The 111,901-nt window shown below is 75.0% G+C and carries 96 protein-coding genes (1 of these 96 running past the window's edge); 41 read left to right on the forward strand and 55 right to left on the reverse strand.

Annotated features, from left to right (window positions below; translation table 11 throughout):
* Positions 1-129: 129 nt before the first annotated feature.
* Both ACFVU3_RS04145 and ACFVU3_RS04150 read right to left on the reverse strand, forming a co-directional pair.
* Positions 130-813 carry a GNAT family N-acetyltransferase gene (locus tag ACFVU3_RS04145; RefSeq protein WP_390063450.1) on the reverse strand — a complete coding sequence of 228 codons (684 nt, stop codon included), beginning with the start codon at positions 811-813 and terminating at the stop codon, positions 130-132.
* A gap of 287 nt (positions 814-1,100) precedes the next feature.
* Positions 1,101-1,802, reverse strand: a complete 702-nt coding sequence (locus ACFVU3_RS04150) for a ribonuclease H (protein WP_390063451.1) — start codon at positions 1,800-1,802, stop codon at positions 1,101-1,103.
* A 177-nt stretch (positions 1,803-1,979) separates the two neighbouring features.
* Here ACFVU3_RS04150 and ACFVU3_RS04155 point away from each other — a divergent pair, with 177 nt between their 5' ends.
* Both ACFVU3_RS04155 and ACFVU3_RS04160 read left to right on the forward strand, forming a co-directional pair.
* Positions 1,980-2,552, forward strand: a complete 573-nt coding sequence (locus tag ACFVU3_RS04155; protein ID WP_390063453.1) for a hypothetical protein — start codon at positions 1,980-1,982, stop codon at positions 2,550-2,552.
* A gap of 615 nt (positions 2,553-3,167) precedes the next feature.
* Positions 3,168-4,346 carry a YncE family protein gene (locus tag ACFVU3_RS04160; protein ID WP_390063454.1) on the forward strand — a complete coding sequence of 393 codons (1,179 nt, stop codon included), beginning with the start codon at positions 3,168-3,170 and terminating at the stop codon, positions 4,344-4,346.
* A gap of 64 nt (positions 4,347-4,410) precedes the next feature.
* Here the strand turns inward: ACFVU3_RS04160 and ACFVU3_RS04165 are convergent, their stop codons facing one another.
* The gene (locus tag ACFVU3_RS04165; protein WP_390063455.1) at positions 4,411-5,265 is read right to left on the reverse strand and encodes a class I SAM-dependent methyltransferase; all 855 of its coding nucleotides are present in this window, start codon (positions 5,263-5,265) and stop codon (positions 4,411-4,413) included.
* A 152-nt stretch (positions 5,266-5,417) separates the two neighbouring features.
* On the opposite strand from ACFVU3_RS04165, the gene ACFVU3_RS04170 reads away from it, so the two are divergent.
* Positions 5,418-5,999: a TetR/AcrR family transcriptional regulator gene (locus tag ACFVU3_RS04170; protein ID WP_390063456.1), complete on the forward strand. Its 582-nt coding sequence runs from the start codon at positions 5,418-5,420 to the stop codon at positions 5,997-5,999.
* 23 nt (positions 6,000-6,022) lie between these two features.
* Here the strand turns inward: ACFVU3_RS04170 and ACFVU3_RS04175 are convergent, their stop codons facing one another.
* Positions 6,023-6,592: an NADPH-dependent FMN reductase gene (locus ACFVU3_RS04175; RefSeq protein ID WP_390063457.1), complete on the reverse strand. Its 570-nt coding sequence runs from the start codon at positions 6,590-6,592 to the stop codon at positions 6,023-6,025.
* 94 nt (positions 6,593-6,686) lie between these two features.
* Positions 6,687-8,270, reverse strand: a complete 1,584-nt coding sequence (locus tag ACFVU3_RS04180) for an aspartate:alanine exchanger family transporter (RefSeq protein ID WP_390063459.1) — start codon at positions 8,268-8,270, stop codon at positions 6,687-6,689.
* A 57-nt stretch (positions 8,271-8,327) separates the two neighbouring features.
* Between ACFVU3_RS04180 and ACFVU3_RS04185 the strand changes: the two genes are divergently transcribed.
* Positions 8,328-9,695 carry an NAD(P)/FAD-dependent oxidoreductase gene (locus ACFVU3_RS04185; RefSeq protein ID WP_390063461.1) on the forward strand — a complete coding sequence of 456 codons (1,368 nt, stop codon included), beginning with the start codon at positions 8,328-8,330 and terminating at the stop codon, positions 9,693-9,695.
* Positions 9,696-9,737: 42 nt separating this feature from the next.
* On the opposite strand, the gene ACFVU3_RS04190 is transcribed toward ACFVU3_RS04185, so the two are convergent.
* Positions 9,738-10,526, reverse strand: a complete 789-nt coding sequence (locus ACFVU3_RS04190; RefSeq protein ID WP_390063463.1) for a hypothetical protein — start codon at positions 10,524-10,526, stop codon at positions 9,738-9,740.
* Between the two features lie 152 nt (positions 10,527-10,678).
* Between ACFVU3_RS04190 and ACFVU3_RS04195 the strand changes: the two genes are divergently transcribed.
* From ACFVU3_RS04195 to ACFVU3_RS04205, 3 genes are all read left to right on the forward strand, one after another.
* On the forward strand, positions 10,679-11,137 hold the full coding sequence (locus ACFVU3_RS04195; protein WP_390063465.1) for a GNAT family N-acetyltransferase: 459 nt from the start codon (positions 10,679-10,681) through the stop codon (positions 11,135-11,137).
* A gap of 90 nt (positions 11,138-11,227) precedes the next feature.
* Positions 11,228-12,307, forward strand: coding sequence for a dihydrodipicolinate reductase (locus ACFVU3_RS04200; protein ID WP_390063467.1), 1,080 nt, complete (start codon positions 11,228-11,230; stop codon positions 12,305-12,307).
* Positions 12,304-12,792, forward strand: coding sequence for a carboxymuconolactone decarboxylase family protein (locus tag ACFVU3_RS04205; protein ID WP_390063469.1), 489 nt, complete (start codon positions 12,304-12,306; stop codon positions 12,790-12,792). Before ACFVU3_RS04200 ends, ACFVU3_RS04205 begins: the two co-directional genes overlap by 4 nt.
* 68 nt (positions 12,793-12,860) lie before the next feature.
* Here ACFVU3_RS04205 and ACFVU3_RS04210 read toward each other — a convergent pair whose 3' ends face one another.
* The 3 genes from ACFVU3_RS04210 to ACFVU3_RS04220 all read right to left on the reverse strand — a co-directional run bounded on the left by ACFVU3_RS04210 (position 12,861) and on the right by ACFVU3_RS04220 (position 16,651).
* Positions 12,861-14,510 (reverse strand): GMC oxidoreductase, encoded by a 1,650-nt coding sequence (locus ACFVU3_RS04210; RefSeq protein ID WP_390063471.1) that lies wholly within the window; start codon positions 14,508-14,510, stop codon positions 12,861-12,863.
* An 82-nt stretch (positions 14,511-14,592) separates the two neighbouring features.
* Positions 14,593-15,390 carry an aminoglycoside adenylyltransferase family protein gene (locus ACFVU3_RS04215; protein ID WP_390063472.1) on the reverse strand — a complete coding sequence of 266 codons (798 nt, stop codon included), beginning with the start codon at positions 15,388-15,390 and terminating at the stop codon, positions 14,593-14,595.
* A 151-nt stretch (positions 15,391-15,541) separates the two neighbouring features.
* Complete coding sequence (locus tag ACFVU3_RS04220) at positions 15,542-16,651, reverse strand: asparaginase (protein ID WP_390063474.1); 1,110 nt, start codon at positions 16,649-16,651, stop codon at positions 15,542-15,544.
* Positions 16,652-16,784: 133 nt separating this feature from the next.
* On the opposite strand from ACFVU3_RS04220, the gene ACFVU3_RS04225 reads away from it, so the two are divergent.
* The 4 genes from ACFVU3_RS04225 (at position 16,785) to ACFVU3_RS04240 (ending at position 20,439) form a co-directional block, all read left to right on the forward strand.
* Positions 16,785-17,249, forward strand: coding sequence for an Lrp/AsnC family transcriptional regulator (locus ACFVU3_RS04225; protein ID WP_390063475.1), 465 nt, complete (start codon positions 16,785-16,787; stop codon positions 17,247-17,249).
* Positions 17,250-17,448: 199 nt separating this feature from the next.
* Positions 17,449-18,249: an endonuclease I family protein gene (locus tag ACFVU3_RS04230; protein ID WP_390063476.1), complete on the forward strand. Its 801-nt coding sequence runs from the start codon at positions 17,449-17,451 to the stop codon at positions 18,247-18,249.
* A gap of 88 nt (positions 18,250-18,337) precedes the next feature.
* Complete coding sequence (locus ACFVU3_RS04235; RefSeq protein WP_390063477.1) at positions 18,338-19,612, forward strand: VWA domain-containing protein; 1,275 nt, start codon at positions 18,338-18,340, stop codon at positions 19,610-19,612.
* Positions 19,612-20,439, forward strand: a complete 828-nt coding sequence (locus ACFVU3_RS04240) for a hypothetical protein (RefSeq protein ID WP_390063478.1) — start codon at positions 19,612-19,614, stop codon at positions 20,437-20,439. Before ACFVU3_RS04235 ends, ACFVU3_RS04240 begins: the two co-directional genes overlap by 1 nt.
* An 83-nt stretch (positions 20,440-20,522) precedes the next feature.
* On the opposite strand, the gene ACFVU3_RS04245 is transcribed toward ACFVU3_RS04240, so the two are convergent.
* Positions 20,523-21,002 carry a (2Fe-2S)-binding protein gene (locus ACFVU3_RS04245; protein ID WP_390063479.1) on the reverse strand — a complete coding sequence of 160 codons (480 nt, stop codon included), beginning with the start codon at positions 21,000-21,002 and terminating at the stop codon, positions 20,523-20,525.
* 18 nt (positions 21,003-21,020) lie between these two features.
* A complete protein-coding gene (locus ACFVU3_RS04250; protein WP_390063481.1) occupies positions 21,021-23,369 on the reverse strand; it encodes a molybdopterin cofactor-binding domain-containing protein in 2,349 nt (782 codons plus the stop codon).
* Between the two features lie 212 nt (positions 23,370-23,581).
* Between ACFVU3_RS04250 and ACFVU3_RS04255 the strand changes: the two genes are divergently transcribed.
* Positions 23,582-23,932, forward strand: coding sequence for a hypothetical protein (locus ACFVU3_RS04255; protein ID WP_390063482.1), 351 nt, complete (start codon positions 23,582-23,584; stop codon positions 23,930-23,932).
* Positions 23,933-24,319: 387 nt separating this feature from the next.
* On the opposite strand, the gene ACFVU3_RS04260 is transcribed toward ACFVU3_RS04255, so the two are convergent.
* On the reverse strand, positions 24,320-24,745 hold the full coding sequence (locus ACFVU3_RS04260; RefSeq protein WP_390063484.1) for a DUF6223 family protein: 426 nt from the start codon (positions 24,743-24,745) through the stop codon (positions 24,320-24,322).
* Positions 24,746-24,965: 220 nt separating this feature from the next.
* Between ACFVU3_RS04260 and ACFVU3_RS04265 the strand changes: the two genes are divergently transcribed.
* Together ACFVU3_RS04265 and ACFVU3_RS04270 are read left to right on the forward strand one after the other, a co-directional pair.
* Positions 24,966-26,093: a sensor histidine kinase gene (locus ACFVU3_RS04265; RefSeq protein WP_390063486.1), complete on the forward strand. Its 1,128-nt coding sequence runs from the start codon at positions 24,966-24,968 to the stop codon at positions 26,091-26,093.
* Complete coding sequence (locus ACFVU3_RS04270; RefSeq protein ID WP_390063487.1) at positions 26,090-26,752, forward strand: response regulator; 663 nt, start codon at positions 26,090-26,092, stop codon at positions 26,750-26,752. The genes ACFVU3_RS04265 and ACFVU3_RS04270 overlap by 4 nt, the downstream gene beginning before the upstream one ends.
* Positions 26,753-26,764: 12 nt before the next feature.
* On the opposite strand, the gene ACFVU3_RS04275 is transcribed toward ACFVU3_RS04270, so the two are convergent.
* Positions 26,765-27,277 (reverse strand): hypothetical protein, encoded by a 513-nt coding sequence (locus ACFVU3_RS04275; protein WP_390063489.1) that lies wholly within the window; start codon positions 27,275-27,277, stop codon positions 26,765-26,767.
* A gap of 85 nt (positions 27,278-27,362) precedes the next feature.
* Between ACFVU3_RS04275 and ACFVU3_RS04280 the strand changes: the two genes are divergently transcribed.
* Positions 27,363-28,100 (forward strand): type 1 glutamine amidotransferase, encoded by a 738-nt coding sequence (locus ACFVU3_RS04280; RefSeq protein ID WP_390063490.1) that lies wholly within the window; start codon positions 27,363-27,365, stop codon positions 28,098-28,100.
* Positions 28,101-28,186: 86 nt separating this feature from the next.
* The gene (locus tag ACFVU3_RS04285; RefSeq protein WP_390063491.1) at positions 28,187-28,624 is read left to right on the forward strand and encodes an OsmC family protein; all 438 of its coding nucleotides are present in this window, start codon (positions 28,187-28,189) and stop codon (positions 28,622-28,624) included.
* A gap of 407 nt (positions 28,625-29,031) precedes the next feature.
* Here the strand turns inward: ACFVU3_RS04285 and ACFVU3_RS04290 are convergent, their stop codons facing one another.
* Positions 29,032-30,483: a carboxylesterase/lipase family protein gene (locus tag ACFVU3_RS04290; protein WP_390063493.1), complete on the reverse strand. Its 1,452-nt coding sequence runs from the start codon at positions 30,481-30,483 to the stop codon at positions 29,032-29,034.
* 318 nt (positions 30,484-30,801) lie between these two features.
* On the opposite strand from ACFVU3_RS04290, the gene ACFVU3_RS04295 reads away from it, so the two are divergent.
* The 3 genes from ACFVU3_RS04295 to ACFVU3_RS04305 all read left to right on the forward strand — a co-directional run bounded on the left by ACFVU3_RS04295 (position 30,802) and on the right by ACFVU3_RS04305 (position 32,934).
* On the forward strand, positions 30,802-32,040 hold the full coding sequence (locus tag ACFVU3_RS04295) for an ROK family protein (protein ID WP_390063494.1): 1,239 nt from the start codon (positions 30,802-30,804) through the stop codon (positions 32,038-32,040).
* A 72-nt stretch (positions 32,041-32,112) separates the two neighbouring features.
* Entirely contained in the window at positions 32,113-32,511 is a 399-nt protein-coding gene (locus ACFVU3_RS04300; protein WP_390063495.1) for a nuclear transport factor 2 family protein, read from the forward strand.
* A gap of 54 nt (positions 32,512-32,565) precedes the next feature.
* Positions 32,566-32,934: a hypothetical protein gene (locus tag ACFVU3_RS04305; RefSeq protein ID WP_390063497.1), complete on the forward strand. Its 369-nt coding sequence runs from the start codon at positions 32,566-32,568 to the stop codon at positions 32,932-32,934.
* Here ACFVU3_RS04305 and ACFVU3_RS04310 read toward each other — a convergent pair.
* The 3 genes from ACFVU3_RS04310 to ACFVU3_RS04320 form a co-directional block, all read right to left on the reverse strand.
* Positions 32,925-33,311, reverse strand: coding sequence for a DUF4440 domain-containing protein (locus ACFVU3_RS04310; protein ID WP_390063666.1), 387 nt, complete (start codon positions 33,309-33,311; stop codon positions 32,925-32,927). The genes ACFVU3_RS04305 and ACFVU3_RS04310 overlap by 10 nt on opposite strands.
* Positions 33,312-33,319: 8 nt before the next feature.
* Positions 33,320-33,829, reverse strand: a complete 510-nt coding sequence (locus tag ACFVU3_RS04315) for a DinB family protein (RefSeq protein WP_390063498.1) — start codon at positions 33,827-33,829, stop codon at positions 33,320-33,322.
* Between the two features lie 135 nt (positions 33,830-33,964).
* On the reverse strand, positions 33,965-36,247 hold the full coding sequence (locus tag ACFVU3_RS04320) for an MMPL family transporter (protein WP_390063499.1): 2,283 nt from the start codon (positions 36,245-36,247) through the stop codon (positions 33,965-33,967).
* Positions 36,248-36,400: 153 nt separating this feature from the next.
* On the opposite strand from ACFVU3_RS04320, the gene ACFVU3_RS04325 reads away from it, so the two are divergent.
* Positions 36,401-38,236, forward strand: a complete 1,836-nt coding sequence (locus ACFVU3_RS04325) for a glycoside hydrolase family 15 protein (protein ID WP_390063501.1) — start codon at positions 36,401-36,403, stop codon at positions 38,234-38,236.
* 28 nt (positions 38,237-38,264) lie between these two features.
* Here ACFVU3_RS04325 and ACFVU3_RS04330 read toward each other — a convergent pair whose 3' ends face one another.
* From ACFVU3_RS04330 to ACFVU3_RS04365, 8 genes are all read right to left on the reverse strand, one after another.
* On the reverse strand, positions 38,265-40,580 hold the full coding sequence (locus ACFVU3_RS04330; protein WP_390063503.1) for an arylsulfatase: 2,316 nt from the start codon (positions 40,578-40,580) through the stop codon (positions 38,265-38,267).
* On the reverse strand, positions 40,577-41,401 hold the full coding sequence (locus tag ACFVU3_RS04335; RefSeq protein ID WP_390063667.1) for a formylglycine-generating enzyme family protein: 825 nt from the start codon (positions 41,399-41,401) through the stop codon (positions 40,577-40,579). Before ACFVU3_RS04335 ends, ACFVU3_RS04330 begins: the two co-directional genes overlap by 4 nt.
* Positions 41,402-41,502: 101 nt before the next feature.
* A complete protein-coding gene (locus ACFVU3_RS04340) occupies positions 41,503-43,344 on the reverse strand; it encodes an ABC transporter ATP-binding protein (RefSeq protein ID WP_390063505.1) in 1,842 nt (613 codons plus the stop codon).
* Positions 43,341-44,198: an ABC transporter permease gene (locus ACFVU3_RS04345; protein ID WP_390063507.1), complete on the reverse strand. Its 858-nt coding sequence runs from the start codon at positions 44,196-44,198 to the stop codon at positions 43,341-43,343. The genes ACFVU3_RS04340 and ACFVU3_RS04345 overlap by 4 nt, the downstream gene beginning before the upstream one ends.
* A 5-nt stretch (positions 44,199-44,203) precedes the next feature.
* Positions 44,204-45,148: an ABC transporter permease gene (locus tag ACFVU3_RS04350; protein WP_390063509.1), complete on the reverse strand. Its 945-nt coding sequence runs from the start codon at positions 45,146-45,148 to the stop codon at positions 44,204-44,206.
* A gap of 1 nt (position 45,149) precedes the next feature.
* Positions 45,150-46,742, reverse strand: a complete 1,593-nt coding sequence (locus ACFVU3_RS04355; protein WP_390063511.1) for an ABC transporter substrate-binding protein — start codon at positions 46,740-46,742, stop codon at positions 45,150-45,152.
* 251 nt (positions 46,743-46,993) lie between these two features.
* On the reverse strand, positions 46,994-47,065 hold the full coding sequence (locus tag ACFVU3_RS04360) for a putative leader peptide (RefSeq protein WP_359521833.1): 72 nt from the start codon (positions 47,063-47,065) through the stop codon (positions 46,994-46,996).
* A gap of 76 nt (positions 47,066-47,141) precedes the next feature.
* Positions 47,142-48,371 (reverse strand): ROK family protein, encoded by a 1,230-nt coding sequence (locus ACFVU3_RS04365; RefSeq protein ID WP_390063513.1) that lies wholly within the window; start codon positions 48,369-48,371, stop codon positions 47,142-47,144.
* Positions 48,372-48,852: 481 nt separating this feature from the next.
* On the opposite strand from ACFVU3_RS04365, the gene ACFVU3_RS04370 reads away from it, so the two are divergent.
* The gene (locus ACFVU3_RS04370) at positions 48,853-49,797 is read left to right on the forward strand and encodes a TauD/TfdA dioxygenase family protein (RefSeq protein ID WP_390063515.1); all 945 of its coding nucleotides are present in this window, start codon (positions 48,853-48,855) and stop codon (positions 49,795-49,797) included.
* Positions 49,798-49,876: 79 nt separating this feature from the next.
* Here ACFVU3_RS04370 and ACFVU3_RS04375 read toward each other — a convergent pair whose 3' ends face one another.
* Positions 49,877-50,242: a cupin domain-containing protein gene (locus tag ACFVU3_RS04375; protein WP_390063517.1), complete on the reverse strand. Its 366-nt coding sequence runs from the start codon at positions 50,240-50,242 to the stop codon at positions 49,877-49,879.
* A gap of 178 nt (positions 50,243-50,420) precedes the next feature.
* Between ACFVU3_RS04375 and ACFVU3_RS04380 the strand changes: the two genes are divergently transcribed.
* Complete coding sequence (locus ACFVU3_RS04380; RefSeq protein WP_390063519.1) at positions 50,421-50,858, forward strand: SPW repeat protein; 438 nt, start codon at positions 50,421-50,423, stop codon at positions 50,856-50,858.
* Between the two features lie 234 nt (positions 50,859-51,092).
* Positions 51,093-52,382 carry an ATP-binding protein gene (locus ACFVU3_RS04385; protein ID WP_390063521.1) on the forward strand — a complete coding sequence of 430 codons (1,290 nt, stop codon included), beginning with the start codon at positions 51,093-51,095 and terminating at the stop codon, positions 52,380-52,382.
* Between the two features lie 57 nt (positions 52,383-52,439).
* Here ACFVU3_RS04385 and ACFVU3_RS04390 read toward each other — a convergent pair whose 3' ends face one another.
* A complete protein-coding gene (locus ACFVU3_RS04390) occupies positions 52,440-53,357 on the reverse strand; it encodes a carbohydrate kinase (RefSeq protein ID WP_390063523.1) in 918 nt (305 codons plus the stop codon).
* A gap of 199 nt (positions 53,358-53,556) precedes the next feature.
* On the opposite strand from ACFVU3_RS04390, the gene ACFVU3_RS04395 reads away from it, so the two are divergent.
* Positions 53,557-54,144: a YdeI family protein gene (locus ACFVU3_RS04395; RefSeq protein ID WP_390063525.1), complete on the forward strand. Its 588-nt coding sequence runs from the start codon at positions 53,557-53,559 to the stop codon at positions 54,142-54,144.
* Here ACFVU3_RS04395 and ACFVU3_RS04400 read toward each other — a convergent pair.
* A complete protein-coding gene (locus ACFVU3_RS04400; protein WP_390063527.1) occupies positions 54,141-54,716 on the reverse strand; it encodes a GNAT family N-acetyltransferase in 576 nt (191 codons plus the stop codon). The genes ACFVU3_RS04395 and ACFVU3_RS04400 overlap by 4 nt on opposite strands.
* Before the next feature lie 8 nt (positions 54,717-54,724).
* On the reverse strand, positions 54,725-55,375 hold the full coding sequence (locus tag ACFVU3_RS04405) for a TetR/AcrR family transcriptional regulator (RefSeq protein ID WP_390063529.1): 651 nt from the start codon (positions 55,373-55,375) through the stop codon (positions 54,725-54,727).
* 121 nt (positions 55,376-55,496) lie between these two features.
* Between ACFVU3_RS04405 and ACFVU3_RS04410 the strand changes: the two genes are divergently transcribed.
* The gene (locus tag ACFVU3_RS04410; RefSeq protein ID WP_390063531.1) at positions 55,497-56,531 is read left to right on the forward strand and encodes a hypothetical protein; all 1,035 of its coding nucleotides are present in this window, start codon (positions 55,497-55,499) and stop codon (positions 56,529-56,531) included.
* Positions 56,532-56,538: 7 nt separating this feature from the next.
* On the opposite strand, the gene ACFVU3_RS04415 is transcribed toward ACFVU3_RS04410, so the two are convergent.
* Complete coding sequence (locus ACFVU3_RS04415) at positions 56,539-57,735, reverse strand: pyridoxal-phosphate dependent enzyme (RefSeq protein WP_390063533.1); 1,197 nt, start codon at positions 57,733-57,735, stop codon at positions 56,539-56,541.
* A gap of 45 nt (positions 57,736-57,780) precedes the next feature.
* On the reverse strand, positions 57,781-59,343 hold the full coding sequence (locus tag ACFVU3_RS04420; protein ID WP_390063535.1) for a hypothetical protein: 1,563 nt from the start codon (positions 59,341-59,343) through the stop codon (positions 57,781-57,783).
* A gap of 188 nt (positions 59,344-59,531) precedes the next feature.
* Between ACFVU3_RS04420 and ACFVU3_RS04425 the strand changes: the two genes are divergently transcribed.
* Positions 59,532-59,927, forward strand: a complete 396-nt coding sequence (locus tag ACFVU3_RS04425; protein WP_390063537.1) for a hypothetical protein — start codon at positions 59,532-59,534, stop codon at positions 59,925-59,927.
* Positions 59,928-59,995: 68 nt separating this feature from the next.
* On the opposite strand, the gene ACFVU3_RS04430 is transcribed toward ACFVU3_RS04425, so the two are convergent.
* The gene (locus ACFVU3_RS04430; RefSeq protein WP_390063538.1) at positions 59,996-61,849 is read right to left on the reverse strand and encodes a hypothetical protein; all 1,854 of its coding nucleotides are present in this window, start codon (positions 61,847-61,849) and stop codon (positions 59,996-59,998) included.
* Between the two features lie 176 nt (positions 61,850-62,025).
* On the opposite strand from ACFVU3_RS04430, the gene ACFVU3_RS04435 reads away from it, so the two are divergent.
* On the forward strand, positions 62,026-63,525 hold the full coding sequence (locus tag ACFVU3_RS04435) for a PP2C family protein-serine/threonine phosphatase (RefSeq protein ID WP_390063540.1): 1,500 nt from the start codon (positions 62,026-62,028) through the stop codon (positions 63,523-63,525).
* 150 nt (positions 63,526-63,675) lie between these two features.
* Here the strand turns inward: ACFVU3_RS04435 and ACFVU3_RS04440 are convergent, their stop codons facing one another.
* Positions 63,676-65,166, reverse strand: coding sequence for a hypothetical protein (locus ACFVU3_RS04440; RefSeq protein ID WP_390063542.1), 1,491 nt, complete (start codon positions 65,164-65,166; stop codon positions 63,676-63,678).
* A 235-nt stretch (positions 65,167-65,401) separates the two neighbouring features.
* Between ACFVU3_RS04440 and ACFVU3_RS04445 the strand changes: the two genes are divergently transcribed.
* The 3 genes from ACFVU3_RS04445 to ACFVU3_RS04455 all read left to right on the forward strand — a co-directional run bounded on the left by ACFVU3_RS04445 (position 65,402) and on the right by ACFVU3_RS04455 (position 71,160).
* Positions 65,402-66,535 (forward strand): aminoglycoside phosphotransferase family protein, encoded by a 1,134-nt coding sequence (locus ACFVU3_RS04445; RefSeq protein WP_390063544.1) that lies wholly within the window; start codon positions 65,402-65,404, stop codon positions 66,533-66,535.
* 308 nt (positions 66,536-66,843) lie between these two features.
* On the forward strand, positions 66,844-68,766 hold the full coding sequence (locus ACFVU3_RS04450; RefSeq protein WP_390063546.1) for an N-acetylmuramoyl-L-alanine amidase: 1,923 nt from the start codon (positions 66,844-66,846) through the stop codon (positions 68,764-68,766).
* A 159-nt stretch (positions 68,767-68,925) separates the two neighbouring features.
* Positions 68,926-71,160, forward strand: a complete 2,235-nt coding sequence (locus ACFVU3_RS04455; protein ID WP_390063548.1) for a germacradienol/geosmin synthase — start codon at positions 68,926-68,928, stop codon at positions 71,158-71,160.
* Between the two features lie 44 nt (positions 71,161-71,204).
* Here the strand turns inward: ACFVU3_RS04455 and ACFVU3_RS04460 are convergent, their stop codons facing one another.
* The 3 genes from ACFVU3_RS04460 to ACFVU3_RS04470 all read right to left on the reverse strand — a co-directional run bounded on the left by ACFVU3_RS04460 (position 71,205) and on the right by ACFVU3_RS04470 (position 75,194).
* Complete coding sequence (locus ACFVU3_RS04460; protein WP_390063550.1) at positions 71,205-71,573, reverse strand: RNA-binding S4 domain-containing protein; 369 nt, start codon at positions 71,571-71,573, stop codon at positions 71,205-71,207.
* Between the two features lie 16 nt (positions 71,574-71,589).
* A complete protein-coding gene (locus tag ACFVU3_RS04465) occupies positions 71,590-72,087 on the reverse strand; it encodes a hypothetical protein (protein ID WP_030494979.1) in 498 nt (165 codons plus the stop codon).
* 80 nt (positions 72,088-72,167) lie between these two features.
* On the reverse strand, positions 72,168-75,194 hold the full coding sequence (locus ACFVU3_RS04470; RefSeq protein ID WP_390063553.1) for an ATP-binding protein: 3,027 nt from the start codon (positions 75,192-75,194) through the stop codon (positions 72,168-72,170).
* Between the two features lie 315 nt (positions 75,195-75,509).
* On the opposite strand from ACFVU3_RS04470, the gene ACFVU3_RS04475 reads away from it, so the two are divergent.
* Positions 75,510-77,759 carry an alpha-N-acetylglucosaminidase gene (locus tag ACFVU3_RS04475; RefSeq protein WP_390063554.1) on the forward strand — a complete coding sequence of 750 codons (2,250 nt, stop codon included), beginning with the start codon at positions 75,510-75,512 and terminating at the stop codon, positions 77,757-77,759.
* A gap of 69 nt (positions 77,760-77,828) precedes the next feature.
* Here ACFVU3_RS04475 and ACFVU3_RS04480 read toward each other — a convergent pair whose 3' ends face one another.
* The 4 genes from ACFVU3_RS04480 to ACFVU3_RS04495 all read right to left on the reverse strand — a co-directional run bounded on the left by ACFVU3_RS04480 (position 77,829) and on the right by ACFVU3_RS04495 (position 82,040).
* Positions 77,829-78,995: a thiolase domain-containing protein gene (locus ACFVU3_RS04480; protein ID WP_390063556.1), complete on the reverse strand. Its 1,167-nt coding sequence runs from the start codon at positions 78,993-78,995 to the stop codon at positions 77,829-77,831.
* The gene (locus tag ACFVU3_RS04485) at positions 78,988-80,049 is read right to left on the reverse strand and encodes a thiolase domain-containing protein (protein WP_390063558.1); all 1,062 of its coding nucleotides are present in this window, start codon (positions 80,047-80,049) and stop codon (positions 78,988-78,990) included. Before ACFVU3_RS04485 ends, ACFVU3_RS04480 begins: the two co-directional genes overlap by 8 nt.
* The gene (locus tag ACFVU3_RS04490) at positions 80,046-81,011 is read right to left on the reverse strand and encodes a Zn-ribbon domain-containing OB-fold protein (protein ID WP_390063560.1); all 966 of its coding nucleotides are present in this window, start codon (positions 81,009-81,011) and stop codon (positions 80,046-80,048) included. Before ACFVU3_RS04490 ends, ACFVU3_RS04485 begins: the two co-directional genes overlap by 4 nt.
* A gap of 228 nt (positions 81,012-81,239) precedes the next feature.
* Complete coding sequence (locus tag ACFVU3_RS04495) at positions 81,240-82,040, reverse strand: crotonase/enoyl-CoA hydratase family protein (RefSeq protein ID WP_390063562.1); 801 nt, start codon at positions 82,038-82,040, stop codon at positions 81,240-81,242.
* A gap of 165 nt (positions 82,041-82,205) precedes the next feature.
* On the opposite strand from ACFVU3_RS04495, the gene ACFVU3_RS04500 reads away from it, so the two are divergent.
* Positions 82,206-83,837, forward strand: coding sequence for an acyl-CoA synthetase (locus ACFVU3_RS04500; protein ID WP_390063563.1), 1,632 nt, complete (start codon positions 82,206-82,208; stop codon positions 83,835-83,837).
* On the opposite strand, the gene ACFVU3_RS04505 is transcribed toward ACFVU3_RS04500, so the two are convergent.
* Positions 83,834-84,874 (reverse strand): hypothetical protein, encoded by a 1,041-nt coding sequence (locus ACFVU3_RS04505; protein ID WP_390063564.1) that lies wholly within the window; start codon positions 84,872-84,874, stop codon positions 83,834-83,836. The genes ACFVU3_RS04500 and ACFVU3_RS04505 overlap by 4 nt on opposite strands.
* Entirely contained in the window at positions 84,871-86,394 is a 1,524-nt protein-coding gene (locus ACFVU3_RS04510) for an alpha/beta fold hydrolase (protein WP_390063566.1), read from the reverse strand. The genes ACFVU3_RS04505 and ACFVU3_RS04510 overlap by 4 nt, the downstream gene beginning before the upstream one ends.
* Before the next feature lie 121 nt (positions 86,395-86,515).
* Here ACFVU3_RS04510 and ACFVU3_RS04515 point away from each other — a divergent pair, with 121 nt between their 5' ends.
* Positions 86,516-87,331 carry a pentapeptide repeat-containing protein gene (locus tag ACFVU3_RS04515; protein WP_390063568.1) on the forward strand — a complete coding sequence of 272 codons (816 nt, stop codon included), beginning with the start codon at positions 86,516-86,518 and terminating at the stop codon, positions 87,329-87,331.
* 15 nt (positions 87,332-87,346) lie between these two features.
* Here ACFVU3_RS04515 and ACFVU3_RS04520 read toward each other — a convergent pair whose 3' ends face one another.
* Complete coding sequence (locus tag ACFVU3_RS04520) at positions 87,347-90,775, reverse strand: BTAD domain-containing putative transcriptional regulator (protein WP_390063570.1); 3,429 nt, start codon at positions 90,773-90,775, stop codon at positions 87,347-87,349.
* 128 nt (positions 90,776-90,903) lie between these two features.
* Here ACFVU3_RS04520 and ACFVU3_RS04525 point away from each other — a divergent pair, with 128 nt between their 5' ends.
* Both ACFVU3_RS04525 and ACFVU3_RS04530 read left to right on the forward strand, forming a co-directional pair.
* Positions 90,904-92,430, forward strand: coding sequence for an MFS transporter (locus tag ACFVU3_RS04525; protein WP_390063572.1), 1,527 nt, complete (start codon positions 90,904-90,906; stop codon positions 92,428-92,430).
* Between the two features lie 216 nt (positions 92,431-92,646).
* Positions 92,647-93,198 carry a hypothetical protein gene (locus ACFVU3_RS04530; RefSeq protein WP_390063574.1) on the forward strand — a complete coding sequence of 184 codons (552 nt, stop codon included), beginning with the start codon at positions 92,647-92,649 and terminating at the stop codon, positions 93,196-93,198.
* Positions 93,199-93,363: 165 nt separating this feature from the next.
* Here the strand turns inward: ACFVU3_RS04530 and ACFVU3_RS04535 are convergent, their stop codons facing one another.
* Both ACFVU3_RS04535 and ACFVU3_RS04540 read right to left on the reverse strand, forming a co-directional pair.
* On the reverse strand, positions 93,364-93,705 hold the full coding sequence (locus ACFVU3_RS04535) for a DUF5713 family protein (RefSeq protein ID WP_390063576.1): 342 nt from the start codon (positions 93,703-93,705) through the stop codon (positions 93,364-93,366).
* Positions 93,706-93,768: 63 nt separating this feature from the next.
* On the reverse strand, positions 93,769-94,545 hold the full coding sequence (locus ACFVU3_RS04540) for a GNAT family N-acetyltransferase (protein WP_390063578.1): 777 nt from the start codon (positions 94,543-94,545) through the stop codon (positions 93,769-93,771).
* 236 nt (positions 94,546-94,781) lie between these two features.
* Between ACFVU3_RS04540 and paaK the strand changes: the two genes are divergently transcribed.
* A complete protein-coding gene (gene paaK, locus ACFVU3_RS04545) occupies positions 94,782-96,071 on the forward strand; it encodes a phenylacetate--CoA ligase PaaK (protein ID WP_390063580.1) in 1,290 nt (429 codons plus the stop codon).
* 138 nt (positions 96,072-96,209) lie between these two features.
* Here paaK and ACFVU3_RS04550 read toward each other — a convergent pair whose 3' ends face one another.
* Positions 96,210-96,560, reverse strand: a complete 351-nt coding sequence (locus tag ACFVU3_RS04550) for a winged helix-turn-helix transcriptional regulator (protein WP_390063582.1) — start codon at positions 96,558-96,560, stop codon at positions 96,210-96,212.
* Between the two features lie 104 nt (positions 96,561-96,664).
* Here ACFVU3_RS04550 and ACFVU3_RS04555 point away from each other — a divergent pair, with 104 nt between their 5' ends.
* Positions 96,665-97,576, forward strand: a complete 912-nt coding sequence (locus tag ACFVU3_RS04555) for an NAD(P)-dependent oxidoreductase (protein ID WP_390063584.1) — start codon at positions 96,665-96,667, stop codon at positions 97,574-97,576.
* Between the two features lie 7 nt (positions 97,577-97,583).
* Here the strand turns inward: ACFVU3_RS04555 and ACFVU3_RS04560 are convergent, their stop codons facing one another.
* Complete coding sequence (locus tag ACFVU3_RS04560; protein ID WP_390063586.1) at positions 97,584-99,080, reverse strand: fatty acyl-CoA synthetase; 1,497 nt, start codon at positions 99,078-99,080, stop codon at positions 97,584-97,586.
* A 154-nt stretch (positions 99,081-99,234) separates the two neighbouring features.
* On the opposite strand from ACFVU3_RS04560, the gene ACFVU3_RS04565 reads away from it, so the two are divergent.
* The gene (locus ACFVU3_RS04565) at positions 99,235-101,646 is read left to right on the forward strand and encodes a penicillin acylase family protein (RefSeq protein WP_390063588.1); all 2,412 of its coding nucleotides are present in this window, start codon (positions 99,235-99,237) and stop codon (positions 101,644-101,646) included.
* Positions 101,647-101,710: 64 nt separating this feature from the next.
* Here the strand turns inward: ACFVU3_RS04565 and ACFVU3_RS04570 are convergent, their stop codons facing one another.
* Positions 101,711-102,811 (reverse strand): calcium:proton antiporter, encoded by a 1,101-nt coding sequence (locus ACFVU3_RS04570; protein ID WP_390063590.1) that lies wholly within the window; start codon positions 102,809-102,811, stop codon positions 101,711-101,713.
* Between the two features lie 61 nt (positions 102,812-102,872).
* Complete coding sequence (locus tag ACFVU3_RS04575) at positions 102,873-103,277, reverse strand: MarR family winged helix-turn-helix transcriptional regulator (RefSeq protein WP_390063669.1); 405 nt, start codon at positions 103,275-103,277, stop codon at positions 102,873-102,875.
* 150 nt (positions 103,278-103,427) lie between these two features.
* Between ACFVU3_RS04575 and ACFVU3_RS04580 the strand changes: the two genes are divergently transcribed.
* Positions 103,428-104,279 carry a nitroreductase/quinone reductase family protein gene (locus ACFVU3_RS04580; RefSeq protein WP_390063592.1) on the forward strand — a complete coding sequence of 284 codons (852 nt, stop codon included), beginning with the start codon at positions 103,428-103,430 and terminating at the stop codon, positions 104,277-104,279.
* Between the two features lie 58 nt (positions 104,280-104,337).
* Here the strand turns inward: ACFVU3_RS04580 and ACFVU3_RS04585 are convergent, their stop codons facing one another.
* From ACFVU3_RS04585 to ACFVU3_RS04600, 4 genes are all read right to left on the reverse strand, one after another.
* Positions 104,338-104,847 (reverse strand): DUF5709 domain-containing protein, encoded by a 510-nt coding sequence (locus ACFVU3_RS04585; protein ID WP_390063594.1) that lies wholly within the window; start codon positions 104,845-104,847, stop codon positions 104,338-104,340.
* A gap of 36 nt (positions 104,848-104,883) precedes the next feature.
* Complete coding sequence (locus tag ACFVU3_RS04590) at positions 104,884-105,141, reverse strand: DUF6480 family protein (protein WP_390063596.1); 258 nt, start codon at positions 105,139-105,141, stop codon at positions 104,884-104,886.
* Positions 105,142-105,513: 372 nt separating this feature from the next.
* A complete protein-coding gene (locus ACFVU3_RS04595; RefSeq protein ID WP_390063598.1) occupies positions 105,514-107,067 on the reverse strand; it encodes an acyl-CoA synthetase in 1,554 nt (517 codons plus the stop codon).
* Positions 107,067-108,173 carry an NAD(P)H-dependent flavin oxidoreductase gene (locus ACFVU3_RS04600; protein WP_390063600.1) on the reverse strand — a complete coding sequence of 369 codons (1,107 nt, stop codon included), beginning with the start codon at positions 108,171-108,173 and terminating at the stop codon, positions 107,067-107,069. Before ACFVU3_RS04600 ends, ACFVU3_RS04595 begins: the two co-directional genes overlap by 1 nt.
* A 139-nt stretch (positions 108,174-108,312) precedes the next feature.
* Here ACFVU3_RS04600 and ACFVU3_RS04605 point away from each other — a divergent pair, with 139 nt between their 5' ends.
* Complete coding sequence (locus ACFVU3_RS04605; RefSeq protein WP_390063601.1) at positions 108,313-110,049, forward strand: serine hydrolase domain-containing protein; 1,737 nt, start codon at positions 108,313-108,315, stop codon at positions 110,047-110,049.
* 70 nt (positions 110,050-110,119) lie between these two features.
* Here the strand turns inward: ACFVU3_RS04605 and ACFVU3_RS04610 are convergent, their stop codons facing one another.
* Together ACFVU3_RS04610 and ACFVU3_RS04615 are read right to left on the reverse strand one after the other, a co-directional pair.
* Positions 110,120-110,485 carry a hypothetical protein gene (locus tag ACFVU3_RS04610; RefSeq protein ID WP_390063603.1) on the reverse strand — a complete coding sequence of 122 codons (366 nt, stop codon included), beginning with the start codon at positions 110,483-110,485 and terminating at the stop codon, positions 110,120-110,122.
* A gap of 88 nt (positions 110,486-110,573) precedes the next feature.
* Positions 110,574-111,287 carry a VOC family protein gene (locus tag ACFVU3_RS04615; RefSeq protein ID WP_390063605.1) on the reverse strand — a complete coding sequence of 238 codons (714 nt, stop codon included), beginning with the start codon at positions 111,285-111,287 and terminating at the stop codon, positions 110,574-110,576.
* A 134-nt stretch (positions 111,288-111,421) separates the two neighbouring features.
* Here ACFVU3_RS04615 and ACFVU3_RS04620 point away from each other — a divergent pair, with 134 nt between their 5' ends.
* Positions 111,422-111,901, forward strand: the start of a protein-coding gene (locus ACFVU3_RS04620; RefSeq protein WP_390063607.1) for an MFS transporter. The gene runs 768 nt beyond the window's last position; only the first 480 of its 1,248 coding nucleotides appear in the window; its start codon is at positions 111,422-111,424; its stop codon lies beyond the right edge, outside the window.

A 111,901-nucleotide genomic window follows, 5' to 3' on the forward strand; every position in this document is an offset into this window, starting at 1 on the left:
GGGGTCGCGGTTTCCCGGGCGCCCGGGCGGGGGGGCCCCCACCCGCTGTCCCACACCGGGGTCCCCCCCCCCCCCACACCAAAAACCCCCGCCGCCGCCCCCCCCGCGGGGGGGGGGCCGCGGGGAGGGTCAGGCCGGGAGGAGGTCCTGGAGGGTCCGGCTCCGGCGGGGTGCGCTCAGGCGCAGTTCGATGATGTCCCGGACGGTGGGCCACTCCTCGTCGAGGATCGAGTAGAAGGCCGTGTCCCGGACGGCGCCGTCGAGGCCGCGCGAGTGCGCCCTGCGGATGCCCTCGCAGGTGGCGCCGAGGCGTTCGATGGCGACCCGCGAGCGGGTGTTGCGGGCGTCGGCGCGGAAGGTGATCCGGCGGATGCCCCAGCTCTCGAAGGCGTGGCGGAGCATGAGCAGCTTCGCCTCGGTGTTGATGCCGGTGCCCCGGGCGTCGCCCGCGATCCAGGTGTTGCCGATCTCGGCGGCGTCGGGGATCGCGGTGAGCGGATCCCCGTGGGGATGGCCGGGTGTCGGGGGCCAGACGAGAGGCCCCCGCCAATAGTCGAGTTCGAGGAAGCGTGTGGAGCCGATCACCCGGTCGTCGGCGGTACTGACCAGGGCGAAGGGCAGACAGCGCCCGGCGGCCTGTTCGGCCAGGGCGCGGGCGATGTAGTCGAGCGCGGATTCCAGGCCGTCGGGCACGGGAGTGAAGGCGTAGGCCGATCGGTCCGCCTCGCCGGCCCGCGCAAGGGCTTCGGCGTGCCGCATCGCCAGCGGCTCCAGGCGCACGGAGCGCCCGGTCAGGAGAACAGGTACTGGCACGGAACCTCGGGTCTTTCACGGGCAGGGGTCACTTCCGTCACGACGCTGTGCGCCGGAAGTGAAGGGGGGAATCTCGCCGGGTGCCGATTCACGTCGAAAGACGTGCGATGAGCAGGCAAAACGGTTCGTCACCAGGTGCGAGGAGGAACAGTATGCAGCCACAACAGCTCTGAGAACAGAACCCTGGGAGAACCTGGATCCACGCGCGGGTGAAGCCTGCCGGAGGGGTGCCGGAGGCGGTCTCAGGGGGCGGACAGGGTCGCCCGCCCCTCGGACGGCCTCAGCGCTCAGACGCAGGTGGGATGCCCCCAGCCCTCCGCGTTCTTGGCGATGTTCTCCCCCTTGTCATAGGCACGCCCACACCGGCAGCGGCCCGGAAACTTGGCCTTCAGGGTGCCGCCGGACGGGCGACTCCGGCGGGTGCCGGAGGCACCGGCCCCGCCCGGCGCGGAGGAGCGCGCCCGGGGCGTGCGGGGGGCGGAGGAGCGCGCGGAGGCGGGCTCGGGGTCGGGGAGGGCGGAACCGGCGTCCGATCCCAGGGGCTCCTGCGTACGGGCGCTGTGGCTGGCGGCCCGGTCGGCGGCGTCGTTGAGGGGGTCGCCGTCGGCCTGGTGGGCGGGGGTGTAGACGAAGTCGATGTCCCGGCCGGTGAGCAGGGCGTCGATCCGGACGACCAGGTCCTTGTTGGCCACCGGGGTTCCGGCGGCGGTCTTCCAGCCCTTGCGGCGCCAGCCGGGGAGCCAGGTCGTGACGGCCTTCATGGCGTACTGGGAGTCCATCCGGATCTCCGCGGGGGCCGCCGGGTCGAGGGTCTCCAGGAGCCGTTCCAGGGCAGTGAGTTCGGCCACGTTGTTGGTGGCGCGACCGAGCGGGCCGGCCTCCCAGCGGTCGACGGTGCCGTCCGTCCGGCCGATGACCCAGGCCCAGGCGGCGGGGCCGGGATTCCCCTTGGAGGCGCCGTCGCAGGCGGCGATGATCTTCTCGAGCATCCTTCGATCCTGACACGGGCGGGGGTGTGCTCGGGGCCGTCCGGAGGGCGCTCGCGGGGTCGCCCGGCCGGGTGGCGGCGGGCTCCCCGCGCCACGGGGTGTCAGCGGTTCCCCGTAGACTCGCCGTCTGCCCGCCGGTGGCGGCACCGGCCCAGCTGACAGGAAGCGACGGACTCCATGAACCACGCGGACGGCACCGCACCGATCTACGCCCAGCTCATACGGGAGCGAGGGGACGTTCCCGGTGACGTGCGCCAGACCGCGGAGGAGGTGCTCCGGGACCTGAGCCGTTACATCAAGCTTCCCGCGCCCACGCCGCAGCAGCAGCCGATGGGTGTCGGTGCTCCCGCGGGCATGCCGGGGATGCAGGGGATGCCCGGTCAGCCCGGGATGCAGGGCCGGCCCGGAATGCAGGGGCCGCCCGGAATGCAGGGCCAGCCGGGGATGGGCCAGCCCGGCATGGGTCAGCCGGGAATGGGCCAGCCCGGGATGCAGGGGCAGCCGGGGATGGGCCAGCCCGGCATGCAGGGCCAGCCGGGGATGCAGGGGCAGCCGGGCATGCCTGGTGGCCAGCCGGGCCAGGGGCTCCCGGGAGTGCCCGGACAGCCGGTGCCCGGGCAGGCCGGTCCGGCGGGTCCCGCCGCTCTGCCGGGTCCCTCGGGCATGCAGGGCGCCGGTCCGGTTCCCGGGCAGGGCGGTCCGGGCGGGCACGCCGGGATCGTGGCCATGCGCTCGCTCCCGCAGGGCTGACACCGCCGCCCGACCGGAGGGAGGCGCGGAAGCGAGGGACGCCGGCCGGCACGCGCCTTGTACCTCCACATAGACGACCCGGGGACGGCCGTCGACCGCCTCCGGAAGGCGCTGGGCATCGAGGCCGGCGCCCCGGCCCCCGGCGACCTCGTCTTCGGGCCGCTCCTGGTGACGGGCGCGCACGACACGACGACTACCTCACCGGCGCCCGCGCCCACCCCCACGACTTCCTCCAGTGGCCGGTCGTCCTGGAGTGCGAGGCCCCCCGGGCGCCGCGCCCGCCGCCGCGGTCGATGCCGTGGCAGCCCTGCCGCGGACCCTTGGGGCCTCGGGTACCGGGCCCTCGCCGCGTACGGCTCCGAGCACGAGCTGCCCGGCGCCGGAGGCGGTGCCCGCCCCCCGTACCCGCCCACGCCCCGCGCCGGCGACCGGCACGCTACTGGCGCGCGCGGTCCGCCGGGTCATCCGATCGGCCGACCCCGGGGTCCACCGGAGGGGCCGGGGGGTGTGGACGGCCGGGCGAGGGGGCCGGAGCCCCGGGGGGCGGAGGATCGGGACACGGGAGGGGCCGGTTCGCGCGGCGTCCTCCTCCTGTCCCGTACCGAGGAGCCCGAGATGACGAAGATCCGCCGCCCGTCCCGTACCGCTCGCGTGCTCTTGCCCGCGGCCGTCGCCGGGGTCCTGCTCTCGGGATGCGCCCAGGCCGACGAGGCTCCCGCCGCGACCGGCGCGCCCTCGGCGACGAGCCCCACCGTCACCGTCACTCCCCCGCCGTCCACCGGGCCGGCGCCGTCGGCGACGGCCTCGGCCGGCGCGCGCCCGGCGGCCGGGACGCTGCTCGTCAGCGACTTCGGATCGGACACCGTGACGTTCGTGGACCCCTCGCGCGGGGCCACCGGCTCCGTGGAGGTGGGCACCGCGCCGTACGGGCTGGCCCTGGGGAAGGACGGGCGGGCGTGGGTCGCGACCGCCGAGGGCGTCGCCGTCGTGGACACCGCCGCCCGGAAGCGCCTGGCCCTCGTCCCGTACCGGACCGACACCGGTCCGGTGACCACCGGCGAGTACCGGGGCGGCGGGATGGGCATCGCGCTCTCGCCCGACGGGAAGCGGGTGTACGTGGGGGTGAACGTGCCCGGCGGCAACGGCACCCTGGAGGTGATCGACACCGCGTCCGTGGAGGTCGTGGACGTGGTGGACGTGGGCCGCCGGCCCTTCGACGTGGACGTGAGCCGGGACGGCTCCGCCGTGTACGCGACGAACCACGACTCCTTCGACGTGACCGTCGTCGACGCGGACTCGCTGGAGGCCCGGCGGATCGAGGTCGCCCCGTACGGCACCGAGGGCGGGCTCGGCTCCTGGCTGAAGCCGCACTACACCGCCGTGCGCCCCTCGGACGGAAAGCTGCTGCTGCCGTTCGAGGGCGAGCGGCTGGCCGTCGTGGACCCGGCCACGGGGCGGGTCGCGATCGAGTCCATGACCGCGAACACCCACCAGCACGGGGCGACCGTGGCGCCGGACGGCACGCTCTTCGCCGTCGGCACCGGGCCGATCGACCCGAGCGAGGACCGGGGCCCGTCGCTGACGGTCCGGTCGCCCGAGGGCGTCGAGCGGGTGTACCCGCTCGACGGGCCGCACGAGGACGTGGCCGTGTCGGCGGACGGCGAGTCCGCGTACGTGACCGGCGGCTTCACGCGGGACGGCTACTGGGACGGGATCAGCGTCGTCGATCTCGGCTCGGGCGAGGTGAAGCGCCTCGCGGCCGGCTCGCGGCCGCTGGGCGTGGTCGTCTTCTAGGCCGTTCCTTCCGGTCTTCCGGATCGGGCCGGCAAGGTCCGGGAACGGCCCGGGAGGACGTCCGTCAGGGCCGCTCCGCCGTCACCAGCCATGCCGTGCTCAGGAGCCGGACCGTTCCGCCGGCCGTCTCGTGGGCACGGAGGTGGTCGGTGAGGGCGGTGCGGGCGAGGGCGCGCGCGGGCTCGTCGGCGCCCTCCATCAGGTGGCGGCCGGGGCCGGTGGCCAGCAGGAAGTCCGCCGCGTCGGCCGCGTCCCGGCCCCAGGTGCCGTACGCCCGGCACTCCTCGATCGTGACGCCGCCGAATCCGGCGGCGGTGAGGACGGCGCGGACGTGGTCGGGCACGGCGAGGGAGAACATGCCCGGGAGGCCCGGACGCCCGAAGTCGCCGACGGGGAGGATGCCGCGCAGGGAGGTCATCGCGGTGACCCAGCCGTTGAGCTCCGGGGCGGACGGGCAGACGAGGGCGAGCCGGCCGCCGGGGCGCAGGGCCCGGCCGATGTTGCCGAAGGCGGCTTCGGGGTCGGCGAAGAACATGGCGCCGTACCGGCTGATCGCCGCGTCGAACGGGCCCTCGGCGCTCTGCTCGAAGGGGTGGGTCTGGGCGTCGCCGCGGGTGAAGGTGACGTTTCCGATGCCGGCGGCGGCGGCCCGGGCGCGGGCCTCGGCGAGCATCGGGCCCGACAGGTCGACGCCGAGCGCGTGGCCGCGCGGGGCGCGGAGGGCGGCGAGCCGGGTGGTGTGGCCGGCGCCGCAGCCGATGTCGAGGGTGCGGTGACCGCCGGCGATCCCGGCGGCGTCGAGCAGGGGGGTGTTGAAGCCGTCGTTGACGGCGTTCCAGCGGTCCTGGTGACGGGCCCAGTGGGCTCCCTCGGGGCCGTTCCACGCCTGGTCCTGTGCGGTGTTGACGATGGTGGTCACGACTGCCTCCACGGGCGACAGGGAGAATGGGCAAGCGCCCATTTCTGGACGGCCCACAGTATGGGCGTGTGCCCATTCAGGCAATCCCGTCTACGATCCAGTCAGCCGGACACGGCGGACACGGCAGGGACGAGGGAGAGGACGGCAGGCTCATGTCACCGCGTGGAGTGGCGACGCCGGACGTGCGCGAGCGGCTGTTCGCGGCGGCCGAGCGGGTCGTCGAGAGGGACGGGCCGGGCGCGCTCACCAGCCGGTCCGTGACCACCGAGGCGGGCTGCGCGAAGGGGCTGCTGCACGCCCACTTCGCGGGGTTCGACGAGTTCGTGGCCGAGCTGTGCCTCGACCGCTTCGCCCGGACCGCAGTCAAGGCCCGGGCGCTCGCCGGGCTCGTGGGCCGCGGCTCGGTCTCCGGGAACCTCGACGCCGTCGTCCTCGCCCTCTTCGACTCCGGCGGCCCCGCCGTCTCCGGCCTCGCCATGGCCCGCCCCGCCGCCGCGCTCCGGGTCCGCGAGGCGCTGGAGGCCGGCGCGCCGGGCTTCGCGGCGATCGAGGAGGCCGTCGCCGGCTATCTGGAGGCCGAGCGCGGCCTCGGCCGCGTCCCGGCCGCCCTCGACCCGGCCGTCGTGGCCCTCGCCCTCGTCGGCACCGGCCACCACCTGCTGATGACCACCTGGCCGGACTCCCCCGACCCCCGCCCGGCGGTACGGCGGCTGATCGCCACCCTGATTCCCTGACCCCCCAGCACCCCCAGGCCCCTCTAGCTCCGGGGCAGGACCGTCAGGACGCGTTCGATGAACGCCTTGAAATCGCTCATGAAGTCCGCGAGGAACTGCTGGGTCGTCGGGTCGGTGACCTCGCCGTCCTCGGAGAAGAGACCCGGCGTGAACTGGATGTACGCCTCGGGGGCGTTCATCTGCGGGGAGTTGCAGAAGCTCAGCACCGAGCGGAGGCTCTGCTGGGCCACGGCGGTGCCGATCTTGCCCGGGGAGGCGCCGATGACGGCGGACGGCTTGTGGGTGAAGGAGTTGGTGCCCCAGGGGCGGCTGGCCCAGTCGATGGCGTTCTTGAGACCGCCCGGGATGGAACGGTTGTACTCCGGCGTCACGAAGAGGACCGCGTCGACGGACGCGATCGCCTCCTTGAGGGCCTTGCCCTCCGGCGGGTAGTCGGCGTCGAAGTCGTGGTTGTACAGCGGGAGGTCCTTGATGGGGATCTCGCGGAACTCCAGGCCGGGCGGAGCGACCCGGAGCAGGGCCCTGGAGAGGATCCGGTTGATCGACTTCTGCGACAGGCTGCCGACGAAGTATCCGACCTGGTACGTGGTCATGGTGCCGTTCCGCCTTCCGTGCGGGGTCCCCGGCAACGTAACCCGGGCACCGGGACCGGGCGACCGGAGGCCGGGACCCCGCCGGGACCGGCCGTCAGAGGCCGACGATCAGCTGGATGCAGACGATCTTCACCAGGATGGCGAGGGCGAAGAGGGTGGCGTACCCGGTGTTCACCCGGCTGTCGGAGACACGGCTGTTGGCGTACGCGGTGATGGCCGGGTTGCCTACGTAGCCGGCGAGCAGGCCCATCGTGCGGGGACGGCTCTGGCCGAGCAGTCGGCAGACCAGGACCATCAGGGCGTAGCTGAGGACCGCGCCGGCGGCGAGGACGGCGAGGAGCTTGAGGCCGAAGAGGGAGAAGGCGTCGCGGCGGAAGGCGTAGCCGGAGGTGAGTCCGACGCAGGCGAGGAAGACGAGCAGGCCGATCTGGCGCAGGGTCAGGTTGGCGCGGGTCGGCAGGACCCAGACGAGGGGGCCGGTGCGGCGGAGCCGGCCGAGGACCATCGCCATCACGAGGGGGCCGGCGGCGGTGCCGAGGGAGAGGACCGTGGAGCCGAGGGTGAGCTTGGGGATGCCGATGAGGAAGCCGGCGGCGAGGCCGAGGCCCATGCTCACGGCGCTGACCTCGCTGACCTTGGCCTCGGTGTCCCCCAGGTAGGCGGAGACCTCCGCGGTGCGCTCGCGGGGCATGGCGACGCGGATCCGGTCGTCCAGCTGGAGCAGCAGGTCGTCGTGGGCGAGGAGTTCCTGGTCGCCGCGGCGGACCCGGGTGGCGCGGGCGCCGAAGCGGTCGGCGAGGCCGAGCTCGGCGACGGTGCGGGCGGCGAGGTCGGGGTTGGTGAGCAGGATGCGGCGGTAGTCGACGACGTCGCGGTGGTGGAGCAGGTGCTCGGGCGCCTCGGTGCCGAGGGCGGCGACGCCGGCGGCGACCGCCTCGGGGCCGCCGACGAGGACGAGCGCGTCGCCGGGGGCGAGCGGGCCCGGGTCGCCGGTGACGATGTGGACGACGGAGCCGGCCGGGCGGTGCGCGCTGGCGAGGAGTTCGCCGGAGGCGACGCCGGGGACGTCGGCCCAGGCCGCCGGCCGGGTGATGTCGACCGTCCGGGAGACGAGCCGGTCGGGCAGGCCGGTGCCCGGGTCGCGGCGGCCGGGCCAGTTCCGCGCGGCCGCGACGGCGGCGACGAAGAGGATCGTGAGGACGACGGCGAGCGGGTAGCCGATCGCGTAGCCCGTGGCGGCCTGGGTGGGGTCGTCCGAGGCGGCCTGGGCGGCGGCGAGGCCGGGCGTGGTGGTGCCGATGCCGGCGTACCCGCCCGCGAGATAAGGGCCGTCGATGCCGAGCAGCCCGCTCCCGATCAGTCCGACGGCGAGCGCGGTGAGGACCAGCGCGACGACGGCGCCGAGCATCACGGCGAGCTGGGGCCGCAGTTCGCGGAAGAAGGCCGGCCCCGCCTCCAGGCCCACCGTGTAGACGTACAGCGCGAGGCCGAGGACCGAGAGCCCGGCGGGGACGGCCGGGCCGACGTCCGGGTCCAGGGCCCCGACCAGCAGTCCGACGAAGAGCACACCGGCCGCGCCGAGCTTCACGGGACCGAAGCGGACCATGCCGAAGAGCGATCCTGCCGCAATGACGATAAAAAGGGTGAACCACGGATAGTCAGCGAAAAATTGCCACATGTGCCTATGCAGTCATAGGCGAAGGCACTTTGCACGCTCATAGGGAAGGCGGCAAGCGTGACGCGACCGAGGATCCTCGTGGTGGGCGCCGGTTTCGCCGGAGTGGGCTGTGTGAAGCGGCTCGAACGGCGGCTCACGGAGCGGGAGGCGCGCATCACGCTGCTCTCGCCCTTCTCGTACCAGCTCTATCTGCCGCTGCTCCCCCAGGTGGCGGCGGGCGTCCTGACGCCGCAGTCGGTGGCGCTGTCGCTGCGGCGCAGCCAGAAGCACCGGACGCGGATCGTGCCGGGCGGCGCGGTGGGCGTGGACACGGTGGCGAAGGCCGTGGTGGTGCGGACGATCTCCGGCGAGTACGACGTGGAGCCGTACGACCATCTGGTGCTCGCCCCCGGCAGCGTCACCCGGACCTTCGACATCCCGGGGCTCGCCGACCACGCCCGGGGCATGAAGACGCTGGCCGAGGCGGTCTACGTCCGGGACCACGTCATCGCCCAGCTGGACCTGGCGGACGCGAGCGACGACGAGGCCGAGCGGGCCGCGCGGCTCCAGTTCGTCGTGGTCGGCGGCGGGTACGCGGGCACCGAGACGGCGGCCTGCCTCCAGCTGCTCACCCACAACGCGGTCAAACGCTATCCCCGTCTCGACCCGGCGCTCATCAAGTGGCACCTGGTGGACATCGCGCCCAGGCTGATGCCCGAGCTCGGCGACAAGCTCGGCGCGGCCGCCATGGACATCCTCACCAAGCGGGGCATCCAGGTCTCGCTGGGGGTGTCGGTGGCCTCGGTGGACGACGAGGCCGTCACCCTGACGGACGGGCGGGTGCTGCCCTGCCGGACGCTCATCTGGACGGCCGGCGTGGCCGCGAGCCCGCTGGTCGCGACGGTCGGCGCGGAGACCGTGCGCGGCCGGCTGGTGGCGTCGGCCGAGATGCGGGTGCCGGGGGTCGAGGGGGTGTGGGCGCTCGGCGACGCGGCGGCCGTCCCGGACCTCGCCAAGGGCGAGGAGGGCGCGATCTGTCCGCCGACGGCCCAGCACGCGATGCGGCAGGGCAAGGCGCTCGCCGACAACCTGGTGGCGACGCTGCGCGGCGAGCCGCTGCGCCCGTACACCCACAAGGACCTGGGTCTGGTGGTGGACCTGGGCGGGATGGACGGGGTGTCGAAGCCGCTGGGGGTGGAGCTGCACGGGCCCGCGGCGCAGGCCGTGGCGCGCGGCTACCACTGGGCGGCGCTGCGGACCAATGTGGCGAAGACCCGGGTGATGACGAACTGGCTGCTGAACGCGGTGGCCGGGGACGACTACGTGCGGACCGGGTTCCTGGCCTCGAAGGCGGGGACGCTGCGCGACTTCGAGTACACCGACGCCTATCTGACGCCGGACCAGATCCGGCTGCACACGGGGGCGTTCAGGGGAGCGGTCGGCTGATCCCGCTCCCCCGGGCCCCACGGCCGGCCCCCGGCTCCCCGCTCAGCGGGCGAGCACGGGGGCCGGTCCCATGACGACGACGGGTTCGGCGGCCGGGTCGAGGGCGACCAGCAGGGTGCGCAGGTCGTCGCGGTGGAGGGTGACGCACGCCTGGGTGGGGCCGCCGTGGTCGACGTGGATCCACACGCCGCCGCCCTTGCCGGCGCCGAGCGGACGCTCCTTGTCGAGCGGGGTGCGGCCGGGGACGCGGTTGTAGTCGATGGCGATGACGTGGTCGAAGGAGCCTTCGAGGGATTCGCCGAGGAAGCCGGTGCCGCTGATGGCGAACTCGGGGTCCTCGTCGTAGGGGATCCGGGCGCCGGGGTCGGGCAGGCGTCCGCCGGCGTCGCCGATGCGGTAGACGCCGATGGGGGTGCGCAGGTCGCCGGCGGAGTGGTCGGCGGTCCAGCCCTTGAGGGCGTTGTGCGCGGACCAGGGGCCGCCGGCCTCGTACCAGCGTCCGCCGGGGGCGCGCTGGTGGAGGACGACGGTGGCGGTGTTGCTGTTCTCGGTGTCGCCGGTGACGACGAGGGCCTGGGTGGTGCCGTCGGGGACGCGGGCCTGGGTGACGGGGCCGATGCCGGGGATGCGCGGGGGCGCAGCGGGGCGGGCGTCGGTGGCCTCGGCCTCCCCGGCCCGGGCGGCTCCGGCGGGGGGATTCGCCGCGGCGGGCGCGGACGTCGGGGGCGGGGCGTGCGGCTCGGGGTGCGCGCAGCCGGTGAGCAGCAGGGCGGCGCACAGGGTGCCGGCGCCGAGGAGCGCGGGGGCGCCCTTGCGGACGAAGGCGGGCATGGGAAGGCATCCTCCTGGCCGGGGGCAGTGGAGCGATCCGTACCCGTTCGGCGGGCGGCGCTGCGCGGGAGGGCGGCGGCCCACCCGTACGGCGGAGCGGGCGGCGGCGGAAAGCGGTTGACCGCCGGCCCGGGGCGCGGTTGGGTGCCGGGATGAGCGATCTTGAGGGGTACGGGGAGCTGCGGGTCGTCCCGGCGGCGGGCGAGCGCGAGCTGGCCGACTGGCGGACGGTGCACAACACGATCATCCCGACGGCGGTGCTGTCGGCGGACGAGGTGCGCGAGCGGGCCGGGCGGAACCGGCTGGAGGTGGCCTATCTCGACGGGGTGGCGGTGGGCTGTTCCACGGTGCGGCCGCCCGACGAGGAGACGCCGGCGGCGACGGTGATCGCGCGGATCCTGCCCGGGTACCGGCGGCGGGGCTTCGGGACGACGCTCTACGAGCAGGGTCTGGCGCACGCCCGGACGCTGAGCGGCGCGGGGGTCGAGACGGTGGTGCTGGCGTCGAACGAGGAGGGGCTGCGGTTCGCGCTCGCGCGGGGCTTCGCGGAGGTGGAGCGGTATGTGCTGCCGGGTGACACGATCCCGTTCGTGACCCTGCGGCTCGCCTGATCTCCTTCTCCGCACAGCAGATCTGACTGAACGTCAGATCGTGCTGCCGCGGGTCTGGGAACCTCGCTCCCCCGGCGCTACCCTCCGCGCATGATACGGACGGTGGTGTGGGGAACCGGAAATGTCGGGCGTGCGGCCATCCGGGCCGTGGACGCCCATCCCGGGCTCGAACTCGCGGCGGTGCTGGTCTCCGACCCGGCGAAGGTGGGCCGGGACGCGGGGCCGCTCGCGGGGCTCGGGCACGACCTCGGCGTGGCCGCGACGGACGACGTCGGCGCGGTCCTCGGCACACGCCCGGGGGCCGTGGTGTACGCGGCCTCCGGCGACGTGCGGCCGGACGGGGCCCTGGAGGACGTGGTGCGGGCGGTCGCGGCGGGCGCGGTGGTGGTGACGCCGTCGCTCTACCCGCTGTACGACCCGCGCAACGCGCCGCCGGAGTTCCGCGATCCGGTGCTCGCGGCGGTGGCCGAGGGCGGCGGGTCGCTCTTCGCCTCCGGGGTGGACCCGGGCTGGGGCAACGACGTGCTGCCGCTGCTGGTCAGCGGGCTGGGCACGACCGTGGACGCCGTCCGCTGCCAGGAGATCTTCGACTACTCGACGTACGAGCAGGAGTTCTCCGTGCGCGAGCTGATCGGGATGGGCAAGCCGCTCGACCACGAGCCGCCGATGCTCTTCCCCTCGGTCCCGACCATGGTGTGGGGCGGGCAGATCCGGCTGATGGCGCGGGCGCTCGGCGCCGAGGTGGAGGAGATCCGCGAGACGGTGGACCGGCGTCCGCTCGAGGCGACGGTGAAGACCCGGACCATGGGCGTCTTCGAGAAGGGCACGCAGGGCGCGGTCCGTTTCGAGGTGCAGGGGATCGTCGGCGGCGAGCCGCGGATCGTGATCGAGCACGTGACCCGGATCCATCCGTCCTGCGCGCCGGACTGGCCGGTGCCGCCGGACGGCGCCGGGGCGCACCGGGTGATCGTCGAGGGCCGGCCGCGCATCGAGGTGACGGTGGCGGCCACCGACGAGGACGAGAACCGGGCGGCCGGCGGGAACGCCACGGCGGTCGGCCGTCTGGTGGGGGCCATCGACTGGCTGGCCGCGGCGGAGCCGGGGCTGTACGACGCGCTGGACGTGCCGATACGCCCGGCGGTGGGGAAGCTGGGAAGGAGACCACGGTGATCATCGACATTCCCGAGGGGCAGGAGCCGATCGGGTACGTGTGGGGCGACATGGTCCCGGAGATCGGGACGGCGGCGGCGAACTTCTCGTTGTCGGTGTACGCGCACACGTCCCTGGGACTGCGCGAGTTCGAAGCGGCGCGGCTGCGGATCGCGCAGATCAACGGCTGCCACTTCTGTCTGGACTGGCGGACGGACCGGGACGGCGAGAAGGTCGAGGAGGGCTTCGACGCGGTGGTCGCGGCCTGGCGGACGACCGAGGTGTCCGACGCCTTCGACGCGCGGACCCGGCTCGCGGCGGAGTACGCGGAGCGGTACGCGCTCGACCACCACGGCCTGGACGAGGAGTTCTGGGCGCGGATGACCGCGCACTACAGCCAGGCGGAGATCGTGGAGCTGACGATGAGCCTGGGCTCGTGGCTGGCCTTCGGCCGGCTGAACCGGGTGCTGGGGCTCGACGAGGTGTGCGTGCTGCCGACGGGATGAGGCCCGCGGTCCGTACGTGGGGCCGGCCGGTTCTCGAACCGGCCGGCCCTCGTGCGTGCGGGGCACGCTCAGAAGTCCTCGGCGATGATGCGCTCGATGTTGCGCTCGGCGAGGGCCGTGATGGTGACGAAGGGGTTGACGCTGGTGTTGCCGGGGATCAGGGCGCCGTCGATGACGTAGAGGCCCTGGTAGCCGTGGAGGCGGCCGTGGTTGTCGGTGGCCCGGTCGAGGACGGCGCCGCCGAGGGGGTGGTAGGTGAGGTGGTCGCCCCAGATCTTGTAGGCGCCGAAGAGGTCGGTGCGGTAGATCGTCCCCTCCTTGGCGTTGATCTTGTCGAAGATGGACTTCGCCATGTCGATGGAGGACTGCTTCCAGGCCCGGTCCCAGCTGAGGTCCACCTTGCCGGTGGCCGGGTTCCAGGTGAACTCGGCGCGGTGCGGGGTGCGGGTGATGGAGAGGTAGAAGGAGGCGTAGGTCTCGATGCCGGTGGGCAGCGGGGCGACCTCCGCGAAGGCTCCGCCGGCGTTCCAGTTGTCGATGCCCGCGGTGGGCATGGCGGACTGGAGCTTTCCGGTGGGGTCCCACATGTGGTTGGCCCGGCCGCACATGACGTTGCCGTTGTCCCCCCAGCCCTTGCCGATGTGCTCGTTGAGGCCGGGCAGGGCTCCGGTGGCCTTGAGCCGGGTGAGGAGCTTGCTGGTGCCGACGCTGCCCGCGGCGAAGAAGACGCGGTCGGCGCGGACGGTCTTGGTGGCGAGGGTGGCGCCGGTGGTGTCGATCTGGTCGATGGCGACCGTGTAGCCGCCGGCGGCGGCCGGGGTGACCGAGGTGACGCGGTGGAGGGCGGAGACGGTGACCCGGCCGGTGGCGGCGGCCTGGGCGAGGTAGGTCTTCTGGAGGCTCTTCTTGCCGTGGTTGTTGCCGTAGATGACCTCGCCGTCCAGGGCGGACTTCGGTACGGCTCCGGCGGCCTCCTGCTTCATGTAGTCCCAGTCGTAGACGTTGGGCACGAAGACGAAGGGGAAGCCGGAGCGCTGGGCGTGCTTGCGGCCCACGCGCGCGTACTGGTAGGCGGGCGTGCTCTCCCACCAGCTCTCGTCGACCGAGGTGACGCCGAGGCCCGCGTTGGCGCGCGGGTAGTAGGTGGCGTACATCTCGGCCGGGTCGACGGTCGGGAGGATCGCCGGGAAGCGCTCGCGGAGCGGGGTGACGGCCATGCCGCCGTTCACGAGCGAGCCGCCACCGATGCCGCGGCCCTGGTAGACGGTGATGCCGGCGAAGTCCTCGGCGTCGAGGATGCCGGTGTGCCGGGGCACGTCCTTGTCGAGGGGGAAGCCGAGGAACTGGCTCAGCGGCTGCTTGGTGCGGGTGCGCAGCCAGAAGGAGCGGTAGTCGGGCTTGGTGGTGTTGGCGAAGACCTTGCCGTCGGGGCCGGTGGCGTCCCAGGCCATGCCCATCTCGATCATGTGGACGTCGACGCCGGCGCGGGCGAGGCGGAGGGCGGCGACGGAGCCGCCGTACCCGGTGCCGACGACGAGGGCGCGGACGTGGGACCCGTCGGGGATGGGACAGACGTTCAGGCCGGGCACCTCGGCGCGGGCCGGGGTGGCGAGGCCGCCGGCGAGGGCGGCGGCGCCGAGAACGGAACCTGTTCCGGTCAGGAAGCGTCGGCGACTGACTCCGTGAATTCCCTGGGCGGACAGGGAGAGTTCACTCATGTGATCTTCCTCACTCGCGAGTGAATGGGAACACGTTCTACGACCGTCCGCCGAGGAAGTCACGAGAAACCGACGGGTAACTTCAGGCCGAATACGCCCTCTTGATCGCCCCGGCGACGTACGCCGCGTGAGCCCGCGCCGCGGGCAGCTCCTCCGCCCAGGAGCCGTACTCCCCCGCCAGATACTGGGCTCGGGCGGCCACCAGCACCGGCCGGTGCTCCGCCGGCAGCTCCGGCAGCAGCGCCGCGGCGGCCTCGTCCTTCGACCGGATCCGGCCGTCGCGCAGGGTGGTGAGGATCCGGGCCAGGGTGAGCAGGACGTTGCGGGTGTCGCCGTCGAGATCGGCGAGGAGGCCGGGCACGCCCGCGACGATCGCGGCCCGCAGGTCGGCCTCCGGGACCGGGTCGAAGAGCCCCGACGGGAGCGGGCCCCGCAGCGAGACGTCCCCGGCACGTGCCATGGCGATGAGCGGGGCCAGGTCGGGACAGGGCGCGGGCGCGGGGGTGAGCCCGGCCTCGAAGTCGTCGCGCAGCCATTCGCCGTAGAGGTACTCGCAGACCGGCGGGTACCGCCAGGGGCGGACGTCGGCGTGGACCACCAGGCTCAGCTCGACGGGCCGCGCGGGACCGTCGTACGCCCGCGCGCCGGAGACGGCGAGGAGGGCGTCGGTGAGGGCGCGGCGCTCGGCCTCGGTGGTGCGCCGCTCCAGGACGACGAGGACGTCGACGTCGCTGGTCGGCCGCAGCCCGCCGAGGACGGCGGAGCCGTGCGCGCAGGCGGCCAGGACGGCCCGTTCGCCCAGGACGTCGCGGACGAGGCGGACGACGTGGTGGGCCTGCTCGGTGGCGTCGGGGGTGCCGGTGGGGTCGGCGTCGGACACGGGGGCTCCTGGGTCGGCGGCGGACGCGGGGTCCGTCACCGTACCGGGGCCGGGGCGCGGCCCCGGCGTGGCCGGGGCGGCGGGTTGTTTCCGGCTCGCGGGCGGAGGAGGGGAAGTCGACGCCCGCGAGCCGGTGATCCAGGGGAGGCCGTCAGGCGCGGGCCGGGACCGGCGCGGCCTCGCGGGAGGTGCCGGTGGCGAGCGCGGGCTCGGTGCGGACCGGGCCTTCGAGGAGGCGGCGCAGGAGGGCGGTGCGGCGGGCCGGGTCGTCGCCGTCGGTCTCGGCGAGCAGGGCGGCGAGGACGGCGATGCGGGCCTGGCCGGCCCGGAGGGTGCCGGTGAGCAGGCCGCCCGCGGCGACCAGGTCGACGGCGCCGCCGCCGGTGTAGATCTCGGCGAGCGGGCCGGCCGGGACGCGGGTGGTGACGGCGACGAGGACGCCCCGGGCGGTGGCGTCGGCGACGGCCTCGGCGATCTCCGGGGTGGCGTTGCCGGCGCCGGTGGCGACGAGCACGATGCCGCGGGCCCCGGCGGCGAGGGCGGCGTCGAAGTGCAGCCGGTCGCCGTCGGTGTGGTGGAGGACGATGTCCACGCGGGGCAGTCCGCCGCGGCCCGTGGCGTCCGGGTCGGCGGTGCGGGCGGCGTCCGGCAGCGGGAGGACGGCCGGCCGGTCGGGCAGGCGCTCGACGTCGACGCGGGAGAAGCCCACCCGGCCCAGCCGGTCGGCCGAGGGGTCGGAGAAGGCGTCGGCGGCCAGGGTCTGGGTCTTCACCGTGCCGCGGGCGGCGTGGACGCGGCCGTCGAAGACGACGAGGACGCCGAGGTCGCGGACGGTGGCGGCGACCTGGAGGGCGTCGTACAGGTTGCCGGGGCCGTCGCCGTCGCCGGTGCCGAAGGGCCGCTGGGCGCCGGTGAGGACGACCGGGCGGGGGTCGGCGTGGTGGAGGTCCAGGAGGAAGGCTGTCTCCTCCAGGGTGTCGGTGCCGTGGGTGACGACGATGCCGTCGACGCCGGGGTCCGTCAGGGTCTCGTGGACCGTGCGGAGCAGCGCGAGCTGGTGGGCCGCGGTGAGGAGCGAGCTGTTGACGTTGAACAGGTCGCGGACCTCGACGCTCACGCCCTCGGGGAGCGGGGCGGTGGCGAGGACGTCGTCGCCGGAGGCGTCGGCCGCGTAGCCGGTGCCCTGCCAGCGGCTGGCGATCGTGCCGCCGGTGCTGATGACGACGATCCGCCGCGGGGTCCCGTCGTTCGTCCGCTGCATGTCCGCCGCCTCTCCGTGCTCTGGCTTCCGTCTCCGGCTTCCGTGGTCGCGTCGGCAACCGTAGACCAAAGGAGTGAGCAGACGATTGCCAATGCCCGCGCAGAAATGTTTCAGCGTGGCAGATAATTGCGCCATGGACCGAATCGATCTCCACATCTTGCGCGAGCTCCAGCAGGACGGCCGGCTGAGCAACCAGGAGCTGGCCCAGCGGGTCGGCCTGAGCCCCTCCCCCTGCCTGCGCCGGGTGCGCCAGCTGGAACAGGACGGGGTGATCCGGGGCTACCGGGCGGTGATCGACCCGGAGGCGGTGGGGCGGGGCTTCGAGGTGCTGGTCTCGGTCGAGGTGAAGCGGGACCGGGAGACGGTGGAGGCGTTCGAGGAGGCGCTCCAGTCGATCCCGGACGTGATCGAGGCGTACCGGCTCTTCGGCAGCCCGGGCTGCCTGCTGCGGATCGCGGTCGCGGACCTGTCGGCGTACGAGCGGCTGTGGATCGAGCAGCTGACGGCGCTGGCCGGGGTCACCGAGGTGAACTCGCAGATCATCATGAAGCGGATCAAGGAGCCGAAGGGGATGCCGGTGGACCTCCGGGGCACCTGAGGCGGAAGTGGCGCGACCCGCCCGCCGGCGGCCGCCATGTATGCGAGAACGTCACCGAATGGCTCTTTGTCCGTAACACGACAAGCCCCTCCCACGTGCCAATCTCCCGGATGACACGCAGTCAACACGCGTAGAGCGCCGCACCCCGGAGCCGGGGGACGGCGCCCGCCCGCGTGCCGTCCCCGGGAAAGGGCCCCCCATGTCGGTTGCTCGGATACGCAGTTGGAAGGTCTGGGCGGCGGTCTCCGCCGCCGTCGTCGGACTCACGCTCCCCGCGGTCACGGCGACCCCCGCCGCCGCCACCACGCCCGCGTACGACACCACGTACTACAAGAACGCGGTCGGCAAGACCGGCACGAGCCTCAAGTCGGCGCTGCACACCATCATCAGCGACCAGGACAAGATCTCGTACGACGCGGTCTGGAACGCCCTCAAGACGCTCGACCAGGACCCGAACAACTCCGCCAACGTCGTGCTCCTGTACAGCGGCGTCTCGCGCAGCAAGAGCCTCAACGGCGGCTCCGTCGGCAACTGGAACCGCGAGCACACCTGGGCCCAGTCGCACGGCTCCTTCGGCACCTCGGCCGGCCCCGGCACCGACCTGCACCACCTGCGCGCCTGCGACGTCCAGGTGAACAGCACCCGCGGCAACAAGGACTTCGACAACGGCGGCAGCGCGGTGAGCGGCGCCCCCGGCAGCTACACCGACTCCAACTCCTTCGAGCCGCGCGACGCCGACAAGGGCGACGTGGCCCGCATGATCCTCTACATGGCCGTGCGGTACGAGGGCGGCGACGGCTGGCCGAACCTGGAGCCCAACGACTCCACCACCAACGGCAGCGTGCCCTACCACGGCCGGCTCTCCGTCCTGAAGCAGTGGAACGAGCAGGACCCGCCGAGCGCCTTCGAGGAGCGCCGCAACGACCTCGTGTACGCGAACTACCAGGGCAACCGGAACCCCTTCATCGACCACCCCGAGTGGGTCGAGGCGATCTGGTAGTCCGTCAGGACCGCACGGCCGGCTCCCCGTCGGACGGGGAGCCGGCCCCCGGTTTGGATTGTCGGAGGATCATCACTACGATCCGCCGATGATCACGAGAAAACGGCTGGCGACCGGGGCCTGTGCGCTGCTCGTCGCCCTGACCGCCGCGCTGCTGCCGACGAGCGCGGCCGCCGACGAGCCGGCGGCGAAGGAATCCCCCAAGGTCGAGCTGGTCCTCGACGTCAGCGGCTCCATGCGGGCCAAGGACATCGACGGCAAGTCCCGGATGAGCGCCGCCAAGCAGGCGTTCAACGAGGTCCTGGACGCGGTGCCGGAGGAGGTCCGCCTCGGCATCCGCACCCTCGGCGCCGACTACCCGGGCAACGACCGCAAGCGCGGCTGCAAGGACACCCGGGCGCTGTACCCGGTCGGCCCGCTCGACCGCACCGAGGCCAAGACCGCCGTCGCCACCCTCGCTCCCACGGGATGGACGCCGATCGGCCCGGCACTGCTGGGCGCGGCCGACGACCTCGGCAAGGACGGCGCGACCAAGCGGATCGTCCTCATCACCGACGGCGAGGACACCTGCGACGTCGACCCCTGCCAGATCGCCCGGAAGATCGCCGCCGAGGGCATCCACCTCGTGATCGACACCCTGGGCCTCGTGCCGAACGCCAAGACCAGGCAGCAGCTCACCTGCATCGCCGAGGCCACCGGCGGCACGTACACCTCCGTGCACCGCACCGACGAACTCTCCCGCCGCGTCCGCCAGCTGGTGGACCGCGCCGCCGACCCGGTGGTGACCCCCGTGGCCACCGAGGGCTCCCGGCGGTGCGCGGACGCCCCGCGGCTCGAGCCCGGCCTCTACACCGACCGGCAGTCCTTCGGCCAGCACCGCTGGTACAAGGTCGACCTGCTGCCCGGCCAGGAACTGCGCGCCTCCGTCAGCGTCTCGGCCGACCGGGCCGTCAACGACGACTACGGGGTGCTGCTGCGGGCCGTCACGAAGTCCGGCCGGGAGATCGTGCGCGGCTCGGAGGCCGGCGACGGCCGGACCGACGTCATATCGACCGGTCTGCGCTACCCGAAGCCCGAACGGGACGACGCGGACGACGCCGACGGCAAGCCGGCCGCCGAGACCGTCTGCCTCCAGGTCAGCAACTCCTTCTCCGCTCCCCCGTCGGTGAAGACCACGCCCGGCATGCCGATCGAGCTGACCGTGGACGTCGTGGACGGCCCGGCGAGCGCCTCGGACGTGGCCTCCTTCGGGCTCGGCCGCGGCTGGTGGCTGCTCGGCGCGCTGGCGCTCGCCGGCTTCCTGGCCGGCCTGATCTGGGGCTGGCTGTCCCGCTGGCGCTTCGCCGTCTGGAGGACCCACTGATGCGTACCGTACGGATGCTCGCGGCGGCCGCGCTGGCCGGCGCCGCCCTGCTGGGACCCGCCGCGCCGGGCGCCCTCGCCGACACTCCCGCCCCGTCGGCCTCCGCCGGCTCGGAGGCGGGCCCCACGGAGGCCGGCACCACCTTCCGCACCGCCGCCGCCTTCCGGCCCGGCCAGGAGGCCACCGCGCAGGCCTCGACGGGCGACTACCTGTACTGGGTGTTCCCGGCGGACACCGGTGAGCGGCCCACCGTCGAGGCGACGGTGACGCTGCCGGAGAGCGCCCTGCGGCACGGCTCCGCCACCTGGCGGGTGGACGTGTACGACGGGCTGCGGCGCCGTCAGCCGTGCATGTACGGGACCCAGTCCCGTACCGCGGCGAAGGAGGCCGCGTCGCTGGAGCTCGCCTGCGTGCTGCGGCCGGTGCGGGCCTCGGCCGACGCCTGGGCGAACGACCCGCTGCCGGGCAGCTACTACGTCCGGCTGACCGTGACCGGGCTGCCGGAGGAGGACCTGGGGCAGCCGTTCTCGGCCCGCGTCGGGGTCGACATCTCCGACCGGGGCGGCGCGTACGCCACCGACGGGGCGCTCGCCGCGCCGCTGGTGCCGGGCGCGACCACGGCCGAAAGGGCCGAGGCCGAGGAGGAGCAGGGCCGCCGGACGGCGGTGGAGACCGCCGCCCCGGAGGACGGCTGGTCCTCCGGCTGGTGGTCCGACCGCTGGATCTGGACCGCGGCCGGCGGCGTCCTCGCCGCGCTCGCCGGCATCGGCGGCTACGCCCTGACCAGGGGCGCGGGCCGTCCGCCGCGGGTTCCGCCCGCCGTCTGACCCACCCGTCCGAAGGCCCCCGCCGCGCCCGCGGCGGGGGCCTTCGCGCGTTCCCTGGACGGCACGCGCTTCACCGTTCGCCGTCAGGGCATGCGGCGGGCCCCCTCCAGGACCGCCTGCCGGATCCGGTGGTAGGTGCCGCAGCGGCAGATGTTGCGCAGCGCGTCGAGATCGGCCTCGGTGACCTCGCGGCCCGCCTCGCGGGCCCGGCGGACCGCGTCGACGGCCGCCATGATCTGCCCGGGCTGGCAGAAGCCGCACTGGGCGACGTCCAGGTCCAGCCACGCCTCCTGCATCGGGTGCAGCTCGGCGCCGGCGGTCCCGGGAAGACCCTCGATGGTGGTGACCTCGTCCTCCGGGGCGAGCTCGCCGACCGGGACCGCGCAGGGCGTGAACGCCTTGCCGTTGAGATGGCTCGTACAGGCCCGGCAGACGCCGACCCCGCAGCCGTACTTGGGTCCGGTGACGCCGAGGACGTCCCTGAGGACCCACAGGAGCCGGACGTCGGACTCGACCTCGGCGGTGACGGCCTTGCCGTTGAGGATGAAGGTGTGCTGAGGCACGGGAGACTCCGGGGGGAACTAGAGGACGCGGTCGCGGCCGTCGGTCGGGGAGGCCGGGACCGGCGGGACGGCCGGCGCGGGCGTGAAGGTGAGCGGGGCGGTGTGGTTGACCGGGAAGACGGTCGGCATCGTGCCGGTGGCCCGGCCGTAGGCGCCCGCGACGGCCGCCATCGCCGCCGCCACGGCCAGCTCGCCCGCGCCGCCGGGCTTGTCGCCGGTCGGCGGCATGACGACGATCTCCAGCTCGGGCGGGGTGTTCCACTGCCGGGTGTAGTAGTAGTTGTCCCAGCTGGACTCCAGGAAGGCGCCGTCCTTCAGGTGCAGCCCGGAGGTGAGGGCCAGCGCGATGCCGTCCGAGATGCCGCCCATCATCTGCGCCTCCAGACCGCGCGGATTGACGGCGAGGCCGACGTCGACGGCGCAGACCACCTTGGTGACGCGGGGCCCGGTGTACGCGTTCGGGACCGTGCGTCCGGTGGTCGCGGGCCGGCAGTCGATCTCGGCGAGCACGGCCACGTACGAGTGGTACTCGGGATGCACGGCGATGCCCTGCGCGGTGCCCGGCGCCATCGGCCGGCCCCACCGCCCGAGCTGGGCGACCTTGTCGAGGACCGCGCGGGCCCGCGACTCCTTCATCAGGCGGCGGCGCAGCTCGTAGGCGTCCTCGCCCAGACGGCGGGCCAGCTCGTCGATCACGAGCTCCTGGGCGGTGCGCACGTTGGGCGAGTAGATGTTCCGCATCGAGCCCGTGTTGTAGCCCTTGTCGGTCTCGGAGAGGAGCTGGGTGGTGACGCCGAGGTGGTAAGGGCTGATCTGGGTGAGCTGGAACATCGTCTGGGAGAAGGCCGCGTCGGCGACCGGCAGCCGGGCCGCCTCCGCCGTCAGCACCTCCCCGATGCCGTGCCCGAAGTCGGTCGCCACCGAGGTGTGCCGCTGCTCGTACGTCAGGACCTCGCCGAGCGAGTAGGTGGCGCGGACCCGCGAGGTCGACATGGGGTGGGTACGCCCCTGCCGGAAGTCGTCGGTGCGGTGCCACATCAGCTTCACCGGCTTGCCGAGCTTCTTCGAGATCTCCGCGGCCTCGTGGGCGGCGTCGTGGAAGAGCTTGCGGCCGAAGGAGCCGCCGCCCTCGGTGACGTGCACCTTCACCGCGGAGACCGGCAGCCCCAGACGGAGCGCGAGCTGCTCCTGCGCGACGATCGGGGCCTTCAGCGATCCCCAGATCTCGGCGGAGTCTGGGCGGACGTCCGCGATGGCGCAGTTGGTCTCCAGGGCGCTGTTGCTCGCGAAGTGGAAGGTGAAGCGGGCGTCGACGGCCTTGGTGAGCAGCGGGAGCGGCGGGACGACGAGCGGGAGTTCGGCCCGGCGCAGCTCGGCGAGGACGGTGGCGTCGGTGGCGTCCTCGGCGGTGCCGGGGCCCCAGTCGACGTCGAGGGCGCGGACGGCGTCGACGCACTGGCCGAAGGTGCGGGCGCGGACGGCGACGCCCGAGGAGACGGTGACGACGTCGGTGACGCCCGGCATGGCCCGTACGGCGCCGAGGTTGGCGACGGAGCGGACGGTGCCGTTGATGGTGGGCGGGCGGCAGACCATCGTCGGCAGGGCGCCGTCCACCTGGAGGTCCATGGCGAACTTCTTGCGGCCGGTGACGGCGTCGAGCGCGTCGAGGCGGCGGCGGGCCGTCCCGATGACCCGGAAGTCCTCGCGGTCCTTGAGGGTGACGGCGACGGCGGTGTCCGCCACGGCGGCGGCCCGGGCGGCGAGTTCGCCGTAGCCGAGGACGGCCCCGGCCGGGGAGAGGACCGTGCCGGCCTTGGTGGTGAGGGTGGAGACGGCCTCGCCGAGGACGAGGGAGGCGGCGTGCAGCAGCCGGCCGCGGGCGACGGCGGCGGCCACCCGGATCGGGGTGTAGGTGGAGACGGTGGTGTTGGAACCTCCGGTGAGCTGGTTGAAGAGCAGCTCCGGGCGGGCGTCGGCGAGGGTGACCTTCACCTTCTCCAGGGGCAGGTCCAGCTCCTCCGCGATGAGCATGGCGGAGGAGGTGGTGACGCCCTGGCCGACCTCGGCGCGCGGCAGCGCGAAGTGGGCCGTGCCGTCGGGGTCGAGCCGGATGGTGATGAGGTGGCTGGTCGGCAGGGCGGCCGTGGTCAGCAGGTCGTTGAGGTCGAGGAGTTCGGCCGGGCCGGGCAGCGACGGGACGACGGCCTCGGCGGTCGTGGGGGCGATCGCCCCGGCGCCGGCCTGGGCCGCGACGGTGAGGGTGGGAGCCGCCAGTACGTAGCCGAGGAAGCGCCGGCGGCCGGGGCCGGGCGCGTCGGCGGGCGGGGGGCTCTGTTCGTTCTCGCGCGCGGGGTGCCGCCTGGCCATGAGGGGGGTGCCTTTCGACGCTGCCGTACCGGCCCGAGGGGTCCGGTCCTTCTCGGGTGCGGGGGCGATCATCGCGCATCGCGGGGCGTGGCGGGGCCGCTTCGGTGAGGAAAACGCGAAAGATCCGTGCTGGTCAGAGGCGCTTTCGGTCAGGTCTGCCGGTTTTCGGCCGGTGGGCGGGCCGGCTGGGCCGGTGCCATTGGGTGCCTGGGATGACCGCCACCCAACCGGGCGCCCCGGCGGAACGATCCGCCCGCACCGACGCCACCCGCCGCTCGTACGGCACCGTCGCCGCCGCCTACCGGCGGCTGCCGGCCGATCAGCCGGCGACCGCGTCCCTGGACCGGGGGGTCCTCGCGGCGTTCGCGGAGCGGGTGGCGGCCGGCGCGCGGGCGGACGGCCACGAGGTGGACCTCGACGTCTACCGGTGGGCCCCGGACCTGGTCGCCCGCCTCCTGGGCGACGCGGGGCTGGTGGAGTCCGCGCGGCTGGTCCGCGAACCCGGCCCCTCGGACGCCTCGCCCCAGGGGTTCGCCCTGGCCCGCAAGCCGCGCACGGCCTGAACCCGGCGAGCGTCCATCCGCCCCCGGCAGGACCGCAGCTGGTCCCGGGAGACCCGGGCCCGCTGCCCGCCGCCGGCGATGAGCGCGTTGACGGAGACCATCGGATCGCCCCCGACCGAGCGGGCGAGCAGAGCGCCCACCACGACCGGCCCGAGCGCCACCACGAGGGCGGTGCCGGTCGCCGAGACGTGGCGGAGAGGCCGGGTGCGGCGTGCAGGACGGAAGGTCATACCCCCATTCCACCCGGTCGGGGCGCGTGGCGGATCCGCCGGCGTACTCAGGCGGGACGGGGTGGGTACTCAGCCTGAGGCCGGCGACCGCGGCGTGGTGGGGCCGGGCCGCCGTCCGCGACCGGGCCCGGGACCGGAGGCCGCGCGGGCCGGCTCCTCAGGCGGTGCGGCGGCGGGAGCGGGCGAGGGCGCGGGCGCCCAGGACCGTCGCGGCGAGGCCGACGAGCAGGGCCACGTAGGCGCCGCCCAGGCCGTTGCCGGTGCCGAGGCCGCCCTCGGCGGTGACCGCGACGAGACCGCCGAGGACGAGGGCGACCGCCCCGGCCGCGAGGGCGAGCAGCGGGCCGCGCGGTCCGGTCGCGATGCCGAGGCGGCCGGCGGGACGGGCCAGGGCCCGCCACGCCACGACCAGGCCGAGGAGTCCGAGCACCGCGCCGGCGGACGAGCCGAGCCGGCCGGCGCCGACGGTGGTGACGGAGGCGGCCAGGGACGCGCCCGGGGCGGCGGCCGCGGCGGGGGCGGCGAGGGCGAGGCCCCCGAGCAGGGCTGCCGTGGCGGTGGCGAGCAGGCGGCGGACGGACATGGGCGGACTCCTTCTCGTGCGGTGGACCGGTGTCTCCGCGCCGTGCGGCGGGCCGGTGCTCCGAGCATGTCCGCCGCCCCCGCCCGCGGTCGTCCGCCGGGCGCGGACACCTCGTCTGCCGCCGTGGTGGTACGGGCCGGCCGACTACTGCGGCCGTGGTAGTCCGGGGCTCGTCCCCGGGGCCGACTCCCGTGGCCCGCGGGCCGGTTAGGGTGCGCTCATGACGGAAGCGGGGGCGGGTGTCCGGCAGCGGTACGGGGACGGGGCCATCGCCCTGGGCGTGACGGCGGCGCTGTTGGTCACGGCGGTGTCCGGGCTCCGGCCCGGCGCGGGCCAGGCCGTCCTCGGATACGGGCTGCTCGCCGCGGGCGGGCTGGCCCTCGCCGCACGGCGCCGGGCGCCCCGGGCGGTGCTCGCGGTGACGGGGGCGTGCGCGATCGGCTACCAGGCGGCGGGATTCGACGTGCCGGTGGTGGCCTATCTGTTCGCCGTGTACGCGGCCGTCCGGGCGGGGCACCGCACCGTCACGGCGGTGGGGAGCGTGCTCATGCTGGCGGCGCTGCCGGTGGCGGCCCTGCTCTCGGGGCCGTACGGCGTGGGCGAGGCGTTCGCGCGGGCGCGGGGCGCGCTGGAGATCGCCTGGCTGGTCGCCGCGGCGGCCGCGGGCGAGGCGCTGCGGCAGGCCGAGCGGCGGGCGGACGAGGCCGAGCGGACCCGCGAGGAGGCGGCCCGCCGTCGGGCCGACGAGGAACGGCTGCGGATCGCCCGGGAGTTGCACGACTCGCTCACTCACCAGATCTCGGTGGTCAAGGTGCAGGCCGAGGTCGCCGTCCATGTGGCCCGCAGGCGGGGCGAGGAGGTGCCGGCCGCGCTGCTCGCCATCCAGGAGGCGGGACGCGAGGCGAGCCGGGAGCTGCGGGCGACCCTGGAGGCGCTGCGCGACGACGACACGGCTCCGCCGCGCGGTCTCGCCGACGTACCGGAACTGGTGGAGAGCGTGCGGGTGTTGGGCGTGGACGCCACGCTGACGGTGGAGGGACGCGTCGCGGACGTGCCGGCGGCGGTGGACCGTACGGTGTACCGGGTCGTCCAGGAGTCACTGACGAACGTCGCCCGGCACTCCGGGGCGGGCGCGGCCACCGTCCGGATCGACTGGTGCCCCGGTTCGCTGGCGGTGCGGGTGGACGACGACGGGCGGGCCGCGCCGGACGCGGCGCCGGTACCCGGTCTCGGCCTGCTCGGCATGGGCGAGCGCGTCACCGCCCTCGGCGGGCGGCTCCGTGCCGGTCCGCGCGACGGCGGCGGCTTCTCCGTCCGTGCCGAACTGCCCGTGGAGCGCACCCCGTGATCCGTGTCCTGCTCGTCGACGACCAGCCGCTCCTCCGCAGCGGGTTCCGCGCCCTGCTCGACCTGGAGGACGACATCGAGGTGGTGGCCGAGGCGTCCGACGGGCAGGAGGCCCTGGCGCTCGCCCGGACGCACCGGCCGGACGTGGCGCTGGTCGACGTCCGCATGCCCGTCGTCGACGGCATCGAGACCACCCGGCGGATCGCGGCCGATCCGGCCCTCGCCGGGGTGCACGTCGTCATCCTGACCAACTACGGGCTGGACGAGTACGTGCTCGACGCGCTGCGTGCCGGCGCCGCCGGGTTCCTCGTCAAGGACGTGCTGCCGGAGGACTTCCTGCACGCCGTGCGGGTGGCCGCGCGCGGGGACGCCCTCCTCGCGCCCTCGATCACGCGCAGGCTCGTCCACCGGTATCTGGCGCAGCCGCCGCCCGCCGTCGCGGGTCCGGGCCTGGCGGAGCTGACCGTCCGGGAGCGCGAGGCGGTGGTCCTGGTGGCGCGCGGGCTGTCCAACGACGAGATCGCCGGCCGCATGGTGATCAGCCCGCTGACCGCGAAGACGCACGTCAACCGGGCGATGACCAAGCTGGGCGTGCGCGACCGGGCCCAACTCGTCGTGCTCGCCTACGAGTCCGGACTCGTCACTCCGAACGGCGGCTGACCGTCCGGTGTTTCAGGGGGCGGGATGTTCCGTCGCGGGGACGACGGCGACGGTCGCCCCGCCGTCCTCGAAGAGGTCGGCCAGTTCGGCGGGGCCGACGGATCCGCCGACGTGGTCGAGGAGGAGGACGGGCCGGCGCTCGTCGTCCTCGGCGGCGGGCACGAAGGACGTGACCTTCTCGCGGTGGAGGAGGACCACGCGCCCGGGGTCGAGGGGATCGCGCGGCAGGGCGTCGAGGTGGTCGCTCAGGCCGTCGGTCCGGTCGGCCACGTCGGCCGCCACCACGTCCCGGGGAGCGAGCAGGGTGACGGCGAGCCGGTCGCCGGTCCGCCGGTAGCGGGCCGTCAGGTCGTCGGGGAGGAGGTGGAAGACGCCTTCCCGCCCTTCGTGGCCCCGGTTCAGGAGCGCGCAGACCATGCGTTCGGCCGGGTCGGCGGAGAGGTGGTCGACGGCGAGGAGCACCTCGGGGGTGTCGGGGTCGATCGGCGGGAACGGGCAGATCCACAGGCGGTCGGAGGCGTCCATGGGCCGTATTCGAGCACACTCTTCCCGGGCCGGGGGTGGGCGGTGTCCACTGGGCGTCCGGAGGGACGGCGGAAGGGGCGGGGTCATGGCGGTGTCGGTGCTCGTGGTGCAGCACGAGGACGGGGCGGGACCCGGGCTGGTCGGGGAGCGGCTGGCGGCGGACGGGCTGCCGCTGGACGTGCGGCATCCGTGGCGGGGCGGGGATCTGCCCTCCGCCCTGGCGGGGTACGGCGGTCTCGTGGTGCTGGGCGGGTCGGTCGGCTGCCGGGACGACGGGGCGGCGCCCTGGCTGGGGCGGGTGCGGGAGCTGGTGCGCGAGGCGGTCCGCCGGGAGGTTCCGCTGCTCGGGATATGTCTGGGCGGTCAGCTCGTCGCGGACGCGCTCGGCGGGGCGGTCGCGCCGAGGGCGCGGGGGCCGGAGGTGGGCTCCGTACCCCTGCGGCGGCTGCCGGGCGTGACGGGGGATCCGGTGTTCGGGCCGGTGCCGGAGGGGGCGCCGGCGGCGCAGTGGCACTTCGACGACATCGTCGGACTGCCCCCGGGCGCCGTGCCGCTGCTGGGCGGGGACGACTGCCGGTACCAGGCGTTCCGGGCCGGTCCTGTGGCGTGGGGCGTGCAGTTCCATCCGGAGGTGGATGGCGACGCGGTCGCGGTGTGGGCGCGGGCCGACGCGGAGGCGGTGCGGGACGCGGGCGGCGATCCGGTCGCGGCGGTGGCCTCCGTGCGGCGGGACGACGTCCTGCTGCGGTCGGTCTGGGGCGCGGCGGCCGGGGCGTGGGGCCGCGTGGTGCGGGAGCGTTCGGCGGCGGACGCGGCGCGCTGACGCCCGGCCGGTCGGGTGGGGTCCGGGTGTCCGTGCGCCGTACCGTACGGGGCACACGTACGAGCCCAGCCGAGGAGCACGCCCCCATGGCCGATTACCGCGTCGAGACCGTCCGTACCGGATACCGGCGGTGGACCGCCCGCAACGACCGGGGTGCGGAGGTGCTGATGGCCGCGGCGGACGACGACGGCGCGCAGCCGTCGTTCACGCCGGTGGAGCTGCTGCTCGCGGCGATGGGCGGCTGCGGCGGCCTGGTGATCGACCGGACCGCGCGGGCGGTGGACCACGACGATCTGCGGATCGTCGTGGAGTCGGTGTCGACGCCGGAGGACGACGGCCGGATCGGCCGGATCCGGGTGAGTTACGAGTTCGACCTGCCGGACTCCAACCCGAAGGCGGAGGAGGTGTTCGCGCGCGGGGTGCGGCTCACCCACGAGAAGTTCTGCACGGTGAGCCGCACGGTCGAGCACGGCGCGCGGGTCGAGGCGGTCCTGCCGGACGGGACGATCGGCTTCGAGGGCTGAGCCGCCCCGGCCGGCCGGGAGGGCGGTGTCCTGCGGCCCGGCCCGGGTCGCCGCCGCGACGGGGAGGGTCGTGGCGGCCGTCGCGGAGAGGGCGCCCGCGCCCACCGCGGCGGCGGATCCGGCGAGGAAGCGGCGGCGGCTGGGCATGCGGGACTCCTCGGCCGCGCGGCGGTCGGACCGGTCCGGGGACGCGCGCGCTCCCCGCTGCGGGGTGCGGGGACGCGCGCGCTCCCCGCTGCGGGGTCCGGGGACGCGCGCGCTCCCCGCTGCGGGGTGCGGGGAGGCGCGCTCGGTCGATCATCGGCGCGGGTCCGGCGGCGTTCCATGCACGGAACGTGAAAAGCGTGTGACGCCCGGAGCGGCGGACCGACCCGGGTCCCGGTCCCGGAAGTCCGCGCGGCGGCCGGTCAGTTCAGCCAGAGGTCGCGCACGTGCCGGACCGGGTCGGGCTCGACGCGGCTGTCGGTGTCCCAGACCTTGGTGGCGCGGGTGCCGGCGGTGTAGCGGGGCCAGTCGGCGCCCGGGTCCTGGTCCTTGACGAAGGCGACCCAGGCGCGGTGGACGGCGTCGGCGAGGGCCTGCGGCGGGGTGGGGCCGGCGATCTCGGGGACGCCCTCCGCGCCGAGGAGGTCGAAGGCGAACGGCAGGTCCAGGCAGTGCACGGCGAGGCCGGCGACCGGCGAGCGCCAGGTGAACTCGTACAGCCAGGTGGGGCGTTCACGGGCGGCGCGGGCGTCGGCGACGGCCAGGTTCGGGGCCCGGAACATGGCGTCGGTCATCGCCTGGCCGAAGAGGGCGTCCTCGGGTGCGTCCGGGTAGGCGGCGGCGAACGCGCCGGTGCGCGCCGGATCGAGGCCCAGCGCGCCGAGGAGGAGCGGGAGCGGCGGGCCGTCGTCGCCGGGTCCGGGGATCATCGAGAACTCGCCGGCGGTGAAGCCGAGCATGAGCGGGACGGCGGCGCCCGCGTCGCCGGTGGTGAGGGCGTCCGCGGCCGGTACGGGGACGAGGTCGCCGTCCGCGAAGGGGGCGAGGGCCAGCATCGGCGGCAGCCCCTCGCGGTCGGGCCCGTCCTCGGCGAGCCGGTCCTGGAGGGCGAGGATCTCGTCGTCGCCCAGGTCGCGCAGGGCCTCGGCGGTGGCGGGGAGGCCGGTGCGGGCGGTGAACAGGCGGGCGGCGGCGCGGGCGGCCCCGGGGCCGTCGGGGCGCAGGACGGCCCCGGAGACGGCGAGCGCGCCGCGGAAGAGGCCCTGGGCGGAGGGGACGGAGAGCAGGGTCAGGACGGCGCCGCCACCGGCGGACTGGCCGGCGATCGTCACCTTGGCGGGGTCTCCGCCGAAGGCGGCGATGTTGTCGCGGACCCAGGTGAGGGCGGCGATCCAGTCGCGGACGCCGCGGTTGTCGGGGGCGTCCTCCAGACTCAGGAAGCCCTCGATGCCGAGCCGGTAGCCGACGGAGACGAGGACGACGCCGTCGCGGTTGAAGGCGGCGCCGTCGTACCAGGGGCTGGCCGCGGAGCCGGCGACGAAACCGCCGCCGTGGATCCAGACCAGGACGGGCAGGCCCTCGGCGGGGGCGGTGCCGGGGGTGAAGACGTTGAGGTTGAGGACTCCGGCGCCCGGAACGCTGGGCTCGGGGATGGTGGTGACCTCGGCGAAGGGGCGGCGCTGGGCGGTCGGGCCGTAGGCGGTCGCGTCCAGCGGCTCGGTCCACGGCTCGGGCGGCTCGGGGGCGGCGAAGCGCAGTTCCCCGACGGGCGGCTTGGCGTAGGGGATGCCGAGGAAGCGGTACGTGCCGTCGGCGCGGCGCTCGCCGCGGACGGGGCCGCGGGTGGTGGTGACGAGGGGGCCGGGGGAGGTCATGGGGCGGCTCCTGGGATGCGCGGGCCGGTGCGGCGGCGGCTGGGTGACAGGGCCAGGTTCGGGGTCCGCCCCCATTTACGTCAATGACTGAAATAAAAGAGGTGACACGCGTCACTGACACGAGTCAACTTGGCGGGTGAGGGCGGGCGGGCGATGCGCCGTGCTGCCCCCCTGGCCCCGACTCGGCCTTGCCCCGGCCTTGCCCTGGCCTTGCCCTGGCCCTGGCCCTGGCCCCTGGCCCCTTGCCCCCTTGGCCCTCGCCTGGCCCGCCCCGTCCCCTGGGCCCGCCCCGGCCCCGCCCTGGGGCAGAATCCAGGAGTGCGTCCCGCCCCCGCCCCCGAGTCCCCCGCCGACGTGCGGCGGCACAACCTCGCCCGCGTCCTGCGCCATCTCGCCGACCACGGCCCCTCCTCGCGCGGCGAGGCCGCCGCCGCGACCGGCCTGGCCCACGCCTCCCTGACCACGCTCACCGCCGACCTCGTCGCCCGGGGCCTCGTCCGCGAGGCCGGATCCGTCCCCGGCGGAGGGCGCGGGCGGCCCCGGCAGCACCTGGAGACCGTGCCGGGGCGGGTCGTCTCCGTGGCCGTCCGGGTCACCCGCGAACGGCTCCACCTGGCCGTCGCCGACCTCGCCGGACGTCTCGGCCACCGCACCGACCGCGCGCACACCACTCCCGGCGGCGATCCCGGAGCCCTCGCCGACGTCCTCGCCGACGCGGTGCGGGAGACGGTGGCGACCGCCCGCGCCGCACACCCCGGAGCCCACCTCGCCGGAACCTTCGTCGCCGTGCCCGGCCCCGTCACCGCCGGCGGCCGGATGTTCTCCACCGACTTCGGCTGGACGGGGCCCGTGGATCTCGGCGCGCTGCTGCGGGAACGGCTCGCGGACACCGCGGGGCCCGTCGTCCTCGCCAACGACGCCAACCTCGCCGCCCTCGCCGAGTACCGCGAGCTGACGGTCCGGCGCGGGACCGCGCCCCGCTCCCTCGCGTACCTGAAGGCCGACGTCGGCGTCGGCGGCGGACTCGTCCTCGACGGACGGATCGAGGCCGGCGCCCACGGCGTCGCCGGCGAACCCGGCCACATGCCGGTCGCCTTCGACGGACCCCTCTGCGCCTGCGGCGGACGCGGCTGCCTCGCGCTCTACCTGGGTCCCGAGGCCCTGACCGACGCGGCGGGCCTCGGCGGCCGGCGCGCCGCACGGGGCACCGAGGCCGCCGTCGCCGCGCTCGGCCGGGCCCTGACCGCCGGGGAACCGGCCGCCGTCGCCGCCCTGGACGCCGCCGGGGAAGTGCTCGGCGCGGCGGTCCTCGCGGTGACGAGCCTCCTCGACGTGGACGACGTGGTGCTGGGCGGCTACCTCGCCGACTGGTACCCCTGGCTGCAACGCGGCCTGGAAGCACGGCTCGCCCGCCGCAGGACCCTGGTCGCGGGCGCGGCGCCGGTGCCGGTGCCGCTGGCCGGGGCGCTGGGAGCCGACGCCTCCCTGGCCGGCGCGGTGGCCCTGGCCCGCGAGACGGTGCTGGCCGACCCCGCCTCCGTACCCCCGCCGGGGTGAGCTCCGGGGCGCCGGCCGGGGCCCTCGCGCCAGCGGGTGCGGGCCGGGGCGGGCCGTGGGCATGATGAAGTCATGACCGACCGGGACGACTTCCTGACGTGGGTCAGGACCGACCTCGAGGCCGCCGAACGAGCGCTGCACGACGGGGATCCGGCACCGCGCCGGGCCCTCTGGTCGCGGCGCGAGCCGGTGAGCGTGCTGGGGGCCTGGTACAACGCGCTGGGGCAGGAGGACGTGGACACGCTGTTCACGGCGCTCGCCCGGCGCTTCTCCGCCTGCACCTCGTACCGCATCGAGGTGCTCAGCCACGACGTCGTCGGCGACGCGGCCTACACCGCGTGCTTCGAGCACGTCTCCGCGTCGGTGGACGGCGAGGCACGCACCTACACCCTGCGGGCCACCCAGACCTACCGGCGCGAGGACGGCGCGTGGCGGGTGGCGCACCGGCACGGCGACCTCGTGCAGGCGTGACCGGCGCCTCCGGCCGTAGAATCGACGGCCGGCGGACGGGGGAGGCGACGGCGCATGGGATGGACCGTCAAAGAGGTCGTGGGCGGTGTGTTCCTGATCGGTCCCGGGCTCGCCCTGATCGCGGCAGGGATCGTGTGGAAGGGGCGGGCCGTGCGCCCGTTCGCCGCCCGCAGGGCCGGCCGGATGGCCCATGACGCCTACGTCCGGGACCTGGAGCGGGCCACGGAGCAGGCGATCGTCGCGGCCCGCCGCGCCGCCGGCGACGGCGAACCGGCGATCGTCACCGTCGAGGCCGTGGAGCGGCTGGCGCGGGAGCGGTACGGGCACGAGCACGTCCCGCGGCAGGACGCGGCCGCCGCGCTGCGCCGCGGCTTCCGGCGGTACGGCTGCGCGGCGGACTGCGTGACGGACGCCTACGCCTGAGCGGGTGCCGGCACCGGCGTGCCCTGGTGGTAGTAGAGCCGGAGCGTGCCTGCGGGATCGCGGCGCCAGAGCGACGAACGGCGGGCGTGCCGGCCGTCGATGACGGTCTCGTAGGTGAGGTGGACGACCCCGGGCGCGAGGACCGCACCGGTGAAGGCCGTGGCCTCGATGGGAGGGCCGTCCTCGCCGCCGTGGAGCTCGGGCAGGGCGGCGAGCATCTCCTCGTACGTCCAGCGCCGCCCGGAGGCGCCGACCTCGATGAACGCGGGGTCGAACAGCTCCTCGGCGAGGGCCCGGGAGAGGCGGACGGCGGGGTCGTGCAGGCGGCGTTCGCGCACCACGGCCTCGGTGACGTCGGGATGCGGGTCGTGCGTCATGGGGAAGGTCACTCTCCGATGCTGCCGTCGATGCGCTCGCGGAGCAGGTCCGCGTGGCCGTTGTGCCGTGCGTACTCCTCGATCATGTGGGCGAGGACGTAGCGGACGGAGTACGTCTCCTCCTCCAGCGTTCCGGTGGCGTCGAGGGAGCCCGCCGCGTCCACGATCGCGCGGGAGCGGGCGCACTCGGCCCGCCAGACGGCGAAGTCCGCTTCGGCGTCGGCGTGTTCGACCTCGAAGTCGGCCCAGTCCGTGGAGCCGGGCGGGGTCCAGGGGCTGCTGCTCCGCTCCCCCGCCAGCACGTTGCGGAACCAGCCGCGCTCGACCTCGGCGGCGTGCCGGACCAGGCCGAGGAGGGAGAGCCCGGAGGGCGGGACCGCGCGCTCCTTGAGCTGCTCCGGAGTGAGCCCGGCGCACTTCAGCGCGAGGGTGTCGCGCTGGAACTGGAGCATGGCCGTGAGCGTGGTGCGCTCGTCGGCTCCCGTGTACGGCACGGTGGTGCGGTCGCCTTGGATCATGGCCGCATTCTGCCCGCTCACGGCCGCCGGGTCCGACGGTTTTCCGGCACCGGGGTGTCCAGGGTCGGGTCTTTCGGGGCCGCGTGGACCAGCGCGGGGGTGTTCACGGGCCAGGGTGTTCACGGGGCGGGGTGTTCACGGGGCGGGACGTGTCGTGGCGGCCTCGTCCCGCTTGACGGCCTCCTCGCCCTCGGTGTCGAGGTGGGGCAGGATCCGGTCCAGCCACCGCGGGATCCACCAGGCGTGCTTGCCGAGCAGGGTCATCACGGCGGGCACCAGCAGGAGCCGTACCACCGTCGCGTCGATGAGGACACTGGCGGCGAGGCCCAGGCCGAGCATCTTGACCACGATGTTGTCGGAGACGATGAAGGCGGCGAAGACGCTGACCATGATGAGGGCGGCGCACGTGATCACCCGGGCGGTGATCTCCAGGGCGTGGGCGACGCTCGCCTTGGAGTCGCCGGTGCGCAGCCACGCCTCCCGCACCCGGGAGAGCAGGAAGATCTCGTAGTCCATGCTGAGGCCGAAGACGATCGCGAACATCATCATCGGCACATAGCTCTCGATGGGCACCTTCCCGGAGACGCCGAGCGCGGGCCCTCCCCAGCCCCACTGGAAGACGGCGACGACCACGCCGTAGGAGGCGGCGATCGAGAGCACGTTGAGGACGGCGGCCTTGACCGCGACGAGGAAGCCGCGGAAGACCGTCAGGATCACCAGGAAGGCGAGGGCGACGACGACGGCGATGATGAGCGGCAGGCGGCTGGAGACGAGGTCGAGGAAGTCGACCTGAGCGGCGGTCGTCCCGGTGACGTAGGTCTGCGCGTCCGTGCCGGCGACGGCCTGCGGAAGGACGTCGTCGACGAGGTGGTTGGTGAGGTCGGTGGTCCGTTCGTCCTGCGGGGAGGCGACCGAGTAGGCCGTGCCGACGAGGACGTCGCCGTCGGAGGTGGCCTCCAGCGGCGTGATGGAGGCCGCGTCGGGCACACCGGTGAGCGCCTTCTGGAGGCTGGTGGCGAGCGCGGCGCGGTCGGCGGACGGCACGGCGGACTGGTCGACGACGAGGGTGAGGGGGCCGTTGGCACCGGGGCCGAAGGCGGTGGAGATCAGGTCGTAGGCGCGGCGGTCGGTGAAGGACTTCGGGTCCGCTCCGTCGCCGATGTGGCCGAGCTGGATGAAGAGCAGCGGGAAGGCCAGGATCAGCAGGGAGACGACGCCGCCGACGAGGAAGTACCAGGGGCGCCGCTCGACGCGCTGGGCGTACCGGTGCCAGGTGCCGTGGGCTTCGGCCCCGGGTTCGGCGTCGGTCTCGGCGACCGGCTTGCGGACGTGGTAGCGGTCGATGCGCTTGCCGACGAGGCCGAGGAGGGCGGGGACGAGGGTAAGGGCGGCGAGGACGGCGGTGACGACCGTGAAGGCCGCCGCCAGGCCGAGTTTGCCGATGAAGGTGACGCCGGAGACCCACAGGCCGGAGAGGGCGATGACGACCGTGCAGCCGGAGACGAGGACCGCGCGGCCGCTGGTGGTGGTCGCCAGGCCCGCGGAGTCGGCGGGATCGTGGCCGTCCATGATGTTCTGCCGGTGGCGGGTGATCAGGAACAGCGCGTAGTCGATGCCGACGCCGAGGCCGATCATCGTGGCCAGCGTCGGCGAGACGGTGCCGAAGGTGAAGGCGGCCGCCATGAGGCCGAGCAGGGCGAGTCCGCAGATCGCCCCGATGAGGGCGGTGATCAGGGGCATCACGGCGCCGATGACGCTGCCGAAGCCGATCAGGAGGACCACGATCGCGACGGCGAAGCCGATGGCCTCGCTGGTGCGGTCGTCGGCGGCGGGACGGGCGAGCTCGCCGAGCGAGCCGCCGTACTCGACGGTGACGCCGGCGTCCCTGAGCGGCTGTACGGCGCTGTCGACGCCGGTCAGGTAGTCGGTGCCGAGCGTGGACGGCGGCACGCTGAAGCGGATGGTGATGTAGGCGGTCTTGCCGTCGGTGGAGAGCGGGCCGGTGTCGGGGGTGGTGGAGGAGGCCGGGGGCGGTGTGGTACCGGGCGGCGGAAGCGGGTTCTGGGCGCCGATGACGTCCGGCAGCTTCTCCAGGGCGGTGACCGTCGAGTTCACGGCGGACGACTCTTCGGTGAGCGGCTTGGACGGGTCGTTGAGGACGATCTGGGCACCGTAGCCGCCGGCCGCCGGGTCGTGCGCCTCCAGGACGGTCAGGCCGTCGGAGGACTGGGCGCCGGGGAGGTCGAAGTCGTCGGAGTACTGGCCGCCGACCGCCCGGTCGGTGATCTGGAGGCCCACGAGGGCGGCCAGCCAGAGGGCCACGACGACGACGAAGTGGCGGGCGCACCAGTGCCCGAGCCGGTAGAGGCTGCTCTGCTTCGCGGGGCGGCCCTGCGGGGCCGCGGGCGTTGCTTTCATGGGCCCGCCGTGTCCGGATAGGCGCATCCCCGAGCCGGCTGTGCTTCCTCACTTCCCACCGGTCCGTCGTTCTCCGTCCATGGTGCGCCAGCCGGCCGGCGACGGCATCTCGTCGGCGGCGCGCGCCGGGGCACGATCGCGGATAGTGGGGGGATGAAGCGCTATCCGCTCATCGCCGATCACGGACTGGTGGGGGACCTGCAGACCGCCGCGCTCATCTCGGACGAGGGCGTCGTCGACTGGTTCGCGGCGCCCCGCTTCGACTCGCCGGGTGTCTTCTCGGCGCTCCTCGACCACGACCGGGGCGGCTACTTCCGGCTCTCCGTCGACGGGCCGGACGTGACGGTCAAGCAGCTCTACTACCCGGACACGGCGATGCTCGTCACCCGGTTCATGTCGCCGGACGGGGTGGGCGAGCTGATGGACTGGATGCCGCCGGACCGGACCGGGAGGCCCACGGACCGGCACGCCCTGATGCGGGTGATGCGGTGCACGCGCGGCAGCGTCACGTTCACGCTGGAGTGCCGGCCGCGGTTCGGGTTCGGGCGGACCCCGCACGAGACCCGGGTGGACGGGCGTACGGCGTCCTTCCGCTCGGCGGCGATGGCGGGCTTCCTCCAGTCGAACGTGCCGCTGGAACGGGACGGGCCGTACGACGTACGGGGCCGGCTCCAGCTGTCCGAGGGGCAGATGGCCGGTGCCTCGTTCACCGTGGACCGCCCGGAGGCGGACCCGCCGCCGCTGCCGGACGCGCGGGAGGTGGAGGCGGCGCTGTGGGACGCGGTGGACTTCTGGCAGCGGTGGGTGCGCACCGCCCGGTACCGGGGCCGCTGGCCGGACATGGTGCACCGGTCGGCGATCACGCTGAAGCTTCTGACGTACCTGCCGTCGGGGGCGCCGATCGCGGCGCCCACGCTGGGCCTGCCGGAGCAGGTGGGCGGGGAGCGGAACTGGGACTACCGCTACACCTGGGTGCGGGACGGTTCGCTGGCCGTACGGGCCCTGCTGGACCTGGGGTTCGTGGACGAGGCGGCGGCGTTCACGGACTGGCTGACGGCGCGGGTCACCGAGCGGTCGGCGGGTCCGGCGGGCGCGCGGCCCCTGCAGATCATGTACCGGGTGGACGGGGATCCGTGGCTGCCGGAGGAGTTCCTGCCGGAGTTCGAGGGGTACCGGGGTTCGGCGCCGGTCCGGGTGGGGAACGCGGCGGCGGACCAGCTCCAGCTCGACATCTTCGGCGAGGCGCTGTACGCGCTGGCGCAGGGCGGGGGCCTCGACACCCAGCCGACGTACGACGGGTGGCGGGCGGTGTCGGGGATGCTCGACTGGCTCGCCGAGTCGTGGGACGCGCCCGACGAGGGGGTGTGGGAGACCCGGGGCGGGCGGAAGGACTTCACCTTCAGCCGGGTGATGTCCTGGGTGGCCTTCGACCGGGGCCTGCGGCTGGCCCAGGAGTTCGGCCGGCCGGCCGCCCTGGACACCTGGCGGACGGCGCGGGACGAGATCTTCACGCAGGTCATGCGGCGGGGGTGGAGCGAGCGGCGGAAGGCGCTGACGCAGTACTTCGGCGGGGAGGTGCTGGACGCGTCGCTGCTGCTCATCCCCCGGACGGGGCTGCTGAGCCCGACGGACCCGGTGTGGCTGAGCACCCTCGACGCGATCGAGCGCGGCCTCGTCCGCGACAACCTGGTCCACCGCTACGACCCGGGCGCCGCGCCCGACGGGCTGCGTGGCGCCGAGGGCACGTTCAGCCTGTGCACCTTCCTGTACGTGGACGCGCTGGCGCGGGCCGGGCGGGTGCGCCAGGCCCGTTTCGCGTTCGAGAAGATGCTCACGTACGCCAACCATGTCGGCCTGTTCGCCGAGGAGATCGGTCCGAGCGGCGAGCAGCTGGGCAACTTCCCTCAGGCGTTCACCCATCTCTCCCTGATCATGGCGGCGACGACGCTGGACGAGGCCCTGGACGCACTGGCCGCCCGGCCGGGTTAGGGACCCGTCCGGCCGGGCCGGGCGCCTGTCACTCGAAGGCGGCGGCGGCCTCCTCCAGCGCGGCGGCGACCGCCTCCGGGGCGTCGGGTCCGGGGGCGCCGGGCCGGTAGGTGACGGAGCGGATCCCGCCGGTGTGGCGGAAGGAGCGGCGGCGCTCGTACAGCGGCCAGGAGACCGGGGACTTGCGGTCGACGCCGACGCTGATGCCCTGGAAGGGGGCCATGCCGATCAGCTGGTGGACGCTGTCGGGCGCGGCCCGCTCCTCCCCGTCGACGGCGACCGTGAAGCGCCAGCGCAGGCCCTCCTCCGCGGTGGCGGTCAGGAGGATCGTGTGGGGTCCGGTGCCGAGGGGGCCGGCGTCGGTCTCGTGGAGGTGTCCGTACTCGTTGTAGGCGAAGGTCAGCCGGCCGTCCTCGGTGTAGAGGCTGTAGCCGCCGCCCTGGTCGCCGTGGGAGACGAGGACGCCCTCGCCGGGGGTGTCGAGGAGGACCTCGATCGCGAAGGAGCGTTGTGCGACGAGCCGGGAGGAGCGGTAGCGCTCCAGTTCGGGGGTGCCGGGCAGCAGGGTGAGCGGGCGGGCGAGGCGGAGCTCGGCGGGGTGGCGGCGGGCGAGGGCGCCGCTGTGGTCGGGCAGCGGGAAGACGCCGTTGCGCCGGGCGGCCTCCTCCCAGGCGGCCGAGAGCTCCTTGACGAGGTCCGGGCGTGCGGCGGCGAGGTCGTGGATTTCGGTGGGGTCGGTGCGGATGTCGTACAGCGCCCATTCGGTGTCGTCGTAGGGGGTGCCGGGGCGGTGCAGGGTGACGAGTTTGTGGCCGTCGCGGTAGTGGCTGCGGTTGCCGCTCATCTCGCCGTACTGCTCGGGGTGGGTGGAGGCGTGGTCGGGGTCGGCGAGGACGGGGGCGAAGCTGATGCCGTCGGGTTCCTGGACGGGGACGCGCCGGCGGGTCTCCGGGCGGGGGACGCCGGCGAGGTCGAGGAGGGTGGGGGTGATGTCGGTGACGTACTGGTACTGCGGCCGGACGCCGGGGGCGAGCCGGCCGGCGCGGACGCCGTCGGGCCAGGAGAGGACGAAGGGGACGCGGACGCCGCCCGCGTAGGTGTGGCCCTTGTAGAGGCGGAAGGGGGTGTTGGAGGCCATGCCCCAGCCGCGGGGGTAGTGGACGAGGCTGCGGGGGCCGCCGATGAGCTCGGGGTCGCGGTCGACGTCCGGGTCCCAGTCGCCGGGGAGGCGGGGGTGGTGGACGAAGCGGCTGAAATAGGAGCGAGTGCCCTCGCGACCGCCCTCGCCGGTGCCTCCGTTGTCGGAGGTGAAGACGATGACGGTGTTGTCGAGTTCGCCGAGGGCGGCGAGGGTGTCGGTGAGCCGGCCGAGGTTGTGGTCGATGTTGTCGACGAGGGCGGCGTAGACCTCCATGTAGCGGGCGTAGAGGCGCCGTTGCTCCTCGGTGAGCGCGTCCCACGCGGGCACGTCCTGCCCGGCCTCGGCGTTGCGCTCGGGGAGTTCGGTGTCCGGCGGGAAGAGTCCCCGGGCGATCTGTTCGGCGAAGCGGCGCTCGCGCAGGGCGTCCCAGCCGTCGTCGTAGCGGCCCCGGTGGCGGGCGATGTCCTCGGCCTTCGCCTGGAGGGGGCCGTGGACGGCGTTGTGGGCGAGGTAGAGGAGGAAGGGCTTGTCGGGGTCGTGGGCGCGGAGCGACTTCACCATGGAGATCGCCTGGTCGGTGATGTCGTCGGTGTAGTAGTAGCCGTCCGGGAACTCGTCGATGTCGAGCGGGCTGTTGTCCCGGACGAGCTGGTGCGGGTGGAAGAGGCTGGTGAGTCCTTCGAGGACCCCGTAGTACTGGTCGAAGCCCTTCTGGAGCGGCCAGTCGGCGCGGTCGTCGGCGGCGTGGGAGGCGGAGTCGCGGACGAGGTGCCACTTGCCGACGGCGTAGGTGGCGTAGCCGGCGTCGTGGAGGAGTTCGGCGAGGGTGGGGACGGAGTCGGCGATCCGCATGGCGTATCCGGGGAAGCCGGGATCGAAGTTGGCGACCGTGCCGTAGCCGACGCGGTGCGGGTTGAGGCCGGTGAGCAGGGCGGCGCGGGCGGGCGAGCAGAGCGGCATGGTGTGGTAGTTGCCGAGCCGGACGCCGTCCTCGGCGAGCCGGTCGAGGACCGGGGTGGGGATCTCGGAGCCGAAGGGTCCGATGTCGCTGTAGCCCATGTCGTCGACGAGGACGACGACGATGTTCGGGGCACCGGCGGGCGGCGTCGTGCGCTCCGGCCAGGCGGGGACGGAGTCGGCGAAGGTGCGGCCGGCGTGACCGGCGAAGCCCTCGTAGGGGTCGGGGCGGGTGCCGGGGCTCATGGGCGGGCGGTTCCTTCCGTGGGCAGGGAGCGGGCGCAGCGGAAGCCGCCGTGGCCGGTCGAGGAGTCCGGGGTGTTGTGGGAGCGGGCGGCGACGCGGTAGCGGTTGCAGTACGAGGCGTGGCAGAGGTACGAGCCGCCGCGGATGACGCGCTCGCGGCCGGTCCGGTCCCAGGCGTCGGCGCACCATTCCCAGACGTTGCCGGACATGTTGTGGAGGCCGTACCCGTTGGGCGGGTGGGCGGTGACGGGGACGGTGCCGGTGGCGCCGCCGGGCCGGTCGGAGCGGTGGGGGAAGTCGCCGCGCCAGGTGTTGCACCGCTCCTCGCCGCCGGGGGCGAGGTCGTCGCCCCAGGGGTAGCGGGCGCCGTCGAGCCCGCCCCTGGCCGCGTACTCCCATTCGGCCTCGGTGGGCAGGCGGAGGCCGGCCCAGGCGCAGTAGGCGAGGGCGTCGCGGTGGCTGATGTGGACGACGGGGTGGTCGGCCCGGTCGCCGATGTCCGAGCCGGGGCCTTCGGGGGAGTGCCAGGCGGCGCCTTCGACGCCGAGCCACCAGGGGGCGGCGGCGACGCGGCCGAGGACGTGGGCGCCGGCCTCCGGGTGGAGCAGGAGGTGGAAGACGAAGGAGGAGCCGTGCCGTTCGGCGTCGGTGCGGTGGCCGGTGGCGGCGGCGAAGGCGGCGAAGCGGGCGTTGGTGACGGCCGTGGTGTCGAGGGCGAAGGGCGCGACGGTGACCTCTCGGACCGGTCCCTCGTGGTCCGTCGGGTAGCCCTCGCCGAAGGAGTCGCCCATCCGGAAGGTGCCGCCGGGGAGTTCGGCCATGGCGGGGGCCGCCGGGGCGGTGCGGACCGCGGGCGGGTCGAGGAGGACGGCGCCGGACGGGCCGCCGCCGGAGCAGGGCCGGCCCGGGGTGCAGCAGGCGTTCACACGGCCACCTTTCCGGCGGGGACGTTCAGGGGGACGGGGACCGGCTCGGGTACGGCGGCGAGCAGGGCCCGGGTGTACGCGGCGCGCGGCCGCTCGCAGACGGTGTCGGAGGCCCCCTCCTCGACGATCCGGCCCTCGTGCATGACGGCGATGCGGTGGCTGACCTGGCGGACGACGGCGAGGTCGTGGGCGATGAAGACCAGGGCGAGGCCCAGGTCGGCCTGGAGGTCGGCGAGGAGTCCGGTGATCTGCGCCTGGACCGAGACGTCGAGGGCGGAGACGGGTTCGTCGCAGATGAGGACGGCGGGTTCGGGGGCGAGGGCGCGGGCGATGCCGACGCGCTGGCGCTGGCCGCCGGAGAAGGAGCGCGGCAGCCGGTCGGCGGCGGCCGGGTCGAGCCCGACGCGGCGCAGGAGTTCGGCGACGCGGGCGGGCCGGTCGGCGGTGGTGCCGATGCCGAAGGCGCGCAGGGGCTCGGCGACGATGTCGCCGGCGGTCATGCGCGGGTCGAGGGAGGCGTACGGGTCCTGGAAGACCATCTGGACGCGCCGCCGGACGGCGCGCAGCTCCGCGCGGCCGGGCCGGGTGACGTCGTGGCCGTCGAGGAACAGCCGGCCGGTGTCGGCGGGGTGGGCGTGGGCGAGGATCCGGGCGAGGGTCGACTTGCCGGAGCCGGACTCGCCGACGATGCCGAGGGTCTCCCCCGCCCTGAGGGTGAGCGAGACGTCGTCGAGGGCGGTGTGGCGGTGCCGGCCGCGGCTCCGGTACGTCTTGCGCAGGCCCTCGGCCGCGAGGACGACGGGCCCGGGCGCCGGCCGGTCGGCGCGGGCGGGCGGCGGGGGCGGGGGCAGGGGTGCGGAGCGCTCGGCGGCCGGGTGGCAGGCGGCGCGGACGGTGTCGGTGAGCGGGACGAGGTCCGGTGCGGTGGTGCGGCAGCGGTCCTCGGCGAGCGGGCAGCGGGCGGCGAAGGAGCAGCCCTCGGGTGGGTGGCGCAGGTCGGGCGGGCTGCCGGGGATGCCGGTGAGGCGGGTTCCGGAGGGGGTGGAGAGGCGGGGCACGGCGGCGAGCAGGCCGGCGGTGTAGGGGTGGCGGGGGCGGGCCAGGACTTCCGCGGTGGGCCCGTCCTCGACGACGGTTCCGCCGTACAGGACGAGGACGCGCTCGCAGGTGCGGGCGACGACGCCGAGGTTGTGGGTGATGAGGACGAGGGCGGTGCCGGTGGTGCGGGTGAGGTCGCCGAGCAGGGTGAGGATCTGGTCCTGGACCGTGGCGTCGAGGGCGGTGGTGGGTTCGTCGGCGAGCAGGACGTCGGGTTCGCCGGCGAGGGCCATGGCGATGAGGATCCGCTGCCGCTGGCCGCCGGAGAACTGGTGCGGGTGGTCACCGAGGCGCCGCTCCGGGTCGGGGATCCCGACGAGGCGGAGGAGTTCGAGGGTGCGGGCCCTGCGGGCCGCCCTGTCCCGGCCGCCGTGGGCGCGGAGGACCTCGTCGAGGTGGCGGCCGACGGTGAGGACCGGGTTGAGGGCGGTCATCGGGTCCTGGAAGACCATGCCGACGCGGGTGCCGCGGACGGCCCGCAGCTCGTCCTCGGCGGCGGTGGTGAGGTCGGTGCCGTCGAGGAGGACGGAGCCGCCGGTGATCCGGCCCGTGCCGGGGAGCATCCGGAGCAGGGCGAGGGCGGTGGTGGACTTGCCGGAGCCGGACTCGCCGACGACGGCGACGGTCTCGCCGCGGCGCAGGGTGAGGGAGACGCCCCGGACGGCGTGCAGGTCGGTGCCGTCGGGGGTGGTGAAGGTGACGTGGAGGTCGCGGACGTCGAGGAGCGGGGTGGTGGTCATCGGCGGATCTCCCGGTTCAGCGCCTCCGCGACGAGGGAGAGGCCGAGGACGAGCGCGGTCACGGTGACGAGGGGGCCCGCGGCGAAGTGCGGGGCCTGGGCGAGGTGGGGCATGGACTGGCTGAGGACGGCCCCGAGGGTGGGTTCGGGGGGCCGGACGCCGACGCCGAGGAAGCTCATGGCACCTTCGAGGAAGACGGCGACGGTGAGGGAGACGGCGAACTGGACGACGAGCGGGTCGGCGGCGTTGGGCAGCACGTGCCGGGTGAGGATCCGGCGGCCCGAACTGCCTCCGACCCGGGCGGCGGTGACGTACTCGCGGCTGCGCTGGGCGAGGATCCCGGTGCGCAGGAGGCGTCCGAAGACGGGGATCTCGGCGAGCGCGATGACCAGGACGACGGGGAGCCGGCCGGGCCCGAGGACGGCGGTGACGGCGAGCGCGAGGATCAGTCCGGGGAAGGCGAGGATCAGGTCGAAGGCGCGCTGGACGGCGGTGTCGACGGCGGGGTGGGCGGCGGCGGCCAGGGCGAGGAGGGCGCCGAGGACGCCGCCGAGCGGGACGGCGACGGCGATGATGCCGAGGTCGGCGCGGATGCCGTACAGGAGCCGGGAGAGCAGGTCGCGGCCGAGGTCGTCGGTGCCGAGGGGGTGGCCGGGGGTGCCGACCGGGGCGAGGGTGAGGCCGCTCTGGCCGGTGGGCGGGTGTCCGGCGAGCAGCGGGGCGAGGAGCCCGGCGAGGACGACCAGGCCGACGAGGGCGAGGCCGGTGCGACCCCGGGCGGTGGCGAGGGCGGTGAGGTACGGGTGGCGGGGGCGGCGCGCGGCGGCCGGCGCGGGCGGGGCGAGGTCGGTCATGGCGGCTACTCCCACCTGATCCGGGGGTCGAGCCAGGCGTGGACGACGTCGGACAGGAGCTGGACGAGGACGAAGACGGCGACGAGGAGGAGCAGCAGGTCCTGGACGACGGGGTAGTCGCGGCGGACGAGGGCCTGTTCGGCGAGCTGCCCGAGCCCCGGCCAGGCGAAGATCGCCTCGACGAGGACGGCGCCGCCGAGGAGGTGGCCGGTCTGGATGCCGAGGAGGGTGACGACGGGCGGGAGGGCGTGGGGCAGGGCGTGGCGCCGGAGGATGCGGCGGGGGGCGATGCCGGCGGCGGTCGCGGTCCGTACGTGGTCCTCGGCGAGGGCGCGGCGGAGGCTGTCCTCCAGGAAGCGGCCGAGGACGGCGGCGCTGGGCAGGGCGAGGCAGAGGGCGGGCAGGAGGAGGTACTGGACGCCGAGGTCGGGCGCGGTGAGCAGGGGGACCCGGCCGCCGGACGGGAGGACGCCGAGGAGGACGGCGAAGAGGAGCACGAGGAGGACGCCGCTGACGTACGGCGGCACGGCGAGGGCCGCGGTGGTGACGGAGCGGACCGTGCCGCGGACCCACGGGCGGCGGGAGGTGGCACCCAGGATGCCGAGGGTGCCGCCGATGAGGGCGGCGAACAGCAGGGCGCCGAGGGTGAGTTCGAGGGTGGCGCCGAGGCCGTCGGTGATGAGGTCGGCGGTCTCGCCGCCGATGACGTAGGAGGGGCCGAGGTCGCCGGTGAGCAGTCCGCCGATCCAGTGGAGGTACTGGGCGGGCAGCGGGTCGTCGAGGCCGAGCCGGTCCCGGATGGCGGCCTGGACCTCGGGGCCGGCGTCGGGTCCGGCGAGGACGGCGGCGGGGTCGCCTGGGACGAGCCGCAGGATCCCGAAGGCGAGGACGGAGGCGGCGGCGAGCACGAGGAGGGCGGAGGGGAGCCTCCGCAGCAGGTATCCGCGCACGTCAGCCCGCCAGGTAGGCGTCGTCGAGGTTGAGGTAGGAGAACTTGTTGAGGGTGGCTCCGCGCAGCTTCCTCGACGCCACCTGGACGCTGCCGCGGATGGCGAGGTCGATGATGAACGCCTCGTCGAGGAGGGTGTCGGTGATCCGCTGCCGCAGGGCGTTGGCCTCGGCGCCGGTGGCGCGGCTGGTCCACGCCTCGCGGACGACCCGGGTGTACTTCTCCGAGCGGAAGCGGGAGGTGTTCTTGGCCGCGTTGAAGGGGTAGGCGCTGACGGCGAGGGTGGAGGGCTGGACCTGGGCGAAGCTGTGGCCCATGGCCCAGAGGGCGGGCATGGACTGGGAGATGAGCTTCTTCTGGGCGGTGGCCGGGTCGGTGGGCTCCAGGGTGACGTGGACGCCGATCTGCTGGAGGTCGTACTGGATCGCCTCGGCGAGCGCGGTCTCGCCGGGCAGGTTGACGTGGAGGAGCGGGAGGTCGAGGCGGCTGTGGCCGGCGGACCTCAGCAGCTCGCGGGCCTTGCCGGGGTCGTGCCGGTAGTGGGTGCGGCCGGCCTCGCTGAAGGCGGGCGAGGACTTGGGCCAGGGGGTGGCGGAGGCGAGGCCGTAGCCGCCGAGGACCTGCTTCAGGATCCGTTCGCGGTCGACGGCCCAGGCGAGGGCCTGGCGGACGGTCTTGTCGTCGAGCGGGGCGACGGTGGTGTCGACGCCGAGGTAGGAGGCGCCGCCGCCGGTGGCGTACTCGCTGACGACGAGGTCGGGGACGCCGGCGACGGTGGCGAGGTTCCGGCCGGGGACGGAGTAGGAGAGCTGGGACTGGCCGGTGCGCAGGGAGGAGAGGAGGGCGTCGGCCTGGGGGACGACGCGTATCTCGACGCCGTCGAGGTAGGGGCGGCCGGGCCGCCAGTACGTGTCGTGGCGCTTGAGGCTGAGGCCGGTTCCGGGGCGCCAGGCGGTGAGCGCGAAGGGGCCGGTGCCGTTGAGCCTCTTGCCGGCGACGGCTTCCTCGACGCTGTTCCGGTCGGTGATGATCATGAACTCGAAGAGGTCGAACAGGTTGTTGACGGGGTGCGCCAGCTGGAGGACCAGCGTGTGGTCGCCGCGCTTCTCGAAGCCGGTGACTGCGGCGGCCGTCGCCCTCAACTGGGCCGCGCGCAGCGGGTTCTGAAGGTTCTTCACCGCGAAGATCACGTCGTCCGCGGTGAACGGCCGCCCGTCGTGGAAGACGACTCCGGTGCGGAGTTCGAGGGTGAGGGAGCGGCCGTCGGGGGCGTACTCCCAGGAGGTGGCCAGCTCGGGCTGGGGTTCGAGCCTGTCGTCGTAGCGGGTGAGGGTGTTGTAGATCAGCCGCTGCTGGAGGGACTGGTTGCTCTGGGCGAAGAGCAGGCTCGGGGTGAAGTCGGAGTTGACGGCCACCGTGAGGGTGCCGCCGCGCCGGGGTCCGGCCGCGTCCGCGGCGGCGGGGGCCGCGGACTCCGACACGGCCGAGCGGCAGCCGGTCAGCCCCAGACCGAGGAGCAGGGTGCCGCCGCCGGCGGCGCGCAGGGTGGTGCGCCGGGAGGGGGCGAAGGGCGTGGAGGGGTACAGCTCGGTCATCGGTGCCTGCCTGGAGGAGGTCGGATCCGCTCGGCGGAGGTGGTTTCTTCCGCTGCGGGAGGAATCGAGGCGGAGGTGCGCGTGCGGGGGCGCGGCGTGCGGGAGCACGCCGGGCGCGGACGGCGAGGGGGGTGTACGGGCCCGGGGCACGCCGGGCGGACACGGACGCCGGCCCGCCGGAAGTGCGGGCGAGAGGCCCGGATCGGCGGCCGGGCGACGGGGGTCGCGGTCCCGTGGACCGCGCCGGAGGGTCAGACGCGGACGGCACAGACCGCGCTGGCGAGCCGACAGAGGTCGACGTGCCTGCGGGAGATGAGGCGCATGTCCGGATTCACGGGAGCAATATGGCAGCGGCTTCGAGACCCGGTCAACCGGCCGTGCCCGCATTCTGGGACGACATCAGGCGAGGACCCCCTGGACCGCAAGCCCTTGGAGGGTCTCAAGGGGCCTCCTGAACAGGGGATTCAGCAGCACCGTGCCCGCCGCGACCGGAAGCGTGGCCGGTCCGGCATGTGGACTGACGATCCGTTCGGGGTCGTCGCAGACGTGCGAGAGGTCGATCGCGGCCCCCCGGATCTCCTCCAGGTACGCCGGTTCGAGGACGCTCGCCTGCTCGGTGACGACGACGAGATCGGGGTTGAGGACGTCCAGGAGCAGGGCGAGCGCGCGCCCCACCGCCCGGGCCCGCTCGCGCAGCAGCCGGTCGGCCCGCCGGTCCCCGGCCGCGGCGGCGTCGACCACCAGCGAGGTGTCCGCCTCGGGCACGATGCCCCGCCGGACGGCGGTCAGCGCCAGCGCCGTGTTGGAGGCGGTCGCCTCCAGGCAGCCCGAACGGCCGCACGGGCAGGGCGCGGTGGAGTCCGGTACGGGCAGGTGGGCCACGTCGCCGGCGGCTCCGCCCGGCCCCTGGTGGACGACGCCCGCGAGACCGACGGCGGCGTCCACGACGTTCCCGACGAAGAGGTGGACCAGGCTGCGGCGGGCGGCGGGCCGGCCGAAGAGGATCTCCGACTGCGCGATCGCGCGGGCGTGGTTGTCCAGCCGGACCGCCGGGCCGCCCAGGGCGCGGGAGAGCTCGGCGGCGAAGGGCCGCCGGTGCCAGCCCAGCGCGTCGTGCCGGACGACGACGCCGGCGGCCGGATCGACCCGGCCGCCGATCGCGGCTCCCACTCCGAGCAGGGGGCGGCCGCCGGTGTGCCGGTCCAGGAAGGCGCGCAGTTCGGCGCCGACGGTGCCGGGAAGGCCCTCGGGCTCGAACGGCGCGTGGGGGTGCTGGTGCCGGGCGAGGACCCGCCCGCGCAGGTCCACGAGCGCGAACGTGGAGCCGGGCACCCCGAGATGGACGCCGGCCACGACCGGGCCGCCGGTGGCGCCGATGTGCAGGTCGACGGGGATCCTGGGGCGGCCCACTCCCCCGCCGCCGGACGGTTCCGGCAGCTCGCGCAGGAGGCCGAGCCGGGTCAGGTCGGTGGCCTGGCGGGAGACCGCGGCCGGGCTCAGCCCGGAGAGGCGGGCGACGGCGCCGCGGGAGACCGGACCGTGGTCGAGGACGGTCCGCAGCACGGTCGCCGCGTTCGCCTCGCGCCGTCCGTCGCCCGCCATCCGGGAACCGTGGGGCGTACTGGTCATCTCTGCCTCTCTGTTGCGGGAGCGTGAATTCCCCGGCGGGCGGCGGACGGGGCCGGGCGGCCCGCCGGGAACCCCCGCGCCTCGCCTGCCTCCGAGGGTGAAACGCCAGGTCAGCGGGGGTCACGGGGAACGGACCGCCGGACCGGGCAGGCGCCGATTCAACCACTGCGGCCGAGGGCCGGGGCGACGGGCGGGCGCTTGACGCCGTCCCCGGGGCGTTGCCAGTCTCCTGGACATGTTCGCGACCACCTCCTGTCCGGCCGTCACCGGCGCCTGACCCTCGCGACGTTCCCGGGGCCGGCGTTCCGTCCCGCGCCCCGCGTCTCCCCACCGCAGCGCACCGCACCGCGCGCGGCGTCCCGTCCCGCTGCCGGGCCCCCGCGCACTCCTATTTCTTCCGCTCCGAGATTAATTCCTCGGCACCTTCCCCGACATCTCCCTCGGCATCTCCCTCGACACCGCACCGAAAAGGACGCTTCCCATGTCGACCGCGACCACCACCACCCTCACCCTGCAGAAGCTCGGCGGGCGCCTCGGCGCCGTCCTCTCCGGGGTCCGCCTCGGCGGCGACCTCGACCCGGAGACCGTCGCCGGCATCCGCGCCGCGCTCCTCGCCCACAAGGTCGTCTTCTTCCACGGCCAGGACCACCTCGACGAGGAGGCCCACGAGGCGTTCGGCCGGCTCCTCGGCACCCCCGTCGCGCACCCCACCGTGCCGTCCGCCGACGGGCGTTACTCCTTCCCGATCGACTCCGACTACGGCGGCCGCGCCAACCAGTGGCACACCGACGTCACGTTCGTCCCCGCCTACCCGGCCTTCTCCGTCCTGCGGGCCGTCGTCGTCCCGCCGTACGGCGGGAACACCCTGTGGGCCAACACCGCCACCGCCTACGCGCACCTGCCCGAACCGCTGCGGCGCCTCGCCGACGGCCTGCGGGCCGTCCACTCCAACGCGTACGACTACGCGGCGCTGCGCCCCGACGCCGTGCCCGAGCAACTCGCGCGCTTCCGGGACGTCTTCGCGTCGACGACGTTCCTCACCGAGCACCCGGTCGTCCGCGTCCACCCGGAGACCGGCGAACGCACCCTGCTCCTCGGCAACTTCGTGCAGCGGATCAGCGGGCTGACCGGCGCCGACTCCCGCGCCCTCGTCGCACTCCTCCAGGCGCACGTGGAGCGCCCGGAGAACACGGTGCGCTGGCAGTGGCAGGCCGGCGACGTGGCGATCTGGGACAACCGCGCGACCCAGCACTACGGCGTGGACGACTCCGACGACCACGACCGCAAGCTGCGCCGGGTCACCATCGACGGCGACGTGCCGGTCGGGGTCGACGGGCGCCCGTCGGAGCTCCTCGAACCGTCCTCGGTCCCGGACCCGGCCTTCGGGATCGCGTCCGGCGCCTCGACCGGCGAGCCGGCCGCCTGATCACCCGGGGGCGGCGTCCGCGGGTCCGCCGGAGGGCGGGCCGGCCGCCGCCGCTCCCGCCCTCCTCCGCCACCCGCCGTCAGGAGGACTTGGCGTAGTCGGCGAAGCCGACCCAGTCGAGCGCCACGCAGGGATCGTCGCCGACCACCCAGGCGTCGTGGCCCGGGGTGACCTGCATGAAGTCGCCGGGTCCGAAGTCGTCCTCACGCCCGTCGTCCATCACGACGTGCAGGCGGCCGCTGACCACGTACCCGACGTGGGACGCCATGCAACTGTCCGTTCCGGCGATCGGTCTCACGTGTTCGGACCACCGCCAGCCGGGCTCGAAGACGGCGCGTCCGACGGCGCCGTTCTCGGTGTTGAGCAGATCCAGCCTGCCCTTGCCGCCCTCGAACGGACGGGTCTCGTCCGCCGAGTCGAAGCTTCTTCGGGTGATGCCGGTCATCGTCTCCGCCTCCCGGCGGTGCGCGGGTGCCCCGAGTCCTCTCCCAGCGTACGCCGCGCCGGTCGGCCGCTCTCGTTCCCGCTTCACATAAGGAACATATAAGAGCACAATGGGACTGCGGCCTTCGCGGCCGCGAGCGCGGTCCGACACGCAGCACGCCAGCAAGGAGGCGAGTCACATGGCCGACGTCTCTCACCGTCCCGGTGACATCACGGGACACCCCGACGCGACGGAGATGCGCGACCGCTACGCGCAGATCCTGCAGACCAGAGGAGTGGCGGCCGTCGAGGAACTCGTGATCCTCGCGGGCGTCTGGATCGCGGTCTCCTCGTACACCGTCCACTTCGCGGCCGCCAGGCCGGAGCTGGCCCTCACCAACCTGATCGTCGGCATCGCGCTCGCGGTCCTCGGCCTGTGCATGTCGATGGCCCCCGAGCGTTCCCAGGACCTCAACTTCGTCGTCCTGCTGCTCGGCGCCTGGACCATCGTCGCCCCCTGGGTCGTCACCCGGAACCCCGACACCGGGATGGTGCTCAGCAACGTCATCGCCGGCGCGTGCGTCTGTCTGTTCGCCCTCACCGCGGGCGGACTGCTCATGAGCAAGCGCAGGACGTGAGGCCCCGGGCCCTCACCCGACGGCGGCGCTCTCGCGGGAGCGCCGCCGTCCGCCGTACGCGTCCGCGCCGCTCCGCCCAGTGACGAAGCGGCGCGTTTCCCCACCCCGCCTTGTGCAGGATGGCGCAGGCCCCGCCGCCCGGCCCGCGCCTAGCCTCGCCGCAACGAGCACACAGCCCGCACACGGCACGCACAGCGCATGCGGACGGCATGCGCACGAGGGGCGGTACCACCGGTGAACTGGCACATCCACGACTACCGCGAGAACGATCTCGCCGCCGTCGTCCATCTGATCGACACCACGGCCGAGCTCGGCCAGGAGTCCGTCTTCTCCCTCGCCGAGTGCATCGGCGCCCTCACCTCCCGCCAGCCGGCCGTGGTCGCCGTCCACCAGGGCGTGCCGATCGGCGCCGCGCTCGCCTGCGTCTCCGGCGAGCGGGCCTGGGTGATGCGGGTCGCGATCGCCTCCGCCTGGCGCGGCCGGGGCCTGGCCAGCGCCCTCCTGGTGGAGCTGGAGCGCAAGCTCGTCGCCGCCCGGGTCGGGCGCATCGCGTACGTCCTGCCGGAGGAGGAACTGCTCGGCGAGGGACTGCTGAACGCCGGCTACACCCGCCAGCCCGCGGTGGCGTACTTCGAGAAGACCGAGCCGCTGCACGGTCCCGCCGCCGGACTCCTCGACGACCTCGGCGGCCGGCTCCTCCCGGGGGACCTGTGGGCGAAGGTGGCCGGCATGGAGCGGGAGAAGGACCTGATCGAACGACGGGTGGTGCTGCCGCTCGCCGAACCGGAGCGGGCCACCCGCCACGGCGTCCGGCCGCCCCGGGCGATCTGCCTCTTCGGCCCGCCCGGCACCGGCAAGACGACCTTCGCCCGCGCGGTCGCCTCCCGGCTCGGCTGGCCGTTCGTCGAGATCCTGCCGTCTCGGCTGGCCGACGGCGGCAACCTCGCGGCGGCGCTGCGCACGGCCTTCGCGCGGATCGCGGAGCTGGAACGGGTGCTGGTCTTCATCGACGAGGTGGAGGAGATCGCCCCCGTCCGCTCCGAGCCGGCGCGGCCCGGCGGGCTGCACGGCGTCACCAACGAACTCCTCAAGCTGATACCGGGGTTCCGGGAGGGCGACGAGCGGCTCCTGGTCTGCGCGACCAACTCGGTCCGCTCCCTCGACCCGGCCTTCCTGCGCCCGGGCCGCTTCGACTACCTCATCCCGATCGGTACGCCGGACAAGGCCGCCCGGGCCGCGATCTGGTCCCGTTACACGGACGGGCGGGCGGAGGTGGACATCGACGAACTGGTCCTCGCCAGCGACCTGTTCACCCCGGCCGACATCGAGCACGCGGCCCGGGTCGCCGCCCAGGCGTCCTTCGAGCGGGACCTGCTCGCCGTCGGCGGCCGGGGCGCGGACGCCCCGGTGCCGGGGGCGAGCACGGCGGACTACCTGACGGCGATCGCCGCCGCCCGCCCGACGGTCACCCCGGAGCTGGTCGAGCAGTTCGCGGCGGACATCACGAGCCACGCCCGGACGTGACCGCCCGGCCGGCTCCCGCTCGGACGCGGCCGGCCCGGGCGGGAGCGCCCCGGCGTGTCAGACCGCGCCCGCGCCGAGCGCCGCGTCCAGCTCCGCCCGGTCGGGCGGCTGGGCACCGGCCCGGGAGACCGTGACGGCGGCCGCCGCGCCGGCCCGGGCCAGGAGGCCGGCGAGCGCGTCGGCGCCGAGCGCGGCAAGCGCGGTCCTGTCCCGCCCCGCGAGGGCGTCGAGGACGGCCGACATGAAGGCGTCGCCGGCCCCGACCGTGTCGACGACCGCGACGGCCGGCGTCCCGGCTGCCAGGGTGTGCGCCCGGGTCACGGCCAGCGAACCGGAGCCGCCCCGGGTGACGAGGACGACCGCCGGCCCGCGCGCCAGCCAGCGCGCCGCCACCGCCTCCAGGGGCTCGCCCGGGTACAGCCAGGCCAGGTCCTCGTCGCTCGCCTTCACCAGGTCGGCGAGGGCCACGCACCGCTCGACCCGGGCCACCGCCGCCCCGTGCTCCCCCATCAGCGCGGGCCGCACGTTCGGGTCGTAGCTGACCGTGGCCGTGGGCCGGAGCCGCCCGGTGAGGGCGAGCACGGTGGCGGCGCCCGGCTCGGTGACGGCCGCGATGGAGCCGAGGTGCACGTGACGCACCGGTTCCGGGGTCGCGGGCGGCTCGTCGGCGGTCAGCGTCCAGGCGATGTCGAAGGCGTACGTCGCCCGGCCGTGCCCGTCGAGGGTGACGACGGCCGAGGGGGTGCGCGCGGGGACGCCGCCGACGGCCAGCCGCACCCCGGCGCCGGTGAGGTGCCCGGCGACGAGCCGCCCCGAGGGGTCGTCGGCGAGCTGGGTGAGGAGGGTGGTGTCGTGGCCGAGGCGGGCGAGGCCGTAGGCGACGTTGGCGGGGCTGCCCCCGGGGTGGACGACGTCGGCGGTGCCGGGGTCGCGGACGATGTCGGCGACGCACTCGCCGATCACCAGGAAGGACATGGGGTTCACAGCTCCTTGGCATAGGTGTCCTGGCAGCCTGCCCGGCCGCCGAGGGCGTTCGGGCCGGCATGACCGGACGCGTACGCGGTTCGACGTCGCCCGCGGATCACGACCGCTCTCCGGCCGGTGTCACTATCTTGTGCGGAGGCGCCCGGAGGGGTGCGGGGTACGTGCACGTGAACGCGGGGAAGGCGGACGGGTGGAGACGGTCGGTACGGACGAAGGTCTGGAGGTCCTCGCCTTCGACGGCGGCGACGAGCTGGAGGCGTGGCTCGCCGCCCACCACGGCGACACCCCGGGCATCTGGATGCTGCTGGGCCGCAAGGGAGGCGGCCTGCCCTCGCCGACGGCCGACGAGATCCTCGACGTGACGCTGGCGTACGGCTGGATCACCGGCAAGCGCAAGGCCCGCGACGAGCGTTCCTACCTCCAGAAGATCACCCCGCGCCGGCCGCGCAGCCTCTGGTCCCAGGTCAACGTGCGCCAGGTCGAGCAGCTGCTCGCGGACGGGCGGATGCGCGAGCCGGGGCTCGCGGAGGTACGGGCGGCGCAGGCGGACGGACGGTGGGCGGCCGCGTACCCCTCCCAGAAGGACGCGACGGTCCCGGACGACCTGGCGGCGGCCCTCGCGGACCGCCCGGAGGCGGCCCGGGCCTTCGAGGCGCTCGGGAAGACGGACCGCTACCTGGTGATCCTCTCCCTCTGGCAGGCCCGCACCGCGAAGACCCGGGCGGCGCGCCTCGAACGGGCGGTGACCCGGCTGGCGGAGGACGGCAGCCCGGGCTAGCTCCTGTCCGGATCCCGCCGGGCCGGTCCGGAAGGGACCGCCTCACGGCTCCGGCGGTAGAGGACCTGGTGGGCGTCCCACTCCACGAAGGAGCCGGCGTGCTCCAGGCCGACGGCTTCCAGGAGGCGGCGGGAGCGGTGGTTGGCCTCCTGGGTGACGGCGACGACGCTCGGGGCGGTCCTCAGGACCCGGGCGACGGCCGCGGCCACCGCCTCGCGGGCGTAGCCGCTCCCCCAGTGCTCGGGCAGGAACTGGTAGGACACCTCGGTCTCACCGCCCCGTCCGGCCTCCTCGACGGTGACGAGGCCGAGCACCACGCCGTCCTCGGCCCGCACGACGGCGTGGCATCCGGGCGCGCCGACGATCCGCCGCTGCCGGATGCGGACGACCGACGGGATGACCGGCCCGCCCAGGTGGCGCCGCACCTCCGGGTCGGTCCAGAGGCGGGTGACGGCGGGCAGGTCCGCGCCGCGCACGGGCCGCAGCAGCAGCCGGTCGGTGCGGAGGGCGTCCTCGTGCGGCGCCCCGGCGCGGCCGGGGTGCGCCGGGCGGGGGGACGGCGAGACGGTCATGTCTCCGATCATCGCAGGCCGGCGGAGGTTCCGGCCGCGGACGGTCCGGCGCCGCGGCTGCGGACGAGGGGGAGGAAGACCTCGTCGACGATCTCGACGAGGACGTCGTCGGGGGCGCTGGGCACGCCCCGGACCACGAACTCGTTGCGGAGCAGGACGACGGCGACGGTGGCGACCCGGGGGTGCAGCGCCTCCGGGGCGGCCTCGCCGCGCGCGACCGCCCGGCCGAGGACGGTGAGCCAGGGGGCGGCGGCGGCCTCGCCGGACTGGTCCTGGAGGCCGGCGAGGAATTCGGCGGCCCCTCCGGCGGCGGCGAGGAGTTCCCGCAGGACGGCGCCGAGCGGCGAGCTCCAGTGGCGGTTGGCCTGCCGCAGCAGTTCCAGGGCGTCGCCGCGGAGGCCACCGGTGTCGGGGACGGGGGCGGTGGTGGCGAGCCGCTTGTAGGCGGCGGTGCCGAGGGCCAGGCGGTGGGGCCAGCGGCGGTAGAGGGCGTTCTTGTTGGTGCCGGCGCGGGCGGCGACCTTGTCCATGGTCATGCCGGCGAAGCCGGACTCGGCGAGTTCCGACGCGGCGGCGTCGAGGATCGCGTCCTCCAGCGCGGCGCCGCGCCGCCGGGTCCGCCCGGGCTCCGTCCGCCGCTCCCCCGCCTCCCGCACCATGGCCACCCCTTCTCCGGTACCGGTCGTACCTCCCCATCTTCCTTGCCCGCCCACCGCCGGCCCAATTAAGGTACGGTCAGTACCTTAATGGGCATGTGGCGAACGAGGGCGGGAGCGGATCATGCGCGCCAGAGGCATCAGCTACGACACGGGGTTCGTGCGGCACGGGCGGAACTCCCGCCGCGCCTTCGAGCCGGAGACCGTCCGCCGGGAGCTGGAGATCATCCGGGACGACCTCCACTGCACGGCCGTCCGCGTGATGGGCGGCGACCCGGACCGGATCGAGCGGGCGGCCGGGTACGCGGCCGACCTGGGTCTGGAGGTCTGGTTCTCGCCGTACCCCCTCGAAGAGACCGGTGCCGGCATGCTCGCGCTCTTCGCGGACTGCGCGGAGCGCGCGGAACGGCTGCGGCGGCGCGGCGCCGACGTCGTCTTCGTGACGGGCGCCGAACTGAGCCTCATGAACCCGGGGTTCCTCCCCGGCGCCGACACCGACGAGCGGGTGGCGCTGCTCCGCCGCCCGGACGCGCTGCGGGCGGCGCTCGGCGGGGCCCGGGCCCGGGTGAACGCCTTCCTCGCCGAGGCGGCGGCGGTGGTCCGCGCCCGCTTCGCGGGCCCGGTCACCTACGCCTCCGTCCCCCTCGAAGCGGTCGACTGGACGCCCTTCGACGTGGTCTCGGTGGACGTCTACCGCTCGGCGGAGATCGCCGACGGCTTCGCCGAGGGGGTGCGGGGCATGGTCGCTGCGGCCCGCGGCAAGCCGGTGGCGGTCACCGAGTTCGGCGCGGCCTGCTACCGCGGCGCGGGCGACCGGGGCGCGCTGGGCCTGGAGGTCGTCACGTACGACGCGTCGGGCCCGGTCCGGCTGACCGGGGCGTACGAGCGGGACGAGGAGGGCCAGGCCGCGTACCTGCGCGAACTCCTCGCCGTCTTCGAGGAGGCGGGCGTCGACACGACCTTCGTCTTCACCTTCGCGCTCCACGACCACGTCCACCGCCCGGACGGCGATCCGCGCGCGGACCTGGACCTGGCGAGCTACGGGGTGGTGAAGGTGTACGAGGACCGGAAGGGCACGCGCTACCCGGACCTGACGTGGGAGCCGAAGGCGGCCTTCGGCGCGGTGGCCGACCACCACCGCGCGGCGAAAGGGAGATGAGGCGCGGTCAGCCGGCCAGCAGGGCCCGTACGGCGTCCCAGTCCGCGTCCATCGGCGCGACGGCCTCCCGCCCCGTCGACACGTCCTTGTACCCGCTGGAGGTGACCACGCATACCACGGGCCCGTCCTCGTCCGCAGGATCCGGCCCGTGCGCGCGCAGGCCGGCGAGCCCAGCGGCGGCCGACACCTCGCACCAGACGCCCTGAGCGGCCAACTCGTCCCGCGCCGCCTGGAATTGAGCCTCCGTCACCGTGCGCGCGGCGCCACCGGTGCCCCGGACGGCCAGCACCCCGCGGTAGCTGTTCACCTCGCAGTCGATGGCGTAGGCGGCGGTCGGGCCGACGGGCACGCGCGCGGCCGGTCGGCCGGACCGCAGCGCCTCCGTGAGCGCGCCCGCGGCCGCCGGCTCGGCACCGTACATCCGGGGCACGGACCCCGTCACCCCCAGCCGGACCAGCTCCTGGAAGCCCTTCGCGACCCCGAACAGCAACTCGCCGTAACCGGTGGGCACATGGACGGCGGCAGGGGCCCGGCCGAGCGCGAGCGCGATCTCGTACGCGATCGTCTTGTACCCCTCCGGGCCGAACGGGTGACCGGTGTGCGCGGAGTCGGTGACGCTGCTGACCGACTGGAAGCCGAGTTCGCCCACGATCCGCCGCATCAGCGGCCGCACGGAGGCGTACGGGACGGTGAGCACGGTCGCGCCGTAGGCCCTCAGGTGGGAGGCGACGGCGGGCGGCGCGTCCGGCGAGGTGAACACCGCGCACGGCAGCCCGGCGCGGGCCGCGTACGCGGCGGCCGCCGCGCCGTGGTTGCCGGAGGAGGAGACGACGACGCCCCGCGCGCCGGAGGCCACGGCGGCGCTCACCGCCACCCGGTTCAGCCGGTCCTTGTGGCTCCACGTCGGGTTGCGCGACTCGTCCTTCACCCACACCCCGCCGGCCAGCTCCACCAGCGGCGTGTTCCCCTCCCCCAGGCCGGGCGCGGCCAGCGGCGGCAGCAACGGCGCCCACCGTTCGAGCCCGTGCGCGGCAGACGCGTCGAACAGGTCAGCGGGCACCGCGTCGTAGTCGTACTCCACCTCCAGGGGATAGGCGACCTCCTCGGTGGAGGTCACTGGACATCCGGCGGTGAGCGGCGGCCACAGCGGGTGCCGCACGGACGGGTCGGCGAGCGAACGCTGGGCACGGGCGAGAGACGTCACGAGAAGCCTTCCTGCGGGAACGGGAACGTCAGGGGCGGGCGGAGCTCACGGCACGCGGACGCCGGGGCCGGGCAGGCCCGCCCGGTCCAGCAGCTCGTGGAGGCGGCGGGCGGACAGGTTCGGGTTGGCCGCCGCGCCCTCCGCCGTCGCGGGGTCGTCGAGCAGCGCCGCGAGCGCGTCCTCGTCGCGCAGGGCCGGGTGGGCCGCGGCCGCCCGGCGCACCCGCTCGTCGGGGTCCGCGAGCAGGTGTACGGGCGCCCGGTCCAGGCCGGGGTCGGCGGCGGCCAGGGCACGGACCTCCGGATCGTCGTGGCCGAGCAGGTGCTGGAGGCCGGTGCGGGGCATCCCGGGCAGGGTCAGCAGGTGCCGCCGCTGCCGGGGACGCGCGACGAAGGTGGCGAGGACGACCTCCGGCGGCGCCAGCGGGTGGAGGCAGGCGAGCCGGTGCCGCACCTCGGGGTCGGGGTCCCCGGCCAGCCTCGCGACCAGGTCGGCGGGCAGGGCGGGGTGGCTCGCGGCGACCCGGCGGAGGATCGCGTGCCCGGACACGGCGCAGGCCGCGTACCAGCTCGCGTCCGGCCCGTGGGGCGCCCAGGCGTCCGGCTCGGGGATCGGACAGTCGCAGTCCACGGCGTGCCGACCCACCACGCCGTCGATGGCGGCGCGCTCGGCCCAGGTCCGGGGCAACGGGTGCGCCGCGGCCCGTGCCCGGACGGACTCGTCCGGGTCCTCGGCCAGTTCCGCCAGGAGGGCCGCGTCCACGTCGGCCCGGGCCGCCACGCGTTCGCGGACCTCGGGGTCCGGCTCCCGGACGAGGCGGACGACGACGTGGTACGGCGTGTGGCGGTTCTGCGCCAGCGCCCACAGGTTGCGCCGCTCGGCGAGGCACGCCTCGGCCACGGCGTCGGTGACGGGCCGATTGGTGAGCAGGTCCGCCCGGTGGTGGCAGTCCCGCTCCGGGAGATCGGCCTCCATGGCGACGGGGTCCAGCTCCCTGATCCGCCGGGCGATCGCCGCGCGCACCCCGGGATCCGGATCGGCCGACAGGGCCGCGCGCCGTGCCGGGACGAGCTCGTCCCCCATGTTGTTCACCCCCATGGCGCGGAGCGCGGGGTGCGGGTGCTCGTGCAGCCCGCGCCAGAAGGACAGCGGGATCTGCCCCGAGAAGGGCAGCTGGCCGGCGATCTCGGCCGCCGTGAGCATCCCGTCCTCCGCCACCCCCTCCGCCGTCAGGAGCGCTTCGAGGACGGCGTCCGGCAGGGGCCGCGGCCTGCGGGGGCGGGGACGGGGACCGGTGGCGAGGTCCGCGCGCACGAGGCTGGAGGGGTCGTCCACCAGCCTGCCCCGCTGGGCGGGTTCGGCGTGGGGATTGCCGGCGAACGCGCGGCGGACGGCCCGGTCCGGGTGCGCGACCACCGCGTCGACGACGTCGTCGGGAAGGTCCCGTTCCCCGCAGAGGGTGTGCCACGCCGGCCGCCCGGCCGGGTCGAGGAGGCGTATCAGGACGTCGGGCGCGGCGGCCCGGTTGGCGGCGACGCCCCGGAGCCAGGCGTCCCGGAGGGACGAGGAGGCGGAGGAGGCGGAGGAGGCGGAGGAAGGGGACGGCATCGGAACATCCTGTCAGGGCGCACGCCGTGACGGGCCGCCGGTGCTCCGGGGCCGCCTCCCGCCGGACGCCGGTAGCCTGGGCGCGAGACGACGACAGGGGGGCACGAGTGGGGCGCGGGACCATCAGACGGGCCGCGGGGACGGTGACGTTCCTGGACGTTCTCCGGAGCCCGGGCAGACTGCGCGACATGGTGCCGGGAGCGGGCGGGGGCCGCGCCGAGGCCGATGTGGCGGCGCTGCGCGGGGGCGAGGCGCGCGAGGTGTCCGCGTTCGCACGAGAGGGGAGCCGCCTCCGGCAGGGCTCGCTGATCCTGGACACGGGAGCGGAGTCGCCGGTGGTGTGGCGGCCGTACCGGTTTCCCGGGCGAGCGGGCGACGGCGTACCGCTGACCGCGCCGTTCCACGTCCACGGGGCGGGACCGGTCACCGGCCCGGGAAGCGCCTCGGTCGACCGGAGCGTCTTCCGCCTGCTCTCCGTCCAGGCGTCCGACCGCTCCTGGGAACTCGCCGTCCCCGCGGTGGACGTGCCCCTCGTCCGCGCGGCGCTGCAGGGGGCTGGGGCCGGGTCGCCGGGCCGGGCCTGAGTCTCAGGGCGGGCCTGGGCGGTGAGGCCCGAGGTCCGGCTCGTACGAGCCGGACCGGCCGGCTTCGGTCAGCGGGAGTGCATGCGGCGGCGCAGGGCCTCCAGGGCGCCCGGCCGGCGGCCCGGGACACGGCGGCGGAGCGCCAACAGGGTGGGGCCGAGCGCGCGGGCGCGGGCCGCGTCGGTGATCTGCTCCCACTGGTGGTGCGCCCGGTCCACCGCGCCCTCGACGTCCCGGTCGTCCGGCTGCTGGCGCAGTCCCAGCCGCGCCTCGGCCACCGCGAGCCAGAGTTCGCAGCTGCGGGCCGGCTCCCCCGCCAGCCGCGCGAGGTCCGCCCGCACCTCCATCCAGTGCACGGCCTCCCCCGAACGGGGCCCGAACCTCCGCAGCGCGTCCCGCTCCCACGCCGCCGCCATCTCCGCCGCCTCCGCGTGCCGTCCGGCCATCGCGGCCGACAGGATCGCGGGATGCGGATCGTGCGGGGCCGGCTCCGCCGGCGCGGCGGGCCCGTAGGCGGCGCGGCGCGGGTCCACCGGCGCCGCCGCCCCGGCCGCCCGCAGGGGAGCGGGCGGGACGGCGGGCGCGGGAGGCACGGGTGGCGCGGGGGCCGCGGCGGGAGGAACCGGGGGCATCGGCGGGACGGCCTTCTCCAGGACCGGACTCCCCGCGGCCTTCCCCTTGGCCGGAACCAACTTCATGGTGCCGGAGGACAGTTCGAGCTCCTCGGGAGCCGGAGCCGGGACGATCGCGGCGGGAGGGGAAGCCGGGGTCGGCGCGGACTCGGGCTCAGGCGCGGGCTCGGGTGCGGCCTCGACCTCAGGACCGGCCTTCGATCCGACCGGTTCGGCCGGTGCCGGTACGGGCGGAGCCGGAGCGGCCGGAGCCGGAGCGGCCGGAGCCGGTGCCGCCTCGACCTCCGCCTCGACCTCCGCCTCGACCTCCGCCTCGGCCGACGCCTCGCCCTCCGCCGCCGCAGCGGCTGCGGCTGCCGGCACAGGCGTCGCCGGTACGGGCGGTGCCGCCGCGAACCCCGCGGGCAGAGGAGGCACCCCGCTCGGGGCCGGCGGCCCGGCCGGAACGGGAACGGCGGCCGGAGTCGGGGAGACCACCGGCACCGGCACGGCCACCGGCACCCCCTCACCGGCAGGCACCGGCACCTGCACCGCCACCGACACCGCCGCCCCCCGCACCCGCGGCTGCGGCACCGGCGGCGCCGCCTGCCCGCCCGGGGCGAGGAACAGCGCCTGCTCGGACCGGGTGCGGGCGGCCGCCTCCGCGTGCAGGGCCGGGAACGGGAGGCGGACGCCGGCCCGCCACTGGTCGGCCCAGGCACGGAGGTAGTCGGGGGTGGCCCGCTCGCCCCGGCGCGGGGACGGGATCACCCGGGCGTAGAGCGCCGGAGCCGGGTTGAGGCGCAGCAGGTCCGCGCCGGCGCCGAGGCGGGTCCACGCCTCCGGGTCGGCGACGAGATCGGCGACGACCGTCGTCGATCCGGCCGGACGGACGGCCGCCGCCTCCGCGAGCCAGTGCCAGGGCAGGGCGGTGTAGCGGAGGGCCGCCGAGGTGCTGCGGGCCAGCGCCAGGTGGGGCAGCTGCTGCCGGCGGTCCAGGTGGAGCTGGCCGGCGAGGAAGACCACGAGCGGGCCGGGGCTCTGCGCGGCGGCGCGCAGCCGGGTGAGGACGGTCTGCGGGTCGACGGGGTCGGCGAGTTCGACGAGCGTCGCGGTCGCCGTGCCGGTGAGGACACCGGGCGGCACCGCGGCGAGCGCGGGCAGCACGGAGGCCGCGTCCATGGTGCGCCCGCGTCCCGCGGGCGCCGCCGCGAGCAGCACCGCCGTGCCCGCCGGGACCGAGGTCACCGCCGCCTCCCCCGTGTCCGTGCCCACCGCGCCCGCCGTACCGTTCGCCTCGTCGCTCACCACATGTGCACCGTAACCCGTTGTGTCGTGGCCGATAACGGCCGGGCCTTTGACATATGCCGGAAGCACCACCGGATCGAGTGTTGCCAAACCCCTTACGGCCGCTCCGCCCCTGTGCCACAGTCGTCTCCAGGACCCGTTCCCACCCGGGCCGCGCCGCGCCTGTATCGGAGTACGACATGCCGTCCCCTCTGTTCGCGGACCACCCCGCCCAGCCTCCTGAGCCGGGCGCCGTGGACGCGCTGATCTCGCAGACGAGCCGTCTGCGCGGCGAGGTCGACGCCGTACGCCGGGACGCCGCCGCCCACGACGACGATCCCCAGCAGCGCTGGCAGCGCGCGCTCTGCGATCTGGCGATGCATCAACTCGACGACCTCAGGGCGCAATTCGGCCAGCTCCGCGACGGCGCCCCCGCCCCGACGCTCCCCGCCCCCGAGGACGCCGCGCCCGTGGACGGGCCGCCCGAGGAGGAGGGGCTCGTCTTCGACGGCTCCTTCACCAGCGACGCCGGCGCCGCCTACGGCGAGGCGCCCGCGCGCACCGGTTCGCTCCTCACCCGCGTCGGCAGCGCCGAGTGGAACCTGCTGACCGACGAGGTGAGCTGGTCCGAGGAGCTCTTCCAGATCTTCGGCCGTTCCCGCGAGCTGGGCCCCATGTCGCTCGACGAGATGCCCACGGTGGTCTTCTCCGAGGACCAGCCGCGCCTCCAGGCGATGGTGACGGACTGTCTGATCGACGGGAAGCCGATCGACGGCGAGTTCCGGATCGTCCGCACGGACGCCAAGGTCCGCACCGTGCACATGACCGGCGAGCCGGTCCTCGACACCGACGGCTGCACGGCCTCCATGTGGGCCGTCTTAAGGGACGTCAGCGAACTGCGGCGCAGCGAAAGGGCCGTCCGGGAGAGCCGGGACAGCCTGGAGCACAGCCGGCAGATCGAGCGCACCGAGCGCCGGGTCGCCGTCGAGCTCCAGGAGGCCGTCCTCCCGCCGTGGCGCGGCTCGCTCCGCTTCGCGCACGGCGGCCCCGCCCCGCTGGACGTCGCCGGGCACTACTTCCCCGCCGCCTCCACCGGCCTGATCGGCGGCGACTGGTACGACGCCCTCGCCCTGCCCGCCGGCGACGCGCTGCTCACCGTCGGCGACCTCACCGGCCACGGCGTGGCCGCGACCTCCTCGATGGCGATGCTGCTCGGCGCGCTCCGCGGCATGGCCGTGGCCGGGATCCGGCCGGGCGCCCTGATGGGCCACCTCAACCAGCTCCTGGAGACCTCCGGCCAGCCCGCGCTGGGCAGCGCGATGTGCTGCCGCTACGACCCGGTGGCGCAGACCCTCACCTGGGCACAGGCCGGCCACCCCGCCCCGCTGCTGTTCCGCGGCGGAACGGGGCGTCCGCTGCGCCGCCCGGAGGGCGTCCTCCTCGGGGCGACGCGAGCGGTCGCGTACGAGGAGACCGAGACCCGGCTCCACCCGGGCGACGTGCTCGTGCTGCACACCGACGGTATGACCCGGGGCGCCGACGTCCTCGACGACACCGGCGTGGCACGGCTGCTCGACCTCGCCCCCCGGCTGGCGGAGGCGCGGGACGCGCAGGAGTGCCTGCGGTCGGTCCTGGAGGAGTTCGGCGAGGAAGCCCGCGAGGACGACGCCTGCGTGATGGTGGTCCGCGTCGGATCCTGAGGCAGGCGAGTTCTCCGGAGCCACGGCCCGGCACGTCGGGGCGTCTTCCGGGTCCCCCGCACGAGGAGTCGTGCGCCCGGCATGCCGGAGCACGGTCCGGTGCGTCCGCTCCGTCCCTCCCTGTACCGCTGCCCGGGGACGCGCCCGCTCTCAGGCCAGTCCCGATCGCGGGGCCTCCGGCGAGCGCGGCAGCTCGACCTCCAGCTCGGCGCGCAGGTCCTCGATCTTCGAGTAGCCCGCGTACTGGCCGGTGAGCCGGTACATCTCGCGCAGCCGGTGCCACGTCCGGTGCGAGGAGGTCTCGCCCATGGAGATCAGGGCCAGCCGGGCGTAGCGGTCCGCCTGCTCGGGGTCGTCGGCGATGAAGCACGCCGAGGCCATCGAGATGTGGTCGAAGAGCTTCGAGCGGTCGTGCCCGTCGCGCCGCAGGTCCAGGGCGAGCCGGGCATGGCGCTGCGCGGTCACCGCAGCCGTCGGGTCGTGCTCCGCGAGGGTCCGGTAGGCCAGGGCCTGCATGCCGTGCATGTCGGCCTCGTCGAAGCTCTGCATCCAGTTCGGCGTCTTCTCGTTCCGGTCGGAGACGAAGAGGTCCTCCGCCTCGCCGAGGGTGCGGCGCATCGCCTGGCCGTGCCCCATCGACGCCTGCGCCCACGCCTCGATGGTGTGGAACATCGCCTGGGTGCGCGGCAGCAGCCGCTCCCCCGCGCCGGACTTGGCCAGCTTCATCAGGTCGAGGGCGTCGTCGGGACGGCCCAGGTGGACCATCTGGCGGGCGGCCCGGGAGAGCGCCTCGCCGGCCCGGGGCCGGTCGCCGCTCTCGCGCGCCGCGTGGGTGGCGATGACGAAGTACCGCTGGGCGGTGGGTTCGAGACCCACGTCGTGGGACATCCAGCCCGCCAGGACGGCGAGGTTGGCCGCGACGCCCCACAGCCGGCGCTGGAGGTGCTCGGCGTGGCGGTACGCCAGCATGCCGCCCACCTCGTTCAGCTGGCCGACCACGGCCTTGCGCTGGAGGCCGCCGCCCCGGGACGCGTCCCAGGCGCGGAAGACCTCCACGGAACGCTCCAGCGCCTCGATCTCCTCCGACCCGATGGGGGCGGCCTCGTAGCGGTCGTACCCGGCGGGGTCGGCGTGGAGGGGATCGGTGGCCCGGGGGGCCGCGGCGGGGCGGGAGGGCTCGGTCCTGAGCCAGTCGTGCAGGGAGCTGTTGAGTGCGGATCCGGCGGTGAGCGCGATACCCGCGCCCATCAGGCCGCGTCGGTTGAGCATGAGGTCCATTCCCGTGAATTCGGTGAGGACCGCAGCCGTACGGTCGGGAGCCCAGGGCATTCCGTCAGGGTTCTCGTCGTTGTTCCTGACGGCCTGCCGTGTTCCGGCACGCCCGCGTCGTACGAACCCGAGGTCCTCGATGGTCACGACACGACCGAGTCGCTCGGTGAACAGGGCGGCCAGCACCCGGGGGACGGGATCGCGCGGGGTCTCCCCCTTGTCGATCCAGCGCCTCACCCGCGAGGTGTCGGTCGACAGCTGGGGGTGGCCCATGGCCGCCGCCTGCCGGTTGACCAGTCTCGCGAGTTCGCCCTTGGACCAGCCGGCGAGGCCGAAGAGGTCCGCCAGGCGGGTGTTGGTCTGTCCTGTCACGTCTAAGCCCCCAGGTTCTCGGCTGAGTTGACAGTAGCCCGCTGTCATAGGGCTGGCGACTATTCGCCAGGGTTCGCCAGGGTGCGCTCAGTGTTCCGCTACCCGGGCGCGGGTGTGATGTAGGTATGCGCCACCCCGCCCCGTCGACCGGCCCTCATTTTCCCCAGGGTGCGGACCGGGGGCGGGCGGGGCGACGCACGCGATTCGTCGGCACACGAAGGGATCTGTCACCTCCATGTACACAGCATCGTCCTCCGTGTCCGCCCCGCCCCGGCCGCAGACCCGCCTGGTGCCGGCCGGCGGACCGTACCTCGCCCCCACGCCGCGGGGCACCCGGCCGCGTTCCTGGGCGGCCGGGACCGGCACCGGACCCGGTGCCCAGGTCAGCGGCCGGATCGACCTCTCCGGTCCGCAGGGGGCGCAGCTGAAGGTCGCCATCGCCTCGGTGCAGCGGATCTGCCCGGAGTTCAACCCGGTGCAGGTGCTGCGGCGCAGCGGCCGGTCCGTCCTGATCGTCGGGACGACCGGACGCACCACGGCGGTGGCGAAGTGTTTACTGGACCACTCCTCCGCGTGGGTCGAGCGGTTCCGGCACGAAATAGCGTCCTACCGCTCCTTCGTCCGCCACCGTCCGCCGGTGCGCGTGCCGCGGCTCATCGCCGCGGACCCGGACAACTGCACGCTGGTGATCGAGCGGATGCCCGGGCGGGCCGCGGCGCTCTCGCGCCACCCCGTGGAGGCCCCGCCGCGCGCCGACGTGCGGGCCGCGCTGGGGGCGATCGCCCGGCTCAACGCCTGGCGGCCGCCGGCCGGGACGTTCGACGCGCCGCTGGACTACGGCGCGCGGATCGCGCGCTACCACGAGCTGGGTCTCTTCACCGACCGGGACCGTGACGACCTGCAGAAGCTGCTGCACGGTCTCGCCCACGCGGGCGGCCGGCAGGGCATGGGTCAGTTCTGTCACGGTGACGCCCTGCTCTCCAACATCCTCCTCTCCCCCGCCGGTCCGGTCCTGGTCGACTGGGAGCACGCCGGCTGGTACCTGCCCGGTTACGACCTGGCGACGCTCTGGGCGGTGCTCGGTGACGCGCCGCTCGCCCGACGCCAGATCAGCCAGATGGCACAGCAGCAGGGCCCGGCCGCCCGGGACGCCTTCCTGGTGAACCTGATGATCGTGCTGACGCGGGAGATCCGGACGTACGAGACGGCCGTCCAGCGGACCATGAAGGAGGCCCCGCCGGCGGGCACGGTGCCGGTGCCGTCGGGGGCGCTGGCCCCCGGGGAGGAACAGCGGCTGCTGCTGAGGCGGCTGCACGACGACTGCGCCATGGCACGGCGGGCCGTGCGCGCGGCGGTCGGGACGCGCTGACGTCCCGGCCGGGAGACGGGGGTTGCGCCGCGCACCCGGTGCCGACACACCGGGAGTGCGGCGCTTCGCCGTCTCCCGGGGCCTCATTGGTCGAGACCACCGACGCGCCGCCGGTGGGCGGGCCGTCAGGGCGAAAGTCGGCCCGTCCGGCCCGCGGAACCGCCCTGACGTGGGAACTCGCCTTCGGCGAGGGGTGATTGACGGATGCTCCGGGAGCCGCTACCCCTGTACGGGTTCGGTCCCGCACGCCCCCGTGTCACCCCCCGCCCCTGGAGGCTGCCTTGCTCCGTTCCGCGTCCCGAGGACGTGTGCTCTCCGTCGCCGCGTCCGCGGCCCTGCTGCTCCCCCTGCTCTCGGGCGCGCCACCGGCCGGCGCCGACGCGCCGGTGGCGGACTCGCTCCAGGGCCAGTTCGCGGCGGCCGCCGAGCGCCACGGCGTGCCACAGAGCGTGCTGCTCGCGGTCGCGTACCTCCAGTCGCGGTGGGACGGCCACGCCGGCGCGCCCAGTGTGACCGGCGGCTACGGGCCGATGCACCTCACCGACACGGCGACGGCGCTGGCCCGCTCGGTGCCGCACCACTCGGAGGACGGCGAGGACGCGCGCGGTGACGCCGCCCGGCCCGCCCGTACCGGGGCCGCCGCCGAGCTGCCGGCGCCCGGGGACCTGCCGGACCGGCTGCGGACGCTGGAGCGGGCGTCGGCGCTCTCCGGGATCCCGGCGGAGGAGCTGCGGACCTCGACGGCGGCGAACATCGAGGGCGGCGCCGCGCTGCTCGCGGCGGCCCAGCGGGAGTCCGGTCTGGCGCCGAGCGCGGATCCGGCCGACTGGTACGGGGCGGTGGCCCGGTACTCGGGCGCCGACGACGCGGCCACGGCGGCGGCGTACGCGGACGACGTCTTCGACGTGATCCGCACCGGTGAGGAGCGGGTCACCGACAGCGGGCAGCGGGTGGCGCTGCCCGCGGCTCCGGGCGTGGCGCCGGAGACCGGCCAGGTGGCGGCGCTCGGGCTGCGCGCGCCGCTGGCCGGCCCGGTGGAGTGCCCGACGACGGTGGCGTGCGAGTGGATCCCGGCGCCGTACGAGGAGTTCGGCGACGGCGACTACGGGAACCACGACAAGGCGGACCGGCCGGTCTCGCAGTCGATCGACTACATCGTCGTCCACGACACCGAGGCGACCTGGGACGTCACCCTGAAGCTGGTGCAGGACCCGACGTACGTCTCCTGGCAGTACTCGCTGCGCTCCTCGGACGGGCACGTCGCCCAGCACCTGCCGCTCAAGGACGTCGGCTGGCACGCCGGGAACTGGTACGTGAACGCGAAGTCCGTGGGCCTGGAGCACGAGGGCTTCCTGACCGCCCCGGACTCCTGGTACACGGAGGCGATGTACCGGAGTTCGGCGCGGCTCGTGCGGTACCTGGCCGAGCGGTACGACATCCCGCTGGACCGGCAGCACGTCATCGGGCACGACAACGTGCCGGGCACGGTGACGTCGTCCATCCGCGGCATGCACACCGACCCGGGTCCGTACTGGGACTGGGCGCACTACTTCCGGCTGCTGGGCCGCCCGCTGACGCCGAGCGCGGGTCCGGGCTCGGGCGTGGTGACGATCCGGCCCGCGTACCGGGAGAACCGGCCGGTGTACACGGGGTGCGCGCAGGCCGGGGAGGCGTGCGCGCCGCACGGCAGCGGCGCCGTGCGCCTGCACACCGCGCCGAGCGCCGACGCGCCGCTGGTGAAGGACATCGGTCTGCGGCCGGGCGGGCAGGACTCCACGACCGGGGTCAACGACACCGGGGCGCGGGCGTCGACGGGGCAGAGCTACGCGGTGGCGGAGCGCCGGGGCGACTGGACGGCGATCTGGTACCTGGGGCAGAAGGCGTGGTTCCACGACCCGAAGGCGGCGCCGGCGGCCGTGGGCACCCGCGGGCTGGTGCTCACGCCGCGCGAGGGGCTCGCGGAGGTGCCGGTGTACGGGCGGGCCTATCCGGAGGCTTCGGCGTATCCGGCGGGGGTGCCGGTGCAGGCGGTGTCGCCGCTGCCCTACCGGCTGCTCGCGGGGCAGAGGTACGTGGTGGGGCACAGGACGCCCGGCGAGTACTACTACGCACCGGTGTTCGACAGCAGCAAGCACACGGTCGTGCGCGGCCAGGAGGAGTACTACCAGATCCAGTTCGGCCATCGCATCGCCTTCGTGAAGGCGGCTGACGTGCGGGTTTCCCGGGGCTGAGCCGGGCTGGCCGAAAGGCGTGGGGTGGTGCCGGAGTCCCTTTCCAGCACCACCCTTTCCTCTGCTCATACGACTATTCCCGAGCCCGCGTCCGGGGCCCGGGACAGGGGTAAGGCTGGGCCGGAACAGCACCCTTCCACCGGAAAGGCCCGTCCGCACATGCCTCAGCCCTTCGCCATGCCGGATTTCTATGTCCCGTATCCGGCGCGCCTCAACCCCCATGTGGAGGCCGCCCGGACGCACACCCGGGACTGGGCCCGCGCGATGGGGATGCTGGAGGGCTCCGGGGTCTGGGAGACGGCCGACCTCGACGCGCACGACTACGCGCTGCTCTGCGCCTACACCCACCCGGACTGCGACGAGGACGCGCTGAACCTCGTCACCGACTGGTACACGTGGGTCTTCTTCTTCGACGACCACTTCCTGGAGGTCTTCAAGCGCACCCAGGACCGGGACGGCGGCAAGGAGTACCTCGACCGGCTGCCGCGCTTCATGCCGGCCGACCCCGCCCACGGCATGCCCGATCCGGTGAACCCCGTGGAGGCCGGCCTCGCCGACCTGTGGCGGCGCACCGTCCCCGCGATGTCCGACGGCTGGCGGCTCCGCTTCGCCGAGGCCACCGAGGCCCTCCTGTACGAGTCCCTGTGGGAGCTCGACAACATCAACGAGGGCCGGATCGCCAACCCCCTCGAGTACATCGAGATGCGCCGCAAGGTCGGCGGCGCGCCCTGGTCCGCCGGACTCGTGGAGTACGCCGCCGGGGCCGAGGTCCCCGGCCGGGTCGCGGGCGCGCGCCCGCTGCGGGTGCTCCGCGACGCCTTCTCGGACGCCGTCCACCTGCGCAACGACCTCTTCTCCTACCAGCGCGAGGTCGAGGACGAGGGGGAGAACAGCAACGGCGTGCTCGTCCTGGAGCACTTCCTCGGCTGCTCCACCCAGGAGGCCGCCGAGGCCGTCAACGACCTGCTGACCTCCCGGCTCCACCAGTTCGAGAACACCGCCCTCACCGAGGTCCCCGCGCTCGCCGTCCAGGAGGGCCTCACCCCGCTGGAGTGCGCGGCGATCGGCGCGTACACCAAGGGGCTCCAGGACTGGCAGTCCGGCGGCCACGAGTGGCACATGCGGTCCAGCCGGTACATGAACGAGGGCATGGCCGACGCCTCCGCCGCGGCCCCGGCGCTCGGCACCGGGGTGTTCGACATCCGCACCCTGCTCGGCGGCCGGGCCGCCGAGGCGCGGACGCGCAGCCTCACCCACACGCCGCACCGGCCCGTCGGCCCCTCCCCGCTGCCCGACTTCGAGCTCCCCTACCCGCTCACCGTCAACCCCCACCACCAGGAGGCCAGGCGCCGCTCCGAGGACTGGGCCGAGGCCATGGGGCTGCTCGACGACATCTGGGACCGGCCGCTGATGGAGGGCTTCGACCTCGCCCTCTGCTCGGCCGGCATCGACCCCGACGCCACCCTGGAGGAGCTGGAGCTCAGCGCCCTCTGGCTGACCTGGGGCACCTATGCCGACGACTACTACCCGATGGTCTTCGGCCGGCCGCGCGACCTCGCGGGCGCCCGGGCGCAGACCGCGCGGCTCAAGGCGTGCCTGCCCGTCGACGACCCGGCCACCGCACCGGACTTCGCCGGGAACGCGCTGGAACGCGCCCTCGCCGACGTGTGGGCCCGGACCGCCGGTCCCATGGGCCGGGAGGCGCGGGCCGAGCTGTGGACCGCGCTCGACGCGATGCTGGAGAGCTGGATGTGGGAGCTCCACAACCAGGCCCAGCACCGGGTGCCGGACCCCGTCGACTACGTGGAGATGCGGCGCAGCACCTTCGGCTCCGAACTGACCATGCTGATGGGCCGGCTCCGCCGTGCCGACGCGCTCCCGGCGGCGCTGCACCGTTCGGGCACCGTCCGCAGCCTGGAGAACGCGGTGGCGGACTACGGGGCGCTCGTCAACGACCTCTTCTCGTACCAGAAGGAGGTCGAGGTCGAGGGCGAGCTGCACAACGGCGTGCTCGTCCTGGAGAAGTTCTTCGACGTCGACCGGGAGACCGCCGTCGGCATGGTGCACGAGCTGATGCGGGGCAGGCTGCGCCAGTACGAGCACCTGAAGCAGCGTGAAGTCCCCCTGATGTACGCCCACTTCGAGCTGGACGCCGAGGGCATGGCGGCCTTCGAGGCACGGCTGCGGGAGCTGGAGGACTGGCTCGCGGGCGTCCTGCACTGGCACCGGAGCGTACGGCGGTACGGGGCCGGCGACGTCCACGCGGGCGCCGGGACCCCGCTGCTCCGCGAGCGCGCCGGGGAGACGGCCCCGGTGCCCGACTGGACCACGCCGCACGGCCTCGGCACCACGGCGGCACGCGTCGCGACCGCCTTCGCCGGCACCGCGTCCTGACGGCCGGAAGGGCCGCCCCGGAATCCGGGGCGGCCCTGGGGACGTCATCGGGGGCCGCGGCCCCGGAGTTCGTCGAGTTCGCGGCGGTCACGCTTGGTGGGGCGGCCGGCGCCGCGGTCGCGGACGGCGGCGAGGGCCACGTGCTCGCGCGGCGGCGGGGGCGGGCTGTTGTCCACGTACGCCTCGGCCGCCACTGGCGGGCCGACCCGCTTGACGTGCAGCTCCTTGACCTCGACGATCCGCTCCCGGCCGCCGTGGAAGACCCGGATCTCGTCCCCCGGCTTCACGGACTGGGCGGGCTTGGCCCGCTCGCCGTTGACCTTGACGTGCCCGGCCCGGCAGGCCGCGGCGGCCTGCGAGCGGGTCTTGGTGAGCCGTACGGCCCAGATCCAGGCGTCGACGCGTGCGCTCATCGGCCCCCGCCCCCGCTCAGCCCTGCTGGAACAGCTCGGCGGGGAGCGGCTTGAGCAGCGCGTACAGGTCGTCGGTGATCGGCCGGTCCCAACTGGCGATCGTCACCAGGACGTTGTCGCTGCGGTCGAACTGGACGCAGGAGATGCGGCTCTCGGAGAGCTTGAGACGGCGCACGATGAGGAGGTTGTCGCCCTGCATGACGGGGACGTCCTCGGTGTCGAGCACCTCGACCGGCTCGTCGTTCTCGAGGGCGGCGAGGAGCTGGGCGACCTCGAAGGGGATCTGGCCCTCGGCGAGCTCCCGGGCCGGAGAGCCCTCGGGGAGGTTGCCGATGATCATCGCGGGGCCGCGGCCGCCGAAGAGGTCGTAGCGCAGGAAGACACCCTGGCAGGAACCGTCGGGAGCGGGCAGCAGACCGGCGCCGAGATTGCCGGGCCAGTCCCCCGGGTCCATGGCGAGGACATCGAAGTCCGGGCCAGCGGGAGTGGCGCTGCGGCGGCGGAGGAAGGACATACGGCCATGGTACGTGCCCGGGCGCGCGGTGCGGCGCCGGGCTCCGCCCTTCCGGCACCGGCCGGGCGGGTCCGGCGGCCTCAGTCCACCGGATCCGCCGCCTCGGGCGCCGTCTCGGCCGCCGCGGGCTCGCCGAGGTCGCCCAGGGCGTGGGCGAGGCCCGAGCGGTCGGTGCCGAGCTTCCGGTAGACGGCGGAGAGCAGCCGGGCGGCGGTCGTGGGGTCGACGCCGAGGGTGGCGGCCGGGTCGAGGCCCCGGACGGTCGCCTGGGCGGCGGCGCGCTCACGGGCGGTGAGCGAGTTGCCGTCGGCCGTGTGCAGCGCGCGCGGGCGCAGTCCGGCGGCGGCCAGCTCGGCCCGGGCCTCCTCGACCAGTCCGTCGGCGCCGCAGTCCTGGGCGGTCTCCAGACCCCGGTACAGGTGCTCGGCGGCCTCGGCGTGGCGTTCGGTGCGGCGGAGGGCGGCGCCGAGCGCGACGAGCGAGCGGGCCAGCTCGTACGCGGCCGGGGACTGGTCCAGCCAGTCGACGGACTCCTCCAGGAGCTTGATCCGCTCGGCGCCCTCGGAGACCTCGGCGGTCACCCGGAGCGCCTGGCCGATCGCGGAGGGCGCGCCGTACTGGCGGGCGCGGGCCACGGCGTCCTCGGCGGTGGAGAGGGCCTTGGCCGGGGAGCCGGTGGCGGCCTCGGCGAGGGCGAGGTGGAGCTGCCAGGGGCTGCACGACGGGTTGCGCTTGCCGCGCGGCTCCAGCCGGCGGCCGATGTCGGCGAGCGCGGCGACGGCAGCCTCGGCACGGCCGGTGGCCAGGAGCAGCTCGGCGTGGACGGTCTCGCAGTCGGGGATGGTGACGGCGGCGGGGAAGGGCTCACCGAAGTCGTGCTCGCGGGCGACCTCCTCGGCCTCCTCCGTACGGCCGCGGGCGATCAGGACCTCGATCATGACGCCGGTCGCGTACCAGAGGGCGGGGGTGCGGGGGCCGACGCGCTCGGCGAGGCGGAGGCCCGCGCGGACGAAGTCCTCGGCCTCCATGAGCCGGCCGCGGCGGAAGCGGATGTAGCCGATGAGGGTGTACGCGAAGGAGAGGTGGGCCCCGCGCCAGCCCTGCTTCTCGAACTCGGCGGTGCCGGCGGCGAAGAGCTCCTCGGCGCGGCCGGGCCGGTCGGCGTAGAGGTGGATGAGGGCGACGAGGACGGGGACCTCGAAGCCGCGGCTCTCGTCGGCCCAGCTCAGGCCGCCTTCGAGGGCGCGCTCGGCGTGGCGGAGCGCGACGGTGGCGGGCTCGGCGCGCAGCGTGGCGTCCCAGGCGCGGAGGCCGATGATGTACTTCTCGGTGAGATCGCGGCCGGCGAGCCGGTCGGCGAGGGCGCTCAGCCGGCGGGAGCGGGCCGGCGACTCGGGTTCGTCGGACCGGAGCGCGTCCCACATGAACCGCTCGGCCTGGATGCGGAGGCGGCTGCGGGCGTCGGTGGCCTGGCGGCTCTCGCTCTCCAGCAGCTCGGACGCCTCGACGAGCCGGTCGCTGTGGGCGAGAACCTGGGAGAGGCGGTAGACGATGCCCTGGCGCAGGGCCTGGTCGGAGATGGGCTCCTCCAGGGCGGCGCGCAGGTGGTTGACGGTGGTGGCGGGTTCGGTGAGCAGCGAGGCGGAGCCGAGCTCGAAGAGGACGGCGGCGCGCTCGTCGGCGGCGGGAGGTTCCCGCAGGGCGCGGGCGAGGTGGCGGCGGGCCGCGTCGGGGGCGCCGGCCCGGAGGTTCTCGCGGGCGGCGGCGCGGAGCTGGGTGACGACCCACGGGTCGCCCTCCGGGTGGGTCTCCAGGAGGTGGCGGGCGGCCGCGGCGGGGCCGAGTCCGGCGTCGATGACGCACCAGGCGGCCTGGCCGTGGAAGGCGACGCGGATCGCGTCGGGGATGGCCCGGTAGATGGTGCTCGCGATGAGCGGGTGGACGAATTCGAGCGGGCCGTCCGGGGTGCCGGTGTCGGCGAGGACGCGGGCCTCGCGGAGGCGTTCGGCGCAGTCGACGACCGCTTCGTCGCCCAGTCCGGCGAGGGCGCCGGCGAGCGAGGGGGAGATCTCGGTGCCGAGGACGGCGCAGGCCCAGGCGAGGCGCATGGTGGCGGTGCCGAGGCGTTCGAGGCGGCTGACCAGGCCGCTGCCCTTGAGGGCGGCGGCGAGGTCGCGGAGCTCGTGGGCGCCGTCGGCGGTGGGGTCGAGGCCGCGGTCGCGGACCTTGGCGGCGAGTTCGACGGTCTCGAAGGGGTTGCCGGAGGTGACGGTCCAGAAGTCGTGGCAGAAGGCGTCGTCGGCGTGGGCGCCGATCCGGTCCCGGACGAGCCGGGCGACCGCCTCGGCGGTGAGCGGGGCGAGGCCGTGCGGACGCTGTCCGGACCGGTGGCCGGCGAATTCGGCGCCTTCGTCGGGGAGTTCGTCGGGCCGGTAGGCGACGACGAGGAGCATGGGGAGGTCCTCGGCGCGCGGGGCGAAGGAGGCGAGCCAGCCGAGGGACTCGGGGTCGGCCCAGTGGGCGTCGTCGAGGACGACGACGAGCGGGGCGCGGCGGACGGCGAGGTGGGTGAGGACCCAGTCGAGACCGTCGCGCAGGCCCTGGGGGTCGGGCGGAGAGCCGGCGGTGGCGGCGCGCAGGCCGAGGGCGGGGCCGACGATGTCGTACCAGGAGCCGAGCCGCTCGCGGAGTTCGGCGTCGGAGGCGTGGGCGAGCTGGGGCTGGAGGAGCTGGCGGGCGACGTGGAAGGCGACGCGCTGCTCCTGGTCGCCGCCGCGGGCGGAGAGGACGGTGCAGCCGCGGGCGCCGGCCCGCCGGCGGATCTCGGCCAGGAGGGTGGTCTTGCCGAGTCCGGCGGGTGCGGCGTAGACGAGGACGCCGCCCTGCGCGGCGGGGGATTCGGGGCGCTGCGCGTCGGCGGCGCCGGTGCGGCCGTGGAGGGGGACGACGCGGGGGTCGCGCGGGGCGGGGACGCGCTCGGGCGGGGACGGCGGTTCGGCCGCGAGGCCGGTGAGCAGGTCGAGCGCCTCCTCGGCGGCGTCGAGCGCTGCCTCGCGTTCGAAGAGGCCGAAGCCCTGTCGGGCCGGCCTGCCGTCCTGTCGTGCCACGTTCCACCCCCACACAGGGGGCGCACGCCCGGCGCACGGTCGGGGCGCCGGGGCGATCACCCCACGAAAGGTCCAGCGTACGCCGGAACGCGCCTCGTGTAACGGCATTCTCCCAAGCAGTTCGGGTGGTCTTCGGGGGGTGGTGCGGCCTCCCGGAGGCGCAGGTCGGGGCGTGTTCGACGGACAGATGTGCGGAGTCGGGGAAGAGGCTCGCGGAGCGTGTCGTCCTTGACCGGGTGCCCGGCGAATACTCACATATGACGGACGGTCAGTTCATGATCGCCATACGGTCCTGACGAGGGGATTGAGCCGAACATGAGACCTCCCATTTCCCGTGCGCGCTCCTGGGCCGCGCGGTCGGCGTGCTCCCTCGCCCTGTGCGCCACCGTGCTGACGGCCCTGCCCTCCCCGGTGCCGGCCGCGGCGGAGTCCGCGGCGCCGGTCGCGGGCGCGGCCGGGGCTCCGGCGGCGGCGTTCTCGACGAGCGCGGCGCGGGCCGCGCTGACGCGGCTGCTGCCGGAACACGCGAGCCAGTTCGAGCTGGTGCTGGTGCCGAGGACGGACGCCGGCGACCGGTTCACGGTGGCGGGTTCGACGGGGCGGATCGTCGTCACGGGCACCACGCCCGCGGTCCTGCTGCGCGGGGTGCACTGGTACCTCGGCCACACCGCGGGCGTGGACCTCGGATCCCCCGGGGACAGCGTCTCCGCGCTGCCGGCCCGGCTGCCCGCCCCGGCCGGCACGACCGGGAGATCGGCGTCGGTGCCGCACCGGTTCGCCCTCAACGACACGGACGACGGCTACTCGGGGGCGTACCGGGACTGGGCCTCGTACGAACGGCAGATCGACCTCCTCGCCCTGCACGGGGTGAACGAGGTGTTCGTGCAGATGGGCGCGGAGGCGGCCTACCACGCCGCCTTCCAGGAGTTCGGCTACACGGACGCGGAGCTGCGCGCGTGGATCCCGGGGCCCGCGCACCAGCCGTGGTGGCTGATGCAGAACATGTCGTCGTTCGGCGGCCCGATGACCGAACAACTGATCGCCCGCCGGGCGGCGCTGGGCAAGCGGATCGTGGACCGGCTGCGGGAGCTGGGCATGACGCCGGTGCTGCCAGGGTACTTCGGCACGGTGCCGCCCGGCTTCACGGAGCGCAACCCGGAGGGCCGGGTGGTGCCGCAGGGCCGGTGGATCGGCTTCACCCGGCCGGACTGGCTCGATCCGCGCGGGACGCTCTTCCCCCGGGTCGCGTCGGCCTTCTACCGGCACCAGGCGCGGCTCCTCGGCACCACCACGATGTACAAGATGGACCTGCTGCACGAGGGCGGCAACGCCGGTGACGTGCCGGTCGGCGAGGCCGCCGCGCAGGTGATGAGGACCCTGGACGACGCGCGTCCGGGCGCGACCTGGGTGCTGCTCGGCTGGCAGCGCAACCCCAAGGCCGAACTGCTCGCGGGCGTGGACACCTCGCGGCTCCTGGTCGTGGACGGGCTCTCCGACCGGTACGACAACCTGGACCGGGAGACGGCCTGGTCCGGCACGCCGTACGCCTTCGGCACCATCCCCAACTTCGGCGGGCACACAACGATCGGCGCCAACACCTCGGTGTGGACGGACCGCTTCGAGGCGTGGCGGACGAAGCCGGGCAGCGCGCTGAAGGGCATCGCCTTCCTCCCGGAGGCCACCTCCGCCGACCCGGTGGCCTTCTCCCTCTTCACCGAACTGGCCTGGCGGGACGCCCCGGTGGACCACGCGGACTGGTTCGCCCGGTACGCGGCCCGCCGCTACGGCGCGCCCGACCCGCACGCGGCCAAGGCGTGGGAGTGGCTGCGGAAGGGCCCGTACGGCACCCCGTCGAACGGCTGGAGCGAGTCGCAGGACAGCCTCTTCACGGCCCGCCCGAGCCTGACGGTGCGGACCGCGGCCTCCTGGGGGCCGAAGGCGATGCGGTACGACGCGGCCACCGTGGAGAGCGCGCTGTCCGAGCTGCTGCAGGTGGCGCCCGCGGCGCGGTCGACCGACGCGTACCGCTTCGACCTGGTGGACACGGCCCGCCAGGCGCTCACCAACCGCAGCCGGGTGCTGCTGCCGGAGATCAAGACGGCGTACGAGGCGAAGGACCTGACGGCGTTCCGGGCGCGGGCGGCGGAGTGGCGGTCGTCCATGACCCTGCTCGACGCGCTCCTCGCCACCGACCGGCGGTTCCTGCTCGGGCCGTGGCTGGAGGGCGCCCGCTCGTGGGCGCGTACGGACGCGGAGCGGGCCACGCTGGAGTTCGACGCCCGCTCGCTCATCACCACGTGGGGGCACCGGGAGGGCAGCGAGGCCGGGCTGCACGACTACGCCAACCGGGAGTGGTCGGGCCTCGTGTCGGGCTTCTACGCGCCCCGCTGGTCGGCCTACCTGGACTCGCTGGAGACCTCGCTGGTCACCGGGCGGGCGCCCGCCGCGATCGACTGGTTCTCCTGGGAGAACGCCTGGAACCTGCGGCGGGACTCCTACCCGGTGACCCCGAAGGGCGATCCGGTGGCGCTGGCGACGCGGGTGCGCGACAGCCTGGGTGCCTAGACCGTTCCTCCCGGATCACGCCGCGGTCCCGGCGGGATCCGGGAGGCGGCCCGGACCGTCCCGGCCCGCTCAGCCGGCGGGCGGTTCGGTGCCCACCAGCCACATGGAGAAGAACTGGGCACCGCCGCCGTAGGCGTGCCCGAGGGCCCGGCGGGCGCCGTCCACCTGGTGCTCGCCGGCCTCGCCCCGGACCTGGAGGGCGGCCTCCGCGAAGCGGATCATGCCGGAGGCGCCGATCGGGTTGGTGGAGAGGACGCCTCCGGAGGGGTTCACGGGCAGGTCGCCGCCGAGTTCGGTGACGCCGGCCTCGGTGAGCTTCCACCCCTCCCCCTCGGCGGCGAAGCCGAGGTTCTCCAGCCACATCGGCTCGTACCAGGAGAAGGGCACGTACATCTCGACGGCGTCGATCTGCCGGCGCGGGTCGGTGATCCCGGCCTGCCGGTAGACGTCGGCCGCGCAGTCGGAGCCCGCCCGGGGCGAGACGAAGTCCTTGCCGGCGAAGAGGGTGGGCTCGCTGCGCATCGCCCCGCCGTGCACCCACGCGGCGGGGCGCGGCGCCCGGTCAGCGCCCGCCCGGTCGGTGAGGATCATGGCGCAGGCGCCGTCGGAGGACGGGCAGGTCTCCGAGTAGCGGATCGGATCCCACAGCATCGGGGACGCCTGCACCTTCTCCAGGGTGATGTCGTGCTCGTGGAGGTGGGCGTAGGGGTTCTTCAGCGCGTTGCGGCGGTCCTTGTACGCGACGAGGGAGCCGGTCGTGTCGGGGGCGCCGGTGCGCCGCATGTAGGCGCGGACGTGCGGGGCGAAGAAGCCTCCGGCGCCGGCGAGCAGCGGCTGCTGGAAGGGGACCGGCAGGGACAGGCCCCACATGGCGTTCGACTCGGACTGCTTCTCGAACGCGAGGGTGAGGACGGTCCGGTGGACGCGGGCGGCCACCAGGTTGGCGGCGACGAGGGCGGTGGAGCCGCCGACGGATCCGGCGGTGTGGACGCGGAGCATGGGCTTTCCGACGGCACCGAGGGCGTCGGCGAGGTACAGCTCCGGCATCATGACGCCCTCGAAGAAGTCGGGCGCCTTGCCGATGACCACGGCGTCGATGTCCGCCCAGGTCAGCTCGGCGTCGGCGAGGGCCCGCACGGCGGCCTCGCGGACGAGTCCGGCGATCGAGACGTCTCGGCGGGCGGCGACGTGCTTGGTCTGGCCGATGCCGACGACGGCCACGGGTTCCTTAGCCACGGGGGTCTCCTTCCAGGACGGCGACCAGGTTCTGCTGGAGGCAGGGCCCGGAGGTGGCGTGGGCCAGCGCGCGGTCGGACTCGCCCCGGTGGATGCGCGCGGCGGCCTCGCCGAGCCGGAGGAGTCCCGCGGCCATGACGGGGTTGGCGGCGAGGGCGCCGCCGGAGGGGTTGATCCGGACGTCGGCGCCGAGGCCGAGGGCCTTGGCGAGGACGACCTCCTGCGAGGTGAAGGGGGCGTGCAGCTCGGCCGTGTCCACGGGGCGCTCGAAGGCTCCGGCGCGCTCGGCGGCGAGCCGGGTGGAGGGCGAGTCGGTGAGGTCGCGGACGCCGAGGGAGTGCGCCTCGACGCGGTGGTCCATGCCGCGGATCCAGGCCGGCCGGGCGCACAGGTCGCGGGCGCGGTCGCCGGCGGCGAGGATCACCGCGGCGGCGCCGTCGCCGATGGGCGGGCAGTCGCCGGTGCGCAGCGGCGCCACGACGTGGTCGCCCTGCGGCCGGGCGCCGGTGACCTGCGCGTACGGGTTGGCGGTGGCGTCGGCCCGGCGGCGGGCGGCGATGCCCGCGAGCGCCGTCTCGTCGGTGTCGCCGGCGTCGATGAGGGCCTGGGCCTGGAGGGCGGCGAGGGCGACGGAGTCCGGCCAGAGCGGCGCGACGTAGTACGGGTCGAGCTGGCGGGTGAGCACGTCGCGGACGGAGCCGGGCGAGGACTTGCCGTAGGAGTAGACGAGGGCGGTGTCGGCCTCGCCGGTGAGGAGCTTCACCCACGCCTCGTAGAGGGCCCAGGCGCCGTCCATCTCGACGTGGGACTCGGAGATCGGCGGCCAGGCGCCGACGCCGTCGAGGGCCATCGTGAAGGAGAAGGCCCGTCCGGCGAGGTAGTCCGAGGAGCCGGAGCAGGTGAAGCCGATGTCGGAGGTCTTCAGGCCCGTCCGGCGCAGGACCTCGTGGAGGACGGGCATCACCATCTCGACCTCGGAGAGGTCGTCGGTGCGGCGCCGGTGGTCGCTCTGGGCGAAGGCGACGATGGCCACGTCGCGGCCGGGGGCGCTCATAGCAGCTCCTTGTACGTGTCGTAGTCCGCGTCCGGTTCGCCGGTGGGGCGGTAGTGGTCGGGGTAGCGGCCGTCCTCGCTCCAGACGGGCTCGACGCGCAGGCCCATGCGGACCTGGTCGTAGGGGATGCCGCCGATCCGGCCGTGGAGGGCGAGACCGGCGCCGTCGAGGGCGATATGGGCGTAGACGTAGGGGACCTCGATGTCCAGGTTCTTCGCCTTGATGTTGACGATGCAGAAGGTGGTGACGGTGCCGCGGGGGCCGACCTCGACCCGGTCGGTGGTGGCGACGCCGCACGTGGGGCAGGCGCCGCGGGGCGGGACGTACACCTTGGCGCAGGAGGGGCAGCGCTCGCCGACCGTGCGGCGCTCGGCGAGGCCCTGCAGGTAGCGGGTCTGGGCGCGGCCGGGGCTGTAGGTGTAGTCGAGGCGGGCCTCGGCCACGATGCCGGTGACCGGCCGGTCGAACTCCCCGGTGTGCGGCGCGGGTTCCCCGGCGTCCGGCTCTCCTCCGTACGGCTCGAAGCAGGCGATGTCGGTGATGGCGCCGCCGCGGTCGGCGGCCCAGCGGATCCGGACCCGCATGCCGGTGCGGACGGCGTCGGGGCCGGGGGCGTCGAGGGCGTGGAGGAGGGCGGTGTCGGCGCCGTCGAGGCGGACGAGGACCCAGGCGAAGGGGGTGGCGAGCGGCTGCCCCCGGCGCGGTTCGGGGTTCCAGGCCCAGGTGGTGACGGTGCCGGCGGCCCCGACCTGGACGAGGTCGCGCAGCTCGGCGGCGGTCCCGGGGTCGTACTCGACGGGCGGGACCAGCGTCCGGCCGTCCTCGGTGCGCACGCCGAGGACGGTGCGCTCGCGCAGTCCGGTGAGGAAGGCGGACTGGACGGGGCCGAGGGAGCGGGTGAAGGGGAACTCGACGACGAGCGGGGCGCTGAGGGGTTCGGGGGGTGAGGGGGTGAGGGTCATGGGCGGGGCCTTCCTGTGGGCGGGCGGGTGGGGACCGTACGGGGCGGGCCGCTGCGCGGGGCCTTGCCCCACCGGGCCCGCTCCCCTGGCCCGGGGCTCTGGCACCTGGGCCCCCGCGCCTCGAACGGCGGCGGGGCCGACCGGCGTTCGGGAGCACGGCCGCGGGGCGTACGGAGGTCCGGGGGGCCGCCCCGGTGAGGGGAGGGGCGGGGTGGGGTGGGGAGGGAGTCACTCCCGGCGGTAGACCGCCGGGCGCTTCTCCGCGAAGGCCCTCGCCCCCTCCTTCGCGTCGGCCGTGTCGAAGATCGGCCACCCCCGCTTCAGCTCGGCGGCGAGCCCCTCCGTCTCCGTCGTCTCGGCCGTCTCGTAGACGGACGCCTTCACCGCCTCGACGGCGAGCGGACCGCAGGCGTTGATCCGCTCGGCGAGGCCCAGGGCGGTGTCCAGGGCCTGGCCGTCGGGGACGACCCGGCCGATCAGTCCGATGCGGGCGGCTTCCTCGGCGGTGTACGGGCGGCCGGTGAGGAGCATTTCGAGGGCGTGGGTGCGGGGGATCTGGCGGGGCAGCCGGACGGTGGAGCCGCCGATCGGGAAGAGGCCGCGCCGGACCTCGAAGAGGCCGAACATGGCGGAGGCGCCGGCGACCCGGATGTCGGTGCCCTGGAGGATCTCGGTGCCGCCGGCCACGCAGGCGCCCTCGACGGCGGCGATGACGGGTTTGCGGGGGCGGTGGTGGCGCAGCATCGCCTTCCAGTGCAGGTCGGGGTCGGCCTTGAGCCGGTCGCGGTAGGCGTCCCCGTCCATGCCCTTCCCGGCGAGGGCCTTGAGGTCCATGCCGGCGCAGAAGGCGCCGCCCGCGCCGGTGAGGACGATCGAGCGGACGCCGTCGTCGGCGTCGGCCTCGATCCAGCCGTCGTGCAGGCCGACGAGCATCGGCAGCGACAGGGCGTTCTTCGCCTCGGGGCGGTTCAGGGTGAGGACGAGCGTGGCGCCTTCGCGCCGCACGGTGAGGTGTTCGGTGCCGGCCATGGGCATCTCCCGTCTCCAGTTCTGGAACAGGTTGCAGGAGTGGCGGAGGCAGTTCAATAGTTTTCTGACACCCAGTCAGATTCTTTGACGCGCCCCCTTCCCACCTCCGCCCGTCGGTGCTCTGATGACCGCCCGAGTCCGAACGCGCCGGGGTCAGGAGGAACGGTGGAGTACAACCTTGCCGACCTGTTCGAATCGGTCGTGGACGCGGTGCCGGAGCGCGAGGCACTGGTCTACGTCGACCACCCGGGGACAGGAGCCGAGCGCCGGCTCACGTACGCCGAACTCGACGAGGCGGCCAACCGGCTGGCCCACCACCTGATCGACGCGGGGGTACGGCCCGGCGAACACCTGGGCCTCCACCTGTACAACGGCGTCGAGTACCTCCAGACCGTGCTCGCCTGCCTGAAGGCCAGGATCGTGCCGGTCAACGTCAACTACCGCTACGTCGAGGAGGAGTTGGTCTACCTCTACCGGGACGCCGACCTCACCGCGCTGGTGTACGACGCCGAGTTCACGGACCGCGTGGCGGCGGCCCTGCCGCGGAGCGAGAAGCTGCGGCACCTCGTGCGGGTGGGGACCCCGCCCGAGGGGGCCGCCGCCCTCGGCTCCGTACCGCTCGAAGAGGCGGAGGCGGCCGCCTCCCCCGGGCGCGGCTTCGCCCCCCGCTCCGGCGACGACCTGTTCATCATCTACACCGGCGGCACCACCGGCATGCCCAAGGGCGTCCTGTGGCGCCAGGAGGACCTCTTCTTCGCCGGCCTCTTCGGCGGCGACCCGTCCGGCGAGCCCGTCAAGCGCCCCGAGGAGCTCGCCGAGCGGGTGGCCGCGGGCGGAGCCGGGATCACCTTCTTCCCCGCGCCGCCGCTCATGCACGGCACCTCCACCCTCACCACCTTCATCGCCTTCAACTACGGGCAGCGCGTGGTCCTGCACCGCAAGTACGTGCCCGAGGAGGTGCTGCGGACCCTGGAGAAGGAGAAGGTGTCCAGCATCTCGCTCGTCGGGGACGCCATGCTCCGGCCGCTGATCGACGCGCTCGCCGGTCCGCTCCGCGGCACCGACCTGTCCGCCCTGTTCAGCCTCTCCTCCTCCGGCGCGATCATGTCGGAGACCGTGCGGGCGCAGCTGCGCGAGCTGATGCCGAACGTCATCCTGCTCAACAACTTCGGCTCCACGGAGTCCGGTTCGAACGGCCGGGCCACCGACGACTCGGGCCCGGAGAAGGGCTTCCGGCTGCACGTCAACGAGCGCACCCAGGTCGTCGACCCGGCGACCCGCGAGCCGGTCGCCGTCGGCGAGATCGGCCGCCTCGCACAGCGCGGGCACGTGCCGCTCGGCTACTACAACGACCCGGCGAAGACGGCCGAGACCTTCTTCGAGCGGGACGGCGTGCGATGGGTGCTGCTCGGCGACATGGCCACGGTCGACGCGGACGGAGTCGTCACCGTCCTCGGCCGCGGCTCCCAGTGCATCAACACCGGCGGCGAGAAGGTCTACCCGGAGGAGGTCGAGCAGGCCCTCAAGTCCCACCCGGACGTGTACGACGCGCTGGTGGCCGGCGTCCCGGACGCGACGTGGGGCAGCCACGTGGCCGCCGTCGTCCAGCAGCGCGAGGGCACGGCCCCGCTCGACCTGGCGGCCGTCCAGGAGCACTGCCGCCGCCACCTCGCCGGCTACAAGGTCCCCCGCCAGCTCGTCCTCGCCGACCGCATCCAGCGCTCACCGAGCGGCAAGGCGGACTACCGCTGGGCGAAGACGGTGGCGACGGACGCGGACGCGGCGGAACGCGGTTAGGGCGTCTCTTCCGGTTCGGGGCCGGACGGATCGGGGCCGGACGGATCGGGGGCGGTGACGGGGGTGCGCCAGCGGCGGACGGTGTCGCCGTGGAGGGTGAGCCAGGTGCCGTCGCCGAGCGGCAGCGCGCGGGACACCTCCCCCACGTCCGGCGGATAGGCGATCCGGGCCCGCGGCCGGAGGTCGCCGGCGTCGAGCAGCAGGTGCCGGCACGCGTCCTCCCAGGGGTCCTCGCCCGCCGGGGCGAGGACCCGGCGGGCGTCGAGGAAGCCGGGTCGGCCCGTGAACACGAGGCCGTCCGGGAGGACATCGGCGGCGTCGACCGCCGTGGCGGCACGGGCGGAGGCGTCGTACCGGGTCAGCCGCTCGCCGCCGACGGCGAGGGTCAGGAACCCGCCCGTGGGGTCGCTGCCGCCCGTGAACGGCTCGTCCCAGCCGCCGACCTGGGCGACGCCCGCGCGGGAGGCGAGCAGGGAGTACGCCTCCTCCTGCCCCTGCGCCGCGTCGAGGAGGACGGAGTGCGCCGCGGGCGGGCCGAGCCGGTGCTGGAAGGCGTACGTCCCCCAGTGGGTGGGCAGCGGCGTACGGGCGAGGGGCGTCCCGGTCGCGAGGTCCAGCACGACCAGCAGCTCGCCGCGCGCGGTCGGGTCGGCGGGCGGGACGACCGCGAGGAGGCCCGCCCCGGACGGTTCGGGGGCGCAGGCGCCGGACGCCCCGGCCGGCCAGGGCAGGTGCGGGAAGGTCCAGCGGACGCTCCCGTCGGCGTCCTGGAGGGTGACGGCGTCGCCGCCGCTCACCGCGAGTCCGCCGCCGGGGACGGGGGTGACGTAGCCCTGCCCGGGGACCGGCCGGACCCGATGGAGGTCGAAGACCGCGCCGGGGTCGGCCGACACACGGGCCGCCGTGACGGCCGCACCGTCACGGGCGACGACCCAGTGGGCGCCGCCCCGGACCAGCAGGGCGTCCAGCCGGCCCGGTTCCGCGCCGAGCCCGGGCAGCTCGCCGGCGGCGGTGGGCTCGGCCCGGACGGTCCTCACGCCGTGCCGAAGGCCCGGAGCGCGGCGACGAACTCCGCCGGGCGGGCCTCGTGGACGAGGTGGCCGGCCTCGATGGTGACCAGCCGGGCGCCGGGCACGGCCGCGGCCAGGCCGGTCAGCTGGTCCTGGGGGATGTGGCTGGTGGGGCCGCCGGCCAGGATCAGGGTGGGGGCCGTGATCGCGGCGAGGTCGGCGCGCCAGGCCGGGTCGGGGGCGTTCAGCTGGGCGTCGGTGGTGGGGACGACGTCCCAGTCGAAGGCGAGCGGGCCCTCGGGCCGCTCGGCCACCGGGCGCGGCGGGTCGAGCGGCACGAACGCCGGGGGTTCCTCCAGGACGAGGCGGCCGACGAGGCCCGGCTCGCGCTGGGCGAGGAGGTACGCGGCGGCGGCGCCCATCGAGTGCGCGACGACGGTGGCGCCGGCCAGGCCGAGGGCCGTGAGGAAGCCGCCCAGTTCCCCGGCGAACTCGGCGAAGCCGTAGCCCCCGGGCCGGTCGCTGAGTCCGTGGCCGCGCAGGTCCACCGCGTACACCCGGTGGTCGGCCGCCAGCTCCTCGACGATCCCCGCCCAGGTCAGGGAGGACTCGCCGCGGCCGTGGACGAGGACGACGGGCGGGGCGCCCGCGGGTCCCGCGACCCGGTGGGCGATCCGTACGCCGTCCACGGTGACCGTGCGGACGGCCGGATCGAGGAAGGCGGCGACCGGGCGGACGAAGGCGTCGGCGTCGTCGATCCACGGATAGTGCCCGGCACCCGGCTGCACGACCACGTCCGCGTCCGGGAAGAGCGCCGCCGTCCGGGCGGCCTGGGCGGGCGTCGGGCCCGCGTCGTGCTCCCCGGCGAGCAGCAGGACGGGCGCGGTCAGCGCGCCGAGCGCGCGGTGGGTCGCCGCCGGGTCGTAGGCGCCCTCGCCGTGGAAGGCGGCGGCCGCCTCCCAGTGGATCTCCCGGGCACCGGCCGCCGCGTGCGCGCGGGCGGCGGCGTCCCAGCGGCCGTACGTGAAGGGGGCGGCGAGCTCGTACACCCGCGGCAGCGGCGTGTCCGGGCCGATCGTGTCGAGCGCGGCCCTGGCCTCCGGGTATCCGTCGCGGTCGGCGAAGACCTCCACCGCCCGGTCCCACTCCTCGTCCGTGGGCACGACGCCGAGGGCCCGTACGGCGGAGGCGACCAGGACGAGGGAGCGGATCCGCCCGGGATGGGCGGCGGCGTACAGGACGGCGAGGTTGCCGCCCGCCGAGTGGCCGAGGAGATCGATCCGCTCCAGGCCGAGGTGGGCGCGGAGGGCCTCGACGTCGCCGACCTGCCGGTCGCAGCGGTAGGTGCCGGGATCGGCGGGGACGGCGCTCGCCCCGGTGCCGCGGGCGTCGAGCAGGACGAGCGCGCGGTGCGCGGCGAGCCCTCCGAGGTCCCCCAGGTAGGCGGCGTCCCGCATCGGGCCGCCCGCGAGGCAGACGAGCGGCTCCCCCTCCCCACTGACCCGGTAGGAGAGTTCGGTTCCGTCATACGTCGTGAACGTCGGCATGATCATGATCCTCTTCGGTGCCGGAGGCTCCGCGCAAACCGTTTCGCCCGTGCCCGGGACCTCCGCCGGGGGCGCGATACGGTGGAGGACCGTCCCCGACCCGCGAAGGAACCGTTCCGCCGTGCCCGACACCCGGGAATCCGCACTCCGCGGCGACTGCGCCCAGTGCTTCGGCCTGTGCTGCGTGGCGCTGCCGTTCGCCAGGTCGGCCGACTTCGCCGTGAACAAGCCGGCCGGCGATCCCTGCCGCAACCTCCAGGACGACTTCCGGTGCGGGATCCACGCCCGGCTGCGGCCCGGCGGCTTCCAGGGCTGCACGGTGTACGACTGCTTCGGCGCCGGCCAGCAGGTCTCCCAGGTGACCTTCGGCGGGGTGTCCTGGCGGGAGGCGCCGGAGACCGCCCGGCAGATGTACGAGGTCTTCCCGGTGGTGCGGCAGCTCCACGAGCTGCTCCGCTACCTGACGGAGGCCCTGGAGCGGCCCGCCGCCCGGAGGATCCACGGCGAGCTGCGCACCGCCCTGGACCGGGTCCGGGAACTGACCGCGCTGCCGGCCGCCGACCTGGAGAAGCTGGACGTGGGCCCCGTGCGGGCCGGCGTCAACCCGCTGCTGCTGCGGACCAGCGAACTGGTCCGGGCCACGGCCGGCGGCACGCCGCGCGGCCGGAGGGGCGCCGACCTCATCGGGAAGCGGCTGCGCGGCGCGCGGCTCCGCGGCACCGACCTGCGCGGCGCCCTGCTGATCGCCGCCGACCTGACCGGCGCCGACCTCACCCTCGCGGACCTCATCGGCGCCGACCTGCGCGACGCCGACCTCTCCGGCGCCACCCTGACCGACGCCCTCTTCCTCACCCAGCCGCAGCTGAACTCGGCGCGCGGCGACGCGCGGACCGTCCTCCCGCGGGGCTTCGAGCGTCCGGCGCACTGGGCGTCCTGAACCCCGGACGGCCGTTCAGACCGCCTCCTCCGGCGGGGTCGCCGCACCGCGCGCGTACTCCGCCTCGTACGCCTCCGCGCCCAGGGCCGCCCCGGCCCGGGCGGTGATCCGGACGACGTCGTCGTGCTCGCCCTCCGGCAGCGGGACGCCGACGGAGGCGCGGACGGCCGCCGCCGTGCCGAGGAGACGGGCCGCGCGGGCGGCGTCACCGGCCAGTGAGACCGCGCCCGCGAGCCCCTCCAGGCCCAGGGCGAGCGACCGGGGGTCGCCCGTCGCCCGGGCGGCGGCCAGTCCCGAGCGCTGGAGCTCCAGGGCCCGCCCCGCGTCGCCGCGCAGCTCGGCGGCGAAGCCCAGCTCGGCGAGGATCAGCGCGGGCATGCCGGGCTCGTAGCCCATCCGCCGGTGGGTGTCGAGGACGTTGCGCATGTGGGCCTCGGCGGTGTCGAGGTCGCCCTCGCGGCGGGCCGTCATGCCGAGGCCGATCTCCGCGTACTGCTCGCCGAAGCTGTCGGTCTGCTCGACGGCGATCCGCCGGGCCCGCTCGTGGTACTCCCGCGCCCGCCCGTACTCCCGGGTGAGCAGCGCGATCCGGCCGAGGCCGGAGAGCTGGAAGGAGACCTCCCGGCGCAGGTCCAGGCGCTCCGCGATGTCCAGGCAGATCCGGTGGAGTTCACCGGCGTGCGCGTACTCCCCCACGATGCCCGCCCGGGTCTGGAGCGGCACCATGGCCTGCAACTGGCCCCACTCGTCGCCGAGTCCGCGGAAGAGCGCCAGACTCCGCTCGCCGTCGCGCAGCAACGCCGGGAAGTCTCCGTTCAGCTTCGCGTGGAAGGAGCGGGTGGCGAGGGCCGCCGCCGCGCCCCAGTCGTCGCCGAGCTCCTCGAAGCGGGCGAGGGCGCCGTCGACGAGCCGGGCGCTCGCCCTGGCGTCCCCGATGCCGTAGAGGTGCGAACCGAGGAACCAGGCGGCGCGCGCCTGTTCCAGCGGATCGTGCACGTTCTCGTAGGCGTGGAGCGCGGAGCGGTAGTCGGCGACGGGGTCGGCGCTGCCGCCCGAGGCGAGCCGCACGCCGCCGAGCCAGGCCGTGGCCCGGGCGACGAGCACGGCGGGCGCGGGGCCGGGGACGGAGAGAGCGGCGGCGAGGGAGCGTTCGGCCTCGGCGCCCCGGCCGCGCAGCCGCCAGTACCAGCAGAGGGAGGTGGCGAGCCGGAGCGCGGTCTCGGCCTCGCCCGCGGAGACGGCGGAGTCCAGGGCGCCCCGCAGGTTCGCGGTCTCGTCGTCGAGGCGGCGGAGCCAGTACGCCTGCTCGGCGCCGCGCAGCAGCGGTCCGGCCCGCTCGGCGAGCCGCAGGTAGAAGGCGCGGTGGGCCATGCGCACGGGCTCCGTCTCGCCGGCCTCGCGCAGCCGCTCCTCCCCGTAGGCGGCCACCGATTCGAGGAGCCGGTAGCGCACGGCCCCGTCGGGCCCCGCGGGCGCGGCGACGACGAGAGAGGCGTCGACGAGCCGGGCGAGGAGGTCGAGGACGTCGGCGGGGTCGACGGGGGCTTCGGGGTCGGCCAGGACGACGGGCGCTTCGGAGTCGACCAAGGCGGCGGGGTCGACGGGGGCCTCGGAGTCGGCGGGGGCGGAGGCGGCGGCCTCGCGGCCGGGGCGCGGGGTGCCGGCGGGGGCCGGGGGAAGGGGGCCCGCGGAGACCTCCTCCGCGGCGTCGAGGGCGCAGCCGTCGGCGTGCACGGCGAGGCGCCGCAGGACGGCCCGCTCCCCGGGGCCGAGGAGGTCCCAGCTCCAGTCGAGGACCGAGCGGAGGGTCCGCTGGCGGGCGGGGGCGTCGCGGGCGCCGACGGCGAGCAGCCGGAAGCGGTCGTCGAGCCGTGCGGCGACCTCGCGGACGCCGAGGGCGCGCACGCGCGTGGCGGCCATCTCCAGGGCGAGCGGGATGCCGTCGAGCCGGCGGCAGATCGCGGCGACGGCGGCGGCCGTGCCCGCGTCCAGGGTGAAGCCGGGCGCGGCGGCGGTGGCCCGGGCGACGAAGAGCTCCACCGCCCCGAACCGGCCCAGGTCGTCCGGCTCCAGGCCCTCCCCCGGCTCCGGCCGGGGCAGCGGCGGGACCTCGTGCAGGTGCTCTCCGGTGAGTCCGAGCGGGACCTGGCTGGTGGCGAGGATCCGCAGCGCGGGCACGGTGGCGAGGAGGCGGGCGGCGAGCTCGGCGACCGGCTCGACGACGTGCTCGCAGTTGTCGAGGACGAGGAGGGCTGGGGTGTCGCCGAGGGCGCGGGCGATCCGGTCGACGAGCGGGAGCGGGTCGGTGCCCGGGGCGGGCGGCACGTCGTCGCGGACCCCGGCGGCGCGCGCGACGGCCTCACGGACCTCGGCGAGAGCGGTGGCCCGGCGCCGTCCGTCCCCGGCGCGGTCGAGGGCGGCGAGCTCCACGAGCCGTACCCCGCCCGGGAATCGGGAGGCCGCACGGGCGGCGGCGGCGAGGGCGAGACGGGTCTTGCCGACGCCGCCGGATCCGGTGAGGGTGACCAGCCGCCCGGTACGGAGCAGCGCGCCCAGCTCCTCGACGGCGGCGTCGCGGCCGACGAGGCCGGTGAGCGCGGCCGGGACGACCGGTGCGGGCGCCGTCGCGGCACGGCCGGGGGCGGGCGCGGGGACGGGGAGGGGAATCGGGACGGGGCCGCGGGGCGGTGCGGGGGTCAGGTCGGCGGACTGGGTGAGGATCGCCCGGTGCAGGGCGGCGAGTTCGGGCCCGGGGTCCACACCCAGCTCCTCCGCGAGCCGGGTCCGCACCTCCTCGTACCCGGTCAGGGCCTCGCTCTGGCGGCCGGAGAGGTAGAGAGCGCGGAGGTGGACGGCGCGCAGCCGCTCGCGGAGCGGGTGGAGGGCGACCGGGTCGCCCAGTTCGTCGGCGACCTCGACGTGCAGGCCGAGGGCGATGCGGGTCTCGGCGCGCTCCTCCAGGACGGAGAGCCGCTGCTCCTCCAGGCGGGCGGCGGTGGGACGGGCGAAGTCCTCGTCGGCGAAGTCCGCGAGGGCGGGGCCGCGCCACTCGGTGAGCGCGTCGCCGAGGAGGGCGGCGCGGACGGCGGGGTCGGCGGCGGACCTGGCCCGCTCGGCGAGCGCGCGGAAGCGGTCGGCGTCCACGCTGCCGGCCGGGGCTTCGAGGACGTAGCCGGGCGGGCGGGAGACGAGCAGGCGCCGGGCGCCGGGCTCGGCGTCCTCCAGGGCTCTGCGCAGCCGCCACACCTTGTTCTGGAGGACGCCGGCGGGCCGCGCCGGCGGGTCCTCCGGCCACACCTCGTGGACCAGTCGGCCGGCGGGCACGACCTCCCCGCGGTGCGTCAGGAGGCAGGCGAGCAGGGCGCGGACCTTCGCCTCGGGGACCGCGACCGCGGTCCCGTCCTCCGTCCACACGGCCAGCGGCCCCAGCACTCCGAAACGCATGCCGGTCACCCTAGATCACGCCGCCGGCGGCGGACCGGGAGAGAACCGAGAGGGGGCCGAGAGGGGGCCGAGAGCGCCCCCCGGCAGGGTCGTTCCCGAAGTCACCGACACAGCAGGAAGGGACGACCATGTCCGTCATCTCACCGGTGGGCGAGCGGCTCGCGGGGCGCCGGGAGTGGGCGGGGCTCGCCGTCCTGGCGCTGCCCACGCTGCTCATCTCGCTCGACCAGAGCGTGCTGTTCCTGGCGCTGCCGCACCTCGTGGAGTCGCTGCGGCCGACCGGCACCCAGTCCTTGTGGATCATGGACGCGTACGGCTTCCTCATCGCCGGCTTCCTCATCACGATGGGCGCGCTGGGCAACCGGGTCGGACGGCGCAGGCTGCTCCTCGTGGGCGCCGTGGCGGTCGCGCTGACCTCGCTGCTCGCCGCGTACGCGACCAGCGCGGAGATGCTGATCGCGGCCCGCGCGCTGCTGGGCGTCGCGGCGGCCACGCTGATGCCGTCGACGCTGTCGCTGATCAACAGCATGTTCCACGACCCGGGGCAGCGCGGCCGGGCGATCGCCGTGTGGGCGGGCTGCTTCATGGCGGGCACGGCCCTCGGGCCGGTCGTCGGCGGACTGCTCCTCGAACGCTTCTGGTGGGGCTCGGTCTTCCTCCTCGGGGTGCCGGTGATGCTGGTGCTGCTGGTCGCGGGGCCCCGGCTGCTGCCGGAGTACAAGGAGCCGGGCGGCGGCCGGCTGGACCCGGTGAGCGTCGTCCTCTCCCTCGCCGCGGTGCTCCCGGTCGTCCACGGGCTGAAGGAACTGGCCCGGCACGGCTGGTCGCTCGTGCCGCTGCTGACGCTCGTGGGCGGCGTGGCGGTCGGCGCGGTCTTCGTGGCACGGCAGAAGCGGATCGAGCACCCGCTGCTCGACCTGGGGCTGCTCCGGGGCCGCGGCTTCGCCGCGGCGCTGGCGATCCTGCTGGTGTCGATGGTCGCCACCGCCGGCAGCTACCTCTTCGTCACCGGCTATCTCCAGCTGGTGGCGGGCCTGTCGCCGAGGGAGGCGGGCCTGTGGATGGTGCCGTCGGCGGTCGCGTCGATCGTGGCGGCGCAGCTCGCCCCGGCGCTGGCCCGGCGCTTCCCGGTGCGTCTGGTGGTCGCCGGCGGTCTGCTGGTGGCGGCGCTCGGCTACGGGCTGCTGGTCCTCGTGGGTCCCGTGGGCGGGATGCCGCTGCTGGTCACCGGTTTCGTGGCGGCGTTCTTCGGCGGCGGGCCGATCGGCGCGCTGGGCACGGCCCTGGTCGTGGGGTCGGCGCCGCCCGAGCGGGCCGGTTCGGCGGCGGCGCTCTCGTCCGTCTGCGGCGACCTCGGCGCGGCGCTGGGCGTGGCGCTCCTCGGCAGTCTCGGCACGGCCGTCTACCAGGGCACGGTGGCGGTGCCCGCAGGTCTGCCGCCGCGGCTGGCGGAGGCGGTCCGGAGCGGCGCGGACTCGGCGCTCGTGGCCGCGCAGGCCCTCCCGGCGGGGGCGGCGGAGACGGCCGGCCGGATGCTGGACGCCGCCCGCGAGGCGTACACGAACGGGCTGAACACGGCCGGCGCCGTCTGCGCGGCGATCGCCGTGGCGTCGGCGGCCGTCGCGGCGACGACGCTGCGCAGGGCGTCGGCCTGACGGCCCGGCCGGCGCGTCCGCCGGCCACGCGGCCCCGGTGGGCGCCGCCAGGCCCGGAGACGGTCGGACGCGCGCGCAACCTTCGCGCCGCGTCCGTGGTCTGTTCACCCGTCGGGGTCCCACCAGGGCGGGACCGGCGACGAGGGCCTGTCCGGCCCGATCCGCCGGACGGGCCCGGAGCCCCCCTTCCGGACTCGTGCTTCGCAGAGGAACACCATGAACGACCTCACCGTCCCCCGGCCCACGCCCGAGGGCCTGTCCGAGCTGCTCGACGCCGAGCGGACGCGGGCGCTCCAGGCGATCACCCCGCCGTGGACGCACTTCCTGCTGACCGCGGTCTGCGCGGCCGCGGTGTGGGTGCCGGACGCCGGTGTGGCGCGGACGGTGGCGGTGCTCGCCACGCTGGCGCCCGGGGCGTGGATCCTGCTGCGGAACGGGGCGCTGACCCGGGAGGCGACCGTCCACACGTGGGACGACCCGGACGAGGACGGGCCCGCGGACCCCGTCCTGGCCGCGCGGGTGGCCTCACGGATGCTGGTGGTCACCAACCTCGTCGTCTCGGCCGCGCTCGCGGCGGCGGTGCTCCTCGTGCCCCTGACGTGGCTGCGCGTCCTGCTCCCCGTGCTGTCGCTGTGGGCCGTCGCCGACCTGGTCCGTCAGGTCTCGGCCCGCCGCCGGGCCGCCGCGGTCGTCGAGCGGAGCAAGGGCGAGCCCTGGTACCCGGCGTACCGGGCGCGGATCGATGCCCGGCGGGCCGTGCTGGGCTGAGGCCGGCCCGCCCCGCGCCGGCCTCCTGAAGCGGGGCCGGCGGCCGTCGCCATACCGATGCGCGCCACCGCAGGCGTGCGCCATCACCCGGCGTACGGCGGCAGCCGGCGTACGACACCGCCCGGGGCACGCCACCGCTCGGCACACGCCATCGCCCGGTGCGCGTCACCACTCCCGGGTGGCGATCAGCTCCTCCCGGTCCGCGCCGGCGAAGCCGTACGCGGTGGCGACGAACCAGAAGTCGGCGCCTATCTCCTCGCGCGCCACGGTCTCGATCTCGCTCCCGGCCGCCTCGAACTCCGCCTCCAGGGCGTTGAACTCCTCCGTCGCCGCGTGCGTGAGGACGTACAGCGCCGGCAGGCCGGCGGGCCGGTCGGTCTCGATGCGCTCGCAGAGCCGGAGCAGGATCTCGCGGCCCTTGTCGACGACGTGGTCGGGGAAGTACCCGTCCTCGTACAGCCCGCGCAGGAACGCGTGCTCCCCCACCTTGTCGTTCGTGATCGTCATGCCCGTCCCCTCCCGTGCGTGCTCTCTCCTCCCGATCATGCACCGGGGCACTGACAGCGCCGCTCAGACGTGGACGTACGGCGTGGTCGTGGTGAGCGGGACGAAGCCGAGGCGCTGGAGGATGGGGCGGCTGGTGGGGGCGGCGTCGACCTGGACGTACCGGTGGCCGTGGGCGGCGGCGACGCGGGCCCGGTGGGCGACGAGGGCGCGGTACAGGCCGCTGCCGCGCCACTCCTCGACGGTGCCGCCGCCCCAGAGCCCGGCGAAGTCGGTGCCCGGGTACAGCTCCAGGCGGGCCGCGCTGACGGGGACCCCGCCGGCGAGGGCGAGGACGGCGGTGACGGTGCCGGGGTCGGCGGCCAGCCGGTCCAGGAGGCGGCGGCCGAGGTCGGAGCTGTCGGTGCCGAAGGCCCGTTCGTGGACCTCGACGACCTGGCGCACCCCCTCCGCGTCGGTGACCTCGCGGAGTTCGACGCCGGCCGGCAGCGGCACGGCGCCGGCCTGCGCGACCGCCTCGGCGGCCAGGACGGTCTCCGGCTCCTCGGGGGTGAAGCCGGCCGCCACGAGCCGCGCGCCGAGGTCGGCGGGGCCGTCGTGGCCGTACAGCTTCCACTCGAAGGGGACGCCCTCCGCGCGGTAGTGGGCGAGCTGCTCGGCGACGGCCGCGTCGGCGGTGTGCTCGTCGAGTCCGGACCAGAGGACGCCGTTCCAGGCATGGGCGGGGCCGGTCTGGCGGACGACGGCGCCGGCGCGGTCGACGCGGCAGCCCGGCCCGTCGGGGCGCGCCTCCCGCCGCAGCTGCCGGTCGTACAGGTCGAGGAGGTGGTGTGCGAGGTTCATCAAGGTCATTGAAGGACGGCGCCCTCGGGCGGGCAACGCCTTTTCCCGGCCGGGGCGCCGGTGGATCCGGCGCGGGCGTGCGGACGGCCGCGCGGCTCGACGGTGGCGAAAGGTGCCGTGCCCCCCTTGCCAAACCCCTCCCCGGGAACGTTTTACTGGCCCCCACACGTATCTACCGAATGATCGGTCGTCCGTTTTCGTGCGGCGGCCGGGCGAGTGCGGAGGAGTGGCGGCGCATGACGGAACTGCTGGACGGCGGCGAACGGCTCGGGCGCGAGGAGCTGGCGGCGCTCCAGCTGGAGCGGCTGCGGACCACGCTGCGGCACGCCTACGCGAACGTGGACTTCCACCGGCGCTCCTTCGACGCGGCCGGGGTGCACCCCGACGACTGCCGCTCCCTCGCCGACCTGGCCCGCTTCCCCTTCACCACCAAGGCGGACCTGCGCGACCACTACCCCTTCGGGATGTTCGCCGTGGACCGGTCGCGGGTCCGGCGCGTCCACGCCTCCAGCGGCACCACCGGCCTGCCGACCGTCGTCGGCTACACGGAGGGTGACCTGGAGGTGTGGGCCGACGTGGTCGCCCGCTCGCTGCGCGCGGCCGGGGCCCGCCCCGGCCACCGGGTGCACGTGGCGTACGGGTACGGCCTGTTCACCGGGGGCCTCGGGGCGCACTACGGCGCCGAACGGCTCGGCTGCACGGTGATCCCCGCCTCCGGCGGCATGACCGCCCGCCAGGTGCGGCTGATCCAGGACTTCGAGCCCGAGATCATCATGGTGACGCCGAGTTACATGCTGACCCTGCTCGACGAGTTCGAGCGGCAGGGCGTGGACCCGCGCTCGACCTCCCTCAAGGTGGGCGTCTTCGGCGCGGAGCCGTGGACGGAGGCGATGCGCACGGAGATCGAGGAGCGGTTCGCGATCGACGCGGTCGACATATACGGCCTGTCGGAGGTGATGGGGCCGGGCGTCGCGCAGGAGTGCGTGGAGACCAAGGACGGGCTCCACATCTGGGAGGACCACTTCTTCCCGGAGGTCGTGGATCCGATCACGGGCGAGGTGGTGCCGGACGGCGAGGAGGGCGAGCTGGTCTTCACCTCGCTCACCAAGGAGGCCATGCCGGTGATCCGCTACCGCACCCGGGACCTGACCCGGCTCCTCCCGGGCACCGCGCGGCCCGCGTTCCGGCGGATGGAGAAGGTCACGGGCCGCAGCGACGACATGATCATCCTGCGCGGGGTGAACCTCTTCCCGACGCAGATCGAGGAGATCGTCCTGCGGACCCCGGCGGTGGCCCCGCACTTCCAGCTGCGACTGACCCGCGAGGGCCGGCTCGACGCGCTGACGGTGCGGGCGGAGGCCAGGGCCGACGCGACGGCCGGGGACCGCGCGGAGGCGGCCCGGGCGATCGAGCGGGCGGTGAAGGACGGCATCGGCGTCTCGGTCGCGGTCGAGGTGGTGGACCCGGAGACGCTGGAGCGGTCGGTGGGCAAGATCAAGCGGATCGTCGACCTGCGGAAGGACTGACCGCCGGAGGGCGGATCGCGGACAGGCCGAGGGCGGCGGATACCCACTTTTTAGTGGGTACTTGTCGCCCTCCGCGCTCCGGGAGAAGGTGAGGACGTCCACAGGGGCGGCGCCGCACGGATCCGGAGGGAGAAGGAGTCAGGAGGCGGCGCGCGGCTCGGCCAGCCGGTCGAGGTGTCCGTGGCCCCAGTCGGAGAGCGGGGCCAGCAGCAGCGAGAGCCTGAGACCTTCCCCGGTCAGCGAGTAGACGGTCTTGGGCGGCACGACGTCGTGCGCCTCACGGTGCACGAGTCCGTCGCCCTCCATCTCGCGCAGGGCCTGGGTCAGCACCTTCTCGCTGATCCCGGGCACCTTCCGGCGCAGTTCCCCGGGCCGGTGCGGCCCGGATTCGAGCATCCACAGCAGCGTGGGCTTCCACTTGCCGTCGATCACCGAGATCGCCGCGGCCACGCCGCAGACCGATTCCTCGTCGAGGCGGATGCGCGCCATCGTCCCTCTCCGTCCCGTCGTCCTCGTGCGTCCGTGTGCCCGCGGCCGTCCGGCCGCGTCACCACACCCACCCTAATCCGCATTCTCTGCACAGGAGTTCACGCATGTCCGCCAACCAGTCGTCCGCCCAGGAGTCCACCGCCCGGCAGCAGGCCGTCACCGTGCTCGGCCTCGGCCCGATGGGCCGCGCCCTGGCCGGCGCCTTCCTCGCGGCCGGGGTCCGCACCACCGTGTGGAACCGTACGCCCGGCCGGGAGGGCGACCTCGCCGAGCGGGGCGCCGTCCTCGCGGCGAGCGCCGCCGAGGCCGTCGCGGCGAGCCCGGTGACCATCATCTGCCTGGTCAACTACGACGCCACGGACGCGGTGCTGCGCCAGGACGCGGTCGAGGCCGCGCTCAAGGGCCGCACCCTGGTCAACCTCTCCGCCGACGTCCCCGAGCGGGCCCGTGACACCGGCCGCTGGGCGGAGGAGCACGGCGTCGCCTACGTCGACGGCGCCATCATGACGCCGGCCGGCACGATCGGCTCGCCGGACGGGGTGTTCCTCTTCAGCGGCCCGTCCACCACGTACGAGGAGCACCGGGCCGTGCTCGACTCGCTCGGCGGCACCCACACCCACCTCGGCGAGGAGGTGAGCCGGGCGGCCGCGTACGACATCGCGCTGCTCGACATCTTCTGGACGTCGATGGGAGGGTTCGTGCACGCGCTGGCCCTGGCGGACGCGGAGGGCATCTCGCCGCGCGAACTGGCCCCGTTCGCGTCGGGGATCGCGCGGATCCTCCCGCCCCTCTTCGACGAGCTCTCCGGGGACGTCGAGGACGGCACGTATTCCGGCGCCATCAACCCGCTGACGTCCGGGGTGTCGACCATGGCGCACGTCGTGCACGCCGCCGAGGCGCACGCCATCGACTCGGGCGTGATGCGCGCCATCGAGGGGATGGCGCGCCGCACCGTGGCCCTCGGCCACGGCACGGACGGCTTCTCCCGGGTCGCGGAGGTGCTGCGCCGCCGCTGACCGGCGGTCAGGCGTACCGGTCGCGGAGCTCCCGCTTGAGGATCTTGCCGCTGGCGTTGCGGGGCAGGGTCTCGGCGAACACGATCCGCTTGGGAGCCTTGAAGGAGGAGAGGGACTCCCGGGCGTGCGCGAGGAGTTCCGCCTCCGTCACCTCGCCGCGCGGCACGACCACGGCGGTGACCGCCTCGATCCAGCGCTCGTCGGGCAGGCCGATGACGGCCGTCTCGGCGACCGCCGGATGGGTGTAGAGGGCGTCCTCGACCTGGCGGGAGGCGACGAGCACACCGCCGGAGTTGATGACGTCCTTCACCCGGTCGACGATCGTGAGGTACCCGTCGGCGTCGCGCACGGCGAGGTCGCCGGAGCGGAACCACCCGTCGCGGAAGGCGGCCGCGGTCTCGTCGGGCTTGGCCCAGTACCCCTCGCAGAGCTGCGGGGACCGGTACACGATCTCGCCGGGGGTGCCGTCGGGGACGTCCTTGCCGTCCTCGTCGACGACCCGCGCCTCGACGTGCCGGACGGGCCGGCCGCAGGAGTCCATGCGGCCGTCGTGCTCGCCGGGGCCGAGGACCGTGGCGAGCGGGCCGATCTCGGACTGGCCGAAGCAGTTGTAGAAGGCGAGGCCGGGCAGGTGTCCGCGCAGCCGTTCCAGGACGGGCACCGGCATGATCGAGGCCCCGTAGTACGCCTTGCGCAGCGCGGACAGGTCCCGCTCCGCGAAGCCCGGGTGGTTGGCGAGGCCGATCCACACGGTCGGCGGGGCGAAGAGGCTGTCCGCGCGCCCCGCCTCGACGAGCGCGAACAGGGTCTCCGGATCGGGCCCTTCGAGCAGGGTGCTCTCCGCGCCGACGGCCAGGTAGGGCAGCAGGAAGACGTGCGTCTGGGCGGAGTGGTAGAGCGGCAGCGCGTGCACCGGCCGGTCGTCCTCGGAGAGGTCGAGCGCCTCGATGGCGCTGGCGTACTCGTGCACGAGCGCCCGGTGGGTCATCATCGCGCCCTTGGGCAGGGCGGTGGTGCCGGAGGTGTAGAGCAGCTGCACGAGATCGCGGGGATCGCTGTCGGAGTCGTACGCCTCCGGTGCGGCGAGCGCGTCGAGGAGCGAGCCCGGCGCGTCCCGCAGGGCCCGGACCGGCACGCCGGCGGGGATCCGGTCGGCGAGTCCGGGATCGGCGAGGACGAGGGAACTCCCGGACTGGTCCAGGAGATAGCCGAGGTCGTCGCCGGTGAGGTGGTGGTTGACCGGCACGTGGACGAGTCCCGCGCGGGCACAGGCCAGGAAGGCGATCAGATAGGCGTCGGAGTTGTGCCCGTAGGTGGCGACGCGGGCGCCCGGCACGAGCCCCGGCTCGCGGCGGAGCACGGCCGCGGCGGTGGAGACGGCGGCGTCCAGCTCGGCGTAGGTCCAGTCGCGGTCCGCGTACCGCAGGGCGGTCCGGCCGGGGACGCGCTCGGCGCTCGCGCGCAGCACGCCGTCGACGGTGCGGGTGAGGAGTCCTCGTTCCATGGCTGGATCCTCGGCGCGGCGGTGCGGCGGGTCAAGTACCCGGCCGTGTCCACACACCCCTTCGCCTCGGATACCGAACGGGATGTTGACAAGTCGGGCATTGGCTGTCTGTATGGGCCAACGAGCTTTGTCTGCTTGTCCGTTGGGAGGCATCGTGCCTGTCCGCTCCCACTCCCCCCACCGCTCCCGAGCCCGGCTCGCGCTGGTCGCCGCCTCGCTCGCCGCCCTCACCGCGACACTGCTGCCGGCCGCCGCGGCGGCCGGCCCCGGAGGGCGCGACCGCGAGCACCGGCCGTCCGACCGGGGCCTCTCCGCCGTCATCCGGTACACCGAGTACGGCATCCCGCACATCCTGGCCGCCGACTACGCGAGCCTGGGCTTCGGCACCGGCTGGGCGCAGGCCGCCGACCAGGTGTGCGTGCTCGCCGACGGCTTCGTCACCGTGAACGGCGAACGCTCCCGCCGCTTCGGCGCCTCCGGCGCCCCGGACGGCTCGCTCTCCTCCGCCACCTCCAACCTCTCCAGCGACCTGTACTTCCGGGGCGTCAGGGACGCCGGCACCGTCGAGAAGCTGCTGCGCACCCCGGCCCCGGCGGGTCCCAGCCGTGACCTGAAGGAGCTGATGCGGGGGTGGGCGGCCGGGTACAACGCCTGGCTGCGGAAGAACCGGATCACCGACCCGGCCTGCGCGGGCGCCGACTGGGTCCGCCCGGTGACGGCCCTCGACGTGGCACGGCACGGCTTCGCCGTCGCCGTCCTCGCCGGGCAGGGACGAGCGGTCGACGGCATCGCGGCGGCCCGTCCGCCGACGGCCCCGGCCGGGACACCGGAACCCGATGCCGCACCGGAGCGCGCGGCGGCCGCGGCGCGGGCCCTGTTCGCGGAGGCCGGCGCCGCCATGGGCTCCAACGCGGTGGCCTTCTCCGGCGCGACCACGGCGGACGGACGCGGGCTGCTGCTCGGCAACCCGCACTACCCGTGGCACGGCGGCCGCCGCTTCTGGCAGTCGCAGCAGACGATCCCCGGCGAGCTGAACGTCTCCGGGGCCTCGCTCCTCGGCCTGCCGGTCGTCAACATCGGCTTCAACGAGAAGGTCGCCTGGAGCCACACGGTGGCCACCGGCGTGCCGGTGAACCTGCACCAGCTGACGCTGGTGCCGGGCGATCCGACGGCCTATCTGGTGGACGGGGAGCCGGAGCGGATGACCGCGCGGACGGTGACGGTGGCGGACCGGGACGGCGCCCCGGTGACCCGTACCCAGTGGTGGACGCGGTACGGCCCGGTGACGACCGCGCTCGGCGCGGGGCTGCCGCTGCCGTGGACGGCGACCACCGCGTACGCGCTGAACGACCCCAACACCGCCAACCTGCGCGGCTCGGACACCGCGCTCGGCTTCGCCCGGGCCCGCTCGACGCGGGACGTCGCCGAGGCGCTGCGCCGCACCCAGGGGCTTCCGTGGGTGAACACCGTCGCCGCGGACTCCGCCGGTCACACCCTCTTCAGCCAGTCGCAGGTGCTGCCGCGGATCACCGACGACCTGGCGGAACGGTGCTCCACGCCGCTCGGCCGGGTCGTCTACCCGGCGTCCGGCCTGGCCGTCCTCGACGGCTCGCGGACCGCCTGCGCGCTCGGCTCGGACCCGGACGCCCTGCAGCCGGGCGCCTTCGGGCCGTCCCGGCTGCCGGCGCTGGAGGACGCCCCGTACGCGGTGAACTCCAACGACAGTGCCTGGCTGACCAACGCGGACCGGCCGCTGACCGGGTACGAGCGGGTCTTCGGGAACGTCGGGACGCAGCGCTCGCTGCGGACCCGGGGCGGCATCGAGGACGTGTCGGCGATGGCCGCGCGGGGTCGGCTGACGGTGGCCGACCTCCAGCGGCAGCAGTTCGCCAACCGCGTGCCGGCCGCCGGTCTGGCATCGGCGGACGTGGTCGCGGCCTGTCCCGCGGCGCTGCCGGCGGAGCCCGAGGCGTGCCGGGTCCTCGCCGCGTGGGACGGGACGATGGACTCGGCCGCCAGGGGTGCGCTGCTCTTCGACCGGTTCTGGCGGAAGTTCACGGCGACGGTGCCGGCGGCACGGCAGTGGAAGGTGCCGTTCTCGGCGGCGGACCCGGTCCGCACCCCGCGCGGCCTCGACACGGGCACGGCGGGCTTCGCGAAGGCGCTGGCGGATGCGGTGGCGGAGCTGCGGGCGGCGGGGATCCCGCTGGACGCGCCGCTGCGCGACCACCAGTTCGTGGTGCGGGGCGGGGAGCGGATCCCGGTGAGCGGCGGGACGGAGTCGCTGGGCGTCTGGAACAAGACGGAGCCGGTGTGGAACGCGGCGGGCGGCGGCTACGTGGAGGTCGCGCACGGCACGAGCCACGTGCAGGCGGTCGGCTGGGACGGGGGGCGCTGCCCGGTGGCCCGCACCCTGCTCGCGTACTCCCAGTCCTCGGACCCGACCTCGCCGCACCACAGCGACCAGACGAGGCTGTACGCGGACGAGCGCTGGGTGACCTCCCGGTTCTGCGAGAGGGACATCCTGCGCTCGCCCGCGCTGCGGATCGTGGTGGTCAGGGACTGAACGACCCACCAGGGACGGAACAGCCGTCAGGGACGGAACGATCCGTCAGGGGCTGAACGGTTCCTCAGGGACTGAACGAGAGGAAGACGAAGGCGGCGAAGATCGCGAGATGGACGCCGCCCTGGAGGAGCGTGGCCCGTCCGGGCACCACGGTCAGGGCGCTCACCACGCCGGTGAGGGCGAGCAGGACCATGTGGAGGGGGCCCAGGCCGAGGACCAGCGGCCCGGACAGCCAGATGGAGGCGAGCGCGATCGCCGGGATGGTCAGGCCGATGCTGGCGATCGCGGAGCCGTACGCGAGGTTGAGGCTGGTCTGCACGCGGTTGCGGCGGGCGGCGCGCACGGCGGCGAGCGTCTCGGGCAGCAGCACCATCAGGGCGATGACGACACCGACGACCGCCTTGGGCAGTCCGGCGGACTCGACGCCGTCCTCGATGGTCGGGGAGATCACCTTGGCGTTGCCGACGACGGCGACGAGGGCGACGAGGAGCAGGCCGAGGCTGGTCCAGGTGGCGGCCTTGGTCGGCGGGTCGGCGTGGTCGTCCTCCGAGCAGTCCTTGCCCTCGGGGGTGACGGGCAGGAAGTAGTCGCGGTGCCGGACGGTCTGGACGGCGACGAAGACGGCGTACAGGCCGAGGGAGGCGACGGCGGCGAAGGCGAGTTGGGCACCGGAGAACTCCGGGCCGGGCTGGCTGGTGGTGAAGGTGGGGAGCACCAGCGTCATGGTGGCGAGGGTGCAGACGGTGGCGAGCGCGCCGCCGGAGCCCTCGGCGTTGAAGACGGCGACCCGGTTGCGGAGGGCCGCGACCAGGAGCGCGAGGCCGACGATGCCGTTGCAGGTGATCATGACGGCGGCGAAGACGGTGTCGCGGGCGTAGGTGGCGGTCTTCTCGCCGCCGCCGGCCATCAGGCTGACGATGAGCCCGACCTCGATGACGGTGACGGCGACGGCCAGGACGAGCGAGCCGAAGGGTTCGCCGACCCGGTGGGCGATGACCTCGGCGTGGTGGACGGCGGCGAGGACCGCGGCGATGAGGCAGAGCGCGACGAGCCCCACGGCGAGACCTGGTAGCTCACGGCCCCAGGCGAAGACCAGCGCAAGCAGGGCCACCACCGGCCCCCACGTGGTCCACTCGCGGGTCAACGCCTTGGTGCTCGAACTCATCATCTTCTTCCTGCCCTAGGGGGCCGCCGCTCCCCGCGAGGGGGACCGTGGCCCGTTTCCGTCATTCTTCTGCGTCGGCCAGACCGTGCTCGTACGCCGCGAGGGTGTCGATGAACATCCGCCGTTCGGCCGGTCCCAGCGGGGCGAGGGCCGCCCGCCAGGCTCCGGCGCTGCGGCCGAGCCAGCCGTCGATGGCTCCTCTGCGCTCCTCCGCGATCGACACGATCTTGCGTCTGCGGTCGGCGGGGTCCTCGTGCCGTTCAAGGACCCCCTTCTTCGCCAGGTCCCCCACCATCAGGCTGACGGTGGTGGGCGCGACGCCGAGGCGCGCGGCCAGTTCGTTCACGCTCTGGGGACCGTCGAAGAGGAGGTAGGCGAGCAGGGAGAGGTGACGGGGGGCCAGCGTCAGCGACGCCAGCTCCTCGGGCACCTTGATGCGCTTCACGCGCCCCACCATCCGGGGCATGAGCAGCAGCAGCGTACGGACGGCGTCGTCGACGTCCGGTCCGGCGGCCCCGCTCCCCTCGCGCTCGGTTGACACCCTGAACCCTCCGATTTAGCTTTGCTTTCAAAGCAAATAGATCTGTCGTGATCGATGCTACCGGAGGCCACAGCCATGTCCGCGTTCAATGAGCAGGTCATCGAGGAGTTCCGGGCCGACGGCGGCCTGGTGGGCGGCATGTTCGAGGGAGCGGATCTGCTCCTGCTGACCACCCGGGGCGCCCGCAGCGGCCGGCCGCACACGACCCCGGTGGTGTACGTGCGCGACGGGGCGCGCCTGCTGGTCTTCGCGTCGAACGGGGGCGCGCCGCACCATCCCGCCTGGTACCACAACGTCCGCGCCGAGCCGCGCGTGACCGTCGAGATCGGCACGCCGGAAGGCACGGTCGACCGCTTCGAGGCGGAGGCGGTGGCGTCCGAGGGCGCCGAGCGTGACCGGCTCTACGCCGAACAGGCGGACCGTGACCCGGCGTTCGCCGCCTACCAGGCCGGTACGGAGCGGCCGATCCCGGTCGTCGCCCTGCGCCGCGCCGACGGGATCGCCGATCCGTCCCGCCGCGCGGCCGTCGCCGCACACCTGGTGAAGGTCCACGACGGGCTCCGCTCCGAACTGGCCGCGCTCCGGCAGGGCCTGAACACCGGCACACCCCGGCTCGGGGCGGAGCTCGCCCGCCACTGCCTGGCGTTCTGCGGCGCCCTGCACACCCATCACCACAGCGAGGACGGGGTCTTCGGCCTCCTCCAGGAGCAGTTCCCGCACCTCGCCGAGGATCTCGGCCGGATGCGGGAGGAACACCGCTCGGTGGCCCGCGCGATCGCCGGACTGGAGGCGCTGCTCGCCTCGGACGCGGCCCCGGACGTGCTGCGGGCCGAGGTGGACCGCCTCGCGACCGGCCTGGAGGAGCACTTCGCCCACGAGGAGGCCCGCCTGCTGACCGCCCTGACGGGCGGGTCCCCCGGCGCGTGACCGGCCGGACCCTCCCCGTGACGACCGTCCCCGCCACGGGCGGGGCAGGGCCGCGGGGTCAGGCGTCCCGCCCGTCGCCGGTTCCGTCCACCCCCGTGTCCACGTGCATCGCCGCCTCCTCGGCCGGGGCCGCGCCGTCGTCGCGTCCGACGTCACGGGCGACCGCCCGGTCGATGTGGCCGGGCCGTGCGGCGTACGGGGCCAGACGGCCGGCCCGGGTCGCGCCGGCCTCGTCGTCGACGGGTTCGCCGGCTCCTTCCGGCAGGTCTCCGATGCCGTCGCCCGCCGGCGGCCCGATCTCCGGCTCCTCCTGGCGCAGCCGGTCGTCGAGCGGTTCGCCCTCCCGCTGCTCCCGCTGGGTGGTGCCGTGGCGGGTGACGCCCCGGGGGCGGTCGGGCGGGGAGTACCCGGGGGCGCTCATGTCGTCGAGGGGGTCGGTCACGAGCGCGTCGTCCGGATCGAGGTCGCCGGAGGGACGGTTGCCCACGTCGGAGTGGGTGGGCTGGTAGACGTCGTCGGCGCGGCCTTCGTCCTGGCCGGGCGTGTCCGGCCGGTCGGCGTGGGCCATGGCGGGCTCCCTTCGTCGGTCGGTCGCGAGCCTCCGTCAGTCGGTCGCGAGGAGGATCGCGTACACGAGGAAGAACAGGGCGCACAGGACGACGACCACTCCCATCGCCACGAGGGGGCCCTTCGTCCAGCCGCGACTGAGCGGCCGGTACGGCCCGGTCGCCGGGCCCGTGCCCGATTCGGCCGGGGGTGTCTCGCCCGGACGGACGCCTCCGGCGGCGCCCGCCCCGAGGGGGTGGGGAGTGCGGGGGATGTTCCGGGGGGTGGGGTCGGGAGGGTTCGGGGTGGTGGTCATGACGCCCGTCTTCCTGGGACGCGGTGCTGCGGGTTCGGCGGCGCGGCCGTACGCCGCCGCGTCGTCGGCGTCGCCGGTCGTGGACGCGGCCCCTGGGGACGCCGTCACCGGGGCCCGTCATGTCCCGCGACTTGCCGCCACGGGCGGTCCTGAAACGGGCCGGGCCCCACAACCCTGGAACCGGTCACCGATCACTGGTCACCGGTCACCGGTCACGGTCACCGACTCACCGGTCACCGGCTCACCGGCTCACCGGCTCACCGGCTCACCGGCGCGGGCGTCCCCGGCCGGCGGCCCGGGAATCCGACCTGCCCCCCGCCCTGCCCCCGCCCTGTGCCCGCACCGCGCCCCGCTCCCCCCGGGGCGGGGACCTCACAGCGGGCGCTCTCGGCCCTCCCAGTACGGGTCGCGCAGCCGGCGCTTGTAGAGCTTGCCGTTGGGGTCGCGGGGCATGACGGCGATGAAGTCGAGGGACTTGGGGCGCTTGAATCCGGCCAGGTGGTCCGCGCAGTGGGCGAGGATCGCCTCGGCGAGCGCCGGCCCCTCCTCGTACCCCTCGGCCGCCTCGACGACCGCCTTGACCTCCTCGCCCCAGTCCGCGTGCGGGACGCCGAAGGCGGCGGCGTCGGCGACGGCGGGGTGGGCCAGGAGCGCGGCCTCGATCTCGGCGGGGTAGATGTTGACGCCGCCGGAGATGATCATGTCGATCTTGCGGTCGCGGAGGAAGAGGTAGCCGTCCTCGTCGAGGTAGCCGAGGTCGCCGACGGTGAAGAAGTCGCCGACCCGGCTCTTCGCGGTCTTGGCCTCGTCCTTGTGGTACTGGAAGCCGCCGGTGTTCATCTTCAGGTAGACCGTGCCGAGTTCGCCGGGCGGCAGCCGTTCGCCGTCGTCGTCGAGGACGGCGAGTTCGCTGATCGGCCAGGCGCGGCCGACCGTGCCGGGCCGCTTCAGCCACTCCTCCGCCGTCGCGAAGGCGCCGCCGCCCTCGCTCGCCGCGTAGTATTCCTCCACGCACCCGCCCCACCAGGCGATCATCGCCCGCTTGACGTGCTCGGGGCAGGGCGCGGCGCCGTGGATGGCGTGCCGCATCGAGGTGACGTCGTACCGCTCGCGGATCTCCTCCGGGAGGGCGAGGAGGCGGTGGAACTGCGTGGGGACCATGTGGGTGTGGGTGCAGGCGTACGCGTCGATCAGCCGCAGCATCTCCTCCGGCGTCCACTTGTCCATGAGGACGAGCGGGTGCCCGATGTGCAGTGAGGCGGCGGCGAACTGGAGGACCGCCGTGTGGTAGAGCGGCGAGCAGACCAGGTGCACGTGGGAGCCGAAGGGCCGGATGCCGAAGATGCCGAGGAAGCCGCCGAGGTGGGACTCCTCCGGGAGGCGGCCGGACAGCGGGCGGCGGATCCCCCGCGGGCGGCCGGTGGTGCCCGAGGTGTAGTTCATGACCCAGCCGAGGGTCCGGTCGGCGGGCGCCGACTCCGGCTGCCCGTCGAGGAGTTCGGCGTAGGGGCGGAAGCCGGGCACCTCCCCGACCGCGTACCGCCGTTCGGCCGCGAGGCCCGCCTCGTCGGCGGCGACGGCGGCCGCCTCGGCGAAGCGCTCGTGCGCGATCAGCACCTTGGCACCGGAGTCGGCGACGATCCAGGCGATCTCCGCGCCCACGAAGTGGTGGTTGACCGGGACGAGGTAGAGACCGGCCTGGGTGGCGGCGAGATGGGCGGTGAAGAACTCGACGCCGTTGGGCAGGACCACGGCGAAGGCGTCGCCGCGCTCCAGGCCGGCCGCGCGCAGCCCGTGCACCATCCGGTTCGCGGCGGCGAGCAGCCGGCCGGCCGGCCACTCCTCGCCGTCCGGCGCCACCAGCACGGTGCGGTCCGGGTCGGCGGCGGCCTGGGCCCAGAACCCGTTCGGGCTTCCCTCGCTCATCACACACCCCTTCCGGCGATCCGGTCGATCCGGTCGACCGCCTTCTCGAAGCCCCGCGTCAGCTCGTCGACGACCTGCTGGACGCTGCGCTCGGAGTTCATCCGGCCGACGATCTGCCCGACGGGGGTGCCGAGCAGGGGGTCGACCTCGTACTTCTGGATCCGCGACACGGCCTCCGCGACCAGCAGGCCCTGGAGCGGCATGGGCAGCGGGCCCGGCCCGGCCGGGTCCTCCCAGGCGTCGGTCCACTCGGTGCGCAGCTGACGGGCCGGCTTGCCGGTCAGCGCGCGGGACCGGACGGTGTCGCCGGAACCGGCGGCGAGCAGCTTCGCGGTCAGGGCGCGCGAGTGGAGCTCGGCCTCGGTGGTGGTGAGCCAGAGCGAGCCGAGCCACACGCCCTGGGCGCCGAGCGCGAGACCGGCGGCGATCTGCTCGCCGCTGCCGATGCCGCCCGCGGCGAGGACCGGGAGCGGGGAGACGGCGTCCACGACCTCGGGCGTGAGCACCATGGAGGCGATCTCGCCGGTGTGGCCGCCCGCCTCGTACCCCTGGGCCACGACGATGTCGATGCCGGCCTCCGCGTGCCGGCGGGCATGCCGGGCGCTGCCGGCGAGCGCGGCCACCAGCACCCCGTGGTCGTGCGCGCGGGCGACGACGTCCGGCGGCGGCGAACCGAGGGCGTTGGCCAGGAGCTTGATGGGGTAGTCGAAGGCCACGTCGAGCTGACCGCGGGCGACCTCCTCCATCCAGCCGGTGATCCGCCAGCCCGACGCCTCGCCCTCGGCGAGTTCGGGCACGCCGTGCTTGGCGAGGACCGAGCGGACGTACTCCCGGTGTCCGGCGGGGATCATGGCCTCGACGTCGGCCTCGGTGACGCCCTCGACCTTCTTGGCGGGCATCACGACGTCGAGGCCGTAGGGCCGTCCGTCGGTGTGCTCCTGCATCCAGTCGAGGTCGCGGGCGAGGTCGTCCGGCGCGGTGTACCGGACCGCGCCCAGGACGCCGAAGCAGCCGGCCCGGCTGAGGGCGGCGGCGACCGCGGGGAAGGGCGTGAAGCCGAAGATGGCGTGCTCGATCCCCAGTGTGCGACTCAGCTCCGTCTCCATGGGCGGCAGGATGCCGCAGCGGGGCGGTGGAGGGAAGAGGTTTTCTGATGCATCGTCAGATTCTTTGACGGGTGGGGCGGAGCGGGGTGCGGGAGGGTGGAGGCGTACGGGCCGGAACGAGGTGCCGGGAGGCGGGCCGATGGGCGTGGCGGGACAGGGGCGGCGGGGGGACGCGCGGGGACCGGACCCAGGGCCGGCGCCCCAGGACGGACGGGGACCGGACGGCGCGCTGCGGTGGGGTACGGCGGCGGAGGCCGGCCTCCTCGGGCGGGAGCTGGAGGGGATGGTCGAGGACGTGCGCGGATTCCTCGGCCCCTCGCCGGTACGGCCGTGGTGCGCGGGCGCCGTGCTGCTCGCCGGACGGGGCAGGACGGTGGCGCTGCACCGGGCGGTCGGCTGGGCGGTGCGCTGGGCCGCGTACGACGAGGAGAACGACACGGCCGTCGAGCCGGCGCCCGGGCGGCGGGTCCCGATGACCCCGGACACCGTCTTCGACGTCGCCTCGCTCACCAAGCTCTTCACCTCCCTCCTGGCCGTGCGGCAGGTCGAGCGCGGCACGCTGGAGCTCGGGGGACGGGTCGCCGCGTACCTGCCGGAGTTCGGCGGGGCGGGCAAGGCGGACATCACCGTCCGGCAGCTGCTCGGCCACACCTCGGGGCTGCGCGCGGAGCTGCCGCTGTACGAGGCGCCGGACCGGGAGGGGCGGCTGCGGATGCTGTGGGAGGAGGCCCCGGTCGATCCGCCCGGGACGGCGTACCGCTACTCGGACCTCAACCTGATCGCGCTGCACCTGCTCCTGGAGCGGATCACCGGTCACGGTCTGGAGGACCTGCTCCACGACGAGATCACCGCTCCGCTGGGGATGCACCGCACACGTTTCGTCCCCCCGCTCTCGTGGCGGCCGGAGACGGCCGCCACCGAGGACGCCCGCCGCCCGTGGGCACGGCTCGACCGGGGCATGGTGCGGGGCGAGGTCCACGACGAGAACGCCTACGCCATGGGCGGCGTCGCCGGCCACGCCGGAGTCTTCTCCCGCGCCCGCGACCTCGCCGTCCTCGCCCGCACACTGCTCGACGGCGGCGTCTGCGGCTCCACCCGCATCCTCTCCCCCGCCTCCGTGGACCTCCTCCTCACCGACGTCAACCAGGACTTCCCCGGCCACGCGCACGGCCTCGGCTTCGAGCTGGACCAGCGCTGGTACATGGGCGCCCTCTCCGGTCCCCGCACCGCGGGACACACCGGCTTCACCGGCACCAGCCTGGTCCTGGCCCCGGACTCCGACGCGTTCCTGATCCTCCTCGCCAACTCCGTGCACCCCGTCCGCACCTGGCGTTCGGGATCGGCCCCGCGCGTGGCGGCCGCGAACCGGCTCGCCCGCGCGATCCCGGTCCGCCCGCCGGCCGGTACGGGCCCCACGGCCTGGTTCTCCGGCATGACGGCGCCCGCCGGCGCCACGCTGACCCTCCCGCCGACGGGACCGGGGGCGCGCCGCCTCGCCTGCCTGCTCTGGTGGGACACCGCGCCGGACACCGACCGCCTCGTCCTGGAGGCGACGACCGACGCCACCGCGCAAGAGCGTCCCGTCCCCTTCACCACCACCCCCGCCGACGGCCCGGGCGAACCGCTCCCGCACCCGGACGGCACGGCCGGCGGCTGGTCCGGCCGCCGCTGGCACCTCCTCACGGCCGACCTCCCGACCAGCCGCTCGATCCGCCTCCGCTTCCGGTACGGCACCGCCTCCCCCGCCGTCGGACGCGGGGTGTACGTGACCGGGCTCCGGGTGCTGGACGGCTCGGGCGCGGCGCTCTTCGACGAGTCCCGGCCGGCCGACGCGGCTCGTGTCGACGCGTCCGGCTGGCACCGCTCGGCCGACTGACAGAGGCCGTGGAAGGGCCGCGACGGAGGCGCCGGGGCGCGGGCCCCGGCGCCGGACGCGGCAGGCGGGCTCACGCCTCGGTCAGCCAGCCCTCCTCGATGCCGTCGAGGACGAAGCCGTTGTCGAAGCGCACCTTGTACCGGACCCGCGTGCCCATGGCGGCGCCGTACGCTCCCTGCCGGACGAGCTGCTCGCGGAGGCCCTCGACCATGTCGGCCGCGGGGCCCTGGAACTGCCCGTCGCGGATCCGCTGCTCGAACTCGGCCAGCCCCGCCCCGAGGGCACCGCCCAGGCCCTCCGCCGCCTTCATGACGACGCCCGTCAGCCCCTCGACCAGGAACAGCGGACCCGCCACACCGGGCCTGGCCGCCATGTCGTCCCCGGTGACCTGTACATCCCTGGTCAGCCTCACCCTCGCGCCGGTCCCGTACAGCATGGACGTACCCCCCTCGTTCGCTCTTGACCGTGTCCGCGCCAGCCTAGGACGGCGACCGGGCCGGCGGCGGCGATCTCCGCAGGACGGCTCAGACCCGCGGTGCGGGCACGGACTCCGGAGGACCCGCGACCCCGACGCACGCCTCGTTGCCCTCCGGGTCGGCGAGGACCACGTTCGCGGGGGCGTCCGCGTCGTGCACGATCCGGCCGCCCGCGGCGAGGGCCGCCGCGATCCGGGCCTCGGCCTCGTCGTACGGCACCCAGACGTCGACGTGGATCCTGTTGCGCGCGCCCCGCGCCTCGTCCATGTGCTGGAAGTAGAAGGGGGCTCCCCGGCGCAGCGGGTCGATGAGGTCCTCGTCGCTGCCCGCGCGGTTCTCGTAGCCGAGCAGCGCCCGCCAGAACGGCAGCACCGCCGGCACCGCGAGCGCGTCCAGGGTCACCTGGACGGTGCCGACGGCCGAGGGGTCGGCGACCAGGCCGAGGGCGCAGGCGAGCTCCGAGATCCGCGGGGCGAGGTCCAGGTGTCGCCCGGTGACACCGTAGACGGTGTCCGTGACGGTGACCAGCCGGACGAGGACGCCGCCGGGACGCAGGTCGACGTCGGGGTCCGCGTGGCCGGCACCGTCGTCCAGGAGCCGGGCCAGCTCCGCCACGAACGCCGCCCCGGCGGCGAAGCCGTCGGTACGGAACCAGGCGCAGGCGCCCTCCCCCACGACCCGCCAGTCCTCCAGCCCCGGCGTCTCGTGGAACCGCCGCGGCCGGATCCGCTCCGCCTTGTCCTCGGTCTCGGTCTCGGTCACGCGGACAACCTAGCGGAGGGGTACGACAGCCAGGGGGCGGGCGCGGCGCTCCGTCGTTCCGGCCGGCCGGAGGCGGGGTGCGCCGGGGGTAGAGTCGGCGGCTCGGTCCGGGCGGAGAGGTCGGTGAGGCGGGCGTGGCGGGGCGGAAGTCGCTGGGGCGGGGGTTCGGGCGGCTGTGGGCCGCGTACGCGGTGAGCACGTACGGCACGTGGCTCGGTTTCGGCGCCTTTCCGCTGCTCGCGGTGGTCGTGCTGGACGCGGGGCCCGCGCAGGTCGCGGCGCTCGCGGCGACGGGGCGGGCGGTGGGCGCCGTGCTCGCGGTGCCGCTGGGACCGTGGGTGGAGTTCCGCCGCAAGCGGCCCGTCATGGTCGCGATGGACCTGGTGCGGTGCGGGGCGCTGGCCAGCGTCCCCGCCGCGTACCTGCTCGGGTGGCTGGGCTTCACCCAGCTCCTGCTGGTCTCGGTCGTCGTCGCGGCGGCGGACATCGCGTTCCGCGCGGCGAGCGGCGCCTTCCTGAAGGGGCTGGTGCCGCCGGAGGACCTCCTCCTCGCGAACAGCCGCTTCGAGGCCACGAACTGGACCGCCTCGATGGCCGGCCCGCCCCTCGGCGGA

This window comes from Streptomyces sp. NPDC058052 (assembly GCF_042885515.1).
Classification (GTDB): Bacteria; Actinomycetota; Actinomycetes; order Streptomycetales; family Streptomycetaceae; genus Streptomyces.

What these genes read in the sequence shown, in the direction of transcription:
- ACFVU3_RS04535 (WP_390063576.1), bottom strand. Translation starts at nt 93,705, where the DNA reads ATGACGATCACGAACGACAAGGTGGGGGAGCACGCGTTCCTGCGCGGG.
- ACFVU3_RS04370 (WP_390063515.1), top strand. Translation starts at nt 48,853, where the DNA reads ATGTCGACCGCGACCACCACCACCCTCACCCTGCAGAAGCTCGGCGGG.
- ACFVU3_RS04265 (WP_390063486.1), top strand. Translation starts at nt 24,966, where the DNA reads ATGACGGAAGCGGGGGCGGGTGTCCGGCAGCGGTACGGGGACGGGGCC.
- ACFVU3_RS04320 (WP_390063499.1), bottom strand. Translation starts at nt 36,247, where the DNA reads ATGAAAGCAACGCCCGCGGCCCCGCAGGGCCGCCCCGCGAAGCAGAGC.
- ACFVU3_RS04260 (WP_390063484.1), bottom strand. Translation starts at nt 24,745, where the DNA reads ATGTCCGTCCGCCGCCTGCTCGCCACCGCCACGGCAGCCCTGCTCGGG.
- ACFVU3_RS04305 (WP_390063497.1), top strand. Translation starts at nt 32,566, where the DNA reads ATGGGATGGACCGTCAAAGAGGTCGTGGGCGGTGTGTTCCTGATCGGT.
- ACFVU3_RS04575 (WP_390063669.1), bottom strand. Translation starts at nt 103,277, where the DNA reads ATGCCCCGGATGGTGGGGCGCGTGAAGCGCATCAAGGTGCCCGAGGAG.
- ACFVU3_RS04300 (WP_390063495.1), top strand. Translation starts at nt 32,113, where the DNA reads ATGACCGACCGGGACGACTTCCTGACGTGGGTCAGGACCGACCTCGAG.
- ACFVU3_RS04550 (WP_390063582.1), bottom strand. Translation starts at nt 96,560, where the DNA reads ATGGCGCGCATCCGCCTCGACGAGGAATCGGTCTGCGGCGTGGCCGCG.
- ACFVU3_RS04445 (WP_390063544.1), top strand. Translation starts at nt 65,402, where the DNA reads ATGTACACAGCATCGTCCTCCGTGTCCGCCCCGCCCCGGCCGCAGACC.
- ACFVU3_RS04325 (WP_390063501.1), top strand. Translation starts at nt 36,401, where the DNA reads ATGAAGCGCTATCCGCTCATCGCCGATCACGGACTGGTGGGGGACCTG.
- ACFVU3_RS04275 (WP_390063489.1), bottom strand. Translation starts at nt 27,277, where the DNA reads ATGGACGCCTCCGACCGCCTGTGGATCTGCCCGTTCCCGCCGATCGAC.
- ACFVU3_RS04330 (WP_390063503.1), bottom strand. Translation starts at nt 40,580, where the DNA reads ATGAGCCCCGGCACCCGCCCCGACCCCTACGAGGGCTTCGCCGGTCAC.
- ACFVU3_RS04455 (WP_390063548.1), top strand. Translation starts at nt 68,926, where the DNA reads ATGCCTCAGCCCTTCGCCATGCCGGATTTCTATGTCCCGTATCCGGCG.
- ACFVU3_RS04525 (WP_390063572.1), top strand. Translation starts at nt 90,904, where the DNA reads ATGTCCGTCATCTCACCGGTGGGCGAGCGGCTCGCGGGGCGCCGGGAG.
- ACFVU3_RS04425 (WP_390063537.1), top strand. Translation starts at nt 59,532, where the DNA reads ATGGTGCCGGGAGCGGGCGGGGGCCGCGCCGAGGCCGATGTGGCGGCG.
- ACFVU3_RS04180 (WP_390063459.1), bottom strand. Translation starts at nt 8,270, where the DNA reads ATGTGGCAATTTTTCGCTGACTATCCGTGGTTCACCCTTTTTATCGTC.
- ACFVU3_RS04280 (WP_390063490.1), top strand. Translation starts at nt 27,363, where the DNA reads ATGGCGGTGTCGGTGCTCGTGGTGCAGCACGAGGACGGGGCGGGACCC.
- ACFVU3_RS04355 (WP_390063511.1), bottom strand. Translation starts at nt 46,742, where the DNA reads ATGACCGAGCTGTACCCCTCCACGCCCTTCGCCCCCTCCCGGCGCACC.
- ACFVU3_RS04175 (WP_390063457.1), bottom strand. Translation starts at nt 6,592, where the DNA reads ATGACCACGTACCAGGTCGGATACTTCGTCGGCAGCCTGTCGCAGAAG.
- ACFVU3_RS04585 (WP_390063594.1), bottom strand. Translation starts at nt 104,847, where the DNA reads ATGGCCCACGCCGACCGGCCGGACACGCCCGGCCAGGACGAAGGCCGC.
- ACFVU3_RS04495 (WP_390063562.1), bottom strand. Translation starts at nt 82,040, where the DNA reads ATGGCCGGCACCGAACACCTCACCGTGCGGCGCGAAGGCGCCACGCTC.
- ACFVU3_RS04345 (WP_390063507.1), bottom strand. Translation starts at nt 44,198, where the DNA reads ATGACCGACCTCGCCCCGCCCGCGCCGGCCGCCGCGCGCCGCCCCCGC.
- ACFVU3_RS04570 (WP_390063590.1), bottom strand. Translation starts at nt 102,811, where the DNA reads ATGAGTTCGAGCACCAAGGCGTTGACCCGCGAGTGGACCACGTGGGGG.
- ACFVU3_RS04310 (WP_390063666.1), bottom strand. Translation starts at nt 33,311, where the DNA reads ATGACGCACGACCCGCATCCCGACGTCACCGAGGCCGTGGTGCGCGAA.
- ACFVU3_RS04155 (WP_390063453.1), top strand. Translation starts at nt 1,980, where the DNA reads ATGAACCACGCGGACGGCACCGCACCGATCTACGCCCAGCTCATACGG.
- ACFVU3_RS04250 (WP_390063481.1), bottom strand. Translation starts at nt 23,369, where the DNA reads ATGGCCAGGCGGCACCCCGCGCGCGAGAACGAACAGAGCCCCCCGCCC.
- ACFVU3_RS04365 (WP_390063513.1), bottom strand. Translation starts at nt 48,371, where the DNA reads ATGACCAGTACGCCCCACGGTTCCCGGATGGCGGGCGACGGACGGCGC.
- ACFVU3_RS04290 (WP_390063493.1), bottom strand. Translation starts at nt 30,483, where the DNA reads ATGACCTCCCCCGGCCCCCTCGTCACCACCACCCGCGGCCCCGTCCGC.
- ACFVU3_RS04335 (WP_390063667.1), bottom strand. Translation starts at nt 41,401, where the DNA reads ATGGCCGAACTCCCCGGCGGCACCTTCCGGATGGGCGACTCCTTCGGC.
- ACFVU3_RS04315 (WP_390063498.1), bottom strand. Translation starts at nt 33,829, where the DNA reads ATGATCCAAGGCGACCGCACCACCGTGCCGTACACGGGAGCCGACGAG.
- ACFVU3_RS04580 (WP_390063592.1), top strand. Translation starts at nt 103,428, where the DNA reads ATGTCCGCGTTCAATGAGCAGGTCATCGAGGAGTTCCGGGCCGACGGC.
- ACFVU3_RS04600 (WP_390063600.1), bottom strand. Translation starts at nt 108,173, where the DNA reads ATGGAGACGGAGCTGAGTCGCACACTGGGGATCGAGCACGCCATCTTC.
- ACFVU3_RS04405 (WP_390063529.1), bottom strand. Translation starts at nt 55,375, where the DNA reads ATGGTGCGGGAGGCGGGGGAGCGGCGGACGGAGCCCGGGCGGACCCGG.
- ACFVU3_RS04510 (WP_390063566.1), bottom strand. Translation starts at nt 86,394, where the DNA reads ATGCCGACGTTCACGACGTATGACGGAACCGAACTCTCCTACCGGGTC.
- ACFVU3_RS04375 (WP_390063517.1), bottom strand. Translation starts at nt 50,242, where the DNA reads ATGACCGGCATCACCCGAAGAAGCTTCGACTCGGCGGACGAGACCCGT.
- ACFVU3_RS04210 (WP_390063471.1), bottom strand. Translation starts at nt 14,510, where the DNA reads ATGAGTGAACTCTCCCTGTCCGCCCAGGGAATTCACGGAGTCAGTCGC.
- ACFVU3_RS04605 (WP_390063601.1), top strand. Translation starts at nt 108,313, where the DNA reads ATGGGCGTGGCGGGACAGGGGCGGCGGGGGGACGCGCGGGGACCGGAC.
- ACFVU3_RS04460 (WP_390063550.1), bottom strand. Translation starts at nt 71,573, where the DNA reads ATGAGCGCACGCGTCGACGCCTGGATCTGGGCCGTACGGCTCACCAAG.
- ACFVU3_RS04435 (WP_390063540.1), top strand. Translation starts at nt 62,026, where the DNA reads ATGCCGTCCCCTCTGTTCGCGGACCACCCCGCCCAGCCTCCTGAGCCG.
- ACFVU3_RS04420 (WP_390063535.1), bottom strand. Translation starts at nt 59,343, where the DNA reads ATGCCGTCCCCTTCCTCCGCCTCCTCCGCCTCCTCCGCCTCCTCGTCC.
- ACFVU3_RS04285 (WP_390063491.1), top strand. Translation starts at nt 28,187, where the DNA reads ATGGCCGATTACCGCGTCGAGACCGTCCGTACCGGATACCGGCGGTGG.
- ACFVU3_RS04240 (WP_390063478.1), top strand. Translation starts at nt 19,612, where the DNA reads ATGCGTACCGTACGGATGCTCGCGGCGGCCGCGCTGGCCGGCGCCGCC.
- ACFVU3_RS04340 (WP_390063505.1), bottom strand. Translation starts at nt 43,344, where the DNA reads ATGACCACCACCCCGCTCCTCGACGTCCGCGACCTCCACGTCACCTTC.
- ACFVU3_RS04485 (WP_390063558.1), bottom strand. Translation starts at nt 80,049, where the DNA reads ATGAGCGCCCCCGGCCGCGACGTGGCCATCGTCGCCTTCGCCCAGAGC.
- ACFVU3_RS04150 (WP_390063451.1), bottom strand. Translation starts at nt 1,802, where the DNA reads ATGCTCGAGAAGATCATCGCCGCCTGCGACGGCGCCTCCAAGGGGAAT.
- ACFVU3_RS04195 (WP_390063465.1), top strand. Translation starts at nt 10,679, where the DNA reads ATGAGCGATCTTGAGGGGTACGGGGAGCTGCGGGTCGTCCCGGCGGCG.
- ACFVU3_RS04230 (WP_390063476.1), top strand. Translation starts at nt 17,449, where the DNA reads ATGTCGGTTGCTCGGATACGCAGTTGGAAGGTCTGGGCGGCGGTCTCC.
- ACFVU3_RS04170 (WP_390063456.1), top strand. Translation starts at nt 5,418, where the DNA reads ATGTCACCGCGTGGAGTGGCGACGCCGGACGTGCGCGAGCGGCTGTTC.
- paaK (WP_390063580.1), top strand. Translation starts at nt 94,782, where the DNA reads ATGACGGAACTGCTGGACGGCGGCGAACGGCTCGGGCGCGAGGAGCTG.
- ACFVU3_RS04200 (WP_390063467.1), top strand. Translation starts at nt 11,228, where the DNA reads ATGATACGGACGGTGGTGTGGGGAACCGGAAATGTCGGGCGTGCGGCC.
- ACFVU3_RS04390 (WP_390063523.1), bottom strand. Translation starts at nt 53,357, where the DNA reads ATGTCCTTCCTGGTGATCGGCGAGTGCGTCGCCGACATCGTCCGCGAC.
- ACFVU3_RS04590 (WP_390063596.1), bottom strand. Translation starts at nt 105,141, where the DNA reads ATGACCACCACCCCGAACCCTCCCGACCCCACCCCCCGGAACATCCCC.
- ACFVU3_RS04235 (WP_390063477.1), top strand. Translation starts at nt 18,338, where the DNA reads ATGATCACGAGAAAACGGCTGGCGACCGGGGCCTGTGCGCTGCTCGTC.
- ACFVU3_RS04410 (WP_390063531.1), top strand. Translation starts at nt 55,497, where the DNA reads ATGCGCGCCAGAGGCATCAGCTACGACACGGGGTTCGTGCGGCACGGG.
- ACFVU3_RS04380 (WP_390063519.1), top strand. Translation starts at nt 50,421, where the DNA reads ATGGCCGACGTCTCTCACCGTCCCGGTGACATCACGGGACACCCCGAC.
- ACFVU3_RS04610 (WP_390063603.1), bottom strand. Translation starts at nt 110,485, where the DNA reads ATGCTGTACGGGACCGGCGCGAGGGTGAGGCTGACCAGGGATGTACAG.
- ACFVU3_RS04555 (WP_390063584.1), top strand. Translation starts at nt 96,665, where the DNA reads ATGTCCGCCAACCAGTCGTCCGCCCAGGAGTCCACCGCCCGGCAGCAG.
- ACFVU3_RS04465 (WP_030494979.1), bottom strand. Translation starts at nt 72,087, where the DNA reads ATGTCCTTCCTCCGCCGCCGCAGCGCCACTCCCGCTGGCCCGGACTTC.
- ACFVU3_RS04255 (WP_390063482.1), top strand. Translation starts at nt 23,582, where the DNA reads ATGACCGCCACCCAACCGGGCGCCCCGGCGGAACGATCCGCCCGCACC.
- ACFVU3_RS04225 (WP_390063475.1), top strand. Translation starts at nt 16,785, where the DNA reads ATGGACCGAATCGATCTCCACATCTTGCGCGAGCTCCAGCAGGACGGC.
- ACFVU3_RS04530 (WP_390063574.1), top strand. Translation starts at nt 92,647, where the DNA reads ATGAACGACCTCACCGTCCCCCGGCCCACGCCCGAGGGCCTGTCCGAG.
- ACFVU3_RS04560 (WP_390063586.1), bottom strand. Translation starts at nt 99,080, where the DNA reads ATGGAACGAGGACTCCTCACCCGCACCGTCGACGGCGTGCTGCGCGCG.
- ACFVU3_RS04520 (WP_390063570.1), bottom strand. Translation starts at nt 90,775, where the DNA reads ATGCGTTTCGGAGTGCTGGGGCCGCTGGCCGTGTGGACGGAGGACGGG.
- ACFVU3_RS04190 (WP_390063463.1), bottom strand. Translation starts at nt 10,526, where the DNA reads ATGCCCGCCTTCGTCCGCAAGGGCGCCCCCGCGCTCCTCGGCGCCGGC.
- ACFVU3_RS04475 (WP_390063554.1), top strand. Translation starts at nt 75,510, where the DNA reads ATGAGACCTCCCATTTCCCGTGCGCGCTCCTGGGCCGCGCGGTCGGCG.
- ACFVU3_RS04220 (WP_390063474.1), bottom strand. Translation starts at nt 16,651, where the DNA reads ATGCAGCGGACGAACGACGGGACCCCGCGGCGGATCGTCGTCATCAGC.
- ACFVU3_RS04540 (WP_390063578.1), bottom strand. Translation starts at nt 94,545, where the DNA reads ATGAACCTCGCACACCACCTCCTCGACCTGTACGACCGGCAGCTGCGG.
- ACFVU3_RS04490 (WP_390063560.1), bottom strand. Translation starts at nt 81,011, where the DNA reads ATGACCCTCACCCCCTCACCCCCCGAACCCCTCAGCGCCCCGCTCGTC.
- ACFVU3_RS04160 (WP_390063454.1), top strand. Translation starts at nt 3,168, where the DNA reads ATGACGAAGATCCGCCGCCCGTCCCGTACCGCTCGCGTGCTCTTGCCC.
- ACFVU3_RS04400 (WP_390063527.1), bottom strand. Translation starts at nt 54,716, where the DNA reads ATGACCGTCTCGCCGTCCCCCCGCCCGGCGCACCCCGGCCGCGCCGGG.
- ACFVU3_RS04595 (WP_390063598.1), bottom strand. Translation starts at nt 107,067, where the DNA reads ATGAGCGAGGGAAGCCCGAACGGGTTCTGGGCCCAGGCCGCCGCCGAC.